Annotated in this window: 126 protein-coding genes, 1 pseudogene, 2 riboswitches and 2 other annotated features (1 of these 131 cut by a window edge); of the genes and pseudogenes, 38 read left to right on the forward strand and 89 right to left on the reverse strand. The window is 37.5% G+C overall.

Annotated elements, in window-relative coordinates; translation table 11 throughout:
- Positions 1-144: 144 nt before the first annotated feature.
- Positions 145-1,305 (forward strand): SAM-dependent methyltransferase, encoded by a 1,161-nt coding sequence (locus MKX57_RS22030; RefSeq protein WP_342550610.1) that lies wholly within the window; start codon positions 145-147, stop codon positions 1,303-1,305.
- Between the two features lie 257 nt (positions 1,306-1,562).
- On the opposite strand, the gene MKX57_RS22035 is transcribed toward MKX57_RS22030, so the two are convergent.
- Both MKX57_RS22035 and MKX57_RS22040 read right to left on the reverse strand, forming a co-directional pair.
- Positions 1,563-2,882, reverse strand: a complete 1,320-nt coding sequence (locus MKX57_RS22035) for an FtsX-like permease family protein (protein ID WP_342550611.1) — start codon at positions 2,880-2,882, stop codon at positions 1,563-1,565.
- 1 nt (position 2,883) lies between these two features.
- Positions 2,884-3,570 carry an ABC transporter ATP-binding protein gene (locus MKX57_RS22040; RefSeq protein WP_008175188.1) on the reverse strand — a complete coding sequence of 229 codons (687 nt, stop codon included), beginning with the start codon at positions 3,568-3,570 and terminating at the stop codon, positions 2,884-2,886.
- Positions 3,571-3,992: 422 nt separating this feature from the next.
- Here MKX57_RS22040 and MKX57_RS22045 point away from each other — a divergent pair, with 422 nt between their 5' ends.
- From MKX57_RS22045 to MKX57_RS22055, 3 genes are all read left to right on the forward strand, one after another.
- Positions 3,993-4,613 carry a DUF47 domain-containing protein gene (locus MKX57_RS22045; RefSeq protein WP_008175190.1) on the forward strand — a complete coding sequence of 207 codons (621 nt, stop codon included), beginning with the start codon at positions 3,993-3,995 and terminating at the stop codon, positions 4,611-4,613.
- Between the two features lie 21 nt (positions 4,614-4,634).
- A complete protein-coding gene (locus MKX57_RS22050) occupies positions 4,635-5,651 on the forward strand; it encodes an inorganic phosphate transporter (RefSeq protein ID WP_089985789.1) in 1,017 nt (338 codons plus the stop codon).
- A gap of 105 nt (positions 5,652-5,756) precedes the next feature.
- On the forward strand, positions 5,757-7,868 hold the full coding sequence (locus MKX57_RS22055; RefSeq protein ID WP_096365754.1) for an MMPL family transporter: 2,112 nt from the start codon (positions 5,757-5,759) through the stop codon (positions 7,866-7,868).
- A gap of 41 nt (positions 7,869-7,909) precedes the next feature.
- On the opposite strand, the gene MKX57_RS22060 is transcribed toward MKX57_RS22055, so the two are convergent.
- The 20 genes from MKX57_RS22060 to MKX57_RS22155 all read right to left on the reverse strand — a co-directional run bounded on the left by MKX57_RS22060 (position 7,910) and on the right by MKX57_RS22155 (position 27,368).
- Entirely contained in the window at positions 7,910-8,518 is a 609-nt protein-coding gene (locus MKX57_RS22060; protein WP_008175196.1) for an alpha/beta hydrolase, read from the reverse strand.
- 18 nt (positions 8,519-8,536) lie between these two features.
- The gene (locus MKX57_RS22065; protein ID WP_008175198.1) at positions 8,537-8,728 is read right to left on the reverse strand and encodes a hypothetical protein; all 192 of its coding nucleotides are present in this window, start codon (positions 8,726-8,728) and stop codon (positions 8,537-8,539) included.
- A gap of 23 nt (positions 8,729-8,751) precedes the next feature.
- The gene (locus MKX57_RS22070) at positions 8,752-9,213 is read right to left on the reverse strand and encodes a hypothetical protein (protein WP_069482882.1); all 462 of its coding nucleotides are present in this window, start codon (positions 9,211-9,213) and stop codon (positions 8,752-8,754) included.
- A 130-nt stretch (positions 9,214-9,343) separates the two neighbouring features.
- Complete coding sequence (locus MKX57_RS22075) at positions 9,344-9,967, reverse strand: NUDIX domain-containing protein (RefSeq protein WP_008175203.1); 624 nt, start codon at positions 9,965-9,967, stop codon at positions 9,344-9,346.
- An 11-nt stretch (positions 9,968-9,978) separates the two neighbouring features.
- On the reverse strand, positions 9,979-11,076 hold the full coding sequence (locus tag MKX57_RS22080) for an AI-2E family transporter (protein WP_008175205.1): 1,098 nt from the start codon (positions 11,074-11,076) through the stop codon (positions 9,979-9,981).
- 209 nt (positions 11,077-11,285) lie between these two features.
- Entirely contained in the window at positions 11,286-12,983 is a 1,698-nt protein-coding gene (locus MKX57_RS22085; RefSeq protein WP_008175207.1) for a M3 family oligoendopeptidase, read from the reverse strand.
- Positions 12,984-13,060: 77 nt separating this feature from the next.
- Positions 13,061-13,636 (reverse strand): YdcF family protein, encoded by a 576-nt coding sequence (locus MKX57_RS22090; RefSeq protein ID WP_008175209.1) that lies wholly within the window; start codon positions 13,634-13,636, stop codon positions 13,061-13,063.
- A gap of 77 nt (positions 13,637-13,713) precedes the next feature.
- A complete protein-coding gene (locus MKX57_RS22095; protein WP_342550612.1) occupies positions 13,714-15,456 on the reverse strand; it encodes a cache domain-containing protein in 1,743 nt (580 codons plus the stop codon).
- Positions 15,457-15,670: 214 nt separating this feature from the next.
- Positions 15,671-17,419, reverse strand: a complete 1,749-nt coding sequence (locus MKX57_RS22100) for a methyl-accepting chemotaxis protein (protein WP_342550613.1) — start codon at positions 17,417-17,419, stop codon at positions 15,671-15,673.
- 76 nt (positions 17,420-17,495) lie between these two features.
- The gene (locus tag MKX57_RS22105) at positions 17,496-18,791 is read right to left on the reverse strand and encodes an arsenic transporter (protein WP_008175213.1); all 1,296 of its coding nucleotides are present in this window, start codon (positions 18,789-18,791) and stop codon (positions 17,496-17,498) included.
- A gap of 70 nt (positions 18,792-18,861) precedes the next feature.
- Positions 18,862-19,581 (reverse strand): YebC/PmpR family DNA-binding transcriptional regulator, encoded by a 720-nt coding sequence (locus MKX57_RS22110; RefSeq protein ID WP_008175214.1) that lies wholly within the window; start codon positions 19,579-19,581, stop codon positions 18,862-18,864.
- Positions 19,582-19,784: 203 nt separating this feature from the next.
- Positions 19,785-20,246, reverse strand: coding sequence for a low molecular weight protein-tyrosine-phosphatase (locus MKX57_RS22115; RefSeq protein WP_008175216.1), 462 nt, complete (start codon positions 20,244-20,246; stop codon positions 19,785-19,787).
- Between the two features lie 61 nt (positions 20,247-20,307).
- The gene (locus MKX57_RS22120) at positions 20,308-20,910 is read right to left on the reverse strand and encodes a 1-acyl-sn-glycerol-3-phosphate acyltransferase (protein ID WP_036121211.1); all 603 of its coding nucleotides are present in this window, start codon (positions 20,908-20,910) and stop codon (positions 20,308-20,310) included.
- 79 nt (positions 20,911-20,989) lie between these two features.
- Positions 20,990-21,823 (reverse strand): putative RNA methyltransferase, encoded by an 834-nt coding sequence (locus tag MKX57_RS22125; RefSeq protein ID WP_107922316.1) that lies wholly within the window; start codon positions 21,821-21,823, stop codon positions 20,990-20,992.
- 2 nt (positions 21,824-21,825) lie between these two features.
- Positions 21,826-23,193 (reverse strand): MATE family efflux transporter, encoded by a 1,368-nt coding sequence (locus tag MKX57_RS22130; RefSeq protein ID WP_043989914.1) that lies wholly within the window; start codon positions 23,191-23,193, stop codon positions 21,826-21,828.
- Positions 23,194-23,328: 135 nt separating this feature from the next.
- Positions 23,329-24,093: a tyrosine-protein phosphatase gene (locus MKX57_RS22135; protein ID WP_089985794.1), complete on the reverse strand. Its 765-nt coding sequence runs from the start codon at positions 24,091-24,093 to the stop codon at positions 23,329-23,331.
- Between the two features lie 135 nt (positions 24,094-24,228).
- Positions 24,229-25,179, reverse strand: a complete 951-nt coding sequence (locus tag MKX57_RS22140; RefSeq protein WP_089985795.1) for an ABC transporter substrate-binding protein — start codon at positions 25,177-25,179, stop codon at positions 24,229-24,231.
- Entirely contained in the window at positions 25,163-25,720 is a 558-nt protein-coding gene (locus MKX57_RS22145; RefSeq protein WP_008175227.1) for a hypothetical protein, read from the reverse strand. The genes MKX57_RS22140 and MKX57_RS22145 overlap by 17 nt, the downstream gene beginning before the upstream one ends.
- Positions 25,721-25,880: 160 nt before the next feature.
- Positions 25,881-26,080, reverse strand: a riboswitch (cobalamin riboswitch).
- 102 nt (positions 26,081-26,182) lie between these two features.
- Positions 26,183-26,728, reverse strand: coding sequence for a glutathione peroxidase (locus MKX57_RS22150; RefSeq protein ID WP_089985797.1), 546 nt, complete (start codon positions 26,726-26,728; stop codon positions 26,183-26,185).
- 88 nt (positions 26,729-26,816) lie between these two features.
- On the reverse strand, positions 26,817-27,368 hold the full coding sequence (locus MKX57_RS22155; protein WP_008175231.1) for a hypothetical protein: 552 nt from the start codon (positions 27,366-27,368) through the stop codon (positions 26,817-26,819).
- Positions 27,369-27,457: 89 nt separating this feature from the next.
- Between MKX57_RS22155 and ytvI the strand changes: the two genes are divergently transcribed.
- Entirely contained in the window at positions 27,458-28,516 is a 1,059-nt protein-coding gene (gene ytvI, locus MKX57_RS22160) for a sporulation integral membrane protein YtvI (RefSeq protein WP_089985798.1), read from the forward strand.
- Positions 28,517-28,600: 84 nt separating this feature from the next.
- Here ytvI and MKX57_RS22165 read toward each other — a convergent pair whose 3' ends face one another.
- On the reverse strand, positions 28,601-29,743 hold the full coding sequence (locus tag MKX57_RS22165) for a C40 family peptidase (protein ID WP_239355137.1): 1,143 nt from the start codon (positions 29,741-29,743) through the stop codon (positions 28,601-28,603).
- Positions 29,744-30,092: 349 nt separating this feature from the next.
- Positions 30,093-32,081, reverse strand: a complete 1,989-nt coding sequence (locus tag MKX57_RS22170; RefSeq protein WP_090002057.1) for an AarF/UbiB family protein — start codon at positions 32,079-32,081, stop codon at positions 30,093-30,095.
- A 248-nt stretch (positions 32,082-32,329) separates the two neighbouring features.
- Between MKX57_RS22170 and MKX57_RS22175 the strand changes: the two genes are divergently transcribed.
- Positions 32,330-34,024 (forward strand): FAD-dependent oxidoreductase, encoded by a 1,695-nt coding sequence (locus tag MKX57_RS22175; RefSeq protein WP_342531126.1) that lies wholly within the window; start codon positions 32,330-32,332, stop codon positions 34,022-34,024.
- A gap of 36 nt (positions 34,025-34,060) precedes the next feature.
- Here MKX57_RS22175 and MKX57_RS22180 read toward each other — a convergent pair whose 3' ends face one another.
- The 11 genes from MKX57_RS22180 to hmpA form a co-directional block, all read right to left on the reverse strand.
- Positions 34,061-35,011: a c-type cytochrome gene (locus tag MKX57_RS22180; RefSeq protein ID WP_008175239.1), complete on the reverse strand. Its 951-nt coding sequence runs from the start codon at positions 35,009-35,011 to the stop codon at positions 34,061-34,063.
- Between the two features lie 231 nt (positions 35,012-35,242).
- Positions 35,243-35,947: a DsbA family oxidoreductase gene (locus MKX57_RS22185; RefSeq protein ID WP_089985801.1), complete on the reverse strand. Its 705-nt coding sequence runs from the start codon at positions 35,945-35,947 to the stop codon at positions 35,243-35,245.
- Between the two features lie 2 nt (positions 35,948-35,949).
- A complete protein-coding gene (locus MKX57_RS22190) occupies positions 35,950-36,735 on the reverse strand; it encodes a sulfite exporter TauE/SafE family protein (RefSeq protein WP_089985802.1) in 786 nt (261 codons plus the stop codon).
- 68 nt (positions 36,736-36,803) lie between these two features.
- Entirely contained in the window at positions 36,804-37,031 is a 228-nt protein-coding gene (locus tag MKX57_RS22195; protein ID WP_239355134.1) for a sulfurtransferase TusA family protein, read from the reverse strand.
- A gap of 145 nt (positions 37,032-37,176) precedes the next feature.
- A complete protein-coding gene (locus MKX57_RS22200) occupies positions 37,177-38,304 on the reverse strand; it encodes an MBL fold metallo-hydrolase (RefSeq protein ID WP_008175243.1) in 1,128 nt (375 codons plus the stop codon).
- Between the two features lie 84 nt (positions 38,305-38,388).
- Positions 38,389-38,784, reverse strand: a complete 396-nt coding sequence (locus MKX57_RS22205) for a DsrE/DsrF/DrsH-like family protein (protein WP_008175244.1) — start codon at positions 38,782-38,784, stop codon at positions 38,389-38,391.
- Positions 38,785-38,799: 15 nt separating this feature from the next.
- Positions 38,800-39,348, reverse strand: a complete 549-nt coding sequence (locus MKX57_RS22210; protein WP_083796477.1) for a sulfurtransferase TusA family protein — start codon at positions 39,346-39,348, stop codon at positions 38,800-38,802.
- A gap of 66 nt (positions 39,349-39,414) precedes the next feature.
- Entirely contained in the window at positions 39,415-39,711 is a 297-nt protein-coding gene (locus MKX57_RS22215) for a rhodanese-like domain-containing protein (protein ID WP_342550614.1), read from the reverse strand.
- Between the two features lie 11 nt (positions 39,712-39,722).
- Entirely contained in the window at positions 39,723-40,064 is a 342-nt protein-coding gene (locus MKX57_RS22220) for a rhodanese-like domain-containing protein (protein ID WP_008175247.1), read from the reverse strand.
- 42 nt (positions 40,065-40,106) lie between these two features.
- A complete protein-coding gene (locus MKX57_RS22225; protein WP_008175248.1) occupies positions 40,107-40,367 on the reverse strand; it encodes a metal-sensitive transcriptional regulator in 261 nt (86 codons plus the stop codon).
- 182 nt (positions 40,368-40,549) lie between these two features.
- Positions 40,550-41,716, reverse strand: a complete 1,167-nt coding sequence (gene hmpA / locus MKX57_RS22230; RefSeq protein WP_089985807.1) for an NO-inducible flavohemoprotein — start codon at positions 41,714-41,716, stop codon at positions 40,550-40,552.
- Between the two features lie 190 nt (positions 41,717-41,906).
- Between hmpA and MKX57_RS22235 the strand changes: the two genes are divergently transcribed.
- Positions 41,907-42,344, forward strand: coding sequence for an Rrf2 family transcriptional regulator (locus MKX57_RS22235; protein ID WP_342550615.1), 438 nt, complete (start codon positions 41,907-41,909; stop codon positions 42,342-42,344).
- A 50-nt stretch (positions 42,345-42,394) separates the two neighbouring features.
- Here MKX57_RS22235 and MKX57_RS22240 read toward each other — a convergent pair whose 3' ends face one another.
- The 5 genes from MKX57_RS22240 to MKX57_RS22260 form a co-directional block, all read right to left on the reverse strand.
- Positions 42,395-43,375: a GNAT family N-acetyltransferase gene (locus MKX57_RS22240; protein ID WP_342550616.1), complete on the reverse strand. Its 981-nt coding sequence runs from the start codon at positions 43,373-43,375 to the stop codon at positions 42,395-42,397.
- A gap of 45 nt (positions 43,376-43,420) precedes the next feature.
- A complete protein-coding gene (locus tag MKX57_RS22245; protein WP_008175253.1) occupies positions 43,421-43,798 on the reverse strand; it encodes a VOC family protein in 378 nt (125 codons plus the stop codon).
- Positions 43,795-44,232 (reverse strand): DUF1801 domain-containing protein, encoded by a 438-nt coding sequence (locus MKX57_RS22250; RefSeq protein WP_164908745.1) that lies wholly within the window; start codon positions 44,230-44,232, stop codon positions 43,795-43,797. The genes MKX57_RS22245 and MKX57_RS22250 overlap by 4 nt, the downstream gene beginning before the upstream one ends.
- A gap of 216 nt (positions 44,233-44,448) precedes the next feature.
- On the reverse strand, positions 44,449-44,919 hold the full coding sequence (locus tag MKX57_RS22255) for a hypothetical protein (protein ID WP_090002062.1): 471 nt from the start codon (positions 44,917-44,919) through the stop codon (positions 44,449-44,451).
- 146 nt (positions 44,920-45,065) lie between these two features.
- Positions 45,066-45,560 carry a DUF1648 domain-containing protein gene (locus tag MKX57_RS22260; protein WP_008175259.1) on the reverse strand — a complete coding sequence of 165 codons (495 nt, stop codon included), beginning with the start codon at positions 45,558-45,560 and terminating at the stop codon, positions 45,066-45,068.
- A 311-nt stretch (positions 45,561-45,871) separates the two neighbouring features.
- On the opposite strand from MKX57_RS22260, the gene MKX57_RS22265 reads away from it, so the two are divergent.
- Entirely contained in the window at positions 45,872-47,566 is a 1,695-nt protein-coding gene (locus tag MKX57_RS22265) for a methyl-accepting chemotaxis protein (protein ID WP_089985811.1), read from the forward strand.
- Between the two features lie 65 nt (positions 47,567-47,631).
- Here the strand turns inward: MKX57_RS22265 and MKX57_RS22270 are convergent, their stop codons facing one another.
- Complete coding sequence (locus tag MKX57_RS22270; protein ID WP_164908746.1) at positions 47,632-48,381, reverse strand: HAD-IIB family hydrolase; 750 nt, start codon at positions 48,379-48,381, stop codon at positions 47,632-47,634.
- A gap of 197 nt (positions 48,382-48,578) precedes the next feature.
- Positions 48,579-48,817: a binding site (T-box leader), on the forward strand.
- Between the two features lie 92 nt (positions 48,818-48,909).
- On the opposite strand from MKX57_RS22270, the gene MKX57_RS22275 reads away from it, so the two are divergent.
- Positions 48,910-50,481 carry a 2-isopropylmalate synthase gene (locus tag MKX57_RS22275; protein ID WP_089985813.1) on the forward strand — a complete coding sequence of 524 codons (1,572 nt, stop codon included), beginning with the start codon at positions 48,910-48,912 and terminating at the stop codon, positions 50,479-50,481.
- Positions 50,482-50,527: 46 nt separating this feature from the next.
- On the opposite strand, the gene metG is transcribed toward MKX57_RS22275, so the two are convergent.
- From metG to rsgA, 4 genes are all read right to left on the reverse strand, one after another.
- Positions 50,528-52,162: a methionine--tRNA ligase gene (metG, locus tag MKX57_RS22280; RefSeq protein WP_342550617.1), complete on the reverse strand. Its 1,635-nt coding sequence runs from the start codon at positions 52,160-52,162 to the stop codon at positions 50,528-50,530.
- Between the two features lie 57 nt (positions 52,163-52,219).
- Positions 52,220-52,480: a binding site (T-box leader), on the reverse strand.
- A 111-nt stretch (positions 52,481-52,591) separates the two neighbouring features.
- Positions 52,592-53,239, reverse strand: a complete 648-nt coding sequence (locus tag MKX57_RS22285) for an HAD hydrolase-like protein (protein ID WP_090002065.1) — start codon at positions 53,237-53,239, stop codon at positions 52,592-52,594.
- A gap of 15 nt (positions 53,240-53,254) precedes the next feature.
- Positions 53,255-53,680, reverse strand: coding sequence for a FosM family fosfomycin resistance protein (gene fosM / locus MKX57_RS22290; RefSeq protein WP_089985816.1), 426 nt, complete (start codon positions 53,678-53,680; stop codon positions 53,255-53,257).
- A gap of 20 nt (positions 53,681-53,700) precedes the next feature.
- Positions 53,701-54,771 carry a ribosome small subunit-dependent GTPase A gene (rsgA, locus tag MKX57_RS22295; protein WP_008175282.1) on the reverse strand — a complete coding sequence of 357 codons (1,071 nt, stop codon included), beginning with the start codon at positions 54,769-54,771 and terminating at the stop codon, positions 53,701-53,703.
- Between the two features lie 395 nt (positions 54,772-55,166).
- Here rsgA and MKX57_RS22300 point away from each other — a divergent pair, with 395 nt between their 5' ends.
- Positions 55,167-56,249, forward strand: coding sequence for a 3-oxoacyl-[acyl-carrier-protein] synthase III C-terminal domain-containing protein (locus MKX57_RS22300; protein WP_043989928.1), 1,083 nt, complete (start codon positions 55,167-55,169; stop codon positions 56,247-56,249).
- A gap of 1 nt (position 56,250) precedes the next feature.
- Positions 56,251-56,793, forward strand: coding sequence for an isoprenylcysteine carboxyl methyltransferase family protein (locus MKX57_RS22305; RefSeq protein ID WP_089985818.1), 543 nt, complete (start codon positions 56,251-56,253; stop codon positions 56,791-56,793).
- An 18-nt stretch (positions 56,794-56,811) separates the two neighbouring features.
- Here the strand turns inward: MKX57_RS22305 and MKX57_RS22310 are convergent, their stop codons facing one another.
- Positions 56,812-58,005 carry a GTP-binding protein gene (locus tag MKX57_RS22310; protein ID WP_170844099.1) on the reverse strand — a complete coding sequence of 398 codons (1,194 nt, stop codon included), beginning with the start codon at positions 58,003-58,005 and terminating at the stop codon, positions 56,812-56,814.
- Between the two features lie 172 nt (positions 58,006-58,177).
- Between MKX57_RS22310 and rpmG the strand changes: the two genes are divergently transcribed.
- A complete protein-coding gene (rpmG, locus tag MKX57_RS22315) occupies positions 58,178-58,327 on the forward strand; it encodes a 50S ribosomal protein L33 (protein ID WP_008175287.1) in 150 nt (49 codons plus the stop codon).
- A 116-nt stretch (positions 58,328-58,443) separates the two neighbouring features.
- On the opposite strand, the gene MKX57_RS22320 is transcribed toward rpmG, so the two are convergent.
- The 4 genes from MKX57_RS22320 to MKX57_RS22335 form a co-directional block, all read right to left on the reverse strand.
- A complete protein-coding gene (locus MKX57_RS22320; RefSeq protein ID WP_342550618.1) occupies positions 58,444-59,163 on the reverse strand; it encodes a hypothetical protein in 720 nt (239 codons plus the stop codon).
- An 11-nt stretch (positions 59,164-59,174) separates the two neighbouring features.
- Positions 59,175-59,459, reverse strand: coding sequence for a hypothetical protein (locus tag MKX57_RS22325; protein ID WP_342550619.1), 285 nt, complete (start codon positions 59,457-59,459; stop codon positions 59,175-59,177).
- Positions 59,446-60,024 (reverse strand): hypothetical protein, encoded by a 579-nt coding sequence (locus tag MKX57_RS22330; protein ID WP_342550620.1) that lies wholly within the window; start codon positions 60,022-60,024, stop codon positions 59,446-59,448. The genes MKX57_RS22325 and MKX57_RS22330 overlap by 14 nt, the downstream gene beginning before the upstream one ends.
- Before the next feature lie 86 nt (positions 60,025-60,110).
- Positions 60,111-60,749 (reverse strand): hypothetical protein, encoded by a 639-nt coding sequence (locus MKX57_RS22335; RefSeq protein WP_089985823.1) that lies wholly within the window; start codon positions 60,747-60,749, stop codon positions 60,111-60,113.
- Positions 60,750-60,981: 232 nt separating this feature from the next.
- Here MKX57_RS22335 and MKX57_RS22340 point away from each other — a divergent pair, with 232 nt between their 5' ends.
- Both MKX57_RS22340 and MKX57_RS22345 read left to right on the forward strand, forming a co-directional pair.
- Positions 60,982-62,166 carry a hypothetical protein gene (locus tag MKX57_RS22340; protein ID WP_342550621.1) on the forward strand — a complete coding sequence of 395 codons (1,185 nt, stop codon included), beginning with the start codon at positions 60,982-60,984 and terminating at the stop codon, positions 62,164-62,166.
- 170 nt (positions 62,167-62,336) lie between these two features.
- Positions 62,337-62,951: an exosporium glycoprotein BclB-related protein gene (locus MKX57_RS22345; protein ID WP_089985825.1), complete on the forward strand. Its 615-nt coding sequence runs from the start codon at positions 62,337-62,339 to the stop codon at positions 62,949-62,951.
- A gap of 122 nt (positions 62,952-63,073) precedes the next feature.
- Here the strand turns inward: MKX57_RS22345 and MKX57_RS22350 are convergent, their stop codons facing one another.
- The 12 genes from MKX57_RS22350 to MKX57_RS22405 form a co-directional block, all read right to left on the reverse strand.
- The gene (locus MKX57_RS22350) at positions 63,074-63,607 is read right to left on the reverse strand and encodes a YfiT family bacillithiol transferase (protein WP_089985826.1); all 534 of its coding nucleotides are present in this window, start codon (positions 63,605-63,607) and stop codon (positions 63,074-63,076) included.
- A 41-nt stretch (positions 63,608-63,648) separates the two neighbouring features.
- A complete protein-coding gene (locus MKX57_RS22355) occupies positions 63,649-63,867 on the reverse strand; it encodes a hypothetical protein (RefSeq protein ID WP_090002071.1) in 219 nt (72 codons plus the stop codon).
- Positions 63,833-63,961: a hypothetical protein gene (locus MKX57_RS22360; protein ID WP_258870082.1), complete on the reverse strand. Its 129-nt coding sequence runs from the start codon at positions 63,959-63,961 to the stop codon at positions 63,833-63,835. The genes MKX57_RS22355 and MKX57_RS22360 overlap by 35 nt, the downstream gene beginning before the upstream one ends.
- 140 nt (positions 63,962-64,101) lie before the next feature.
- A complete protein-coding gene (locus tag MKX57_RS22365) occupies positions 64,102-65,670 on the reverse strand; it encodes a BCCT family transporter (protein WP_089985827.1) in 1,569 nt (522 codons plus the stop codon).
- Positions 65,671-65,798: 128 nt separating this feature from the next.
- Entirely contained in the window at positions 65,799-66,569 is a 771-nt protein-coding gene (locus tag MKX57_RS22370; protein ID WP_089985828.1) for an alpha/beta hydrolase-fold protein, read from the reverse strand.
- The gene (locus MKX57_RS22375; protein WP_115648604.1) at positions 66,566-67,348 is read right to left on the reverse strand and encodes an ABC transporter ATP-binding protein; all 783 of its coding nucleotides are present in this window, start codon (positions 67,346-67,348) and stop codon (positions 66,566-66,568) included. The genes MKX57_RS22370 and MKX57_RS22375 overlap by 4 nt, the downstream gene beginning before the upstream one ends.
- A gap of 29 nt (positions 67,349-67,377) precedes the next feature.
- Positions 67,378-68,373 carry an iron ABC transporter permease gene (locus tag MKX57_RS22380; RefSeq protein WP_089985914.1) on the reverse strand — a complete coding sequence of 332 codons (996 nt, stop codon included), beginning with the start codon at positions 68,371-68,373 and terminating at the stop codon, positions 67,378-67,380.
- Positions 68,374-68,401: 28 nt separating this feature from the next.
- A complete protein-coding gene (locus MKX57_RS22385) occupies positions 68,402-69,409 on the reverse strand; it encodes an iron ABC transporter permease (protein WP_008175316.1) in 1,008 nt (335 codons plus the stop codon).
- A 104-nt stretch (positions 69,410-69,513) separates the two neighbouring features.
- Complete coding sequence (locus tag MKX57_RS22390; protein ID WP_089985831.1) at positions 69,514-70,494, reverse strand: ABC transporter substrate-binding protein; 981 nt, start codon at positions 70,492-70,494, stop codon at positions 69,514-69,516.
- Positions 70,495-70,698: 204 nt separating this feature from the next.
- On the reverse strand, positions 70,699-71,529 hold the full coding sequence (locus tag MKX57_RS22395; RefSeq protein WP_090002076.1) for an AraC family transcriptional regulator: 831 nt from the start codon (positions 71,527-71,529) through the stop codon (positions 70,699-70,701).
- Between the two features lie 10 nt (positions 71,530-71,539).
- On the reverse strand, positions 71,540-72,004 hold the full coding sequence (locus MKX57_RS22400) for a DinB family protein (RefSeq protein WP_008175322.1): 465 nt from the start codon (positions 72,002-72,004) through the stop codon (positions 71,540-71,542).
- Between the two features lie 16 nt (positions 72,005-72,020).
- A complete protein-coding gene (locus MKX57_RS22405) occupies positions 72,021-72,590 on the reverse strand; it encodes a nucleotidyltransferase family protein (protein WP_089985833.1) in 570 nt (189 codons plus the stop codon).
- A 109-nt stretch (positions 72,591-72,699) separates the two neighbouring features.
- On the opposite strand from MKX57_RS22405, the gene MKX57_RS22410 reads away from it, so the two are divergent.
- Complete coding sequence (locus MKX57_RS22410; protein ID WP_239355128.1) at positions 72,700-73,494, forward strand: sulfite exporter TauE/SafE family protein; 795 nt, start codon at positions 72,700-72,702, stop codon at positions 73,492-73,494.
- Here the strand turns inward: MKX57_RS22410 and MKX57_RS22415 are convergent.
- On the reverse strand, positions 73,487-73,855 hold the full coding sequence (locus tag MKX57_RS22415; protein ID WP_342531169.1) for a nuclear transport factor 2 family protein: 369 nt from the start codon (positions 73,853-73,855) through the stop codon (positions 73,487-73,489). The genes MKX57_RS22410 and MKX57_RS22415 overlap by 8 nt on opposite strands.
- Before the next feature lie 138 nt (positions 73,856-73,993).
- Between MKX57_RS22415 and MKX57_RS22420 the strand changes: the two genes are divergently transcribed.
- Positions 73,994-74,479 carry an SRPBCC family protein gene (locus tag MKX57_RS22420; RefSeq protein ID WP_342550622.1) on the forward strand — a complete coding sequence of 162 codons (486 nt, stop codon included), beginning with the start codon at positions 73,994-73,996 and terminating at the stop codon, positions 74,477-74,479.
- Positions 74,480-74,576: 97 nt separating this feature from the next.
- Here the strand turns inward: MKX57_RS22420 and MKX57_RS22425 are convergent, their stop codons facing one another.
- The 5 genes from MKX57_RS22425 to MKX57_RS22445 form a co-directional block, all read right to left on the reverse strand.
- Entirely contained in the window at positions 74,577-75,338 is a 762-nt protein-coding gene (locus MKX57_RS22425; protein ID WP_342550623.1) for a hypothetical protein, read from the reverse strand.
- Positions 75,339-75,410: 72 nt separating this feature from the next.
- On the reverse strand, positions 75,411-77,039 hold the full coding sequence (gene abc-f, locus MKX57_RS22430; RefSeq protein ID WP_342550624.1) for an ABC-F type ribosomal protection protein: 1,629 nt from the start codon (positions 77,037-77,039) through the stop codon (positions 75,411-75,413).
- Between the two features lie 361 nt (positions 77,040-77,400).
- Complete coding sequence (locus MKX57_RS22435; RefSeq protein WP_008175333.1) at positions 77,401-77,763, reverse strand: hypothetical protein; 363 nt, start codon at positions 77,761-77,763, stop codon at positions 77,401-77,403.
- A gap of 204 nt (positions 77,764-77,967) precedes the next feature.
- Positions 77,968-78,480, reverse strand: a complete 513-nt coding sequence (locus MKX57_RS22440) for a DNA-deoxyinosine glycosylase (protein WP_089985838.1) — start codon at positions 78,478-78,480, stop codon at positions 77,968-77,970.
- A 20-nt stretch (positions 78,481-78,500) separates the two neighbouring features.
- A complete protein-coding gene (locus MKX57_RS22445) occupies positions 78,501-79,295 on the reverse strand; it encodes a DUF2268 domain-containing putative Zn-dependent protease (protein WP_089985839.1) in 795 nt (264 codons plus the stop codon).
- Between the two features lie 105 nt (positions 79,296-79,400).
- Between MKX57_RS22445 and MKX57_RS22450 the strand changes: the two genes are divergently transcribed.
- On the forward strand, positions 79,401-79,652 hold the full coding sequence (locus MKX57_RS22450) for a hypothetical protein (protein ID WP_008175336.1): 252 nt from the start codon (positions 79,401-79,403) through the stop codon (positions 79,650-79,652).
- A 58-nt stretch (positions 79,653-79,710) separates the two neighbouring features.
- Here MKX57_RS22450 and MKX57_RS22455 read toward each other — a convergent pair whose 3' ends face one another.
- Complete coding sequence (locus MKX57_RS22455) at positions 79,711-80,448, reverse strand: polysaccharide deacetylase family protein (RefSeq protein ID WP_089985840.1); 738 nt, start codon at positions 80,446-80,448, stop codon at positions 79,711-79,713.
- A 259-nt stretch (positions 80,449-80,707) separates the two neighbouring features.
- Between MKX57_RS22455 and MKX57_RS22460 the strand changes: the two genes are divergently transcribed.
- From MKX57_RS22460 to MKX57_RS22475, 4 genes are all read left to right on the forward strand, one after another.
- Positions 80,708-80,830, forward strand: a complete 123-nt coding sequence (locus tag MKX57_RS22460; protein WP_255250388.1) for a hypothetical protein — start codon at positions 80,708-80,710, stop codon at positions 80,828-80,830.
- Positions 80,831-80,980: 150 nt separating this feature from the next.
- Positions 80,981-81,283, forward strand: coding sequence for a DUF1805 domain-containing protein (locus MKX57_RS22465; protein WP_008175342.1), 303 nt, complete (start codon positions 80,981-80,983; stop codon positions 81,281-81,283).
- A gap of 124 nt (positions 81,284-81,407) precedes the next feature.
- On the forward strand, positions 81,408-82,034 hold the full coding sequence (locus tag MKX57_RS22470; RefSeq protein ID WP_342550625.1) for a DUF2238 domain-containing protein: 627 nt from the start codon (positions 81,408-81,410) through the stop codon (positions 82,032-82,034).
- Positions 82,035-82,087: 53 nt separating this feature from the next.
- Positions 82,088-82,732: an SIMPL domain-containing protein gene (locus MKX57_RS22475; RefSeq protein ID WP_342550626.1), complete on the forward strand. Its 645-nt coding sequence runs from the start codon at positions 82,088-82,090 to the stop codon at positions 82,730-82,732.
- Positions 82,733-82,825: 93 nt separating this feature from the next.
- Here MKX57_RS22475 and MKX57_RS22480 read toward each other — a convergent pair whose 3' ends face one another.
- Positions 82,826-83,749 (reverse strand): DMT family transporter, encoded by a 924-nt coding sequence (locus tag MKX57_RS22480; protein ID WP_089985841.1) that lies wholly within the window; start codon positions 83,747-83,749, stop codon positions 82,826-82,828.
- Positions 83,750-83,867: 118 nt separating this feature from the next.
- Here MKX57_RS22480 and MKX57_RS22485 point away from each other — a divergent pair, with 118 nt between their 5' ends.
- The gene (locus tag MKX57_RS22485; protein WP_008175352.1) at positions 83,868-85,208 is read left to right on the forward strand and encodes a PLP-dependent aminotransferase family protein; all 1,341 of its coding nucleotides are present in this window, start codon (positions 83,868-83,870) and stop codon (positions 85,206-85,208) included.
- 71 nt (positions 85,209-85,279) lie between these two features.
- Positions 85,280-85,522, forward strand: coding sequence for a hypothetical protein (locus MKX57_RS22490; RefSeq protein WP_008175353.1), 243 nt, complete (start codon positions 85,280-85,282; stop codon positions 85,520-85,522).
- A 50-nt stretch (positions 85,523-85,572) separates the two neighbouring features.
- On the opposite strand, the gene MKX57_RS22495 is transcribed toward MKX57_RS22490, so the two are convergent.
- The 10 genes and pseudogenes from MKX57_RS22495 to MKX57_RS22540 all read right to left on the reverse strand — a co-directional run.
- On the reverse strand, positions 85,573-85,731 hold the full coding sequence (locus MKX57_RS22495) for a DUF1540 domain-containing protein (RefSeq protein ID WP_004231699.1): 159 nt from the start codon (positions 85,729-85,731) through the stop codon (positions 85,573-85,575).
- Between the two features lie 131 nt (positions 85,732-85,862).
- On the reverse strand, positions 85,863-87,122 hold the full coding sequence (locus MKX57_RS22500) for an erythromycin esterase family protein (RefSeq protein WP_342550627.1): 1,260 nt from the start codon (positions 87,120-87,122) through the stop codon (positions 85,863-85,865).
- Positions 87,123-87,140: 18 nt separating this feature from the next.
- A complete protein-coding gene (locus tag MKX57_RS22505) occupies positions 87,141-87,878 on the reverse strand; it encodes an ABC transporter permease (protein WP_008175366.1) in 738 nt (245 codons plus the stop codon).
- Complete coding sequence (locus MKX57_RS22510) at positions 87,879-88,589, reverse strand: ABC transporter permease (protein ID WP_090002090.1); 711 nt, start codon at positions 88,587-88,589, stop codon at positions 87,879-87,881. It abuts the gene before it with no gap.
- Entirely contained in the window at positions 88,586-89,497 is a 912-nt protein-coding gene (locus tag MKX57_RS22515) for an ABC transporter ATP-binding protein (protein WP_008175369.1), read from the reverse strand. Before MKX57_RS22515 ends, MKX57_RS22510 begins: the two co-directional genes overlap by 4 nt.
- 109 nt (positions 89,498-89,606) lie before the next feature.
- Positions 89,607-90,989, reverse strand: coding sequence for a HAMP domain-containing sensor histidine kinase (locus MKX57_RS22520; protein WP_008175370.1), 1,383 nt, complete (start codon positions 90,987-90,989; stop codon positions 89,607-89,609).
- Positions 90,986-91,654, reverse strand: a complete 669-nt coding sequence (locus MKX57_RS22525; RefSeq protein WP_008175372.1) for a response regulator transcription factor — start codon at positions 91,652-91,654, stop codon at positions 90,986-90,988. The genes MKX57_RS22520 and MKX57_RS22525 overlap by 4 nt, the downstream gene beginning before the upstream one ends.
- A 247-nt stretch (positions 91,655-91,901) precedes the next feature.
- Positions 91,902-92,252 (reverse strand): ankyrin repeat domain-containing protein, encoded by a 351-nt coding sequence (locus MKX57_RS22530; protein WP_342550628.1) that lies wholly within the window; start codon positions 92,250-92,252, stop codon positions 91,902-91,904.
- Positions 92,253-92,292: 40 nt separating this feature from the next.
- The gene (locus MKX57_RS22535; protein WP_220273100.1) at positions 92,293-92,616 is read right to left on the reverse strand and encodes an ankyrin repeat domain-containing protein; all 324 of its coding nucleotides are present in this window, start codon (positions 92,614-92,616) and stop codon (positions 92,293-92,295) included.
- Between the two features lie 37 nt (positions 92,617-92,653).
- Positions 92,654-93,028 (reverse strand): annotated as a pseudogene (locus MKX57_RS22540) (MFS transporter); the annotation flags it as partial.
- 156 nt (positions 93,029-93,184) lie between these two features.
- Here MKX57_RS22540 and MKX57_RS22545 point away from each other — a divergent pair.
- Positions 93,185-94,063, forward strand: a complete 879-nt coding sequence (locus tag MKX57_RS22545) for a LysR family transcriptional regulator (RefSeq protein ID WP_090002096.1) — start codon at positions 93,185-93,187, stop codon at positions 94,061-94,063.
- A gap of 209 nt (positions 94,064-94,272) precedes the next feature.
- On the opposite strand, the gene MKX57_RS22550 is transcribed toward MKX57_RS22545, so the two are convergent.
- Positions 94,273-94,713, reverse strand: a complete 441-nt coding sequence (locus tag MKX57_RS22550; protein WP_107922330.1) for a VOC family protein — start codon at positions 94,711-94,713, stop codon at positions 94,273-94,275.
- A 296-nt stretch (positions 94,714-95,009) separates the two neighbouring features.
- Between MKX57_RS22550 and MKX57_RS22555 the strand changes: the two genes are divergently transcribed.
- Complete coding sequence (locus MKX57_RS22555) at positions 95,010-95,855, forward strand: aldo/keto reductase (RefSeq protein ID WP_107922331.1); 846 nt, start codon at positions 95,010-95,012, stop codon at positions 95,853-95,855.
- A gap of 55 nt (positions 95,856-95,910) precedes the next feature.
- Here MKX57_RS22555 and MKX57_RS22560 read toward each other — a convergent pair whose 3' ends face one another.
- A complete protein-coding gene (locus MKX57_RS22560) occupies positions 95,911-96,294 on the reverse strand; it encodes a helix-turn-helix domain-containing protein (protein ID WP_008175386.1) in 384 nt (127 codons plus the stop codon).
- A 110-nt stretch (positions 96,295-96,404) separates the two neighbouring features.
- On the opposite strand from MKX57_RS22560, the gene MKX57_RS22565 reads away from it, so the two are divergent.
- The 5 genes from MKX57_RS22565 to MKX57_RS22585 all read left to right on the forward strand — a co-directional run bounded on the left by MKX57_RS22565 (position 96,405) and on the right by MKX57_RS22585 (position 101,931).
- Positions 96,405-97,589 (forward strand): MFS transporter, encoded by a 1,185-nt coding sequence (locus MKX57_RS22565; RefSeq protein WP_107922332.1) that lies wholly within the window; start codon positions 96,405-96,407, stop codon positions 97,587-97,589.
- 159 nt (positions 97,590-97,748) lie between these two features.
- Positions 97,749-98,699, forward strand: a complete 951-nt coding sequence (locus MKX57_RS22570; protein ID WP_089985851.1) for an ABC transporter substrate-binding protein — start codon at positions 97,749-97,751, stop codon at positions 98,697-98,699.
- A 78-nt stretch (positions 98,700-98,777) separates the two neighbouring features.
- Positions 98,778-100,349 (forward strand): helix-turn-helix domain-containing protein, encoded by a 1,572-nt coding sequence (locus MKX57_RS22575; protein WP_089985852.1) that lies wholly within the window; start codon positions 98,778-98,780, stop codon positions 100,347-100,349.
- A 149-nt stretch (positions 100,350-100,498) separates the two neighbouring features.
- Positions 100,499-100,900 carry a hypothetical protein gene (locus MKX57_RS22580; protein ID WP_089985853.1) on the forward strand — a complete coding sequence of 134 codons (402 nt, stop codon included), beginning with the start codon at positions 100,499-100,501 and terminating at the stop codon, positions 100,898-100,900.
- Positions 100,901-100,998: 98 nt separating this feature from the next.
- Positions 100,999-101,105: riboswitch (SAM riboswitch) on the forward strand.
- An 88-nt stretch (positions 101,106-101,193) separates the two neighbouring features.
- A complete protein-coding gene (locus MKX57_RS22585; RefSeq protein ID WP_089985854.1) occupies positions 101,194-101,931 on the forward strand; it encodes a cyclase family protein in 738 nt (245 codons plus the stop codon).
- 29 nt (positions 101,932-101,960) lie between these two features.
- Here MKX57_RS22585 and MKX57_RS22590 read toward each other — a convergent pair whose 3' ends face one another.
- Complete coding sequence (locus MKX57_RS22590) at positions 101,961-102,557, reverse strand: DedA family protein (RefSeq protein ID WP_089985855.1); 597 nt, start codon at positions 102,555-102,557, stop codon at positions 101,961-101,963.
- Between the two features lie 73 nt (positions 102,558-102,630).
- Positions 102,631-103,404, reverse strand: a complete 774-nt coding sequence (locus tag MKX57_RS22595) for a Cof-type HAD-IIB family hydrolase (RefSeq protein WP_089985856.1) — start codon at positions 103,402-103,404, stop codon at positions 102,631-102,633.
- A gap of 325 nt (positions 103,405-103,729) precedes the next feature.
- Here MKX57_RS22595 and MKX57_RS22600 point away from each other — a divergent pair, with 325 nt between their 5' ends.
- The 3 genes from MKX57_RS22600 (at position 103,730) to MKX57_RS22610 (ending at position 106,342) form a co-directional block, all read left to right on the forward strand.
- Positions 103,730-104,413 (forward strand): DUF2225 domain-containing protein, encoded by a 684-nt coding sequence (locus MKX57_RS22600; RefSeq protein WP_036121430.1) that lies wholly within the window; start codon positions 103,730-103,732, stop codon positions 104,411-104,413.
- A 22-nt stretch (positions 104,414-104,435) separates the two neighbouring features.
- Positions 104,436-104,789 (forward strand): hypothetical protein, encoded by a 354-nt coding sequence (locus tag MKX57_RS22605; protein ID WP_012295965.1) that lies wholly within the window; start codon positions 104,436-104,438, stop codon positions 104,787-104,789.
- 143 nt (positions 104,790-104,932) lie between these two features.
- A complete protein-coding gene (locus MKX57_RS22610; RefSeq protein WP_342550629.1) occupies positions 104,933-106,342 on the forward strand; it encodes an erythromycin esterase family protein in 1,410 nt (469 codons plus the stop codon).
- Between the two features lie 59 nt (positions 106,343-106,401).
- On the opposite strand, the gene MKX57_RS22615 is transcribed toward MKX57_RS22610, so the two are convergent.
- On the reverse strand, positions 106,402-107,232 hold the full coding sequence (locus MKX57_RS22615; protein ID WP_090002114.1) for a MerR family transcriptional regulator: 831 nt from the start codon (positions 107,230-107,232) through the stop codon (positions 106,402-106,404).
- 86 nt (positions 107,233-107,318) lie between these two features.
- Between MKX57_RS22615 and MKX57_RS22620 the strand changes: the two genes are divergently transcribed.
- Together MKX57_RS22620 and MKX57_RS22625 are read left to right on the forward strand one after the other, a co-directional pair.
- Positions 107,319-107,786 carry a GNAT family N-acetyltransferase gene (locus tag MKX57_RS22620; RefSeq protein WP_036121436.1) on the forward strand — a complete coding sequence of 156 codons (468 nt, stop codon included), beginning with the start codon at positions 107,319-107,321 and terminating at the stop codon, positions 107,784-107,786.
- Positions 107,773-109,116: an MATE family efflux transporter gene (locus MKX57_RS22625; protein ID WP_342550630.1), complete on the forward strand. Its 1,344-nt coding sequence runs from the start codon at positions 107,773-107,775 to the stop codon at positions 109,114-109,116. Before MKX57_RS22620 ends, MKX57_RS22625 begins: the two co-directional genes overlap by 14 nt.
- 43 nt (positions 109,117-109,159) lie before the next feature.
- Here the strand turns inward: MKX57_RS22625 and MKX57_RS22630 are convergent, their stop codons facing one another.
- The 3 genes from MKX57_RS22630 to MKX57_RS22640 all read right to left on the reverse strand — a co-directional run bounded on the left by MKX57_RS22630 (position 109,160) and on the right by MKX57_RS22640 (position 111,520).
- The gene (locus tag MKX57_RS22630; protein WP_342550631.1) at positions 109,160-109,615 is read right to left on the reverse strand and encodes a GNAT family N-acetyltransferase; all 456 of its coding nucleotides are present in this window, start codon (positions 109,613-109,615) and stop codon (positions 109,160-109,162) included.
- A gap of 218 nt (positions 109,616-109,833) precedes the next feature.
- On the reverse strand, positions 109,834-110,367 hold the full coding sequence (locus MKX57_RS22635; RefSeq protein ID WP_342551140.1) for a GNAT family protein: 534 nt from the start codon (positions 110,365-110,367) through the stop codon (positions 109,834-109,836).
- A gap of 100 nt (positions 110,368-110,467) precedes the next feature.
- Positions 110,468-111,520, reverse strand: coding sequence for an AI-2E family transporter (locus tag MKX57_RS22640; RefSeq protein WP_008175417.1), 1,053 nt, complete (start codon positions 111,518-111,520; stop codon positions 110,468-110,470).
- A 435-nt stretch (positions 111,521-111,955) separates the two neighbouring features.
- On the opposite strand from MKX57_RS22640, the gene MKX57_RS22645 reads away from it, so the two are divergent.
- A complete protein-coding gene (locus MKX57_RS22645) occupies positions 111,956-112,345 on the forward strand; it encodes a RidA family protein (protein WP_008175420.1) in 390 nt (129 codons plus the stop codon).
- Positions 112,346-112,606: 261 nt separating this feature from the next.
- On the opposite strand, the gene MKX57_RS22650 is transcribed toward MKX57_RS22645, so the two are convergent.
- Entirely contained in the window at positions 112,607-113,188 is a 582-nt protein-coding gene (locus MKX57_RS22650; RefSeq protein WP_008175424.1) for a TetR/AcrR family transcriptional regulator, read from the reverse strand.
- Positions 113,189-113,436: 248 nt separating this feature from the next.
- On the opposite strand from MKX57_RS22650, the gene MKX57_RS22655 reads away from it, so the two are divergent.
- Both MKX57_RS22655 and MKX57_RS22660 read left to right on the forward strand, forming a co-directional pair.
- Positions 113,437-114,654, forward strand: coding sequence for an MFS transporter (locus MKX57_RS22655; protein WP_089985864.1), 1,218 nt, complete (start codon positions 113,437-113,439; stop codon positions 114,652-114,654).
- A gap of 20 nt (positions 114,655-114,674) precedes the next feature.
- On the forward strand, positions 114,675-115,343 hold the 5' portion of the coding sequence (locus MKX57_RS22660) for an LLM class flavin-dependent oxidoreductase (RefSeq protein ID WP_342550632.1). The gene runs 405 nt beyond the window's last position; only the first 669 of its 1,074 coding nucleotides appear in the window; it begins with the start codon at positions 114,675-114,677; its stop codon lies beyond the right edge, outside the window.

The raw sequence follows: 115,343 nt of genomic DNA on the forward strand, positions 1-115,343 counted from the left end.
TACTATACACATAAAGATACCATGAACATACAATTCTACCTATAATTACACAGAATTTTTGTGAAATTTTTTTCAAAAACATTGTTCGTTATAAAATGTGTTAAACTAGTGCCATCTATTACACAATAAAGTAGGCGAAAATGTATGACATTTGAAGAAATGAAAGCTCATCTCATAGAAAGAATTTTACAGCAACAGCTAGTTACTGCGACAATAAGTCAACCTCGCATGAAATCTAATGAAGTTAAACGCATGAAGTTGAAGCCTTTAATGTTAAAGAACAGTTATCATATACAAATTGAATACCAATATGAACGAATTTTAAAACATGAAAATATTCAATTGACCGAATTTCCCGCTAAGCTGGAGACTATATTCGAAGATTATCGCCAAGCCCATGTTGATTTTATTGATGAAAAAGTACAAGTCCAATTATCCAAAAAGAATAAAGTACTTTGGAAATCCGATCAATCCTGTACACCTAAGCAAGTTAATTTGGCACATAATCGTAAAAAGAATTACTTACTTTCGGATGATCAACCTTATCCGTTTTTAATCCGGCTTGGCGTGCAAACAGAGGATGGAAAAGTTAAAAAACAAAAATACGATAAATTTAAGCAAATTAATCGCTTTATTGAATTTATTGACGATGCTTTATCCTACTTACCAAAAAATCGGCAAGTTCGTATTTTAGATTTCGGATCAGGCAAATCGTATTTAACGTTTGCTTTGTATCATTATTTAAAAATCGAAAAAGGTCTAGATATACGTGTAACAGGCCTAGATCTAAAAAAGGAAGTTATTGAAGAGTGTTCAAGAATAGCACAAGACCTAGGCTATGACCAGCTTGAATTTCTTGTAGGAGATATTAATGATTATAATGAAGAATCCGCTGTAGACATGGTCGTAACACTGCATGCGTGCGATGTTGCCACAGATATGGCTTTAGCCCGTGCCGTGAAATGGGGCGCAAGCGTTATATTAAGTGTTCCTTGTTGCCAACATGAATTGAATCGTCAACTAAATACCCCTTCATTGGACATTATGTTACAACACGGTCTTATCCGAGAGCGTTTCGCCGCCCTTGCTACCGATTCCATTCGGGCCGAAATCTTGTCCCTTGTAGGCTATGAAGCACAGCTTCTTGAATTTATTGATATGGAAAATACGCCTAAAAATATTTTAATCCGAGCATACCGAACAGGAAAAAAAGCAAGTATAGAGCAACGTGCCAACTATGATGCTTTCTTAAATTTATTACATGCAACACCATTTTTACAAACGGAGTTAAAAGAGTATTTATAACATACCAAAAAGGGTCATCCGACTATAGACAAGCTCGAAAATTTTGAGTGTGGCTATAGTCTTTTTTGTTTTACGAAGCTGATGCTTTTCATGATGGATAGTTAGTCGAGAGAAAATATCCACTCTCTTCATGTTTACTTTTGAACAGCTACTAGCCTATCTGGTGTAGTTATTCACCAATAAAGAACAAAAACCATCGAGAATGAAAACTCCTCGATGGTTTTGTCTACAGTCTAAGGCAAGCCAACCTTATTATATTATAGCTCTTGTCGTAAAGCATGGATGACATCAATTTTCGTCGCCTTACGAGCAGGACGATAACCTGAGATCATTGCTACTCCAATACTAATACCTGCTGCAATAACGACTAGCTGCCATGGAATAAGAGAGAATGTAATATCATTTGTAGCAAATGCATCTTCTCCTGTGGCTGCTTTTAGAATCAACGGCAGCACTGCATTTGCCGCAAAACTAATGGCGTATGAAATGATAACCGCAATGAAGGTTCCTAAAAGCCCAATAAACGTACTTTCCATTAAAAATAAACGTTGGATCAGTTTTGGACTCGCACCGATCGCTTTTAATACACCTATTTCACGAGTTCGCTCTGTCACCGCCATTGTCATCGTATTGAAAATACCGATGGAAGCAATGAGCACCGCAATCGTACCAACAAAAATCAAACCGATTTTTAATACTAAGAAAAATACATTCATTTGATCTAATTGCTCCGTCACTGAATAGACACTGTAGCCATTATCTTTTAGTTTTTCTAAAATTGGCTTCACGTTTTCCAAAGTATCAGCAAAAATATTGAATTCTGAGTAAAACAATTCCTCCTTGGTTGTATCTCCAAGAGCGGAAAAATTCTCAACTAATGCTGGCTTTTGTGCTATGTCCATATGAATAGTATTATCAATCATCCAATCATACGAAGGTTGCTCCATGACACCAACAATTGTATAGGTCATTTTTTCTGTTTCCTCATTGTTACCAGTGTTAGGCAATAGTGATATGTTAATGTTCTGTCCAATTAATGATTTTTTATAGCCTTCATCACTTCCATTATAATAGGTACCATCTACCTCAGCCTTTTTGCTTTTTTCTTTAATCACATTGCGATCGGCCTCATTCAATAATGTTTGTGCAAAATGATAGCCGACCACTATTTCATTTGGCTTTGATGGATATACACCTTCTGCAAGCTTGCCATTCACCTGCTCAAAATCCTTCATATCGTTCAAAATTAAACTAGAAGTTGAATCACGATCACCTAAGAAGGAATGTGCAGAGGCATTCATGCCCACCGTTTCAAGTACTGTTTCCACATGATCTATCTTTTTAATTTCTTGGACCTGATCTTCTGTAAATTGCTTATCCCCATACACTTGAATTTTCGTAACTGTTTCATTTGAAAGGATTTCATTACGTAGAGATTCCTGTAATCCAAAACCGACGGATGCTAGTACGATAAGGAAAGCACAGCCCATCGTTGCAGCTAGAACCGTCATAAAAACACGTAATTTATTTTTCTTGATATGCTGCGTGACAAAATCTATTTGGTCTTTAAATAACATATTAAGCTTCCTCCTTTACCAATTCGCCATCATACATACGGAAGCGTCTATGTGCGATTGTCGCTACTTCTTCATCATGAGTAATAATGACAAAGGTTAACCCAAACTCTTGGTTTAAACTTTGAATAAGCATCAAAATATCTTGCTCTGTTTCTGAATCCAAACTTCCTGTTGGCTCATCTGCCAGCAATACAGGAGGATTCGTAATGAGCGCTCTTGCAATACTGACACGCTGTTGCTGCCCACCTGATAATTCATTTGGATAATGATCGGCGACTTCTGTTAGACCAACCTTGTCCATTATTTTTTTCACTTTTTCTTTTCTCATTGCTTTGCGCAATCCTTGTAGCTTCAAGGGTAACTCAATATTTTCGAATGCCGTCAAACCAGGCATTAGTTGAAAGTTTTGAAAGATAAAACCGAATTGTCTCAAGCGAAATGCGGCGCTTTCTGTTTCATTTAGCTGTGCTGTTTCTTTACCATTCACTTTAATGGAACCCTGCTCAACCTTCATAAATCCAGCTAAAACTTGTAATAAAGTTGACTTTCCAGAGCCACTTTTTCCGACAATTGCTACAATCTCTCCTTTATTGACCTCAAAGTTCACGCCTTTTAAAACGGGAACCTGCTTTTCTTTCCCCTTTTTTCCAATTAAAAATGTATGTTGTAAGTTTTCAACTTGAATCATTTGTTAATAAACACTCCTTTCTCACTCATTTCCCATTGTAGAAAACAATTCTTAATAAAGAGGAAGGATAAAAATGAAGATATTCTTAAGAATAAGGAGAGACTCCTTCTAAAACAAATTGAGTTTACATTCCCTTTACAATTCAAGTATTATTTTCACTGATTTTCATTGTAAATCACACATAATTCTGTGCTAAACACGTGTGAATGTCAGTAAAAAACCTAATAACAAAGGATTTATCTGTACTATTAATAACAATTACAGTTTAATCCCCCTTTATTTTGTGAACGAATTGTATATTACAGCAATGTAAATTTTTATGTCGAATATAAAATTTTTATGTAGATAAATTAAAGATTTTGTTATGATAGTAAAGTTTAGAGGTCGATTAATTTATTTATATCCAGGAGGATTCGATTTACATGCTTAACTCAAAAAAACAAGACCCTTTCTTTATTGCATTGCATAAAATTGCTGAAAATATGAGAGAGGCTGTGCATTACGCAAATGATTTTCGTATTAACAGTGTAGCTGACCTAAAAGAGATTAGCATTACAATGAAAAATTACGAAACTGCTGGCGATAAGCTCATTCACGAACTGATCGTAATGCTAAACAAATCATTTATGACACCTATTGAGCGTGAAGATATTTTAGAGTTTGCCATTCGTATGGATGATATTTTAGATGGTACAGAACATTGTATTGCCCATTTTGAAATGTTTTCACTCACAGAAATTGATGAATCCATGCGCACTTTCCTAGGCTATATTTCTAAAAGTGTGGATGAAATTGTCAAAGCAACTGAAGAGTTAAAGAAAAAGAATCTAATTGGTATGCGTCCTCACGCTATTCTAATTAAAGACTATGAACGTGAATGTGATGAAGTACAACGTTCTTCCATTAAACAACTGTTTTTAAACGAAAAAGATCCGATTCGCCTCATTAAATTTAAAGATATATATGAACAACTTGAAGATATCGCTGATCATTGTCAAAACGTAGCTAATACTATGGAAACAATTATCATGCGTAACGCATAATTAGGAGATGGGCACTTTACAATGAATACAATCATTATACTAACCGTACTGGTCGTCATCTTTGCCCTAACATTTGACTTTATCAACGGCTTCCACGATACTGCAAATGCTATTGCAACTTCGGTTTCCACTCGAGCATTGCCACCTCGTGTAGCGATCATCATGGCCGCAACCATGAACTTTATCGGCGCTATCACTTTTGTAGGGGTTGCTAAAGCTTTAACAAAAGACATTGTAGATCCGTTTTCTTTAAATGCCTTTGAAGGAGACACAACCGGCTCAGTCGTTATTTTGGCCGCACTAATTTCAGCTATTATTTGGAATTTACTTACATGGTATTTCGGTATTCCATCAAGTTCTTCCCACACATTGATTGGCTCTATCGCAGGTGCTGCTGTCGCATCTGCTGGCTTCGATGTATTAAACTATGGCGGCTTTACTAAAATCCTTATGGCCTTAGTGTTTTCTCCAATACTGGCTATTTGTGCTGGTTTTATTATGATGACACTATTTAAATTATGGTTTAAAAACCTTAACTTATATCGCACTAATAAAGGTTTCCGTACGATGCAAATCTTCACCGCAGCCATTCAATCGTTCACACACGGTACGAACGATGCGCAAAAAGCAATGGGGATTATGACAATGGCTTTAATCGCTGGAGGATTGCATAGCGGTGATGAAATACCTTTCTGGGTACGTGCTGCTGCTGCCACAGCTATGGGTCTAGGTACATCTATTGGTGGTTATAAAATTATTAAAACCGTTGGTGGTAAAATTATGAAAATTCGCCCTGTTAATGGGGTAGCGGCAGACTTAGCGTCAGCAACAGTTATTTTTGGTGCGACATTAATCCATCTACCTGTATCTACAACACATGTTATTTCTTCATCGATTATGGGTGTTGGTTCTGCACAGCGTGTACGTGGCGTTAACTGGGGAATGGCCCGCAAGATTGTTACTACTTGGGTTATTACAATGCCTATTTCAGCCGTAATGGCATCCATTATTTATTTCATCCTATCATTATTCTTTTAATAACAAGGCTCCTGTCTAATAAATGGACAGGAGTCTTTACTTTGTCACACGACAAAATGTGACACATCCTTTAAACTAATGGAAAAGGGGGATACATAAACAACTATGAAAACTTTTTCAACTTTTATTACCACACATGCAAAAGCAATCGTAGCCCTGTGGATTGTTATTTTTCTAGCAATGGCTTATTTTGCTTTACAGCTTCCCGGTAAACTTCAAGGGGATGGCTTTTTTGTTGAAGCGGATCATAACTATGTCACAAAAGAGCTAGCAAAAACATTCGATATACCAACCAATACAATCTTGGTTGTGTTCGATCCAGCTCAGGATAAGAAAATTGAAGAAACTTTAAATAAACTCGATCACATAAAAGAAATACATTCCATCCAGTCACCTTTAGAGGACGCTTCTTTACGTAAAGATGGGATTGCCTATGCTATGGTCCATTTAAAAAACGATGCTGAAAACCTTTCTGAAATCGTTGAGGATATCCGTTCATTAATTGAAGAAGACGGAGTTCATATTACGGGTGGACCAGTTATTTCTGCTGACATTAATACAGCCAGCCAAAAGGATTTAGCATCTGCTGAGGCCATTGGTTTACCTATCGCCATTATCGTCCTATTATTGGCTTTTGGTACGGTTATTGCTTCTATTTTGCCAATTATCATTGGGGTTGTTACAGTTGTAACCGCCTTTGGTATTATGACATTACTTAGCGGTAGCATGAATCTATCCATTTTCGTTTTAAATATTGTTCCAATGCTTGGTCTTGCTTTAAGTATTGATTTCGCACTATTGTTCATTAATCGTTACCGTGAAGAGCGTGCTCACACATCCATTGCACAAGCTATTCAAACTGCCACCCAGACAGCAGGACGCTCCATCATCTTTTCTGCAGTATGTGTCATGATTGGTTTAGGTGCCATGATCGTCATTGATGTTGAAATATTCCATAATATCGCTCTAGGAGGCACCATAGTAGTTCTATTAGCTGTTCTTTCCGGCTTAACCTTACTCCCTGCAACGATGATGCTTTTGGGCGACCGACTCAATAAATGGCGTCTACTACGTGTTAAACCAGGTGGCGCAAATCGTTGGCGGAGCTTTGCAGGCTTTGTCATGAAACATCCAGTAGCTATCGTAATCGCTGCATTATTAATACTTGGTATCGGAATGCTTCCATTAAAGGACATCCAATTAACAATTCCTCAGGTAGATTCCCTACCGACAAAATATGATGCACGTGTAGCGTACGATAAATTAGATGAAACGTTTAGACTCGGTGAAACATCTACTTTATATTTGTTAGCTGAACGTAAAGAAGGCTGGGAGGATGCTGAAGCTAGAGAGCTGATTTATACTATTCAAGAAAAGTTATTAAAAGATCCACTCGTTACCAATGTTTCAACTATCTATACAGCAACAAACATTCCAACACCTAAGGAACTCTCTGCTTCTTTAGCAATCCCACAGGTGGCGGAGCAATTAAAACCGGTTATTCAAACCTTTTCAAAAGATACAAAGCTATTCATCCCAATTACCATTGATGCAGCTGGCTCTTCCACTACTGCCCAAAAATTTGCACGAACTTGGATGGATAAAGATTTAGGTGTACACTTTGCGCTTGGAGGACCTGCAAAATTTAACCAAGAGATATTTGATGAGATCGCTAATAAAATTGTTTTAGCGATAGCCATAATCATCGTGTCCACTTTCTTTATTTTAATGCTGGCATTCCGTTCAGTATTAATTCCATTAAAGGCCATTATTATGAACATTATTGGGCTTTCCTCTGCCTTCGGAATACTCGTCTATATTTTCCAATACGGACATTTTGGCATTGAGGCAGGATCAATTGTATTGATTATCCCAGTTATTGTTTTCTGTCTTGTTTTTGGCTTAAGTATGGACTACGAAGTCTTTTTAATTTCTCGTATCCAAGAGGAATATTTAAAAGGCGCCAACAATACACACGCTACAATAGAGGGACTGACATCCACAAGTCGGATTATTACTTCAGCAGCGCTCATTATGATTGTTATTACAGGAGCGTTTGCCTTCACAGATGTCATGCCTGTGAAACAAATTGGTGTTGGTATAGCCATTGCTGTTGCTATTGATGCCACAATCATTCGTCTTATGCTAGTACCAAGTCTCATGAAACTATTTGGTGATTGGAACTGGTGGCTTCCTTTCGCAAAGAAAAATAAATAATAAAAAATCCGCCTCCTTGTTCAAGGAAGCGGATTTTTTCTCTATGCATAAATACTGTTATACCACTCTTTTGCTGCGTGAACTTCAGGAATCGTTAGCTGATGTCCAAAATCAAACCAGTTCGTCGTCACAGTCGCACCCGCTGAACTTAAAAGAGCCTCTAAATCCTCTGATTCTTGTGCTGTACACATTGGATCATTGGTACCTGCACCTATAAAAACAGGGGTAGCAGATAGCTTAGGTAGCTCTATCCCTCGTCTCGGCACCATTGGATGATGTAATATAGCCCCTGCTAAAACGTCCTCGTAGTGGAATAATAAGCTAGCCGCAATATTAGCGCCATTTGAATAACCGACGGCTACAATTCGTTGACGATCAAAGCCATATTGCTGTGACGCCTCGTTCAAAAATTCATTCAGTTCCTTTGTACGAATGATTAAATCCTCTATATCAAAGACACCTTCCGCTAGTCGACGGAAAAACCTTGGCATTCCATGTTCTAGTACATTGCCTCGTACACTTAATATATTGGCTGTATCATCAATTTCCTTGGCAAGTCCAATTAAGCTTTCTTCATTACCACCCGTACCATGTAACAACAATAGAGTTGGTTTTGTTTCGTCTGTACCTTTATAAAAAATATGTTTCATTGACAGTCCACCTCTCGATTATCTTGAATTCGAGATAATTGTAGCCTGTGGCAAAATTAAATTCAAGCTCTTTGACTTATTCATTTCGCGATTTTCACGATTTGGTTGTTCCTCATGGTTTTTATAAAAATTAGTTATAGTAAAAACTGATAGTAAACAAGCCACAATCACAACAACAATAACAATTCCCACTAGTTTTTTCCCGTTCATTTTATGATAATCCCCCGTATTTATTATTTCTTTTTACGAAAGCCTTCTTCTAGCAAATATTCTTTTGCTGCATCATACGTACCAAACGCCTCTTCAAGATTTTCCCCATGGTAGACATTCCAAGAACGTTGTTCAAATACTAGCTGTAATTGATCACCCTCTCGACTATGCCAAATCTCGATAATCGGTTCTTCCGTCTCTACCTCTTCAGATAGATATTGAATAGCATCCGCAATAATCTCACGAAGTTGTTGCTCATCATAATCACGGATATTTACTAATCCTTTATTAGCCTCTTGCTCATAGCGCAATAAATCTCCAACAAAGATAAAGCCATTGCCATTCGGATGTAGCTTTTCAACTACAATTGTCTTTTCATAAAGACTGTCCATAAAGTGATAATTTAAGCGTTTTAATGATATTTCCTTTTTCGTTAGTTCAGAAAATGATTCAATAATTGCTTGTTTTTGTTCAAATGTTAGCATATAAAAAATGCTCCTTTTCTTTACAATCTATCTAACAGTATAACTTATTTTTTCCTGTTATATTGTGTACATTCTCATCATTTTTACAAAGAAAATAGGATAAGCTATTTTCTAGCTTATCCTACCCAAATTAGGATGTTTGATTAAATATTTTCTCACGCGCAAATTTGATCACATGTGCAACATACAATTCACGATAAGGAACAAATTGTGCCGTTCCAACTGGTCTGACAATTTTCACACGTTGACCATCAGGGAAGTATTCGTATCCTTCAATATTCAGAGTTGTCGTTTCTCCCAAGAAGAAAGCTTCGGCCTCATTCAGTCTTGCTCTTACTACACCTGATACTTCCTCATATTGTAAAGCAAAGGAATTCCAATCATGCTCGAAAGGATATATGTAGACATGGCAAAATTCATTATCAATCATATTTTCAGAAACGATACTACAAGAGGTCATGCCCATTTTGACAACATCTTGGACATCTATTTGGAGCCCTAATTCTTCTTTTACTTCTCGTATACCTGATTCCACTGTTTCAACAGCTAAAAGATGGCCAGCTGCTGTAATATCGAGTAAACCTGGATAATCCTTTTTCTGTGAGCTTCGTACTTGAAAATAAATATAGTCCTCATTGACAAGCCAGCAATGAAATGTCTCATGCCAAAGCCCTTTTTCATGTACTTCCGACCGTGTAGCTGTCCCAATTTCCTCATGCTGTTCATTAAATACCTTTACAATTTCTTGTTCCATTGTTTCGACTCCTATACTGATTTCGTCGCTTTTTTCTTGATTGCATTACGTTGATCATAAATATTGGATACGATAACTTTCAATACTGCATAAAATGGTACAGCGATAATAATTCCTATAAAGCCTGCAATATTACCTGCTGCGAGAATAATTGTAATAACAGTTAGTGGATGGATATCGAGCGATTTCCCCATCACGTTAGGTGTAATAAAGTTGCTATCAATTTGTTGAGCAACAAGCGTCACAACGGATACCCAAACAACTAAAATAGGATCCTGAATAACCGCTACGATTAGGGCTGGCGTAAATGCAATCCAAGGCCCAATAAATGGAATCATATTCATAAAGAATGCAAATATTACTAATAGTAACGAATATTCTAATCCAATAATTAAGTAACCCACATACATAATAAGCGCTAATAAAAAACTAATTTGCAGTTGGCCCTGAATATAACTACGTAAAACATCATCAATTTCACTTAATGTTTTCTTTACCCATTGCTGACGTTCGCCACTGAAATATTTATAAATAGATGGTGCAAATTTCTCATGATCCTTCAACATAAAAATAAAGAAGAATGGAATTAAAACAGCTAGTAATGATACAGACACTATGGATTGTAAAAAGGAAATAAACCCTTTACTCGCCACCATTGCAACATCTTGCACAGAGTTCGCCATTTTTTCAATTACATCATTTACCTGCTGTGGGAAGTTATCTTTATTGAGCAGTACATAGTCTGTTAATTGCTGAATACTCGTACTAATACTTGAACTAATCATAGGGGCATTCTTCACTAATTTATTGACCTGCTCGGCAATCGGGTTCCCAATAATCCAGCCAAAAACCCCTGCAATTCCTATGAGGCCGAACACAATCGTCAATATGCTTGCCCATCTAGGAAATTTACGCTTTTCTAAAAATCTCTGAATTGGTTCAGTCACATAATAAAAGACACCCCCAAGTAGTAAAGGGATAAAAATGGCTTTTAATATGATAACTAGTGGTGAAAAAATCCAATGAATTTCTATAAAATATTTAATAATTAATAGTGTAAGTAATATCCCTACACCTACTTGAAACCAAACCTTCCTCGTCACTTTCATTCACTTCCTTTTATCGCCGTTACTCAAGATACTACTGATATATTAACCATTTCGCAAGTATCCTAGTATGTTTTGACTCAATCAATTTTTTCTGTGCGAATTTACTACTAGATTTTCGCATTTACTTAAAAAGCTCCCTTCCAACAAACTAAAAAATTCGCTCACTTCCACTATACTAGTCGTGGAAGTGTAGCGAATTTCAGTATTTGTTATAGCGAGGAATCGTCTACAGAATTTAGGTATGCCTCAATTTCACCAATAACTGATTCGACACAGCCATCTTCAAATGGTGAAATTAAGCCTGCCTCTTTTACAAGCTTTGTAAATGACATGGAGCCACCTAAACCACATAGATGAATATAGTCTTTCCAAGCCGCCTCAAAGTCTTCACGTGAACGCTTCCAGAATTGGAAGGCACAAATTTGTGCTAGCGTGTAATCAATATAGTAGAACGGACTAGCATAAATATGACCCTGACGTTGCCAAATTCCACCTGCTTCGAGGTAGCTATTGTGATCATAGTCACGATGTGGCAAATATGTTTCCTCAATTTTCTTCCATGCTGCCTTACGCTCAGCTGGTGTCATTGTAGGATTTTCATAAATAATATGTTGGAATTCATCAACTGCAACACCATATGGTAAGAATAAAAGACCACTACTTAAATGTGTAAATTTATATTTTTCTGTATCTTCTTTAAAGAATAGCTCCATCCATGGCCATGTGAAAAACTCCATACTCATCGAGTGGATTTCACAAGATTCGTAAGTTGGCCATAAGTATTCAGGAATGCCGATGTTACGGCTTGAATAAACTTGGAAGGCATGTCCGGCTTCATGTGTTAACACATCGATGTCACCTGAAGTACCGTTAAAGTTCGAGAAAATGTACGGAGAATGATAGTTTTCGATAAATGTACAATACCCGCCACTCTCTTTTCCTTTCTTGGCCACTAGGTCCATAAGGTCATGATCAATCATGAAATTGAAAAACTCTCCCGTTTCAGGTGATAGCTCCTCATACATCTTTTTACCATTCGCCACAATCCATTCTGGATCACCTTTTGGCGTCGCATTGCCTGATAAAAAGTTCAGTGCTTCATCATAGAATTTTAAATCGTCAATCCCAATACGCTTCGCCTGACGCTCATACAGCTTTGTCGCTACAGGAACAATTAAGTCGCGAACTTGATCACGGAATTTCTTCACCATCTCTGCGTTATAATCAATACGATTCATTCGAATATAACCAAGCTCAACATAGTTGTTATAGCCAAGTTTAACTGCAATTTCATGGCGTACTTTTACAAGTTCATCGTATAAGCGGTCAAATTCATCGTCATGCTCCGCAAAGAAACCAAAGCGTGCATTTGTTGCTTCTTTACGCGTAGCTCTATCTGTAGACTCTGCAAACGGTCCAAGCTGAGCAAGTGTTAAAGTCTCACCATTAAATTCGATTTGTGCAGATGCTACAAGCTTATTATACTCAGAAGCTAGCTTATTTTCTTTTTGCATCAAATCAATGACGTCTGGTGAGAACCCTTTAATTTGATAGTTAGCGAGATCGAATAATTGTTGACCCCATTTTTCTTCTAGTTGCTCACGGAAAGGTGAGGCAATCAATGCTTTATAATACTCCGTGGTTACTTCTTCTAGCTCAGGACTAACTTCATCGAAATAGTCGCGCTCTGCTTGATAAAATTCATCGTTTGTATCAATCGATGCGCGAATATACACTAAGTTAGCCATTGTAGCAAAGTCATTACTGATTGCATTTAATTTTTCAATGATGCTACTTTGTTCGTCCATCGATTGCGCTTTTTTAAATTGGTCGACGAGCGCTAATTGTTGCTCTTTCATCCCCGCAACATGTGGACGGTTGTACTCATAGTCTTTAAACGTTTTCATTGAAGTCCCCTCTTTCTGTCATATACCCCGTGATATTTCTATTATATGTCAAATCTTAGCTATTAAGAAACAATTTTTTAATAACCTACTATATATGTTTTTAGTAATGCCGCTCGCTCTCTTATTTTTAGTTTAGCTTCTACTGACTTTGGCGTTTTAGCTGACACTACATCTACTTCAAAATCTAAAGACTCGGCTAAATATTTCGCACGTTTTAGATGGAAGTCATTTGAAACAATCGTAATTTTCTTTGTTTCCTTTGGTATAAGTTCTTTAGAAAATACTAAATTCTCATACGTGGAGGTGGACTGATCCTCCTCGATAATTCTCGTAGCATCAATACCATTTTGCTCGAGATAATCTCTCATCACGGATGACTCCGTTCGATCTTCATCGGGTCCTTGTCCCCCTGACACAATGACCTTTACTTGGGGATACTTTACTAAATATGGAACGGCCTCCTCTAATCTACTTTTTAAAGAAAGTGATGGTACACCTCCTGGTTTTACTTTCGCTCCCAGTATGATCATATAATTAGCCGAGCCATCTGCATTTGCTTCCACCCCACGTTCAATTTCTTTCCCCAACCAAATATAGAGGACAATTGCTATAAAAATTAGAACAACACCTACTCTAATCAACCATTTTTTCACAAATCAACCCTCCCTTACCTTTTATTAACGTGACTACAGAAAAAAGGATGCTTGATTACCAAGCACCCTCAATAATTTTATCTTAAAATAAAGCGTTTAATGGATTCCTGTAACGCTGTAATCTCATCTGTTAAATCATTGGAAGATTCACTAATAAGCTGAATCGCTAGTTGTTGCTCATCTACCGATGCTGTCACCTCTTCAGAAGCAGCGGCATTTTTTTCACTGATCATTGCAATACTTTCAATGGATTTCATCATATCATTCTTAGCGCTATTTACATATTTTACGCCATCGGTCATATCACCAATAATTAAAATGATCTTTTCCACAGCCATTTTGATTTCTTTGAAGGAAGACTCTGTTACCATGACAGAATCATTTTGTTGACTTACAATGACGTGAGTTTTCTGCATTTCATCATTGACTAAATTTGTTTCACTCTCAATCCCCTTTAAGGTAGTGCGAACTAGCTCAGTTGCTACGGATGTTTGATCAGCTAGCTTTCGTACTTCCTCTGCGACCACAGCAAATCCTTTGCCATGTTCACCTGCTCGTGCAGCCTCAATAGATGCATTTAGAGCCAGGAGATTGGTTTGATCAGAGATCTCTGTAATTGTCCCTACAATGCCTTCTATTTCACGTACCTTCACAATTAAACTCCCAAAAACGGACTGAATATTCTGAATAAGCATTGAAGATTCCTGCGACTTATCCTTTAAACTAGCGATATTAACGATACCCTCTTCATTTGATTTTTGCATATGTTGTGATGCATCTAGCATTAATTCATTTTTATCGTGCAATCCTTCAATTTGTTGAGCAAACTCAGTAGCTGTTCGATTTGTATCTTCCGCCTCTGATGCTTGTTTTACGGCGCCATTCGATACTTCATTAATAGCTTTAACGATTTCATCGCCATAAGCATTTGTTTCTTCAGCAACCGCGGTTAAATTTGACGATGTCGATTGAATTTCTACAATTGCTTCTTCTACATCTGAAATTAGTGTTTTTAATTGATCAACCATTTCATTGAAGCCCTCATTTAACTGGCCAATTTCATCTGTACGCTGTAAATGCTCAATATCTACAGTTAAATTACCCTTTGCTACTTCACGTACGCGTTGGGATAATTTTTTGACTGGTAATGCCAAATGCCTAGATACTAAAATAACAACCATAACACCTATGATAATAGCACCCGCTAACGTCAAACCAATGACTAATAGTAACGAGTTTGCCTCTGCATTAAAATCCTGCATATATGTACCTGATGCAATAATCCATCCCCAATGTGGATCTTTTGCTGAATAAATAATTTTATCCGCCAATACATTCTGGCCTGGTAGCTCAAATTCGTATTTAGTAAAACCACCCCCATCCAATGCTCGGTCAGTTACTTCCCGAATAAAGTAATTTCCACTACTATCTTGATCGTTCCAAAGATTGTCACCTTCTCGAGTAGGGTGTGTTGTTAATGTTCCCTTATCATCTAATACATAGATATAGCCGTATTCCCCCAAGTCACCTGGATAATTAATCGGCCGCTTCCCTTCACTATCCTTAGGTCCCAAGAAAGCCTCGCGAACCCGTTCCTGTGCTACATCTAAAGGTATATCTCCCTTTTCAACACTTTCATTGGCAAGTTCAATTATTTGCAAAGCAGATTGAACACTATTATAAATTACTTGCTCTCCTATATCCTCCATACCATTCTTGGCCTTACTATAACTAACCACGCCAATTATTAAACTTGGAATAATTAGTAGTGCCAATGAAATAACGACTAGTTTCCCCTGTATCGAACGTAAAAACCTCATACTTTAGCCCCCCTTATTCTTCTCGCTCAAAGAGTATATTAACTTATATTATGTTATGATTTGGAAGTTTCCGCAATGGATAAAACGCAAATTAATTCCCCTATTCGGTTTATTTCGATAAATACATATCATTATATTTTTATTTTTCTCCAACTAGCGTAAAAAAACTATTTTTCTACAAGACTTCTTCTCATAGAAAAATAGTTTACAATGATCATAATTTGAACGTATTGATTGTTTCAGTTACCTCTTTAGATGTTTGATCTAACAACGCTACAACTTCATTTAATTCTGAAACCCTTGTTACTTGTAAGTCAGAAGCCATTGCTACTTCTTTTGTTCCTTGCACATTATGCTGAGCAATATCATTCATCTGTTCTGTAGTAGCTAATATTTCTTCAGAGCCCGCTGACATTTCTTCAATGACAGCTGAATCATCCTGAATCTTATTGTTTACCTCAACAACTGATTCTAATATTTGTTCTAGGCTTTCACCAATACGTTGTACAGCCCTATTACCTGCTTGTACATCTACCGCACTACCAGACATTTCATGTAATGCTCGTTCTGTAATGGTCTTAAAGCTTTTCAGATGTGTATGTATTTCATCCGCTGATGCTTTAGACAGTTCAGCAAGCTTCCTTACTTCATCTGCAACGACTGCAAACCCCTTACCAGCTTCCCCCGCCCTCGCCGCCTCTATCGCCGCATTTAATGCCAGTAAGTTGGTTTGGTCAGCAATGCTCGTAATAATTGTTACCATCTCTTCAATAGAGCCGAATCGATCTCCCATTTCCTCAACATGTTTAGCCGTTCGTAAAACGGAGGATTCCACGTTTTGAATTTGAGATACGACCTCTTGAGAATGATTCACGCTAGTTTCCACTAGGCCCGTCATCGTTGAGGATGATTCAGCAATCTCAGAAGTTGTATCAGCCAGTCGTTGAATACCTATCGACATTTCATTCATCGTTAAGACAACTTCTTGATTGTTTTGCTGTTGCTGCTCACTACCAGCAGCGATTTCAACTATACGATCAGCAATTTGAGCATTTGATGTTTCAACATGTTGTGTAGTTTCATCAATCTTTTTCACAACGCTTTGTAAGGCGAATGTTTGTTGCTTAATGGTTTGGAATGTTTCTTTTAATTTTTGTAAGGACTCCTGAAAGGCTCGTGCAAACATAGAAATTTCATTTTTCCCTCTTAGCTGGATTTTTTCAACCTCCATTGTTGCCTTCGCGATATCCCCTTGTGCAAAACTTGACACCGCGTCCCCTAAATTTGCCAATGGCTTTAGTGCTTGATTTATGTAACGGTACATTATAAACATAACAATTCCTGTTAAAACTAACATTACTATAATTAATGCTGGCAAAATGGCTATCAATACAGCATTCGTTACACCGCTTACCTCGTTAGCCTCTATATCTACCCCTATAAACGCCACAATATTTCCTGATGCATCCTTTAATGGTACTGTACCAGACAAATAATCCCCAAAACCGCTATGTAAAATATTAGAGTAATAACTTCCTGTATCCATTACTTTTTCAATATCTTTATATAATGTAGAAGAAGACTCCTCTCCTATAACACCTGCATTTTCTTGGTCATCTGCTGGCATACCATCCACTAAAAATCGAACTTTTTGATCTTCCTGTGGAACGGCAAAAGTATAGGCATACAGGACCCCATTTATTTCACGCAATTCATTCAGTTCTTCTCTTAGCTGCCAATATAAATTTGATTCCCTTGGGTCCTTTGATAGTTGTTCATAGTCCTCTGGGTTTAATTGTTTCGCAATGTTTTCTGCTACCGCGACAGCCTGTGCACCCATTGTTTTATTAACGGATGATTTCGCTGTGTAGATCATTGTGACAATAAAAAATGCTAACAAAGCTACTAACATAACAAATGACATCAACACGATTCTATTACTTAATTTACCTGGTACTCGCATGCTTACCTCCTTTAACATACTACTAAGTTAATCTATTAACTATTGTACTATTATTTGCACTATTTCGACAATAAAACTATGCTAATAACGATATCCAAATAACTAAAGCAATTAAAGTAGCGAATAATGTCGGAACTGTAAGAATTATGCCGAACTTAAAATATTGCCCCCAGCTAATTTTAATCCCTTTTTGAGCTAAAATATGAAGCCATATTAATGTCGCAAGTGAACCGATTGGAGTCATCTTTGGGCCAAGATTAGTACCAATTATGTTGGCATAAATGAGTCCCTCTTTCATCATGCCTGTTGCGCTTGTTTCAGAGATTGCTAATGCATCAATCATGACTGTTGGTAGATTGTTCATGACTGCTGATAAAACGGCAGCTACAAATCCCATAGTCATGGTCGCTACAACGAATCCTTGCTGCACAGCATGTTCTAGTAAACTAGCTAGTATACCTGTCATCCCTACATTTTTCAGGCCGTAAACAACCACATACATACCAATGGAAAAGAACACTATATTCCATGGTGCCCCTTTGACAACTCTCTTTGTATCTACAAAAGAACTACGATTTGCCAGCCATAAGAAAATAGCGGCTACACTACATAAAATAAATGACACTGGAACGTGGAACATTTCGCCGATTACAAATCCCACTAGTAAAATTACTATTACATACCAAGATATCGCAAATAACTTCGGGTCTCTAATCGCCTGCTTAGGTTGTTCAACTGCATCGAGAGAATAGCACTGTGGTATGGAACGACGAAAAACCACATACAGTACAGCTATACTTGCAATTAAAGAAAAGAAGTTCGGTACAACCATATGAATCGCATAATCCATAAAGCCAATCTCAAAAAAATCTGCTGATACAATATTTGTTAAATTACTAATAACAAAGGGTAAGGATGTTGTATCTGCTATAAAGCCACTAGCAATAATAAATGGGAAAATCATTTTTTCCGTCATATTCAGTTTTCTAACCATTGCTAAAACAATGGGTGTTAATATTAACGCCGCCCCATCGTTAGCGAATAGCGCTGATACTATTGCTCCTAAGCAAGCAATATAAACAAATAAACGTATACCACTTCCTTTAGCAAGTCGTGCCATATGCAGGGCAGCCCATTCAAAAAAGCCAATTTCATCTAAAATTAAGGAAATTAAAATAATACCAATAAACGATAAAGTAGCATTCCAAACGATTCCTGTTACTTCCAGCACATCCTGCCATGTAACTACTCCAATTATGAGTGCGATGGCGGCTCCTATACAGGCTGACCAACCAATCGATAATTTACGTGGCTGTACAATAACAAAAAATAAAGTCACTAAAAACAAAATAATCGCTAATGCAGTCTGCATGATTTTCCTCCCTAATTAAAAACCAGTAGCTTTATGTGCTACTGGTTTACTCAATCAATAATATATTGGATTATTCACCTAAATCAGCATTGTGGAAGACATTTTGAACATCTTCTAAATCTTCTAATGCATCGATTAATTTTTCGAACTTTGCAACATCGTCGCCAGTTAATGTTACTTCAGTCTGCGGTAGCATAGAAAGCTCAGCTACTGTGAATTCTTGTATGCCAGCAGCCTTTAATGCCTCTTGTGTAGCAAAGAATTGATCCGGTTCTGCATAAATAATAACCGCTTCCTCTTCTTCCAAAATATCACGAGCATCTACATCTGCTTCCATTAAAATTTCTAGTACTTCATCAGCTGTTTTACCTTCTAAACCGATAACTGCAGTAGAATCGAACATATACGCAACAGATCCACTAACACCCATATTTCCGTTATTCTTACCAAATGCTGCGCGCACATCAGATGCTGTACGATTTACATTGTTTGTTAAAGCATCTACGATAATCATTGTGCCGGCTGGACCAAAACCTTCATAACGTAATTCATCAAAGTTTTCGTCACCGCCACCTTTTGCTTTATCGATGGCTTTTTCTATAATATGCTTAGGAACACTATATGTTTTTGCACGTTCAAGCACCACTTTAAGTGCACGGTTTGACTCTGGATCTGGTTCGCCTGATTTAGCTGCCACATAAATTTCTCGCCCAAATTTAGCATTGATACGACTAGTGCTTTGATCTTTAGACGCTTTCTTTTCTTTAATGTTATTCCACTTACGACCCATTGTTTCCACTCTCTTTCAAAGGATAGATTTATAAAAAAATAATAGATATGCAGTTGCACATCTTAAAATGGTAATTAAATACTTATCGTATCTTTACTCTGCAAATAATAACATAATGATGCTTACAAAGCTAGATATACCAATGTTTATGCTTGTTTTTTCTGTAGCAATAGCTGTAAAAATTTACGCTATTTAGCATCCTTCTATAACCATTCCTCTTTAATTTTATCTAGTAATGCCGTACAGCCTTCTAGCACTAAATCATAGGTTTCTTGAAAATCCCCTGTGTAATAAGGATCAGGAACGTCTTTACGATGTTCTGTTAAATCTAAAAAACGAAAAATCTTTGGTGAAGTAGGATTTCCTAAGATCGTTCTGATATTGCGAATATTGCTCTCATCCATACCAATAATGTATGTGAATCTTTCTACATCAGCCTTTTGTAGCTGTCGACCTACCATTCCTATTGTAGAAATACCATATTCTCTAAGCTTATCCTGTGTGCCTCGGTGAGGAGGTTCATCGATATGCCATGAGCTTGTTGCGGCAGAATCCACAGCAATTTTATCGTCTAAACCCTCTTTTCTCACCAGCTCTCGCATAACCGCCTCCGCCATTGGCGAGCGACAAATATTGCCTAAGCAAACAAAAAGTACTTGAATCATTACGATAATCCTCCTACAACAAAGCACCCAAAATCAATACGATTCTGAGTGCCACTTCATTTTATTTTACTGCAATACGATTTTCCAATTCTTCTGTTAAAGCGACTAGTTCACGTTCAAGGTGTTGAGTAAATTGCTCCCGACCTTCTTTTCCTTTACCCGTTACATAAAACGGCTCGCCATAAATTAAATAGCCTTTACCGCGCTTCATGACATCTCCAGCATTACGTGCACCAACGTAGGCTGCTGGAACAATTTGCGCCTTTGCCAATTGAGCGATTGTAATGGCTCCTTGCTTTAAGTCCGTTCCTTCTGAATTACGTGTTCCAGATGGGAATATCCCCACTACTTTTCCTTCTTTCAATAACTGTGAGGGAATTTTAATAACGCTCGGACCAGGATTATCACGGTCCACTGGGAAGGCATTTAAATGTTCAATAAGCCAGCCAAGACCCTTCATTTCAAATAATTGCTTCTTCGCCATAAAGTGAATTTCTTGAGGGTACATGGCAACGCCGAGGTTTAAAATATCTACATAGCCTGTATGCGTACAAGCTATAATATATCCACCTTCTTTTGGCAAGTTTTCCTCACCATACACACGAGCCTTCGAACCCATAAGTTTTAATATTACTTTAACAATATTTGCTACTAATTTATACACTGTCACATTCCTACCTTATTCAATAGTTATTCCCATTGTAATCGAAAAGACTAGTATACTGCAATTGTAGGTGATCATCTTACATCTTTCCAACCAATAGATCTACATCAATCGTAATTTCACTTAATACAATGTCTGTCTCATCTTTTTTATGCCAGCCCATCGGTGTCATCTCCAATAAAGCAGGGACAAGCTCCTGAGCAAGTGGCAATGTATAAGTGACTCGTTCTATATTCACTTCGCCAAAACTATCTTGGAAACGAGCAACAATTTGTTCATTAGAATATGTTTCCTTACTCGAATCGGCATATAATTGAGCACGCAGCTCCTGTAAATAGCCGCTTTGTGGCACAACCTTCACCATACAGCCATTAGGCGCAAGAAGCCTTTTAAATTCTTCATAATTTGCCGGTGATAAAATATTTAAAATAGCGTCAAAGCTACCTTGTGCAAAAGGACTCTTAGCTAAATCGCCAACACACCAAATTTGCTGTGGATAATGTCGAGCCGCAGCCAAAATACCCTCTTTAGCTATATCAATACCGATGCCTACCCCATTCTTTTTCTCATTCATAATACGGGCTAAATGCGATCCCTCTCCACAGCCCGTATCGAGCACTGTATTCGCAGAGTTAATAAGCTCCCCAATCTTTGCTTCTACAACATCATAAATCCCACTATCAATAACAGCTTTGCGAGATTCAAAAAGATCTTTACTATATTTAGAAGTAGAGCCATGTGTCAGCATATTGACATAGCCCTGCTTGGCAATATCAAAAGAGTGATTGGCAGAACAAACGAGTCTCCCTTGCTCATAGACGTGCATAGATTGCTGACATAACGGACATGCAAAAAGCGCTATATGTTGATCGATCAATGCTGCACCTACTGCACGTTTAGATAGTGCTCCCATTGCTATTCCTCCTTCTGTTCATTCGGTGAAACGAGGGCAAAACGCTCCCACTTTCGGCTTTTCCATCTAAAGTATACGATAATTGCCCGTACCCATTCATCTGCAGAGATAGCTAACCAAATACCTACTAAACCCCAATCTAGGACAAATACAAAAAAGTAACCTAATGGGAGGCTCATACAAACCATCGACAGAAAACCGATTTTAACAGGGAACCTTGCGTCTCCTGAGGCACGTAAAGAGTTAATGACGACTATATTCATCGTCCGACCAGTTTCTAGCACTATACTTAATGCCAAGACAGATGCTCCGATAGCCATCACCTCGGGGTTATCTGTAAAAACATGCATAAGCTGCTTGCGGAAAATGGTCACTACACCAACCATAATAATGGTGAAAATAAATGCTGCTCGGACACTTGTCCACAGCTGATGATAAGCCTCATCCTTTTCTCCAGCACCTACATGCCTACCGATAATGATGGCCGTTCCTGTCCCAATCGCAATAGCGAATAAATAGGTAAACATTGATATGTTCATAGCATATTGTCTGGCTGCCAAAGTTTCTGCCCCTAAATATGTGGCATAATATAAAAATATGATCTGGCAAAACTGGTAAAGAACCTGCTCAAAGGCAGACGGTAAACCAATGTTTAAAATTTTTCTTACATATTCCTTGGAATACTCAAAGTAGTAGTGTAGCTTTACTCTTACTTCCATTACTTGATAAAGCAACCAGAAAAACACGATCATCGCTAATCCTCTACTAATCACTGAAGAGATGGCTGCACCTTTTACACCAAGCTCTGGTAAACCAAAATTCCCAAAGATCAGGCCGTAATTAAGGATAACATGCAGTACATTCATGCCAAGTGATACATACATCGTCTGTTTCGTCCAACCATGAACACGAATAATTGCAGCAAGGGCATTAATAATTGCTTGAAGGAAAATAAAACTCCCTATAATCACTAAATAACTTTGAGCATAATGAAGGACCTCACCTTGCAAGTTCATCATCGACATTAAATGACTAGCAAAGAAGAAAAATAGAACACTCATTATAAGGCCAACTGCCAAATTCATTGTGACTGCTAGAGCCGATATTTTAGCCGCTTCAAAAAACCGTTTCGAACCTAAATATTGTGATACAACGATGGACGCACCGTTGCCGACTACCTCAAGAATTAAAATAGCGATATGAATATATTGATTGGCTGCACCTACTCCTGACACAGCATTATCTGATAGAGCACTAAGCATAAAAGTATCGGCTAGTCCCATCAACATAAATAAAAACACTTCTAAAAAGATAGGCCATGTTAAATGGAATAGACTTAACTTAGTTGTTTCTTTTATTGTGTCTGCCAATACCTTCACTTCTCCTATACTTTTCTTAAAAATCTATTGTATCTTATCATAAATTTTCAGACTGTAAAGAGATTTATAGGAAGACAGCGCTTCCACATAAAAATTCCCTCTCACTAATTGTGAAAGGGATTTTATTTAGATTAAGCAATATGACTGTAATTGCTCACGCTTATCAGCCGTTAGACCAAACTCCTGCTCCAAAAAAGCTGTCTTTGAGCCATAACGATGATCCATAGCATCTAACGCTGCCTGTAAATAATCCTCACGAGCGGACATTAAAGCATAAAATTGCTGTAATTCTTGTTCATTATACTGGTGCTGGATCGTTTGAGCCATTCTTTCTACCATGGGACGCAAATGAATATTCGTATCTAAATAATCTTCCATAATGGTCTCTTCAGGTACGTCTAAAGCCAATAAAATAAGAGCTCCGCCAATTCCTGTTCGGTCTTTTCCAACTGCGCAATGATGGACTAGCCCTAAATTATCAGGGTTTTGTATAGTCATCATTAATTCTTTAAAAGAGGGATTATGAAAAGGCATTTGTGCATAAAAGTCCTTGAACATATCAGCGTTAACTACTTTATAAAACTCTCTACCACCTGTATTAGTTGGCATTTCAAAAGCATGCTTTCCCTTCGCAGGGATTTGAATATATCGAGTTTGTGGAAACACAGGATTAGGATTATGTTGTACTTCATTCGTGTCACGATAATCAAAAATTGTTTTAATACCTAATGTTTCAAATAATTCTTTATCTGTCGATGTCATTTTACCAAGTGCGGCAGAGCGATAAAATAAGCCATTTCTTATAACACGCCCATCCCTCGTTTGATATCCCCCCATATCTCGGAAATTATAAACGGCCTCAAACGGAATATTTTTTTGTATTTGCTTCACTGAACTACACCTCCCTATATTAATAAGCGTTCTTACCTTTATTCTATCGAACAAACTACATTAATACCAATTTTCACACTAGGTAATAAAATAAAAAATGCTAGCTGTAATAAACAACTAGCATTTTCTACGATCTTATTTATATAACTCTGGATACACAGCTTTAGCAACAAGCTCAACTGCTTCACCGATACGTGGACCTGGACGATTTGAGATATCTGTGTCAAGGGACTGAACTGCCTTGTTCTGAATAGCTGTTACCGTATTCCACCCATCACGAGCAAGGATTTCTCCAATTGGATTTTCTGTATAGTTGACTGTTGTTAAAATGACGTCTGGATTTCTCGCAATTACATCTTCCTCAGATATTTGCTTCCAGCCATCTAAATCTGCAAACACATTCTTTACATTTGCCGCATTTAATATTTCTTGTTGGAAAGTGCCAGAGCCTGCTGTATATATTTCTGGCTTTGGACTAATTTCTAAATAAACATTTTTTGGTGTTTTTACTTCCTTAATCTTTGTTTGCACATCAGCGATTTTTGCTTTAATTTCCTCGTTTAATGCCTTTCCTTTATCCTTAACATCCATAACAGCTGCAATTTGTTCGATATCTCCATATACATCATCAAATGTAGCCGCTGATTGAATAACAAATACTTTAATTCCTGCATCCTCGAGTGGCTTAAGTGCATCCTTCTCACCAATCGTATACGCAATAACAACATCTGGCTTTAACGCTAAAATTCGCTCACTGTTATAATTCACAGTATCAGAAACACGTTCGATTTTTTGGGCAGCTTCTGGATATGTATCATATTCAGTGGCACCTACAATTTTATCGCCAACCCCTAATGCAAATAGAATTTCTGTGTTACTTGGTTGTAAGGACACAACTGTTTTTGGTACTTCCTTAAACTCTATTTCTACACCACGATCATCGGTTACTTTGTAACTTGTTTGCTCAATTTTTTGTTCATCTTGGGTAACATTTTTATTTTTTGTATCTTCCGCAGTTCCACAACCTGCTAAAACGAGCGCTAGCAATAAAACCGATAGCCATTGTAAATTAAATAGTTTCTTCATTATTATTCACCTTTTTCTTTTTCATTGGATATGATTTACTCATAAACGGAATTTCAGCGATTCCAGCTTGTTGATTCGTATAGACAGCCATTACAAAACATACATTGGCTAATAAGCCTAAATAATCGAAGAGAATAGTCGGTACCTCTCGTTCTTCCGAAACCTTGTGTAAAGTTCGATATGATTTTTTCGCCTCACTACGACAAAGATGTAAAGCAGCAGCAGCCTCTGTTCCTTGAGGTAAAACAAAATTTTGAATCTCTTCCTTCACATGACTTACATAAAAATCATAGCGCTCACTTAACCAGGATAGATCCTCATCTGTAACTGCTAGCTTCCCACGAACCGAGCCATTCACATGATAAGCCATAGGTAAAATCTGTGTTAAATCATCTGCAACAACCTGGACATCCTCTTTCTTCACTATAGCTAGTGCAGCCCCTAAATGCGTTGTTAAACTATCTGTGCGAATCTCAAAATCGACAGTTGAAGCCTTCTCTCGCATAAAAGGATAACAAGAATAACGTGCATCTTTTTTCAACCTGCTGTCCCCCTTTTCATAATGAAAATCCTTACTTTTTTAGAACATAAAAAAACGTCGCTCCTCACGCAAAGGAACGACTAAAATAACATAATGATTGTCATAGAAACACGACACTGCCTATGTATTTGCCGTATATCCTCCTAGCTTCCGAAGAGTTGTTATACGTTCAAATAAAGGTCGGTCTCCTGGCTTGTACAACGCTCCTATATAATTAAATAAGAGCTATAAAGAACCTTCCCATTTCCTATGAAACAGTGGTTCATCTTTATAATAGTTGTACTTACAGTTGCGGAAACAGCTTCGGCTTATACCGAATTCCCGATTATGCTAGCTAGCACCTTTATTCTGCAAGAATAATTCACTTGTAAAGCAGTTTATCATAGTTTGATAGGAAAAAATAGTTGCGTACAAAAATGATAGCCGTTTTAGAAGAATTTTCATTTCCATAAAATCACTCTACTATAATACTTTTTCAATTGCTTGCTCAATATCTAGCTGTGAGTCTGTAGGCTCAAAGCGAGCTATGGTTTTTCCGCTTGCATCTACTAGGAATTTAGTAAAATTCCAGCGAATATTACGACCATCTAAAAAGCTTGGAGCAAGTTGAACAATTGCCTCAGCAAGCATTTTCTCCTGCATGCTTGCTTTTCCGAATTCACGAAAATCAACTTCATGTTTTAAATAATTAAATAAAGGATGTGTCGTCTCACCATTTACTTGGACTAGTTCAAAAATGGGAAACGAAACTCCATAGTTGACCTTACAAAGATGCGCAGTTTCCTCTCCATCTTCAGGATTTTGATGGCCAAACTGATCACAAGGAAATCCTAGAACGACAAAATTATTTTTGCCATATTTATCGTACATTTTTTGTAAGTCTTCAAATTGATATGTAAATCGGCATTGATTGGCCGTATTAACAATTAGCATCGTTTTCCCTCGAAAAGTTTCCATTGATAAAATTTCACCATTCGGCTTTCGTACTAAATAATTATAAATGCTCATTCCCTAACCCCTTTTGTCTTTTTCATATATTATAGTTGACTAATCTCCTAATAACCAAAGAGTTTGCACAAAAAACACCATCTCGTTACTAAGAACGGATGGCTGACTTATATTTCTTTTTATATTTAACATTTTGCTCTTCATTAATTAAGCGATGGGCTATGTCTAATAATTTAGGATCACTCGTTTGATCATATAATTTTTTTAAAGATACAATAATATCATAGCGAATGAGAGTAGGATGCTTTTCATCTAAACAGGTTTGAAATCTCTTGGCTAAATAAGATACGACTAAATCGCTTTGTACTTGACCTGCTAAACCAATTTTCCAAATAGCCTGTAATGTATGCCTTGCCGTGACGGGCTTTTCATCATAAGTCACAGCCCAAATCTTTAAAAAATCTTCTAATACTCTTTCTTCGGGATCACTTTTTGCAGCTAAAGCACATAAAATTTGTGCGGCAAGTGCACGTGCATGCCCATTTTTATATGTAAGCGCTTGTACAAGCTGTTCCCACACTGCATATGTCCAATCTACGGGCTCCTGCATAATTTTCATCAGTTCCTCGTAAGATTCATATTGAATATCTCGATCACGCTCTGTTAGATTACTAAAAAGTTGCAAAATCTCTTTTTCCATAATTTATCCCTACCTTTATTGTTTCAGAACGTCATAAAACTTGATTTATGTTACACTTAACTTAATTTTTTCGCAAAGAAGGTGAGTTTATGAATAAATTTAATGCTAGGAAATTGATTTTTCGATTGCTAGTGATTCTGTCCCTAATTATAGCCGCTTATTTTATTATTCCGGTATCTATGCCGTTAATATTAGCAGCTATCAGCGCATTTTTCCTTGAACCAATCGTCATGTTCTTTAAAAGGCGCTGGAAAATGTCTCGAAAAATTGCAGTTGCCTTTATATACATAGTGAGTGTCATTATAATTTCCATTATTTGCTATATTTCAATTACGCAGATCATGACGCAAATAATTTTATTGTCTAAGCAAGCTCCCTATTATATTTCCAAGCTATCAGATATGTGGCTTCATATGCAAGAAAATATTTCTAAATACACGGAAGACTTTCCACCCGAAGTAAGTACTTCGCTTCAAAAAACCACAATGGATTTCATAAAGAAAATTGAAGAAACGTTTTTAAGCTTCTTTAATTATAGCAAAGTTTCAGCCTTCTTTTCAGAGATTCCAAGTCTATTTATCAGTCTTCTCGTCTATATGATTGCCCTATTCCTATTTATGCTAGATCTGCCGAAATTGAAGCGCATTACTTATAAGTATTTAAAGCCAAACACAGCAAAGAAAATAAAAATTATTTTAAACCGTTTAAAGGATGCAACATTCGGCTATATGAAAGCACATTTATTTGTAAGCTTCATTATTGGAGGCGTTACACTTATTGGACTTTTATTAATCCAGCCTAAATATGCCATAACCATGACCATTATTATTTGGCTAATAGATATTGTCCCTTTTTTAGGCTCCATCATTATTTTAGCACCATGGGGGCTTTATCACCTTTTAATGGGAAACACATCTATTGCTGTAAAATTATTCATCTTAGCTGCTATTTTACTCATTATTCGTCGTGTAGTCGAGCCTAAACTAATGGGTGAGCATATTGGGTTATCAACTTTACCAACATTAATTGCCATGTTTATTGGTCTACAGTTATTTGGTATTATCGGTTTACTTGTCGGGCCATTTGTCATTATTTTCTTTATCGCCTTAAAGGAAACAGGCATCATAAAAGTAAATTTCAAAATTTGATACCAATAAAAAAGGTCATCTTTGTATTTTTCCCTTACAAAGATGACCTTTTTATCATGTTAATCGTCTATATAATATAGAGGCTTATTGAATTCGACCAAAGCCTACTAAATATTGATTCCACCAATCAAGTGATTCAATGACAACACCATTATTTTGAGCATCAATCATTGTGTTATTACCTAAGTAGATACCTACGTGCGCTACACCTGAGCCATAGCTAAAGAATACTAAGTCACCAACGCGTGCTTCCCCAGCAGAAATACGTTGTGTTGCTAAATATTGTTGAGATGCAGTACGTGGTAAAGAAACGCCTGCTTGTTTATAAGACCATTGTACAAGACCTGAGCAGTCAAACCCTGAAGTTGGGTTACTACCACCCCAAACATATGGACGACCAAGGAATTGTTTTGCTGTAGAAATAGCATCACCTGAAGAGGCAGTACCAGCGCCTGAACCAACGATAATTTTTTGTGGTTGTTGACCATCACCATCACTGTTATTTTGAGTAGCTTGTACTACTGGCGTTGCTGCTTGAAGAGCACGTAAACGAGCCGCTTCTTCTTCAGCTGCCTTACGTTCAGCTTCTAAACGTTCTTCTTCCTGTTTTGTTGCAATTTGAGCTTTTAGGGCTAATGATTTTGCTTCATTTTCAGCCTTTTTCACTTCCATTTCGCTTTCCTTTTGTTGAAGCTCTTGGAATTGCTTTTGAAGCTCTTTCTGTTTTTCATCTAGAATGGCTTTTTGTTGCTCTAAGCTCGCTTTGTCAGCTTCTTGTTGATCCACTAATTCTTGGTCAGCATCCATTAATGTTTTAACCGCTACGACACGGTCCATTAAATCAGCAAAGCTTTTTGCTTCAAGAACTACATTTAAATAAACACCCACTGTATTGTCTTGTGCTTGGTATGCAGCCATACGTTCACTTAAGATTTTAGAACGTTGCTCAATACGTTTTTTTGTTTCAACAATACTAGCATCCACTTCTTTAATTTCCGCTTGTACTTGTTTAAAAACTTTTACTTTTTCGTCGATCTCTTTTTGTAAATTCGTTAGTTCTTCTTGTAATTTTTTAACCTGTGCATCTATTTCAGCCTTTTTCTCAATCATTTGTTGAGAAGTTTCTTCAGCATGTACTTCTGTTGGTTGAATTGTATTAAATAATAAGCCGCCTGCTAGTGCTAAAGCGAGCACCATCGACTTACGCCATTTATTGCGCTTACCCACGTACCTTCAATTCCCTTCATTTATCAATTTCGCTCTGAATACTCTATGTAATCTGTTGAACGATCCTATATTTAATCAATTGTTCTTATATATTTGTTTTAGCCTTTTAAAGTTTAGCATTTTCAGCATAACTTTTATACTATTTCCTATCTATTTAATACATTAGTAAAACTCGAAACATTCCTGTAACATTCGCGTAAAATTCCAATTATTCTACAATGTCCTTATATATTCTACACAAGTCTGTTATTAGCTAATTCGACAATAGTCACATGACCTACTTTGTAATGTTTTTGTAATATTACTTGGAAATGTTTCAAAAAAAAAGAGGTAGAGGAATAATCCCTACCTACTGCTTCATGGAACGCAATGCCTGTATCGATAACCTTACTAACAAAATTGCACATAAAAATAAACCTAAATAAGCAGCTGTGTTTAAATACACTGCATAAGAATCGTGGATAAATTGTGAGATTGCTAAAAGGGCAACAGAAATAATTCCAAATGTAATCCCTACTAAAAGCAATACAAATCGGGAAAACAAGTTGGTAATGAAGCGGGCATTATGCTCATCAGAGAATATATCGTGATGTAAAATAATTTTTCCGCTCTCTACACGCTGAATTAGTTGATCCACTCTTCTTGGCATTTTACGCAAAGTTGGTATCAGCATAGATAATTCCTCTTGCAGCCGTTCTTTTGTAGCCATTGGTTCTTTAAATGGTTTTAGGAAGGAAGCACGCATATATGTAGCAGAGAAATCCTTAGCTTCCGTAAAAATATCAAAACGTGAATCAATTACCCTTAATGTTCCATCTAATGTCACCAACGAGCGGAGTGCTAAACCTACCGCTGGGTAAAAGGCTAGCCCAAAATCCCGCACCACTGTAAATAAAGCATGTATTAATTCTTCTGTTGGTATGCGGTCAACATACGAGATTTTTAGTAAAATTTGATCGATTGCTTGTTCCATTCTTGCACGTTCCGCATGATCGGCATTTTCCACTAATAGTGTTAAGCCATCGTACAAGACACTGGAGTCATTGAGCTGAATACCCATTAAAAATAGCTTTAAGCCCTCTTGTTGTGTGGCACCTAATCTTCCAACTGCTCCAAAATCGAGCAATACGGGTGTACCATCCTTCTCATCAATGTGAATATTTCCCGGATGAGGATCAGCATGAAAAATACCTGAAAAAAGCATCTGTTCAAAAAAAGAATATAATATTGTTCTAGCAAATTGTCTGCGATCAATGGACAGACGATTGAATTCTGCCCCCCCATCCGCCACACTATGTCCACGAATATATTCCATCACTATAATATTTTCATTACTGTAAGCTGTATAAATTTTAGGAATGCGGACCTTATAATCACTTTTGGATAATGCGTTCTTTACCTGTAACGTATTACGTACCTCAATATCTAGATGAATCTCTTCACGTAGTCCATCTGCGAATCCACCAGCTAGCTCACGAAAGCCTAGTGACTCTGCCCATGTAGATTTGGATGAAAGCCAATTTGCAAATTCCTCTAAAATTTCAAGATCATCGCGCATAATCCCTTTTACTTCTGGACGGAGAAGCTTGACGACAACATCTTCATAATTTTTAAGCCGTGCTTTGTGCACCTGACCGATAGAGGCTGCTGCAATAGGCTCCATTTGAAATTGGCTAAATACTTCATCCATTGATTGAGGAAGTGAGCGCTCCAAAATACTTGTCACTTGCTCTGCTGGTAAAGGCTTCACACGATGTTGTAGCCTCTCTAGCTCATCAATAAAGATGGGTGAAAATAATTCTTTACGTGTAGACAATACTTGTCCAAATTTAATAAAAATCCCACCACATTGCTCTAATGTTGCGCGCAATGCAATCGCCAGCTCTTTTTCGTTTTCACGTTGCCTTGCATATTTAATCGTTTGGACGACACCATTTGTAACTGCAATTTTTAAAACTTGTCGCAATCGTTTCTGCTGTCGCCAATAGCTCCGCAGCCGTAAGAGCAAAGATTTTTGACCATTTCGACGATCTCCAGTTGTAATACCACTTGGATCAAAGAGCTCAAAAACCAAATACAGCAACATAGAAATGAGTAGCATACTCCCAATCCAAATTAATGTGCTGACCTCTGTCACAGTTTGCATCATGGTTTCTGACAAAAAATCTGTATGACGTAAATAAGAGTACCAGTAAACAAAAGAGGTTAATGTCACACTAATGACGACTGAAAGCACTCTTCGTACAAAATTAATATTAGAGCCTATTAATCGTCCACTCACAATATAAATCAAACCCGATACTATAATGATTTGCATCAAAAATTTCAAAAAAATCAACAATGTCACCTCCAATGTCATTTCCATTTCCTACTACTGCTAGTATAGCAAATTTATACATTAACTTTCTTTCACAAGGAACACCTTAGAAAATTAATTAAGTCTTTCATCTTGAAAATATACCCATTAGGGTATATTATTTAGTTTTTAGTACTTATACTACATTATTTATTGATTTCAATAGCAAAACATATATTTAAAAGCTTTTATATACCCTTATATGTATTAATCAAAAGGAGTGTTGACCATTGAGTAAAAAATTTTTAATTGTTGGTGGCGTTGCAGGTGGAGCATCCACTGCTGCCCGCATTCGTCGTCTCGATGAAAAGGCAGAAATTATTATGTTTGAAAAAGGACCAAATGTTTCATTCTCCAACTGTTCTCTCCCCTTCCATTTAAGCGGGATTGTTGAAAATAGTGACAAATTGATCTTAATGACACCTCAAGCCTTTCAAACAAAATACACTATAGAGGCTCGTGTACAGCAAGAGGTTGTACGCATTAACCGAGAACAAAAAACCATTACCATTAAGAATTTAATAACGGGTAGAGATTATGAGGAAAGTTTCGATACATTAGTTCTATCACCAGGAGCAAGTCCCATCGTCCCTGACCTAGAGGGTATTCGTTCAAACCATGTCTTTACCATTAGAAACGTGGTAGATATTAACCGTTTAAATCAATACCTACAAACGGATCATGTACAGGATATTGCTGTGATCGGTGGAGGCTTCATTGGTGTAGAGGTAGCGGAAAATTTGAAGCTAGCGGGCTATAATGTCTCTTTAATTGAATTCGGCCAACAAATTATGGCCCCCTTTGATTATGATATGGTTCAAATATTGCACAAGGAAATGACCGATAAGGGGGTTCATGTTATTGTCAATGACGGTCTCGCAAGGGTTACTCCAAGTGATGTGACGTTAAATTCTGGCAAACAATTGAAAGCACAAGCCGTCGTATTAGCGATTGGCGTTCGTCCTGACATCCACTTAGCCAAAGAAGCCGGGCTAACTATCGGTGCACTCGGAGGCATTCAGGTTGATGCTAATTACGTGACATCCGATCCTTCCATATATGCTGTGGGCGATGCGATTGAAGTATTCCATCAGCTTACCCATAAACAGACACGACTTGCTTTAGCCGGCCCCGCTCAGCGACAAGCTCGTGCTGCAGCTAATCATATGTATAACATCCCTCATCACAATAAAGGGGTTATCGGATCTTCAAGTGTACAAATTTTCGACCTTGCCTGTGCTTCAACGGGTTTGAACGAAAAAACAGCTCTATCAAATGGCTTTCAGGCGAAAAGCGTTTATCTGATAGCTCCTGATAAAGTAGGCTTAATGCCGAATAGTAATCCACTTCACTTTAAGCTCGTTTATGAAACACCAACAGGTAAAATCCTTGGAGCCCAAGCTATAGGTAAAGGCAATGCAGATAAACGAATTGATGTAATAGCTACCCTCATCACAATGGGTGGTACTTTAGAAGATTTGAAGGAGCTGGAGCTATCCTACTCTCCAATGTTTAGCACTGCCCGCGATATTGTCAATTTAGCAGCTCTTGTAGCTCAAAATCAACTACATGGACACTACAAACAAATAAAAGTTGATGAAGTGCGAACACTCATTGAAAATGAAGCCTACTTCTTAGACGTACGCGAAAAGAATGAATTTGAATCTGGTCATCTCCTTCATGCACACAATATTCCTTTAAGTGAACTTCGAGAAAGAATGCATGAGGTACCTAATGATCAACCAGTGTATGTACATTGCCGATCCGGTCAGCGTAGCTATAATGCTGTTATGGCCCTTCAAAATAGCGGATTTTCTAACATCTTTAACGTAAGTGGGTCATTCCTCGGTATTAGCCTATATGAATATTTTACTGATTTCACAACAAACAGAGATAAAATTGTCACTGCTTATAATTTTCAATAATAGAAAAGGGATGCCCATAAACAGCATCCCTTTTCGTTAGTTTGTAGATAGCACCTTTTCCCAATCAATCGTACCATTTTTAACTTGTTCACGTTTTTCTTTAGTCATAATATCATTTGGTTTTCCGCCTTTTGGCCAATCTTTATCATGATTTGGCCATTCAGGTCGATCTTGGGATAAAATAAACGCTGCTAAATCAGCCGCTTCTTGATCTGTTAAAGTCCCTGTTGCACCTACTGGCATATTATTTTGAATATAGCCAGCCATTTTTGACATACGCGCCATACCTGCTCCATCATTAAAGGAATTATCACCCCATAATGCTGGACCAGTATTGGCACCAGTCCCAGAGCCATCAGCTGCATGACAAGCTATACAGGACTGACCATAAAGCTCCTCACCATTGTCAACATTTGGAGTCGGTACATTCTTCATATCACTAGTACCTGCCCATTCACGTTTTGCTCCAATTGGAACACCTTCAGAAATATATGCAAAATAAGCGACCATAGCCTCTAGCTCATCACTATTCATTTCGAATTTTTTACCATTCATACTACGAACCATACAACCGTTAATACGCTCTTCTATTGTAACTACACCACCAGAGCGTCCAATATATTGTGGATAATTAGCCATTACTCCTACTAATGATGATGCTTGCTCGTCATAGCCAGCACCAGCATGGCAGCTTGTGCATGATAATTGGTTCCCTACATATTCGTCCGCCGCAACATGTGTGTTATTAACAAGCTCATAGCCGTTTAAAATTGCATCCTTCATTGGTCCATCTGGCACTTCATCAATACTTGGTGGAGCATAGACAACTGACTGAGCAGCTGCTGTCGTTGGTAATTGCGTCTGCACTGTCGTTTCGTTCTCCTCCACAATCGAATCAACTGTAATTTTGTCACTAATAATGGTTGCTACAAAAATTGTGCCTACTAACAGTACTGTCCCTGCTACTCCTGCTACTATAGGTTTCATCTATAATACCCCCCTTTGTATACTCACTTATATTTTAGCAACATAACATTTTATTGGATGTGATTTTTCTCACACTACTGTAAAATAGAACCATTCAGATGATAAAAATGGATAAATTATCCACTAATTGTTGTACTACAACACCGAAATCACGACTTAATACCTCTTGTAGTATGTGGGTGAATCAAAAAAGTGCCGAGTACTTTAAGTACTCGACACTTATCCATCGGTTTACAGGTTACATGCACCATCCGTACACGTATCCTCACCATTTCCCATTAATTGAATCGTTGGCTGAATCCCCACTATTTTTGCTGTTTGATGTAATGTTCGCACAAAGACTTCATTTGGCTCTGCCCCTTTAATGCCATAACGATTTTCAAATACAAAGAATGGCACGCTTTGTATACCAAGTTGCTGTGCATCATATCGATCCTGATCTAAAGCCTCAAGAAAGACATTAGTAGCTAGAATGTCCTGCGCCCCCTCTATATCTAAACCTAATTTTGCAATCACCCTTAATAAAAAGGAATCATCATTCACATCTTCACCAGCCATAAAATAACCAGCCATTAGCGCTTCCGTATATGCCGATGCTTGGCCAAATTGCTGTGTCCATTTTGCTAATCGATGAGCTTTTTCTGTGTGAGCTGTTGTCATCAATTCAAAATTATAATTCAACCCAACTTCTGCAGCTCTTGATGCCATATTCTCTGTCATGTCATGTACTTCTTCACGCGTTGCGTTATACTTCATAGCCAAAGTGTCTAAAAAGGTTGGTGCATTTACTTTAGGCGTTTCTGGACCTATTTGAAAAGCCTTGTATTCAATTTCTACTTGTCCCGTATAGCCGCTTGTCTCAATCGCACGTTCCAATTCTCGCTTGGCAATATAACAAAACGGACAAGTAAAATCCGTGAAAACTTCAATTTTCATGGTTAGACCCCTCCAATAATATCTACCCAAATTTTAATGGCAGTCGCCAATATAAGCATTGCCAAAATGCCTTGCAAGCTTTTGGTATTTAATTTTTTTCCAGCTCTCGCACCAAGTGGGGCTGCTATAAGACTAGTAATGATCATAATGAGCGCGGGGAAATATTCAACTTGTCCGGTCATTAATTTCCCAACCATTCCCCCTATGGAGGAGATAAATGTAATTGCTAAACTAGTAGCAATGGTCATACGCGTAGGGATCCCTAAAACCACTAACATAATAGGGACTAATAAGAACCCACCACCTGCCCCCACAATACCTGATCCAATACCAACAACTACGGCCAATAAAATTGCCAATGTCTTATTAAATGTTATATCCTGCATCGGTTGATCATCAATTTGTTTTTTTGGAATAAACATCATGACTGCCGCTATTAAGGCTAGCACACCATAAACTATATTGATGCCTGACTCGGAAAAAAATTTGGAACCAAAACTACCAACAAAACTTCCTGTTAATATAGCACCCCCCATATAGATAATAAGTGATTTATTTAAAAATCCACCCTTGCGATATACCCATACACCCGCAATGGATGCAAAAAATACTTGTATGGCAATAATTCCGGATACCTCATGAGCCGAAAAGGCCATAAATCCTAATAATGGTGGAATATACAGTAGCATTGGGTAATTAATAATGGCACCACCGATACCTAACATCCCTGATACAAACGAACCGAGAAAACCAATTAAAAAGATCGTTAATATCCATGTAATATCCATGCATTCTTCCTCCTTTCCGAAAAGTGAAAGAAGGGTTGTTCTATTTAATAGACAACCCTCCATTAGCCTTAAGCTTTCTGAATTAAAAACGTGATGACACCAGCTTTTTCGGATTGATCTACGATATGATGACCCCCAGCTTTTGCCCAAGCAGGAATATCCGCTAAAGCCCCTTTATCTGTCACCTGAACTTCTAAAATTTCTCCTATATTTAATGTGTCCATCGCCTTTTTTGTTTTCACAATAGGCATTGGACACGAAAGACCTGTTGCATCTAATTGTAAATTTGATTTCATATTGATCCCCTTCAACACGGCAAAGATTGTAAGCGATTTGCCTGTTCTTCTTATTATTTTAGATTCATGAGGGATGAGCGCCTTCAATTTCTGGACGATCCACATTTTTAATACACAGACGTATCCATTGTACTTTTAATAAATTTCATCGAACAGCACAGCGATTTGGGCCGATTTCCATTTCCGTTTGTTCATCTGGCGAAGGCGTTATTTTCCCCATATTTACCTGACGAATTTCTTGATAGGCATTAGGTTGTGGTGGCAATTGATCTGTCACGACACGTTTAAATTCTACTTCATCATGAATATTCAAACCATGATTTTGTAAAAATAAATCCCCTAGTTGTTTCGCTACCGTCCCATCTTCATTAAGTTCATCAATGATCATAAAGTGAGCTGGCAACACGATAAGCTCTCTGGACAATTCTCGATAACGCTTATAAAGTGTATCTCGTAAATCTCCAACCCAGTCCTCAGCAAGGCCTGCTAAATCAGGACGTCCAATAGAATCGACAAATAAAATATCCCCTGTTAACAAATATTGGCTATCGACAACAAATGATGTAGAGCCAATTGTATGACCTGGTGAGTAGATAGCTCCTACATTTATTTTTGATGATCCAATTTGAACAGTCACCCCATCCACTAACGGTCTATATGAAAAGACAACCTCTTCTGCATCTTTCGGTGGCAAGTAATAGACCGCACCAGTTAACTCAGCTATATGGCGTCCACCTGAAATATGATCGGCATGTAAATGTGTATCAAAAACATGTGTAATCTTCACATTCTTCTGTTCGGCGAAATTGATAAATACATCTGTAAAGCGAACAGCATCAATGATAGCTGCCTCTCCTTCAGATATCACCATATAAGAAAGACAGCCTTTCCCTAAACGGACAAATTGATAAAGCTCTCCTCCACCCGTTAATTCACCAATTTTAATAGGCTCTAAATATTCGCTCCAAGATTTCATACCGCCCGCTAAATAGGCAACATCTCGACCAGCTTCTGACAACATTTCAGCAACCATCAATGAGGATCCTTCCTTAGCACAAACAACTAGAATTTCTTTATTGGAGGGGATGTTCGGCAGGATCTCCTCAACACCATCTAACAGTTCAAAATATGGTACATTTAAATACTCAAATCGGTGACCATCAATTTTCCAGTCTTCAAACGCATCTGCATTACGAACATCTAAAATAAACAACTCTTCATTGTTAATGACCTTTTTAGCAATTTGTGAAGCGTTCCATTTCTGCATTGGCATATATATAACCCCCATAGGTATAATTTCGAAGTTTTTTAAAGCGGAGAGCCTTTAGCCCCTCCGCCTTCCTTGCACAAAAACTCTTTAGAAAGTTAGTGATGGTGCTGCATCTTTTGCAAATTCAAGGAAAGTAACAGCTCCACCCACTTCAATACCATCAATAAAATCATCTGTCGATAAACCCATTACATCCATCGTCATTTGACAAGCAATAAATTTAACACCTAATTCTTGGGATATGTCCACTAGTTGAGGAATAGCAGGAACATTCGCTTTCGCAAACCCTTCTGCATAATGCTCTGCCCCTGCAGGCATTGGTAATGCATGCATCCCTTGCTTATGAATGAGATTCAATCCTTCAAATGTGAAGAAGATTGCTACCTCCTTCTCAGAAGCTGCAGCTGCTGTTGCGATATTAAACACCTTATATGCATCAAATAAACCACCGTTACTTGCAATAATTGCTACCTTGTTTGACATAAAAAATTCCTCCTATTAAATGTTTTTTGTTAATGTACCTTTCCAAGATGTCATTCCTGGTAAAACATTAAAGACCTTTATAAAACCATGTGAAGCTAGCTTCTGCGCAGCCATATCACTACGCTTTCCAGTACGACAAATAACATAAATCTCTTGCTCTTTGTCGAGCTCCAAGAGTCGTGCTTCCAATTCCCCCATCGGGATAGATTTAGCGCCCTCAATATGCCCAAAGGCAAACTCCGCTTCCTCACGTACATCAAGAATTAATCCATGACGATTGTTAATTTGCTCTAGATCAATCGTTGGGTCAAACGAAATTTCTTCTATTTGATCGTTTGTACATTTGCGAATGTAATGCTTGAGCACTCCTTCATTATCTAAAGTGCCAATATATTGGTGTCCTACCGTTTCTGCCCATGCTGCAATATCAGCTTTTGATCCTTTATCTGTCGCAGACACTTCTAAAATTTGACCATCTTCCAGGTCGGCCATTGCTTTTTTCGTTTTCACTATGGGCAACGGGCAAGAAAGACCCTTGGCATCTAGCTGAAAATCTGCCTTCATCCTCATTACAACCTCCATATACCTATAAGGGTATTATTTTTAGCAAAAAAATATAGCTATAAGCTACTATTGTACTTCGCCCTCCCATGACAACATTCCACCAACCATATTCGAAACATTAAAGCCTTTACCTTCTAATATCTCGGTAGCACGGCCACTACGAGCACCTGATCGGCAAACGATAATATATGGTTCATCCTTATTCAGATTCTGTACGCGGAACTCTAATAAACCAAGTGGAATATGAATAATACCCGGAATATGACCAGTCGCTACTTCATCTACCTCCCTTACATCAATCAAATTCGGCGTTTCGCCCTGCATGATTGCTTGTTCTACTTCTTTTGCTGTAATTTCCTTCATTTTCTTTCCTCCTAATAGGCACTCATTCCACCACGAACATTTGTAATACGCTCAAAGCCTTGCTTTTTCAATTGCTTACATGCCTGACTACTACGCATACCACTTTGGCAAATCACTACCACTTCTTTATCCTTCGGTAGTTTGTCAAAGCTTGACCCGAGAGGCATATTTTTAAACTGCGAGATATGGCGCCCTTTAAATTCGGCTGGCGTGCGTACATCGATAAATATCTTATCCTTATCATTCAGCATATTTTTTAATTGGGCAGTAGAAATCGATTGAACGCCCTTTGTTGGTTTCATTCGCCAAATGAAAAATGCTGCGATAATCGCAATAATGATCCACGTTTCCAAGTTATCACCGCTCCTTTTTATACGATAAAGGGTATATAAAGACTATCTGCTTTTCACTACTAAATCCATTGCTTCTCGGATGGCTGAATTCATTTTTTCCGCATTACCTTCAGCAGTAGTGACACAATCTAATAAATTTTCACTAACAATAACTCCTATCGTCCGATCAACTGCTGAACGCACGGCAGATAGCTGTGTAATCACATCCTTACAGTTTTGACCTTCCTCCATCATGCGTAAAATCCCGCGTAATTGACCTTCCATCCGCTTCACTCGATTAGCTGTTTTAGAGTCATAAGCCATTCTGTTCCAGCCCCCTTTCAAAACGATAGATTCAACTTGCTTACGTGATTCATATTATACCCCGATAGGTATATTGTCAACATGAAAGCTTCAACTCTTTTTCTTGAAAGTCTTTATCTGTATTGACTTATACAAAAAAACCCTGCTATGAGCTGTAACTCATAACAGGGATTTCTACGATTTTATTTAGCTAATTGCATGGCTGGTCCGAAGAATTCATAATGAATTTTCTCGTCTTTCACGCCAATTTCTTGTAAATTTTTAATAACTGCTTCCATAAAGCCTACAGGTCCACATACATAAACATCAGCGTTATCAGCTACTCTTTCTGCTAATAATTCTTTTGTAATTTGCTTGTCTTCATCAGAATATAGAGCCGTATACGATGCATTAGGTAACGCATTTACTTTTCCTTGAATATCATCGCTAAACGCTACAACTTTTTCATTGCGTGCGCACTGAATAAAGTTAACTTTATTCGTTGAATCTTCTTTTAGAGATTGTAGCATACTGTTTAACGGTGTTACACCTATACCACCACTCACAAATGTAATAGGAGCAGTTGTTTCTTCTAAAACGAATAATCCTGCTGGCACACTTACATCTACTAAATCTCCAACTTGTAAGTCATCATGAATAAAGTTTGACACTTTACCGTTTGGCGTATGATCACTTTCACGTTTCACTGAAATGCGGTAACCATCTTCTGCGCTTGCTTGTGAAAGTGTGTATTGACGATTCATTAAATACTCTTCACCAGGAACTTTCACGCGGATACTAATATATTGTCCTGGCTCGTAAGATGGTAATGATGAGCCATCTTCATTAACAAAATAAACAGATGTAACTAAGTCGCTTTCTACCACTTTTTTCGCCACTTTTAATGGTCTAAATAGACGCCATCCACCATTATTTTCAGCTTTTTGGTATAACTCTTCTTCTACTTGAATGAAAATATCTGCAATAACGCCATATGCCTCAGCCCATGCATTAATAATATCGTCAGTCGCCGCGTCGCCAAGTACTTCCTTAATCGCTTTTAATAAGTTTTCACCAACAATTGGATAATGCTCAGGTAAAATACCTAAACTACGGTGTTTGTGCGCAATAAGCATGACTGCTGGTAAAATAGCTTCTAAATTTTCAATATGAACTGCCGCAGCATAAACTGTGTTTGCTAAGGCTGTTTGCTGACGACCTTTTTCTTGGTTAGTGTGGTTAAAAATATTTAATAATTCTGGATGAGCTTGAAACATATTTTTGTAAAACGTTTTTGTAATCTCTACACCATGAACTTCTAATACAGGGACTGTTGCCTTAATAATTTGAATAGTTTCTTGTTTTAACATATCGCTTACCATCCTTTCGTGATTACAATATAACGCTTTCATTTTCTTAAAGCAATATGTAAAATACATCTTTAACAAAATGGACATAATTAATGTATTTTAAATACATCTTTAAAAGTGGTTTCAAAATATTATACTTCATTGTAAAAATGCTATAATTACTTTGAATTATAGAAAGTAGGGTGTTCTTATGCGCTTAACTTTATACACAGACTATTCTCTTCGTACACTTATTTACTTAGGTGCAAAAGAAGATGGCCAATTATCAACTATTCAAGAGATTTCAGATGCTTATAATATATCGAAAAACCATTTAATGAAAGTGACGCACCAACTTGGATTGTTAGGCTATATAGAAACAATTCGCGGAAGAGGTGGCGGTATTCGCTTAGCCATCGATCCAAAAACTATCACCATTGGTGAAATTGTTCGTCATACAGAAGAGGATTTTCATTTAGTAGAATGTTTCGATAAAGAGAATAATTTATGTAAAATAGCTCCGGAATGTCAGCTAAAAGGTGTCCTATATGAAGCTTTACAGGCCTACCTAACAGTACTAGATCTCTACACATTAGATGACTTCTTACATTCAAAGGAAAAATTAATGGCCCTCTTGCTAGGTAAATAAAAATACCCGCTCAACGTTTGTTGGACGGGTATTTCTTTTATGAAAAACATCTACAATTGCTTAGTAAAGAAGATCATATCTAATGCACGAATGCCGTTTTCATATATTGGCTCTGGATAGTCGAGAAAGAAATCCTTTTCAATGGTCTCCATGCGAAAACCTGCCTTTTGATAAAAAGCTATATTATCAATACTTGAATTTGCTGTTCCAATTAAAAGCGTTTGATAGCCTTCCTTCTCACAAAATGCCGTAAGCTGTCGCAATACCTCTTTACCTAGCCCTTTCCCTTGGAATTTTGGCACAATCGCAATATTTTTCAACTCAATGGTTGTTTGAGATTGAGGGGTTAATAATGCCACTCCCGCAAGCTGTTCTCCACACTTCACTTCAAATAAGGTACCCTCATCTAGGTATTTTCGGATAGCCTCTTCACTCTCATCAGCAAGTAAAAGCTGTGGTAAAAAGGACTCTCTACTCCCATTTACTTTTTTTAGAGCTGTTCGAAATTGTACAAAATCCTCACGTTCAAAAACATTTAAAACACATGGTTGTTTCTCTTTCGCTTCTAACCATGAATGTTCTTCTGGATAATCTCCTTCCACCCCTAATCGAATAAAGCTCAGCTTTTCCTGTGCCTTTTGTGAACGGATATTCACCTTCCTAGCTCCCGCAAAAACTCGCTTTAGTCCAAGCTCAAAAAAGGCGATATCTAAAATAGCTGTTTTAGCCTCAAGATTATAACCTTTCCCCCAAAATGGATGCCCGAGCCACGAACCGATATGACAACTGTTTTTATGTTGGTCTATAAACATCAATGCGGTCACACCGATTAACTGTCCCTCCTCATTTAAAACAACACGAGGAACGGTCTTCCCTTCTTCTTCATCGATGCATTCACGTTTGATAAAATGAATAGTATCTTCTACTTTACCAACAGGTAGCCCTAGTGCATCTCGAACCTGTGGCATAGAAGACAACTCATGCATGGCCTCGGCATATTTGATATCATGTTTCACTAAAGTTACCGTCATCTTCTAATTCCCCTTTTACTAACATTCTATTGTCGTATTCTATTCTCAACTATACGTTAGTTGCCAGGAGACGCCAAAGCGATCCTGAATCCACGCAAATTTCTTTGAAAACCCATAATGATCAAGTGGCATTAACGCCTGCCCACTTTCCTCTATTTGATTTACTAAATTCTTTATTTCTTCCTCAGATTCACACTCTAGAAAGATAGACGTTGATGGCGTAAACGAAAAGTTATGTTGAATAACACTATCATTCACCATTAATTTTAACCCCTTTAATTGTAGGGTGGCCATCGCTACCTGCTGAGAATTTTCCATATATTCTATCTGTATAACTTCTAAATCTGTAAACCATTGCTGATATTGTTCAATCGCTTCATGCGCTTGTCCTTGAAACATTAAAAAAGTTGTCGCGCTTTTCATCTATTTTTCGCTCCCTCATAATGTGAAATCCACTCTGCTGGTGTCATTTTTGCAACAAGCTCACTAATTAAATCAAAGGGAATATGCTTCGTGCTTGTAAAACGAATACAACTTTTCCCCATATTTAATTTTGTTGGTACTCGCCTCGCATATTCCTCCTGAAACCAAGAAAGTAATGCTTGGTCTGCATATATACCCATGTGGTAGAGCGCAATATGACGTTTTTGAGCTGCAAGACTAATAAAAGGTAATGGCGTATTTGGCGTCACATGATAGCCACTTGGATACGTTTCTAATGGCACAACATAGCTAACCATGTCATATTGCATAGTTTGTTCAAAACCCTCTGGCAAATTGGCTTCTAAAACATCTACAAGCTTACTAAAGGCATCACGCCATTTTTCCTCTACTTGCTCCATATATATGCTCTTCATACCTTGCCTCACTTCGTCGTTATTTTCCCTACTTCACTCATTTATTTGTGCCTTGTGATACAATTCCTTTGCTTTATAGCCTAGTGGAATAATTTGACGCATCTCCTGTAAGCGAGCTTCTTGTGTTTCTAACTTTTTTGCACTATAAATATAACGTGCCCAATCCCTTTGATATCCCGGAGTGAGTCCATCATAAAAGGCTAAGTCATCCTGATTTTAGGAAAGTAAGTCCCGCAATGGAGGGATCATACTCTCATAGTCACTCACACATTGACTAATGGCTGTTATTTTCTTGCCTCTTCCTTTACCATCTCTCTTAATACTTAAGATTGAAAATGTTTCATCTAATGACATCAGGCTAGAAAATTTTAAATCACTACCATCCATATACTTTTCCTCGTCCACATGGATCGCCGGAAAAATCTCATCTCGGTGAATAAACTGTTCATATTTTTTATTACCCTTTTTAGGATAAACAAAAAATAAATAGCCCAGCTCCACTAAACTATTATCTTTTAACACTTTTTGTAAATAAGTTACCATGGCATCTATGGAAAAGGCAAAAGAAATAATACGGTCATAAGGTGCCTCTCCAGAATGAAACACTCCATCTAATATCGAATCAAGCGGCTGATTATGGATGGCAATGGATACATCATCCTTTAGTTTAAATTTCTTTTGCATCATTTAAACACCTCTTCTCCCACTCATTTTTAGCTACTAAAAAACAGCTCATACATTTGGAGCTTAGTTTTGATAGTATACTGAATAAATGAGAGCTTGGGAACAAAAAATAAACGCTCGAAAATATCTCAAGCGTTTACGGTTCGGCTTTATTTTATTTTGCGAGTAACTATTATGCCTTTAATAATCGGTATAAAGATTCCAATTACGACAATTGGCAAGAACCACCATCCTATGGAAGTAGTCTCTCCAAGAGCAATGCGAATCATTTGGAATGATATAACTGCGAATAAAATAAGACAGAAGTTTTTTACTTCGTTTAACATTTTTCTGCTATTTAAATAAAATGCTTCTACATTTTGTTCATTCAAACGAGCTGGAAAGTTATACATATGTGGGACTTTCTCTAAAAGACTCATGATTATCCATAGAAACACACCTATAAACGGAAGAATAATGAGCTCAATTTTTGAACCCCACCGATCAATCTCTCCCTTACCATTAAAATGAACAGGAATTTCTTCAGGCAATTTCCCCCACATTACTGCAATATAAAAGATAGATAATAGGAATATGATAACTCCAATATAATCCCAGACCTTTTCAGACCTTGTTTTAGGGATTTTTAAAATAGGTCTATACACTTCGCACCACCTCAGTTCATCTTCATACGTAATTTACGTTTTGCCTACTCTATAAGTTTCAAAATTTATGAATATTGGCTTAATATTCAGTACAAAGAATTAACTTTCGCTTTATTTCTAGCATATTTTAGCGGTAAATGTCTTTTTTTTATTACTTCTATCACGAGTTTCTGTCACCTTTAAACTAATTATTACAGTAAAAATACTCATAATACTTTGTAAAATTCATATTTTCTGATATAAATGATATATATACATATTTCATTAATTTGTAACATTTCTACTAAATACTGAGAAAGGAAATTTCATCTATGCGATTTACTATCTACAAGAAATTATTACTCGGTTTTTTTATAGTTATTTTAGTTCTAGTTGCTACTATCGGCTTAAATATAAAGCAGCTTGATTCAGTGAACAAAACTTATCGTACATTATTGGAGGAGCAAACAACTAAATCTATCGCTATTCAGGAATTACGCGTTATTGCCAAACAAGAGATTGTTAGTTTGCGTGGCTATTTACTGCTTGGAGATAAACAGAATCTTCAAAGCAATCAAGACTCTCGAACAGAATTTAAACAAAAATCTGAAGAGCTAATGTCATCTTTGACGACCGAAAAATCCATTAAATTTCTAGAAGCTATTAATAAAAGCGAGCAAAATGTTCAACAGTTTGCGGACCGCATGTTTGAGTTAAAGGCTTCAGGTGAAACGGAAAAGTATGAAAAGCTTGATAGTACACAGGGGCGTCTAATTATTAAACAATTTGATGAACGCGTTGAAAACCTTTCCGATTATCAAAATGAGTATATTGAAGGAAAAATTGCTGCTACATCGAAACAAATTCAAGCTATTAAGTTCCAAATGTTAATTCTTGGAGTCTTTGCTGTTGTCATAAGTCTGATAATTGCAATGGTTGTTGGTAGTCTAATGTCTCGTCCAATTAACGGCATGGCTAAAGCTGCTAAAAAAATAGCTGAGGGTGACTTAACGGCTGAACAGATTCGTATCAAAAATCGTGATGAAGTGGGTGATTTAGCCCAAGCATTCAATCAAATGGCCGTTAATTTGAAAGATTTAATTACAAATGTACGCCATAACACTGTACAAGTTAGTGGCTCTGCCGCTGAGTTAACAGCAAGTGCTGACCAAACCATTCAAGCGACTGAGCAGATCACTTCTTCGATTCAAGAAGTGGCTAGTGGCTCTGAAGCTCAAGGTAAAAATGCTACAGAAAGCTCCGAAGCGATGAAGAATATGACAAAGGGCATACAGCAATTAGCATCTACTACGGCGGCGGTTTCTGAACTGGCATTGGAAACGAATTCAGAGGCTCAAAAAGGCAATGAATCATTACATCGAGTGATTTCACAAATGACTACCATTAACACTGCTGTATTAGAATCAGCAAGCGTTGTGAAAAATTTAGACGGGCATTCTATAGAAATTGGTAACATTATTGGCATTATTACAGATATTGCAGAGCAGACAAATTTACTAGCGCTCAATGCCGCTATCGAGGCAGCTCGTGCAGGCGATCATGGGCGGGGCTTTGCTGTCGTGGCAGACGAGGTGAAAAAGTTAGCAGAGCAATCCAAAAAATCTGCAGAGCAAATTGCTACGTTGATTGCAGAAATTCAACAAGATACAAACCGTGCTGTGACGGTGATGGATACTGGTACACAAGAAGTACAAATTGGGATGCAAGTGGTACAGGTAGCTGAAGAAGGCTTCTCTAAAATTATGGAGCTTATTGAACAAGTGTCCATGCAAATCCAAGAAGCTACAACAGTTTCGGAAGAAATGTCATCCAGTGCAGAACAAATTTATGCTTCCTTCGATGAAATAGCAACAATCGCGCAAATGTCTTCTAGTAATTTACAAAATGTCGCTTCTGCCTCTGAGGAACAGTTAGCAACTATCGAAGAAGTCGCTGCTTCAGCAGCAACACTTTCAAATATGGCAGAGGAGCTTCAAACAGAAGTCTCTCGCTTTAAATTAGAATAAATGAAAACTGCTCGGATTCCCTCTAGGAAACGAGCAGTTTTTTCTATATATGTATAGGCCTTTACTCACTTATATTTATCGCTTAAATGACTGAGCATTTCTATAATGGCTGCTTCCTCACTAGGTACTTGCAACGTAGCCCAATCACCAACCTGATGATTCCCTACACAAACACTTTCCTTTGCCTTCAAGAACATCGAGACATCGTTTGCATCATTTCCAAAAGCAATATACTCCCCCTCGATGACACCTAATTTAGTTAGGCCATTCCACTTATCAATACCATTAGGGCTTATATCTATAATATTTTCTGATGCATGTTCATAAAGAGTAACAGCAAGCTGTTGTAGCTCAAATAACACTGCATCTCTATTCTCCCCCGGAAATAAAACAACTTTTACAATATCATGAAGATCTTGCAACGCTACTTTTTTAGCTATTTTTAGAGGATCTAGATTTTGATAAATGGGATGCGCTTCACTGCCTGTATACGCATAATCCCACTGACTATCTACTAGGTAGGGTAATTGAAATGCTGTAATGATCTGTCGAAGCGCCCCTACTATCTCCGTCTCAAATGCTGCAACCTCCTTCGTTACTCCATTACAGGCGACGAATGCTCCATTTCCACCTACCATCGGAAATTCTCGCATCTTCTCAGGCAATACAGGTAATAGATCACGTATTGGTCTAGCAGAAGCAAAAATAACTTCATGCCCACTTTGTCTACATGCCTCTAACGCATTGATAATACCCCCACTCAAAGGCTTCCCTTTAAAGCAAATTGTACCGTCTAAATCAAAGACAAATTTCATAGTTCTTCCTACCTCTCCTACGTTCATTCACAATTTTTATTATCTCACAGAAATGACTATTTTTAGTGGACGTTTATTTATTTCACAACTATCAAATATTTAACAGAACAAACAATACTTTAGACAGAATTAAAAAAAAATTTAGAAAATTATTGACAGGCTATTAATATCCACGTAATATTGCTTTCAACAACACATTGCAGGCCAAGATTGGAAATAGTAAAAATGGTGATGTACTTGTAGAGAGCCGATGGTTGGTGAAAATCGGTAGACACACATTTTGAACTCGTCCATGAGCTACTCCCTGAATAGTCTAGTAAGGGATGTCGGTTTCCTCCGTTAACAGGATAGACAGTGATAGCTGTCGATAAGGGGACTTTTTCTGTACAGAGAAGGTCAATTAGAGTGGTACCGCGAGCATAAACTCGTCTCTATTTTTAAATAGAGATGGGTTTTTTTATTTTTTAATGAATCATTGGCCTACGTGTAGATTTTAAATACAGATAACTACAAGAGGAGTGTTAAAAAATGGGAAGAAAAATTTGGGTATTTGATACAACATTACGTGATGGTGAACAGGTGCCAGGAGCCAAGCTAAATTTATATGAAAAAGTAGAAATAGCACAGCAACTGAAAAAATTAGGTGTGGATATTATCGAAGCCGGATTCCCCGCTTCATCACAGGGGGATTTTGATGCTGTCAAAGCTGTAGCTGAGAAGGTCGGTACCACTAGCGATATTATGATTACAGCATTAGCACGTGCAGTAAAGGCAGATATTGATGCCGTCTATAATGCTGTGAAATACGCTGAAAATCCAATGATTCACATGGTTCTTGGGACATCCGATATACATGTGGAGAAAAAATTCAGTAAATCCAAAGATCAAATTCTGCAAATTGGTGTAGATGCTGTAAAGTATGCGAAAACTCTATTGCCACAGGTTCAATATTCTACTGAGGATGCGTCTCGTTCAGACTTTGAGTATCTTTGGAAAACGATTGAAGCTGTTATGCGAGCTGGTGCAACTATGATTAACGTTCCTGATACAGTCGGTTTTGCAGAACCAGAAGAGTTCGGTGAGATGATCTTTAAATTAAACAACCGTATGAAAAACTTAGATGATAGCGTTCTTCTTAGTGTTCATTGCCACAATGACCTTGGAATGGCAACAGCTAATACGCTTGCCGCGATAAAAAATGGTGCCGATAAAGTAGAATGTACAATTAATGGTATCGGTGAACGCGCAGGAAATGCGGCATTAGAAGAAGTCGTTATGGCGCTAAAAACGCGTAGCACTATCTACAATGCTGATACACGTATTAACACAAAAGAAATTATGAATACATCACGACTTGTATCTAGTTTTATGGGCTTAGATGTTCAAGTTAATAAGGCTATTACTGGAGATAATGCTTTTGCCCATTCATCGGGTATCCATCAGGACGGATTACTAAAATCCCGTGATGCCTATGAAATTGTGCATCCAGAAGACGTAGGTCTTGATGATATGGAGCTAGTACTGACAGCACGTTCTGGCCGACATGCCGTGAAAAATGCTCTTGAAAAATTAGGGTTTTCGAATCTTTCTACAGATGAATTCGAGGGAATCTTCGAAGGCTTCTTAAAGCTAGCGGATGCCAAAAAAGAAGTATACGATCATGATTTATACGTGATCGTTGAAAGCTATTATGAGAAACATGATGCTTCTCACAAGAATGCCACACATTATAGTGATCAATTCTTTGATATCGAAGATCTACAAGTCGTCAGCAATACAAGCTTCCCTTCTGCGAGCGTTAAAGTGCGGAAAGGTAATGAAGTATTGAAGGCTAGCGCAGTTGGCTCAGGCCCAATTGATGCTCTCTATTCTGCCATTGCCGAAATTACAAGCATGGATGTAAAACTAGTGGAATATAATATCAATAGTGTTTCGCGTGGCAAAGAGGCGCTAGGAAAAGTAAAAATCACGATTGAGCATGAAGGTGAAAAGTATATGGCTAAAGCTGCAGATACTGACATACTAAAAGCAAGTGCTCTAGCCTATATTAATGCCATCAATAGCATTGTGGTTGCCAAATTGACACCTGTCATGAATTAAAACAAAAGAAGCAGTATGGTCCATTAGCCATACTGCTTTTTCAATGCTAGCGACTATCTCTTACTAACTTTTGATATTCTTCTTCTATTAGTTCGATATCCAGTCGTTCAAACAAAGGTGTTACGCCTTGAATGGTTTTAGGTAACTCTACTTGTTCATGCCACATCATTTCATCTATACCTAGCATATTTCTTACTTTCTCTGCTGAAAACGGTAGGAATGGATGTAGTAATTGTCCGAGATTGGCAATGATATAGACGCAGGTTGCAAGTGTGCAATTGCCCGCCTCCACATGTTCTTTTACTTGTAACCATGGCTGCTGTTCATCGAAGTAACGATTAGCGCCACGAATATACTCAAAAATGGACTCTAATGCTTGCTTGAAATGGCCACCCTCAATAAGAATACCCACTTCATTAAATAGCTGAATAGTTTGTTTGCGAATAGTACTATCCACTTCAGCCTGAGGTACTTGATTAGCAAAGGATTTCTCTATAAATTTCAATGTTCGGTTCACAAAATTACCATAGGCACCAAGTAATTCACCATTATGGCTGTAAATAAATTCTCGCCATGAAAAATCAGTATCTCGATTTTCTGGTGCATTAGTCGTTAAAAAATAGCGAATAGAGTCAGCATCATAACGACTTAAAATATACGGAACCCATACAGCCCAGTTTTGACTCGTCGATAATTTGCGTTTTTCTAATGTTAAATATTCATTAGATACGATATGTGTCGGCAAAGCTTTCGCACCTAGTCCCATTAAAATAGCTGGCCAAATAACTGTGTGGAATGGGATATTATCCTTTCCATGGACATAGTATGAAATGGTTTCTTCATTCCATAAATCTTCAATCGCCATATGATGTTGCTTTGCCCATTCTAGGCTAGCCGTTAAATAACCTGCAACTGCTTCAATCCACACATATATTTTTTTACCCTCAAAGCCAGGAACTGGAACATCTATTCCATTTGGCAAATCTCTCGTTACTGCTCGGTCAGGAACGCCCTCTGCTAAGTAGCGCTCTGTCAATCTTAAAGCATTGTCCCTCCAACGTTTTTCTGCCTTTGCCTCGGATAAAAAGGTCTCTAATCTCCCTTGAAATTGACTAAAGGTAAAATAAAAATGTTCTGTCTCTCGAATGACTGGCTCATTCCCACATATTTTACAGCTCTTATCGATTAAATCCAATGGGTCTAAAATTTCCGAGCAGTTATCACATTGGTCTCCTCTCGCCTTTGCACCACAATTTGGGCATATGCCCTCTACAAATCGATCCGGCAAAAATTGCTGATCTGCCTCACAGTAAGCCTGTTCAATTTTCTTTTTATATAAAAAATTGTTGGCAAGTAGCTGTAAAAATAAGCCTTTAACGGATTCATGATGGTGCTCTGCGTCTGTTCTTGTGTATAAATCATAAGTAAATCCTAGCTCATTAAAACATTTTGTAAATTCTTCATGATAATGATTAGCAATCGCCTCGGTTGTTGTGTTTTCCTGTGCTGCACGTATAGAAATTGGTGTACCATTACAGTCACTACCCGATACGTATAATACTTGCTCACCTTTTTGACGGTAATATCTAGCCAAAATATCACCTGGTAATAGTGCGGCTACATGTCCTAAATGCAAAGAGCCATTTGCATACGGCCAAGCGCCTCCAATAACAATAGTCATTCTAAATTGCTCCCCTCACATAAAAAAATGGTAAAAAAAATCGCCCTAATCAAATCTGATTAGGACGAGTCTACCCGTGTTACCACCTATATTTACAAATAGCTCACACTATTTGCCTCATTCAGTACGTCTTTTTTTAAATATGAGATACTGCCGCCGTTGTAACGAGTGCCCATCTCGTCGTAATCTACTTGCTAAAAAGCTTTCGGTACGAAGCTCAAAGGTCATTTTCAAAAGGATTCATTTACCTCATTTCCACCAACAGAGGCTCTCTACAAAATGCTGTTCCTATTTACTTTTCCTTTTCAATGCATTATCTATAGGATTGGCACTATTCTACGCTTTATTGCGATGAAATGCAATAATTGTCGTTAAGGTCGCTTCCATTTTTTCAAAACGCTCACTCATATGTTAATGTGTTTATCATGATTAGCCTATTTCTATGTTTAATAACTCCGTTAAATCATCTATTACAATATGTGCCTGTTGCAATTCATGATCCTGAGCAAAGTCAAAACGAACACCTATTGAGAGTAGCTCATTATCGTGGGCAGCTTGAATATCGGATGAACGATCTCCAACTACCGCCCCGTCCTGAATCCCATTGTCTTGCATTACTTTTTTAACTAAATCTGATTTATGTCCGCTTGCAATGGATTGAATGCTGTAAGTCCCCTTTATAAATTGCTCTAATTGATAGGTTTCAACAATTGCCTGTAAATAGTCAACCTGTCCATTACTCGCTATGTATAACGGATAGCTTTTCGACAATGTAGCAAGGGTTTGCTCAGCATGTGGATAAAGCGCACCTTTACGACTACGGATTTGGTCGGTCAACTCTACATGAAATAGCACATTGCTCTCCTCACGTATGTCTACTGAATGCATTGGACATAAAGTCTCCCATACAACCGGTAAAGGAACGCCCATAATTTCACGGTATTTTTCAATAGGTGTTTCTCCCTGCCATAAGCCCTTTGTACGCAACACATCAAATGTGGCATCCAGCGCAGGTTCTAAAATAAGATTTGTTTGAAATAAAGTGCCATCCATATCAAAAATAAAAGCTTTCGTCACAAAATCACTCCTTGATTAATGATTAAAAAACTCCATATGTAACTTTTCCTTCTTATAATAATCCAAACGATCTTGCAAAGTCCCCGTATGGAATTCAAACTTATGTCCATCAGGATCGGTAAAATAAATTGATTTTTTATCTCTTTCATCTCTTTGTCGGCCATCTAAAATATGAACCTTCAATTGTACCAATTTATCATACATTTTATCGAACTCATCCTCAGAGATCGTGAAAGCGATATGTGTATAGGAATATTGAATGTCATTGCGCGGTATATCTTTTTCAACATTGAGGGCAAGCCACAGCCCATTTACATCAAAATAGGCTGTGCTATTTCCCTTTACAAGTAACTTGGCATCGAAAACATTTTCATAAAATGCAATAGATTGCTCTAGATCAGACACTGAAAATAGTAGATGATTTATGCTTTGTATGGTCATATGTGTTTGTGTGCTCCTCTTTATTTTTTTCCCTTTTTAACGCCTTTAGAAATTTGCTTCCATTTACGTTGCTCCTCGAGCTTTGCCTGCACATTTGTTTTGCGTTCCATATAAGCCAATTCTCTTTGTAGCTTAAAATAGCTTTGTAAACGATTTTGATCAAGTTCACCATCTGCAATAGCTTGCTGTACTGCACAATACGGCTCTTTTTGATGGGTACAATCACGATAACGGCAAGCTTTTGCTAATTCCTCAACATCTTGAAAGCTAGATGATAAACTATCACCTTGATTCCATAATTGTAGCTCACGCATTCCCGGCGTATCAATTAAACAGCCGCCAGAAGGTAACATCACTAACTCTCTGTGAGTCGTTGTATGACGTCCTTTAGCATCGTCTTCACGTATGTCTGATACCTTCATCAGCATTTCGCCACACAGAGCATTCGTTAATGTAGATTTCCCTGCACCAGAGGAGCCCAGTAATGCCCCAGTAACTCCTTCTGTAAATAAGGCCTGAATTTCCGTTAAGCCTTCTCCAGAAATGGCACTCGTTACGAAAACATCTACTCCAAATGCTACTGAATCAACTTCCTTCACTAAGCTTGATGCATCGTCGCATAAATCCGCCTTTGTTAGAACAATAATGGGCTTTGCACCTGAATCCCAGGCCGCTACTAAATATCGTTCCAAACGGCGAATATTAAAATCAGCATTCAAGCTCATGACAAGTAACACAATATCCACATTCGATGCAACAATCTGTTCCTGGATTTCCAGACCAGCAACTTTTCGAGAAAAGACTGATTTTCGTTGGAATAATTGATGAATAATTGCTCGTTCCTCACCAGGCATTTTCTCTACTAGCACCCAATCGCCCACTGCGGGATAGTCTTCACGAGCTAAAGATGTATAGGCATAATGGCCAGCGATGGTCGCAAGCCATTCCCCTTCCTGAGCTAACACTCGATAGGAATGCTTATGCTCTAAAGTAACCCTCGCAGGCACACAATTTTTAAACTTAGACTGTTTCTTCATTTCTAACATTTGCTCTTCAAAATATTTTGTAAAACCTAATGTTGTTAAATTCAAATTAATTTCCTCCTAAAGGTACGTTTCCATGACGCTTCTGTGCAGACTTCCGCCAGAAGCATATCTTGATTCAGAAAATTTGAACCACGATAAAAAAACCTTGTATCTGCGCAATTCGGCAGTTACAAGGTTTCACACGCACGTTTAAAGGATATACAAATACCTCGAGCTATGCACGACGTCGCTTTGTATATTTTAGGCGTGTGAAATGAAACAAACCGAATTGCAGTTCGCTAAAAATAGATTTATTCATCATGTCACATCACCTACTTTCCATTTAGTTGTTTCCAATATATATAAAATTTAGGGAATTGTCAAATAAAATATTATTAGCATGTATCTCCTTCCTTCACGCATAGAATGTACAAGACCAATAAATGCGAGGAGATGTTGAATTGCCTAAAATCATTTCTATTAGCACACATCAACCACCTTACACATTACAGCAATCAAATGCAGAGGAGCTTACAAAGGAGCTTTTCTATGAAAAAATCCCAAAACTAGAGCGCTATTTAAAGGTTTTCGATAATGGCGGAATTGAAACACGTCATTTTTGTGTACCACCTGAGTGGCATCGTACAAATCACTCCTTTGAGGAGCGTAATGGTTTATATATTGAACTAGCCACACAATACAGTGTAAGCGTCATTCAGGCATGCTTACAAAATGAAGCCTTCTTACATTCACCCATTTCTCCTAAAGAAATCGATGCCATCATATTTGTAAGCAGTACGGGGATCTCAACACCTAGCATTGACGCTCGTGTGATGAACAAGCTTCCTTTTTCCGATCAATTGAAACGTATTCCGCTATGGGGATTAGGCTGTGCAGGAGGAGCAGCAGGTGTTAGCAGAGCCTATGATTTTTGTAAAGCACACCCTAATGCAAAAGTGCTTGTTGTTTGTGTTGAACTATGTAGCCTCACTTTTCAGCCAAATGATTTTTCTAAAAGTAATTTAATCGGTGCTTCACTTTTTGCTGACGGTGCCGCCTGTATTCTCGTATGTGGCGATGAAATCATGATTGATACAAAAAAACCATCACCATCTATTTTGGCGACAGGCTCTAAATGGATGCCTGATTCAGAAAATGTAATGGGATGGGACGTTAAAAATAATGGGCTTCATGTCATTTTCCAAAAAAGCATTCCGGCTATTATTACTAGTTGGCTTGGACCATATATTGAACAATTTTTACTGGAACAAGGAATTTACAGTGAACAGCTTACTCATTTTATTGCACATCCTGGAGGAAAAAAAGTATTAAAAGCCTATGAGGACACGCTTTATCTTTCTTCTCAAAAAACCGACATTTCTCGGGAAATATTACGTCAGCATGGTAATATGTCATCGCCAACCGTGTTATATGTGTTAGAACAATTTATGTTACATGAAGGACAAGTGGAGGATACAGGTTTACTCGTCGCTCTTGGCCCTGGTTTTTGTGCAGAAGCTGTATTACTAAACTGGAGGGAGTAGCATGATCTTCTATCTAATTGTAACGCTTGTCATTCTACAAAGATTGACAGAGGTTGTCATTGCTAAACGAAATGAGAAATGGATGATTGCTCAGGGAGCCTATGAGGTTGGTAACTCCCACTACCCTTATATGGTCACTATGCATATTAGTTTCTTCTTGTTTCTAATTGTTGAAGTAGTAACCAATCACAATGGTATATCGCCCTTATTCCCATTATTTTTTATTTTATTTGTAGCCGTTCAGGCATTGCGTATATGGTGTATCCGTTCTTTAGGAACGTTTTGGAATACAAAAATTCTCATTCTACCTCATGCACAAGTCGTGCGTAAAGGTCCCTATGAAATTATGCGCCATCCTAACTATGCTGTCGTTTGTTTGGAAATTCTCCTTCTACCTCTTATGTTTCAGGCATATTTCACGGCGTTTTGTTTTACACTATTAAATATTACAATGCTTTCTGTACGAATTCCGATAGAAGAAAAGGCATTACGAGATGCTACTAATTATAATCGTGTGTTTGAAAAGAAGATTTCGGAATCGTAGCCGAAATCTTCTTTCTTTTTATGAATGCCATTCCCAGTTAAACGGATCTTGTAGTCGTTCCCAAGGATTACGAAACTCTTCATCTGTTAATAAACAGCTGTCCAACTGTTTGATAATACGCTCTCTATCTAAGTCTATACCAATAAGAACAAGTTGGGTCATGCGATCTCCAAACTCGCTATCCCAATCTTCCAACACCTCCGGACTTTGTAGGAAGACATCTTCCTGCTGAGCTTTTGGTAGTGCCGCTACCCAATAAGAAACAGGTTCAATTTTTGCAGATGAACCAGCCTGTGATAGCAATAATGCTACGTCTTGATGCTTTGCACTCCAAACAATTCCCTTTGCTCGCACAATTGATGGTGGCATTTGGTCACACCACTCGACAAAGCGCATTGGATGGAATGGTTTTCTACTTGTATAGGTAAATGAAGATATGCCGTACTCCTCCGTCTCCGGCATATGGTTTTCATGACCAAGCTCTAATTCTTTTAACCAGCCAGCTGATTCTGAGACACGTTCGAAGTCAAAACGACCTGTATTTAAAATTTCAGCAGGATCAATTTCACCACTAACCGTTCGGATTATTTTTGCCTCGGGCTGTAATGCGCGTAGTATACGCTCTAACCGTTCTACTTCTTCTATTGAAACTAAGTCACACTTATTTAATACAAGGACATCACAAAATTCTATTTGATCAATAAGAAGGTCTGCAACATCCCTTCCATCTAACTCACCAATTGCTTCCTTACGCTCTAATAAACTCTCTCCCGATTGAAAATCATGCCAAAAGCGATGCGCATCTACAACTGTTACCATCGTATCCAATTGACAAAATCTCGTTAAATCTATGCCCAGCTCTTCATCTAAATAGCTAAATGTTTGTGCAACTGGAATCGGCTCACTAATACCTGTCGATTCAATCAATATATAATCAATATTGCCAAGCTTCGCAAGACGTTCCACCTCCTGTAATAAATCTTCTCGCAATGTACAACAAATACAGCCATTGGATAACTCCACAAATTTCTCTTCTGTTCGTGAGATCCCGCTGCCATTTGCAATAAGCTCAGCATCAATATTAATTTCACTCATATCATTCACAATAACAGCAACACGTAAATCCTTTTCGTTTTGCAATACATGATTCATCATCGTGGTCTTACCAGAACCTAAATATCCACTTAATACAGTTACAGGTATTTTCATTATTCTCTCTCCAACTCCTTAAATCGTAATCATTACTATTTACAATTTGTAATTAAAACATATATATTTTCAAAATGCAAAGCTTTTAATCACATGAAAAAATAAACTTGACAATTTACACCCTAAAATATATTGTTTAAATCGTAATAATTACTATTTACAAGGAGGCATATTTATGCGCGTACAAATAACACTAGCCTGCACGGAAACTGGTGATAAAAACTATATCACGACGAAAAATAAACGTACTAATCCAGAGAGATTGGAGCTTAAAAAGTATTCCCCTCGCTTAAAACGAGTTACTTTACATCGTGAAACAAAGTAACTTAGGCAGTAGTTAATTAATTTGAATGTTTTTTGGACCAAGCAACCTTGCCCTAAAAAATAACTGTTTCAAAAGAGGAAGGCTTACTCTCTTTTGAAACAGTATTTGTATACCATCTATTCTCTATTTATTTCGAATGCGAGCTCGTTCAATTTTTGATCGAGTTCATCAAGCATTCGTAATCGAAAATCAATCTGCTCGTCTATATTTATAGACTCATTCATTTTTACTCTACTATCATCAGATTGATTTTTATAGCCCTTTATCTCATTAGTAAGTTTTTCTATTTCTAGATTTTTCGTTTCTAATTCTTTTACTAATTGTTCATAAAGGCTATCCGTCTCTACTTTGTTTCTATATGATTGTTCTATCGTCTCTAAAATACGTTCCATTTGTCCACCTGTAACGATAGTAAAGTCATTTAATCTTTTATCTAACGCCTCCATCATTGACTTATAGTTTGTTTCTTCGATAGATACATCAATGTTTTCCTTTAATAACTTATTTTCTGCTCGCTGCTCGCTTAGTTCCTTTAATAAAGACTCTATCGAAGCAATTTGTTTTTTTCTTTGGAGCTCTCGCTTTTGTAACTCTTCATCATATGCTTCCAATTCCTTATCAAAATCTCTCTTCAACTTTAATAGTTCCATCGAAAGATCTTTTCTGAGCCTTGTTAATTGTATATTCTCCCGTTCAAGACGTAGCACTAATGCATAATAATCACTATCCCTAAGCCTTTTCACTTCATTTTTATATTTGGCTAATTCGGCCCTTAAAAAAATAATCATTTGTTGGAGCTGTAGAGGATCATTGTTTTTGACAATATCGTTGTCCATCCTTGCACCTCCTAGCCTGAAAAACTTTTTAGAATTTCAATGACTTCTTCAAACTGTGCTTTACTGTCTTCTAACATTTCATCCAGTTGTTTTAACCACTTTTTTTGTAGTTCTGGATGATCATGTTGTTCAAATTTTTCACTTTTTTCCCCAGAGACAAGATAAGCAATTAATTGTTGTAATGTATTTTTTTCAAGAAAGGCAAAACTATTATCTTGTACATTACGGCGGTTAAGCTGGTCCTTCAGCAATTGTTGGATTACTCTATTAAGTTCTTGTTTTTCATGATCCCCCATTGTTTTCCTCCTGTGTTGGACTAATGCCATTGAGATTAATTGGGTTTAACACAAGCACACCATCAGTTAGCTGATCACAATATGTAAAACCCATAATAGTGCCAGAATAAGATAAATTATGGGACCATTTAATTTGAAAATTGGTAAATGAAATCGTTTCATTTGGTTCGATGGTGGACTTCTCTATTGGTCTCAGCCAGTATTCCTCTTTGCTCGATTTGTCATTAAAACGCTCCCAATTACTTTGCCCCTGCGTCTTTAAAGTAGGTGTAAAATTTTCGTGGACATACCTTCCTGAGAAATAAAACGGAGAATCTTTCGGTAATTTAATGCATAAATATGGATTGGTGACGGGTGTATGCCCAATATTACGAATATGATAGGATCCTAAACATAGACTTTCTTGCTCAGAATCATAGGATATATTGAACGAGGATGTAAAATAACTAATAAGATTAACCTTATTTGGCACTGCTAGCTCTTCTACCAGCTTTTTAATTTCCTGTACATATGTGTTTGTCTGTTCTTTCACCGCTTGTATCTTGTCTTCTATCCGTGTTATCACTTAATGCCCCCTTACTATGGTTCATAAAAAAAAAGAGAGGATAACCCTCTCTTCATGATATGACTTTCCTCTATTTGTTAGCACTATTAACCAACAGTTGGGAAAATAACTGGGCATTGTTGTGGACGAACCGCAGTTGGACATGTGAATGGTAAATCTGCTCTTGGTTCGCAGAAAGTTGCTAAGAATTCCACAGTAACTGGGAATGTTGATTGAATGCTTTGGCAAACAGCAACAGTAATTGTTAACGCAGAAAACGTAATCGCACCTGCTGCAGGCGTTAGTGTACCAGTCGTACATACGAAGCAATCTAAATCTGTATATAGAATTTCTACATCTGTACCCTTAGGTGCACATAATGTCACTTGCTCACAGCGTGAAACAGGAATTTCAGCGCTTGTGAACATTGTTCCATTTGGTAATGTAACTATGATCGTAAGAATGAAATTCTTTTGAATATTTAAATGTTGAAGACAAACAGTTGATCCATCGATAGAGAATTGGCGATTCTCACGGTTTAGGATCACAATTGGATTTGTAGCTGCTGGAATTACACGACATGTAACAATAGCACCAGTTAAGTCAGTAGCTGGTGTTACGCCTGGGAATGTAATTGCTCCAGTTGGTGAAATATCAAATGACATTTCCTTTACAATCCAATCATATACCTTATCAACATTTATACAAATCAGTTCCTGCGCCTGGGATGGCATATGTTCTTGCATCCTTTTGACACCTCCATAAGTTTTTTATCTTTCGTTTGTAGCATATGTTTTTCAGCTATAAGTGCATGGGCTAATAAATAGTTACATTGGATATTTATAAAAATCAACGGCAAACATTTTTACTTACAGTGCTTTCTTTATAATAAGAACTAAAATGTTGAATGAACCGGTATATTTGTAACAGAAAGTCAATATTTTTAATAAACTAATAATGGAAAAGGGGTGAACTACAATGGAAGAGTCAAAATTGTATACCACTCAAGAAATTGAAAATTTAAGGCAAAAAATTGAAACCTATAGAGAATCGTTATCTTCATTAAAAATGGGATCGTCAATTGAAGATTTTCTTTATATGAAGCAGGAGTTTGATGGACTAAAAACGCAGATGGCACATTTAGAGGGGATTACAGAGACATTGGATACTAAACAAAATTCATATATAAAAGGGTATGATGATCAAATAAGGCTTCTGTCCATTCAGATTGAGTCTCTGAATCAAACCATGGAAGAAATGAATCAAGAAATTTTAGCTGTTTTAAACAAATTAGTAACTGTTGAAGGAAATGATACTACAACCATTCCTCCCTCCAATAAAATGCCTTCTCAAACTTCCGCTACTCACATACCTAGACAACCTAGAATGATACAGACAGCAGATAAAACTACGATAACATCAGCACAGCCATCTTATAGACTATTACAAAATTTGGCAGGAAAAGCCACAAACCACCAACAAAATGTAAATAATAATGGCGCTTCCTCTCCTCATAATGATCGACAGACAACTAAACCTGAAGAGCGGCATTTTAATCAGCAGTATTTTCAATCCATTAATACGCATCCAAGCCATATATACAATGGCTTATTCAGAAACACGACAGTTGAATCCACCTTCCATTTTAAAAATGCCACGGATGCAAAGGAAGTTCCAGTAAGTGTTTATGATCCATCTGCTGTACAGCTCACTTTAAGTGAAGAAGACATCGAGAAAGATCATTTACCATCAACTATTGTTCATGAATCGAGTACTGGAACCGAAAAAACAGATGATCCTATAGAGGTTGTGCATTCGAAAAATGAACGTAACAATCATGAGATTTCTGAAGTATCTACAGAATCGTTGGAACAGGTTCATTCGGGGATGCTTAGCGAGCCAGTTAGTCAAGACAATTCGGCAATAGCTAACGAGCCTCTAAACCAAGTTGTTTCAGAATCAGTAACAGAACCTGCTGACACACATCATTCTCCTTCATTAGAAACCGAAGAGTATGTTGAAGTGTATAATTCTGAAGAAGTCTATGAGGTTCATTCGTCACTTGAAAAAGAGAATAAGCAACCTGATCCTGTAAACACACCGATTGAAGAAAATAAGAAGGGAAAAAACTCATTTTTCGATTTTTTTAAAAGGTGGAGTTAAATTTATCATTTTATAAAACATCCATTATGTATGTAAATATACATAGTGGATGTCTTTATGTTTCAAATAAAGCTGGCTTTAAGAAATCATTGAATTTATAGGTGAAGTAGATATTTGCCCTTAACCCCTAATCTGAAATGAATAGAATAATGAAGAAAGGGGGTGTAAAAATGTGTTTAAATAATTCTATGTGTGGTTGCTCAAAAAATGGCAATGGTGAATGTACTGCATTAGGACCTTTTGTAGCGATTGATGCGGCATGTATTACTACGCCTCAAGCAACTGGCTCAATCATTCCTTTCTCTTCTGGTGTCACACCTGTTGTTTTAGCATCATTAGTTACTGGATTAATTGCAACACCGAGTCTAATCGGATTTGGTACAGCAGTACCTGGTGTTACAATTTTAGGAAATACCATTGATTTATCTGGGGTTGTAACAGAGGCATTCTCAGTTCCTCGTCCAGGTAATATCACGGCTATTTCTGCATCATTCTCTGCAACAATAGCTATTGCTTTAATTGGAACAACAACCGTAACTGCAACAGTTTATCGCGCTCCTGCAGGTAGCACTGTGTTCACTGCAACAACAGCAACTGTCAACTTAGCTCCAGCATTTACTGGTGCCATAGCATTAGGCCAAACTTCATTCGCTTCTGCGAACGTAGCACCAGTTCCAGTCGTAACAGGAGACCGTTTATTAATGGTTTACTCTATTACAACTGCCGGTGTTGCTGTTGCACAAGTTCTAACAGGAACTGCAAGTGCAGGTATTACGATTGCTTAAGCCTCGATACAATCACCTAGAAAGTAATTTAAATATCCTTCATGTATGAAAAAATTGATAGCATTGTACTAAAAAATAATAGGCGATTTCTTTTTCAAGAAATCGCCTATTTCGCATTTTTACTATTTCGTCAAAGCATTCCGAATATGCGCCAAATGATGTTTGCCATGCCATGCATATAACCCAATTGCCTGTTCCAATGTTGTCAGACCTGAATCAGGATGATTAAACGCTCGTTGTAATTGTTCATCTGTTAAGCTTGTTAATAAGTAAACCCAACGTCCATGTAAACATTCGATTAGTTTAAGAGAAGTCGCTATTGGCATTTCTGAATCTGGTAGCAGTGCCCACTCAGCTTCATTGTATGGCTTAATAGTTGGCTCGTCCTCTGTTAAACCTAGCTTAAAGCGGATATAGCTGTTCATATGACTATCAGCAATATGATGGACTAGCTGTGTTACAGTCCAGCCATTTTCACGATAGGATTTTGCCAATTCCTGCTCACTTGCTCCACTTAATGCTTCTTCAAGCTGCTGTGGTAATAAACGAATATCTTCCAACCATTCTTTTACTTGCTGTGATGTCACTTCTGTTGGACATTGAAACTCCCCAATTGGATATCGTAAATCAAAATCGATCAAATTACTCTCCTCCATTTCTATATCCTCTTACTTTTCCAAAGTGTTTTAGGTCACTATTATTCCTGAATATCATAAATCAACGTATCAAAGTATTTACCATTTGTATACAGTAAAATTGCCCATTCTCCAGGACTAGGAATTTTTACGCTTGAAGGTCTATGAGCATCTGCTCCATTTGCGGGCCCGCCAAGGCCTATGCTCCATCCATCCACTAAAATTGGCTGAATAGTTTTAGTATCTCTATGGTAGCCTACTACTGTTAAAAGCCTGTTCACCAGCCTGCATACCCTGTTCAATGGATTCTACCGTTTCACTCAATGCACTAGATGGTGGTGGTGCCGCTGCATACTCTTGAAATGCCTGAATCATCACCTCATGTATAATGGGTGCATCTTTTATTTCTGCTAATACTAGCTCAGTTAACCTCCACGAATGATTTTTAATACATTTTAATGTATATAAACACAAAAAACTGTATTACTCATGAAAGAATAATACAGCTTATGACCTCATTTTTTTTCTTTAGCTTTTGCTTCTTTCTCAAGATGCTTTTTGGCTATCTTCAATCGTTGAATGTCTTTTTTCTTCAGCGGAATAATCTCATCCTTCATCATTTTAATATAAGAAATCATTAACAACAGTAATATTACCGTAAATGGTAAAGCGGCAATTAACGACGCCGTTTGTAATGCATCTAGCCCACCCGTATACAATAAAACACCTGAAATAGAGGCCATTAATATACCCCAAACTAACTTCGACAGTACTGTAGGGTTTAAGGATCCCCTTGTCGTCATACTGGCCATAATGAAAGTAGCAGAATCGGCTGACGTAATTAAGAAGATAATAATGAGCAAAATCCCAATAAAAGAGGCTATCGTTGAAAGTGGCAAATGCTCTAACATTTGAAACAACGCCACTGTTACATCGTTATGAACGGTTTGTGCAATTTGAGCTTCTTGATGCAAATCGAACCACAAGGCAGTACCTCCAAAAACAGCAATCCAAAAACAAGCAATAAGAGGAGGAATGATTAATACGCCAACAATGAATTCTCGAATGGTCCTACCTTTTGATACACGAGCAATAAAAGAACCAACAAAGGGTGACCAAGCTATCGCCCACGCCCAATAAAAGATAGTCCAATCCTTTACCCACGTCCCCCCGACATACGGTTGCATCCTTAAACTATATTGAATAAAGTTTGAAATATAATCGCCTATTGCTAGTGTAAAGGTTTCCATTATAAATACCGTCGGACCTGTTATAAAAACAAATAGCAGTAACACAATCGCTAGCATCATATTGACATTACTTAAGATTTTCATTCCCTTTTGAAGGCCTGTAGTGGCAGATAACATATAGCCAATAAACATGATAAGAATAATGACTACTTGGAAGAGAAATGTATTAGGTAAACCAAAGACAAAGCTTAAACCTCCATTTGTTTGGAGCACGCCCAAGCCAATAGAAGTAGCTACCCCCATAACTGTTGCAATAACCGCTAAAATATCAATCGTGCCCTTCACGACTCGATTTTTCCCCGTTACAGGCTCTAAGGCGGTTGAGATGAGCATATTTCTTTTTTTGTTAAATTGCACATACGCCATAACGAGCCCCAATATGGCATAAACAGACCATTGGCTGATTCCCCAATGAAAGAATGAATAGCCCATTGCCAGTCGGGCTGAATCTGTCGTAAGAGGTTTTGTGTCACTAAAAGGTGGTGAAAAATAATGACTCATTGGTTCAGCTACTCCCCAAAAGACTAGTCCAACCCCAAGTCCTGCAGAAAAGAGCATAGAAATCCATGTGAGAAAGCTAAATTCTGGGCGACCATCTTCTGCTCCTAATCGAATAGTGCCATATTTACTAATCGCCAAGCCAAATAGAAAAACCACGATTATAAAGACTGCCATTAAGTAAAACCAACCAAAAAAATCCGTCGTCATATGAAAGACGCTGTTCGCTACATTCTTAAACTTTTCCGGTATTATTGCCCCAATAATTACTAAAAGTAAAATGGCTCCACTAGAAATAATAAATACTGGGTTGATTAAATTTTTATTTTTTTGCATACAGCGCCTCCATTAATCCCAGACGTTTTACCAAATTCCCTTTATTATGAGTTTCATTCAAGTATTTTATAAATCAAAACTTCCTGAAAATAAAAAACCGCATTACCCATAGATAATGCGGCTATTATTTATTCATTTTTAAAAGCAAAACGTATGGCTCTACTCATAACAGTAGGCACAACAGATGCATGATTTTCGTTTAAAGCTTCATAAAAATCAACCTTCATTATTTTTTCAAGCATTGTTGCCATTTGTCGTGCATCATCCACCATAAAGGTTTCCAGTTCACCAGCACTAATAAACAATGTTTCCTTCATAGCCTGATGCTCATTTAAAAATACTGAGGCACATGGGACTAATTCATGCTCATTCCACCAGATGGAGGGACTGATAGCCAGGTAATGTTGAAAGCTTGTTTGATGGTGAAATAATTGCCAAAGCGTAAAATAACCCGCTAACGAGTGACCAAATATCGATTGCTGTGCTTTATTTACTGGATAGTTAGCTTCAATCATTGGCTTTAGTTCTTCTTCTAGGAATCGACTAAAGTTTACTGCCCCACCAAGCTTTTCATGCCCTTTACCTTTAAATCTTGCGGGATAAATATACGTCTCTGCTGGTGCCGTAAAATCATAAAATCGTCGTTCACGTATATCTTCACCATGCCCAATACCAACTACAATGGATGGTAAAATACCTGTTTTTGGCGCATTACGGCTTTGCAATCGGACTGCTTCTTTAACTAGAGGAAAATAAGAAGAACCATCCAATACATAGATGACAGGAAAACCTTCTGTTGGAGCTTCCTCATTGGGTATATATACGTTAATCCCATACGTATAGTCTGCCAATTTTGAAGTCATTTGCTGTGTTGAGTAATCTATTTCTGTTCGATTCATTTGTTTTCCTCCTTTAAAACGTCATAACCATAGCATACAGGTGTATTCGTTGCCGGATCTTCCATAATACGTGCATCAATGTTAAAGACTTGACGCATCACTTCTGCGCTCAAAATTTCCTGTGGTGTTCCGGTTTGCATGATAACACCCTTTCGCATGGCGATAAGATGATCTGAATACCTAGCGGCATGATTAATATCATGAAGAACCATGACGATTGTACATTGATGCTGTTCATTTAAATTTTTCACGATATCAAGTACTTCCAACTGGTGGGCCATATCTAAATAAGTAGTCGGCTCATCAAGCAACAATATACTTGTTTCCTGTGCCAATGCCATAGCGAGCCATACACGCTGACGCTGTCCTCCAGAAAGCTGTGCTAGCTCTCGATTTCGATATTCCATTGTATTTGTGACCGTTAACGCCCACTCAATCATTTTTTCATCCTGATTTGTTAAACGATTGACATTGTTGCGATGTGGATATCGCCCATAAGCAATTAACTCCTCGACTTTTAATTGCCCCGGTGCGATGGGTGTCTGTGATAATATTGCTAGCTTCTGTGCAATATCCTTTGTCGATAAATTTTGCATATTTTGCTCCTGCAAGTATACCGTGCCCTGTTGCTTTTTTAAAATTCGTCCTATCGTTTTGAGGAGCGTTGATTTACCACAGCCATTCGGTCCGATAATCGTTGTGACCTTGCCCTCTTCAATCGTTAAATTTAATCCTTCAAACACTCGAACCTGCTCATAACCCGAAGCCAAATTTTCCATTCTAAATGCAGTTTGCACACCGTTTCCTCCTATGCCTTAGATTTTACAAGTAAATACAAGAAATATGGAATTCCTATAATCGACACTACTATTCCAACAGCCAGCTCTGACGGTGCGAATACTGTTTTGCCGATAAAATCAGCTAGGATTAACAAGCCTGCACCAATCAATGCACTTACTGGCATGACATAACGGTGCTGAATACCAACAAGCTGCTTAGCAATATGTGGCGCCATTAAGCCAATAAAACCAATACTTCCTGATACGGATACGCAGGCACTAACTAGTCCCACACTGGCTAATAACAGCTTCATTTTCTCTTTTTCAACAGCAATGCCTAAACTTGTGATGCTATCCTCTTCCAGCTGAAAATAATCAAGTAAATACGATTTTCTATGCACATAAATTCCTAAAATTAAAAGCCAAGGTAACATAGTAAGAGCAAAAATCCAATTCGCATTGTAAATGGAACCTGCCATCCAAATGGCTGCAGATTCAAAATCCTGCGCACTCATTTTTAAAGATAGGAACAATGATAAAGCGCCAAATCCACTGTTAATGGCAATTCCAGTTAATATTAATCGCTGCATATCGAGATGACCGTTTTTTAAAGCAAATGTAAAAATCAATATAGCCGCAATTGTTCCACCGATAAAACCGAACAATGGCATCATTAAAATGGATAGCCAGCTATTCATATCTGCGCTCACTAATTTTAATTGAAAGAAAAACATAAAAATTACGACCGCGGCACCAGCTCCTGCATTAATTCCTAATATCCCTGGATCTGCGAGCCCATTGCGCGTAATACCTTGTAAAACAACCCCAGCCATTCCTAAACCAATACCAACGAGACCAGCTATGACAATTCGTGGTAAGCGGAATTCAAAAATAACAAGATCAAATTTTGGATTAGATTCAATACGCAATAATGTTTTTATGACATCCATCACTGACATATCAAAAACACCATTTGTAATATGTAGATAACTTGCAACTAAAATCAAAAGTAAAAGCATCGACATAGTCAAAAAGAATACACTTGAGGTATTTTTACGCACGTTTTTCACCTCCGTGCTTACGAACTAAATATAAGAAGAATGGTACACCAACCAATGCTGTTAAGACTCCAATTGGCGTTTCAAACGGATAATTGACAAAACGGCTCAGGACATCACAAAGCGCCAAGAAAAAGGCACCAATAACCGCTGCACAAGGGATGATATAGCGATAATCCACCCCAACAAGGAAACGAGTAATATGCGGAATAACTAACCCTACAAAGGCTATTTTTCCAACGAGAGCAACTGCTGTCCCTGTCAAGCATACGACAGCTAACATACTAATAATCCGTACTGCCTTAGTTTTTTGACCTAGTCCCATTGCAATATCCTCACCTAGCGAGGTAATCGTAATGGCCCTCGCACATAATAAGGCCAAAAATAAACCAGTTAATCCAAATGGAATTGAGAGCATCAGCATATCCATATCTACCATATGTACCTTAGTGTTATACCAAGCACTGACTGTTTGTGATACTTGGAAATACATCGCGATCGCTGTAGCTATACTGCTTAAAAATGTCCCAATAACCGTTCCAATAATAGCCAGCCTTACTGGTGATAAACCATTTCGAATTAATGAGCCAAAGCCAAAAACAATGCCCGCACCCAGTGCAGAACCTAGCATTGACAATAAAATCATCTGATAATTAGGCAGTCCTGGGAAAAAGACAATAGCTAATGTTATAACAAATGCAGAGCCATCGTTGACACCCATCAATGACGGAGAGGCTAAATAGTTTCGTGTAATTCCCTGCATAACTGCACCCGCAACTGCCAAAAATGCTCCAACTAACAGTACTGCGGCTATTCTAGGAATACGTCCTGTTCGTATAATTTGGTGATCAACATTGGAAGGATCAAATGCTGATATTGCCTGCCACACAGTGATTACACTAATATCCTTTGTTCCATACATAACAGAAACAAGTGCCACAAGGGCAATAAGGAAAGGAGATACCGCTAATATTGAAAATGACACTATGTTTGTTTTTTTCAACTTTCACACCTTTTTCTATACCATTTTCTTATCCAAACTTCTATTGAACAAAAGGCCGGTAATAGCCCGGTGATATCACCAAATCTACTACCAGCCTGTGTATACTATTTAAGTAATTTTTCAGCTGCTGCATCTAAGAATTTAACCTTAGACCAAGCCGTACCACCTTGTGCTAATGGGTCAATTGTATTGACATAAATTTCTTTATTTTGTGATGCCTTTAAGCTAGTGAAAATTGGATTTTTTTGTAGCTCCTCTAATGCCTTTGGAGTATCCTTATTTTCTGATTCCTCAAATTGAAGGAAAATAGCATCTGGATTTACTTGAGCTAGTGTTTCCAGCGATAATTCTGCTTGCGCTTTAGCTGTCGTAACTACCTCTGGAACTGGCGCACCTAAATCCTCATATAAGACAGGATTTAAATAAACGCCAGCCGGATAAATGTACATAACGCCACCGCGAACACGGATGATTAACACTTGTTTATCAGCTAATTGCTCTTTCGATTTCACCTGTGCATCAGCAACTTTTGCCTCATAGTCAGAGATGATTTTTTTAGCATCATCTTCTTTACCAGCTAGCTGTGCAAGCACTGTCAAATTTTCCTTCCAGTTTGTTGAAATATGCGAGTAAGGAATCATTGTTTGAATTTTTTTCAACTTTTCAGCCGTTTCTTCAGGGAATTTTGAAGTACCCACAATGACATCTGGATCCAAATTAAGAATGGCCTCTGCATTCGGCTCCATTTTATTTCCTACAAGTGTAGCACCTTCAAAATCAGATGCTAGATATGCTGGCACTTTGCCACCAACTTCAAGTACACCTACTGGCTTAATTCCTAGCATTGCAGCGTCTTCCATAGATTCAAGACTTGCAGCGACAATATTTTTCACTTCTGCTGGAAGCTCATATTTCTCACCTAAGTAAGTAATTGTCTGGGTCTTAGCTAGCTCTGTCTGTGATTCTGTTGCACTTGTTTCAGCCGTATTATTTGTTGATGTAGACTCCTCCGCCTTATCTGTTCCACATGCAGCTAATGATAGTGCTAAAAGTGCTGGCGCACACATTTTAAAATATTTATTCATAGATATTCTCTCCTAACGAGCTCATATTGATAATGATAATCGTTTTCATATGTATGTCAATATATAATTGATACTCATTATCATTTACGGATACTATCCTAACAAAGTGAAAATAGATTGTGAATGGACGATTTCGAAAATGACATGGATTTTTGCCGATTAAATCAATAAAAAAACTGTTTCTTTTTTTTAAGAAACAGTCATTTATACGTATTTGGCTTCCTCTATTTTTAATTTTCGATAGGCTGAAGGCGATAAACCTGTACACTTTTTAAATACCCTACTAAAATAAAAACAGTCTATATAGCCAACACATTCTGCAATTTCAGCTACAGGGATTCCACCATATTCTAGCAAGTCCTTTGCTCGTCTTATACGGTATTCCGTTATATATGTGCTTGGATTCATGCCTGTATGCTGCTCAAATAAATAGGCAAATCGACGTCGTTCAATTTCAAATTCACTAGCAATATTTGATACCGAAAGCTGCTCCGCGTAGTGCTCATGTATATACTGTAAAGCCTGCTCCATCATTTCATTGGCATTATCCAGAACCTTCACTTTTGCCGCTATAAGAATGTGTTCCAGCAAATTCATGAATAATGTCTTAGACTTAAATACCGCCATACTCCCTGGAAAGGAATAGCTTTCTACCAATTGCTGAACTTGGGTAATAATTTGCGTATTATGGCCAGTTTTAATAAGAAAGTGTTGCTGAGCTAGTGGATAAAGTGCCGCCTCATCCATAGGTAGATTATAATGAACTACAGCATATTCCCAAACCTTCTGGCTCGTTACGTTCACTTCAATTGGCATTTGAGAACCGGCATGCACTATTACTCCTGGTTCCATCACATAAGGCGTTCCATTCAGGCTAAAAATAGCACTGCCTGCAAGCGGCACAATAATTCCACACTTTCCTGGTGCAGTAGTTCTCCCTAAATCAGCTTCTCCCGGCTCCATTTTTTTCGTAAAGACATCGGTAAATTTTACAGATGCTTGGGCAAAGTAATCTATTAAATACTTGATATCCATGTGCTAGCTCCTATACATGTAAAACGCTCTGAATTTGTGAAAAATGATGTAAATCATGGTCAATTAATCCGCCAAAATAATCCGCAACCGTTATGTTAGACTGCCCAATACTGAACGACTGGTGCCATTGCTCATCTGTCAATTGCTGAATGGTCTGTAGCAATTGACGCCTTGTCGAAACAAATTCAGTAATCGTTTTTTCTAAATGTTGTTCACGACTTTTTTCAGCTGCCTTCGTGTTCATATGCTCGATATCTGGCCCTTTTGGTAAAGATGTATTTATAAATAAATAAGGTATTCGATGTTCTAACACAAATGTATCCCATGGGGTAAGATGTCCTATCATCTCTGCAACCGACCATTTTCCAGATTCAATTGGCTTACGCCATTGCTCCTCAGATAAATTCCTCAAATCCTTTACCCAAATAAGAGATTGTTCATAGTGTTTAATAATCGACTTTTTGTCTCGTAGCATTGGATTTGCCCTCCGATTACTGTAGATTAATTTCTAATTTCGGCCATCTTAAATGCCACTGTTTAGAAGTAATTCTTTGGCGATATATCACATATCTTTCTTTATTTTCAAGGAAAAACGGCGTCGGTTCTATTATGCCAGCACTTAACTGGTGAATACCATATGGTGCAGCTACTTGTAGCCGACCATTCGTTAATTTAATACCGATAGCAGTTGCGATTTCAGGAAAATGAGAGATTCCATCTAAGGAAGAGTGATATGGATTACTCCCATTTATGACGTGCATCCTTGCCTGATTTTTGACCGACCAAGGCTCGTCTTTACAAATCTTCAACAGCTCCTGCTCATAATGCTTCTCTTTTTCCTCTGTTAAATTGGATGAATCATAATAGATCACATCAATATCAGCTACTGGTGTTCGATCTTCTTTCTCATAAATATAATCCCATACTTTTGAACGGATGAATCCTGCACATACCCAACAATCAGGGAGATGTACTTTTTCAACAGCTTCTAAAACATTCATCATCCAATCGTCTGCTGCTATTAGACTTATTAAATCATTCTCAGTTTGTAGCAATCTCATCTTAGCCCTCCAAAAGATAAAATAAATTTATAAATACTCAAAAATAATATATTAGATTTATATATTAAAACCCTTTACCCTAAAGCTATTCAAGTGAGGAGAGTCGCTTATGAAAAAAATTTTACTGGTATCGTTCTTTGTACTCCTTAGTTTGATGGGGCATTACTATGCAAAAATTTCTTTGACCCTCGTATGTATTGGTATTATAGCTGCCTTTATCGGTACACTTGCGGGAGGTGGAGGACTGATCACACTTCCTGCAATGATGCTGGTCGGCATTCCCATTCAGACTAGTATTGCGACAAATAAATTTTCAACTGGTATATCGGCTTTATCTAGCATTTTTTATTTACTGTACCATAAGGAGCTGCACTTAAAAGCTATTTTAAAATACATCGCTATTGCAGGTATAGGAGGGGTTGGTGGTGCACTTCTGGCCGTGTCACTATCTGAAAAAACTATGAATTTTACAGCCTGTATCCTACTGATCTTTGCATTAATCGTCACTTTAAAAAATAAGGCTTGGACTAACACTGTGAATCATACAGAGCATACAACGTCCTCCCTTTGGCAGCCCTTTTTTATTGCTATGTATGATGGTGGCTTTGGCCCTGGTTCTTCAACTTTTAGTATTTTATATTATTTGCGTTGCCAGCACACTTACATAAAAGCCGTACAACTCACTCGTGCACTGCTTTTTGGGAGTTGTACAGGAGCTTTTATTGTTTTTTATCAAACTGGTTTTATTCAATGGCACTATGCAATTGCCATGGCATTAGGCTCTATCCTAGGCTCTCAATTAGGCCTCCTAGTGCTGCCACATATTCCAATAAAAATAGCCAAACTACTCCTACCTGTCATTATTTCATTGTTGATTATTCAGATGCTATGGAAAATCATTTAATATTGCCACTCAAATGTTCATGAATTAACTTCCATTCACCATTCATCAACGTAAAAATATTTGTCGCTCTACCGCTACCTGATACAAATTTTCCATTATGATAGCCTTCATAGTGATATGTATAAAGACAGGTAGCTGTCTTTTCATCAACGGTTAACCATGCTATATCAGCCGCTGAATAGACCTCTTCTTGAATTACACTCCATGCGTGATTGAAGTAAGCACCAATTTCCTCTGTAGTCGTACATGTTTTATCCGAAAACCAATATACGGCCTGTGGATGCAAAATTACTTTTACCTCATTAAAATCATGCGTATTTGTTGCTTGGATATAACGTTCTAATGCTTGTTTATGTGTCATATTCTCACCTCCTTTTTAACAATATTATCCCATATCTCACTTCTTATAAATAATGTATTTATGTGATGTTCTCCTTTGAACAGTTCATAAAGAACACCTATAATAAGGACAAAACCACATAAAAAAACGGAGGATACTATGCTAGCTTCTATTGAAGAACAATCCAATCACCATGTTGCTACATTTAAACGCCCGCTCCCTCATGCGATAGAGGTTGTTTGGGCAGCAATTACTAATAATGACAAGCTACAAAAGTGGATGAGTAATTTAGAAATCATTGATCTTCGTAATAATGGTAAGATGCATTTTAATATGAACGATGGAACAGATGCCTATGAAACAATAGGCATTACTGATTATGCAGAGAATGAAACTCTAGAATTTGATTGGGGTACGGATACTGTACGATTCGAACTTTCTTCTACTGACGAGGGCACATTACTACTATTAGTGGAGACACTTCAAGCTTTAACAGAGCATACGCCAAAGGATTTAGCAGGGTGGCATATATGTCTGGACTTGCTGGCTGATCTGCTAGATGGTCAGGAACGGCTAACATTCCCAATGGAGAGTTGGCAACAGCGATTCCACGACTACAAGGACCTTTTAGATTCCGTAAAATAAACGACTAAAAAAATCCTAGAGTACAATTGACATGCACCTCCAATTGTTAGATGCGTCTAATAATTGGGGTCACGTCACAATGACTCTAGGGTTTTTATTATTGGTAAAACGCTGTAGCTATTTCTATGGCCTTTAGAGGATCCTTTATGGAATCGAGTGTATACACAAGCTTTTCATCCTGCCAAACGATTAAATTGCCTGATTGATAAACGTCCAATTGAGCCATGCCATATTGCTTTGGAATAGGGAGCATATGACTTTCTAAATATTCTACTACCTGCTTTGCAAGCTTGACACCAGCCTCTGGGTTTTCTGTTCGGGTATGTGTAGCAATTGCCCAACGGCCTTCATTCCATCCAGTCCATAAGGAACCGGCTCCCGCATCTTGGTAACCTTTCATATTGTACCCAAGATCCACTTTTCGCCCACCATTTTGATTAAAATTATCAAACGCTATTTGAGTGCTGGCACCTTCTGCATTGTTGTATTGCTTAACGAGCAATCGCCCTATGACGGTTGCTGATTTCTTTAATCGAATATCATTAATAGGTATATTCTCTTTACTTTCATAAAAAATAATTTCCACCTGATTCCCTTCAGTTCTTGTAGTAGCTGATAAAAAAGCACCCTCTTGAATAGGTAAAGTTGTTGGCATTTTTACGGTGAAATCAGCAGGTATTTGATCCTTGATTTGTTGCAGGACCGCTGTTTGTTCCATAACGGCTCCGTTTTTATGATGATTAGCTTGTTCTACAGGTATCTGGGTCTCACTTTCATGTGCTTGGTGATTTTCTTCACGATTAGCACAGGCACTTATAAAGCAAATACTCAAAAAAAGGACAAATAGCATTCTTTTCATTCGTGTGAACCTCCATCTATTAATTTCCTTCTCTCAGTATTTTTCCCTAGTAAAAACCAACTTAAACGTTATCTATTTTAGCTCGTTAATTCGCTTCGTAAGTTCATTAAATTTTTCATCTAGCTTGGCGTAATCCTTATCCTTAGCTGTGAGAAAGCTTAGTTTACCTAATATTTCTTGCCGTTCCGTTTCTAGCTTTAAACGAAGTGTCATTACATCCTCGTCCTGCTTAACCTCTTTTCTCCATTTTTTCTCTATCTGTTGACCATGAACCTCCCAGACACTATTCGTTACCTTATCCAGAAAGTAGCGATCGTGTGAGACGACAAGTAATGTTCCATTGTATTGGGCAAGCGTTTGCTCTAACTGCTCACGAGAAGGCAGGTCAAGGTGATTCGTTGGCTCATCTAAAATAAGAACGTTCTTGTCTGCTACTATATATGCCATCAGTTTACATTTTACCCGCTCACCCATGCTCATCTCCCCAATCGAAGATGTCCAATGTGTAGAAGTAAAGCCTAGATTTTTCATGAGATTACGAACTTTCCCTCGCTCTTCAAACGTTTCTTGATAAAAATACTGCTCTGGTGTCTGATCAAGCGGTAGGTCAAAAACTTCCTGTGTTAAATAACCAATGTTAGCTGCCGGAGATACCCATACCTCGCCCTCAGCCTTTAATTGACCTAAGATGACTTTTAAAAAACTTGTTTTTCCACTACCATTTGTTCCCGTGACGGCAATTTTATCTCCAAATTGCGCAGTGATGTTCACATCATTAAACAACAATCTGTCGTCGAAGAGTAAGGAGACATTTTTGGTCTCTAAAAACCGTTTACCGACACGTTGGTTGGTGCCTAAAGAAAAGCGTATTTCTGATTCAGGCTTCACAGCTTCGACCTTGGCCTTCTCAAGCTCTGCTTCTAATCGCTTTTTCTTAGATTTCACCTGGGAATCAAGACGCTTTGCTTTCACACGGTGATATTCCTTAAAACCTTCTAGCTTGGTAGACTGAGCATGACCCTTTTGAGACCATGCTGTTAGTTCCTGCATCTGAGCCTCAATACGCTCAATATTTTTTTGCTGCTTGTCGTATGCACGTTGTTGTGTTAATCTTCGATGCTCTCTTTCAGCCATATAGTTTGAATAATTGCCGTTATGTTCAATAAGTCTCTTGTCCTCAATCGACCAGATTTTGGTCGCTACGCTATCTAAAAAGTAACGATCATGTGAGACAACAATAATCGTTCCCTTATAGTTTTGTACTTGTTTAATCAAAAATGTGGTACTCTGTTCGTCCAAATGATTGGTTGGTTCATCCAGCATCAGAATTTGAGCACCCTGCGAAAAACCTTCTGCCAGGCGCATTTTCAGTTTTTCCCCACCACTTAATGCTGCAAATGGCACATTGGGCACCTTCCATTTAGATAGCAAATCTGCCTCTCTAGTCGTTATTTCCACCCTAGTAAAATGAGCTAGTTCCTGCTCTACAATTGCCATTTTCACAGTTTGTAGCCCTTTTATTTCTCCTGCTGTGGGTACTAGCATTCCGCGTATGAATTGAAGCAATGTGGATTTTCCAGCACCATTTCTACCAATAATGCCGATTACCTCACCTTGCTTTACGGTAGCAGTCACATGTTCAAATAAGAATGTATCCTTTATTTCATAGCTAATATCCTGTAATTTTAAAAGTTCCTTCATAACATCCATCCTCTCCAGTTGGAGGAATCAAAAAAATCCCTCCAAGTATTTTGGAAGGATTAGTCATCTCTACATATACACAAAATTAACTGTTGAAACAGCTATATTTGTTACTCCATTACTTATTTTAGACATAGTAAAATAAGCTTGCGGAATAGCGTTATATTGGCCTATTAAGACCAATACAAGCGTTAAATATGGAAAATGGGCAGACTAATCCTATTTTTATGGTTCGTGAAATATAAATTTCATCTGTAAAAAAATAAGATTAGTTATTCATTAGCCACCCATCGTCCCTTCATCTTTTATTACCGTCATTGTAACACCATTTTTTTGAAAATGAAACTTTCTGTGTGTGATATTATCTGAAACATTCAAATGAACGAATTTGATTTCTCGTTATCGTACGGAAATACCAGCCATACCGACTACTCCAACGAAAGCCAGCAATGAATTCTCTTCCTATAACCGTTGGGAAAAACCAAAAGCTCCTACCTGTATTCAACCAAATAAAGGTGTTTCTAAATAGGCAGGAGCGAATACCACTTGATCCTTCTCGCCGTGCAGGCACTGGTGGCGAAAAGCCTGGTGGTGCACTCATTGGCATTTGTCCTGCTGGAGGCGGACCAAAATTAGGTGGACCAAATGGTGGTGTTTCAAAATTATCATTGCCACCCCAGCCAGGTCTTCTAAAATTATCTTCTCTAAATGGATTATTGTACACACAAGCCCTCCTTTTACATAATTCAATATATGTAATCGGGCATTTAACCGTTGAGCCATTGCCTACCTAGGTGAAGATAATAGCAGAGTACTTTCCCTCATGCTATAACCTCTGGCAGCACATCTAAGTAAAGTGTAGGTATGCATCGCATCATCAGCGTATGGCTCTGATTATGTACAAAACAATGGTGGAATGACCGGCAAACTATTGAGATAAATATGACTGCATAATTCGCCAATCCTCTACTTTTTCGTCAAAGGATTTAATATTTTTCCCTGGTATTGGACTCGTTGACGGCATTTTTTTATAGGCTCGTCCAGCTAAAAGCTTTAATCCAATATGCTTTTTAAAAACATCGAATGCCTTCGCCCCATTAAAGAGTACTAACTCGATGTTCGGGTAGTTTTCAAAAAGGGTTAGAAAATCATTTGGCTTTTCATTGCGAATCGCCGCATCTAAGCTCCCTTTTCTCTCACAGGCTTCAATTGTGTCCCAAAGACCGATCGCATTCTTTCTTAATAAAGCCATTCTCTCACTATAATCGTCAGGAACTTCAATCTGTAATAGCTCGCCAATGATGGGCCAAAAGTGATTGCGTGGATTACCATAGTACTGCTGTTTTTCTAATGACTGTTTTCCCGGCATGGAGCCAACAATTAGCACCTTTGTGGATGAATCTACAACGGGTAATAATACATTTTTTACTTCACTAGACACAACAATCACTCTCCTTTTCTCTATTGTAGCGGAAAATCAGATCCGGCAAGTATATCTTGGCCTGGTATTAATAAAGGAAGCTGGGATGAATGATTCCTCACATACGATCGAACAATTTCATAGCCTATACAATAGCCTATCCACGGTGGAAGCTCTCCACCATATAAAAATGGTCGATGCTTTTCCAATCCCTGAAGTTGTAGGTTTGGCAAAAACTGAGATCTCCATAGTTTTATAACCTTCTCGAATGTATAGTTAGTTAACCATGGTGCTAGCCATTTATCTCCGTAAAGTTCTTTCACTGCACATTCTGCTAACCCCTCTAATATAAGAGATTCCAATAAAGTTGTTTCAGCTAAAGACTTTTTAAGATAGTGTAAACGGCAAACATGGTTATATTCATGGGCGAGTAATGCTTGAAGCTCCTGTTTTTCTACTTCTCCCACAAATAAAAAAAGCGAATGAGGATACGCCACACCATTTTTGTTAGTGATATTTTGTTGTCGGGTAATTGGAAATATATAAATAGGTATAGTTGGACCATCCCACTTCTGCTGTAAGTACATAAACTCCTGCTCCACACAGCCCCACACATTCCTCTGTTTCAGCCTCTCTAGATGAATCTCTTCCTCTGGTAAAAAAAGACCCTGCTGCTGTAATTCGAAGTGTATTTCCTCTGTATATCCCTCTTGAAATAGTTTGACCAAACGATCACATAGAACCGAACATTGTAAGCTATATAGCTCATCACTGCTCTTAGATTTTCTGGCAAATTCGTACTCCTCAAGCCACTTATCTGTAGGCTCAACTGCCATGTCATCACCTCTAGATAGTATATGTGATGAATAGACAATCGGCTAAAGATAAATGCATTAATTAGCATATATTAGCTTGTAATGAAGTAGAAAGGAGGGATATTTGTGAATCCAACTGATGCTTACAATATTTGTTGTAAATATCACGGTAAACGAGTTAGAATTTCGGATACATCTGGTAGAGTACATGTTGGGGAAATCACGAGGGTAGACAGAAGACAGGTATGGATTCTACCTGATAGAAGATATGGTGGTTATGGTCTTGGCTTTTGGGGATTTGGTGGAGGCGGATTTGGCGTTGGCATTGCACTAGGAACTGTTCTAGGTATTGCACTTGCTCCAATTATTTTCTTCTAGATTATATTGATGTGAAAAACGAGCCATTTCAAACATTGTTGAGATGGCTCATTTTTCATTATTGAACTTGCTCTTGCTGCTGTTTACTTTCAATCAACTCGGATATTGTAACAAATGTGTAGCCCTGCTTTTTTAATGCCGGTATTATCTCCTCTAATGCTTTAATGGTTTGTGTACGGTTACCACCACCATCATGAAATAATATGACATCACCAGGTTTTGTGCCCTTCATAACTTTTTGTACAATTTTCTTTACGCCGGGCTCTTTCCAATCTTGAGTATCCTGATGCCAAGACCACATCACGACCTTGTAGCCATCCTTAACAGCGGCATTTATCATGGCATCTGTGTAATTTCCACCAACAGGACGGAATAAAACTGGGGAAAAACCAGTAATACCATAAATCGTGTCATTCGTCTGTCGAAGCTCTTCTTGCAATTTATTGATGGAAACTTTAAACGGATGTGTATACGTATGATTGGCTAATTCATGCCCTTCTGTATAAGTACGTAAAACAAGCTCTGGATATTTGTCAGCGTTTTTTCCAATAATAAAAAAAGTAGCTTTGGCATCAAATTTGGCTAATAAATCAAGCACCGCCGCTGTGTATTTGGGATGTGGGCCATCATCAAAGGTAAGTGCCACTATTTTATCCTCCGTGTTAATATCCCACACAACTTTTCCTGTCTCCTCATAATACGGACGTCCTTTATTAGCATGAGCTTTGAACCCTACAAAAAATCCCGAGATGATTAAAACGAAAACCGTTAAAACCCATACATATTTACGTGTCATAGCATCACCTCCCAAGTCCACATTCACAGAACTCCGTCAACTTACTATTTGCGAATTACTGTGAATTATACTTGTGAGGGACCGTCTGTTTCCCTGTTTTAATTATTTCAAAAAAATTTATATATTTGAACGAAATGTGAAACATCATTCATATTCCTTTCTTTTCTTCTTTATTCATGTAAAATGAAATCATCACTGATATATAACAAATAATTAAATTCAATACATGTTATATAACACAATAAAGGGGATAATATAAATGTGGATAATTACTGTATTTGAAGAACACACGTATCGGATGTTTGAATATACTTCTAAAAGTGAAGCAATCATTGCATTAAATAAATGTAAACAAACAGCCCTATTATCTTATACAAATTAAATACTAAAAGGAATCTATTCGCCAAGAGTAGATTCCTTTTTATTATTTTGATATTGGACCTTTTTCTTTAGTACCAAGAGTTTTTTATTAGAAATGTCGAACACCTTGATAGTTATCGCCATATGTATATAGAGAAAAGGAGTGATTTCAATGGTGACAATTGAACCTATCATGATTAAGGGGCATTTCTTCACTGCAGTAGTTGTTCAATTACCTAAAACAACACTACTGACCATTTCCAATAATACTGGCTACATTATGTGCGGCGCATTAGATGTAGGTCTTTTAAATAGTCGCTTAGTTGATCGAAAAATTATTGCTGGTCGGGCAGTTGGTGTGAAAACGATTGATGAGTTATTAACGGCTCCGTTAGAATCTGTAACTTATGAAGCCGAACAACTTGGCATTACCGAAGGAATGAGTGGCGTCGAGGCACTTTTAAAAATGATTTAAGGTATAAAAAAGCGTCAGTTTTAGAACGAATGACTAGACGCTTTTCCTTTTTTTGAACCCCTACACTGGTTGAATAAGCAAACTCTCTCTTCCCCATACTGTGGGACAAAGGGAGCGTGTTGTCATGAATAATAATAATAAGCATTTTAAAATACATGTAACTTTCCTTGCTATTGCTTTAATCGTTTTTATATGGTCTGTTATTAAACCATCCTCCTACTTAGATTGGCTCGCTGAAGTTAGCCCAGGAATTGTTGCAATAATTATTGTAGTTTGTATTTATCCTAAATTCCGATTCACAACCATTTCATACTTGATCATTACCCTATTATCAATTCTAACATTTATAGGTGGGCATTATACGTATTCAGAGGTGCCACTATTTAATTGGATAAAAGAAGAATTTGATTTGCATCGTAATAATTACGATCGCTTTGGTCATTTTTTAAAAGGATTGCTGACCATTGTTATAAGAGAAATTTTAATTCGAAAAACCCCTCTTACAAAAGGGGCCTGGCTAACAGGTATCTCCATTAGTATTTTGCTTGCGATTGCTGCATTTTATGAAATCATTGAATGGTTAAGCACAAGAATCTCGAAGGGCAGTAAAGGGGCCAAAGACTTTTTAGGGATGCAGGGAGATCGTTGGGACGCTCAATGGGACATGTCTTTAGCGTTGCTAGGTTCCATTATTTCCTTGCTTTTATTGACAAAGCTCCATGATAAATATTTAAAGAGATTAAACAAATAAAACCATTTTTTGCATACTATGATGAATAAAAATCTTATGAAAGGTGGTAGTGTATGTACTATGCTCAGCTCCATCATCAGGCATCCATTCCCCTACGTGTTATAACTGTAACGGGCAATGGGCAGGTAAAGGCGAAGCCAAGCTCCATGCAACTACAAATAGAGGTTCAAACACAAGGCCAAAATGTACAAGAGCCACAGCAGAAGAATTCGGTTACTATGAAACAAGTCATTCAATCCATTACAGCCCTTGGAATTCCAAACGAACAAATTCAAACAGCCGCCTATACAATTACCCCACTTTATCATTTTGAAGACGGCCAACAAATTTTCACTGGTTATGAAGTAACGAATGCCATTACCGTCAATGTATCAGATTCTGAACGTGTTGGCTTCATCATTGATACAGCTGTAGAAAACGGGGCAAATCGTATCAGCAACATTCAATTCAAAGTTGACCATGCAGATGCTTACTATCAGCAAGCATTGAGTTTAGCTCTGCATAATGCTCAAGCAAAGGCAAAAACCATTGCAGAAACTATGCATTTACCTTTGCAGCTCCTCCCCACTGAAATTGTAGAAGAACAAGTTAATACACCTATTCTATATCGCTCAATGGCAGTCTCCTCCGATATGACACCTATAGAACAAGGGCAAATCGACATAAATGCCTCTGTCCGTGTGAACTTTCAATATTGAATAATGACTTGAGCCTTCAGCGAAACAACAGCGGAAGGCTTTCTTACTGTGAATTCCATACCCGTTCTATTACAACTCATCAATAATAAAAGGCTATATTTCTTCATTTTTTTCTACCCTCTTCATGCCGAAATAATTTGTTCCTATAACACCCATAACGATCATTACTCCCCCGATTAAATGGTACGTCTGGAAGGTTTCGTGTAAAAATAAAACACCCGCAAATATAGTAATAAGCGTAGCCAAATTACTAAAAACACTCATTTTAGAGGCCTCTAATATAGATAGAGCATAATTTGATAAATAAGACGTGCCGAGCGAGGATAACAGGCCTAAATATAAAATGGCGATAATAAAATCAACATGTAGAAATGGCTGAAAAAAATCATGGATAGTGCCCTTCAACATATGATCTCCAACAGCTATCCCATTAAAAATGACAAATCCACATAATGTCATGACATATGTTAATGTCAGTAAAGAATATTGCTTTGTAAGCCTTCTTGCAAAGACGTTATAAATAGATGCCGCAATTGCTGAAAGTAAAATAAATCCACTGCCAATAACATTTCCAGAAGTTGCATTTGCCCCGTTCATCATTAGCATATACATCACACCAAGTACAGAAAAAGAAATGGCAACAAACTGTCCACGAGTTGCTTTTTCCTTTAACAATAAACCTGCTAGTGCTAATGTAAAAATAGGAATCGTTGCTTGAATAATTCCCGCCTCTGATGAGGAAATTCTAGCAAGTCCAAGCACTTGAAACGTGAAAAAAGCTATGGGATACAATATGGCTAAAGGTAAAATTTTTAATAGATCCTGTTTTTTTATTGTTAGCTTATTTTTCGTGAATACTAGTAAAATAACAATGCCGATGAAAGCAACGGTAAAACGATGAGCTAATGTATCCACAGGGCTCGCCACTGTTAATGTAACTTTCACAAATAGGAATGAAAGCCCAATGATCAATGCATACGAAATCGCTGCTATATAGGCTTTTCTTTTTTTGGACATACGATAATGCTCCTTCTCCATCAATTCCGGCCGGTATGGTTATCGTATAAAAAAGAGCACCATTTGACGATATGAAAAAAACACATCTGTACCGATACAGATGCGTTGGAGGTTATATATGCTTAAATATGAATGGATTTATTCACAGCTTATGACTCAAATACAGGCAGGCACTCTTCCATCAGGTGCAAAGCTACCTTCAATCCGCCAGTTATCACAGCAATACTCCTGCAGTAAAAGTACTATTTTAACTTCTTTAAAAAAACTTGAGGAGCAGCATCTTATCTATGCATTACCGAAAAGCGGTTACTATGTTGTTGACCATCAAGTACCCTTTCAGCCACAGGTTCAAGACCATATAGATTTCGCTACCTCCTCACCTAGCTGGCATGCTTTCCCGTACCAAGATTTTCAACATTGCATCAACAAGGCAATCGATACATACCAAGCAGACCTATTTAGATACGGGACACCGAAAGGCTTACCATCTCTCATAAAAGAAGCCAAAAAATTATTAACTAATTATCAAGTGTTCACAAAAGAGGAAAATATATTTATCACCTCTGGTGTCCAACAATCTCTGTCTTTGCTAAGTATTATGCCATTCCCAAATGGTCGCTCAACCATTTTAGTAGAGCAGCCTAGTTATCATTTGTATATGGATTATTTGAAAACCTATGGAATTCCCGCTATCGGCATTAAAAGAACAACAGATGGTATTGATCTAGATGAATTAGAGCGCATTTTTAGTCATCACGACATTAAGTTTTTTTACACGATGCCTCGCTTGCACAATCCTCTAGGGACTTCATATAGCAAGCAGGAAAAAGATAGGATCCGTAAACTTGCCTATCAATATCAAGTATACATTGTTGAAGATGATTATTTAGCGGATTTCGAGCAAAATTCGAAAATAGATCCCATTGTTACAGATGATACACAGCAGTATGTCATCTATTTAAAAAGTTTTTCTAAAATCATGTTTCCTGGTTTACGTATTGGGCTAGCCGTTTTACCAGACAACTTCATCCAGACATTTCAGCAATATAAAAATACCACTGATATTGATAGCTCGATGATTTCCCAGGCAGCTTTAGAACTATACCTAAAAAGTGGCATGTTTGAACGTTATCAAAAGAAGGTCAGCGAGTCTTATGCCATACGAGCTAACATACTTCAACAATCGGTAACAACCCATTTGGCAAAGTATAAGGCTTCTAAGGAAATCTGTATGCATAGCCACATTATTTTACCAAGACAGGTTAATACCGATAAACTGATCCAGCATTTGAAACAAAGCCATATACTTTTAGATTCGATTAACCGCAATTATTTAGAGGAATTTTATCATGAACGAATATTGAAATTAAATGTATCCAATGTGGAAGAGTCGAAAATTGATATGGGTATAAAGGAAATTTCCTTATCTCTTAACGATCCTAACAATTACTTTTATTAAAAGTCATTCATGAAACCTTCTTGTTCTTCATATATTTAGACATCATAAATTGGTTCAATAAGGAGGATTCCATGCACTCTGAGAAATTGCGACTAAGGAAAATTCAGCGTCTTGCATATGAAATTATGGATGAGATGCACAAAGAAAAAGACCGCACGGAAATGCATAAATTAATCCCGATCATTGATAACTTGTCGCGGGCAATTGGAGATTTAACAGATTCGGTGGGTAAGTACTCATTGGATTATGTAGAGGAAAAAGTAAAAACTGCACATGAACTTTTATTTAATAAAGAAAAGGTCGATGCTTATTAATAAAGACAGGGAAAAAGGGTAACCATATAAGTGGCTACCCCTTTTTTTCATTAATGCGTTTCAGGTTCGAATGTTTTACAGTCAGTTTCCTCACTGTTGGAAGCATGTTGTCCCTTCTGGCTGACAACATAAATTTTTTCTGCTGTGCATTTGTTTCCAGAATCCCAAAATGTGCAGTTATTGACTTCACATAGAATTTCTTGTGCCATCGTTTCACACCTCCTCTTTGTTAGCTTTAACAAATTAGAGGTAAACAATACGTTAGTAAGTAAAGTCAGCCCTCGGTTCACACATGAGTGCCGCGTATCCTCTATACTCCATGCCAAATTACTATATTTGACTAATCCGTTACTTTTGTTGGCGTTGCTTCCTGTACAATTATCAGACCGTCATATGCATCTGCAGGTGTCATTTTAATGGTATAAAGCATTTTTGTAAGCTTATACCAAGGACGAAAATCATCGCCTATATTGCCCATTCTTTGCTCCTTTGTAAGGATATTTGATAGCTCTTCTGATTGACTAGCATTTTCAAAATCCACATAAAAGATGTTGTCATGGATATCACTAAAAGCATCCACTAGAGCGTTATGATGTTCTATCGTATACTCCTTACGTTCACCAGACCCATTCGGTGCTTGGAATGTATTTGTCACAAAATCCGTGCCAATGGCAAAGTATTGATCTTTATAGTGCTCATTTAAATATTGTCCCATCAACTTATAACCTGCCATTGTAGCAGACGTTTTATCTATATGGCCATTATGACCAGACATCAATACTTTATCATGGCCCTTCGTCGCTTCGAGATCAACAATCCATTGTAAATTTTTAGCTAAGTATTCATCACGTAAATTCATGTAATTACCATCGTTTAAAAACAATTGCGTACGTTGCTTTAAAATTTGTGCATATTGCGCCGCAAAAGAGAAGGCATCCTTTGATGACTTTTTCTCATAGGCTTCCTTGTTTGATTGTAAATCTTTGATGATGGCATCGATTGTTTTATCAAGCTCTACTAACTGGCTATTCGATAAATCTCTCATTGTTTTGTTGGACACATGTTCTAGCTGAGCCGTATACTGCTTAGCCGTTTCTGCATCGACATCCGCATAATAATCAAGTAAGCCCTTTTTGCTATCATCATATCGTTGCATATCATTACCATAAAAATAAATTTTATCTTCCTCCTTGGCTGTTAAGTTATAGTCATGCATCCATTGGACAAAGTCCACCATTTGTTCAGTTTGATAAATGCCGTAATCCAGTGCTTTAATAGCATCTTGCGCCGTGCCAACACTATTGACAATAAATTGATTTATTTGTTGGGCTCCTCCAAAATCCCCCTCTAAAACAAAGACTCGAACATTTTCATTCTTCATCATTGCTTCAAATAGATCCTTTTTTAAGGCTTGGAATTCCACATTTCCGTGTGTTGCCTCTCCAAATCCAATAATTTTTACATCATCAGGTATAGTAATATCTTTTATTTCACTACTATATTGTGAGATATCTTTGACATCCGCCCCCTGTCCACAGCCAGCTAAAACTGCTAGTAGTATACATGTAGTTAATATTCTCAAACTTCGTTTCATTTTCATGTCAATTCTCCCTTAAGGTTAAATGGCTTTTCGTTGGAAGTAGTAATACCCACCAAGGAAAAATAGGATGAAGCCACCACCGACAACTGTTAACAATTGCTCCCATGGTACAAAAAATACATCGTCTGTGCTGCCACCAATATACATCATCGAAAAGGGCTGTGCCCAAGGATAGTAAGGTCCAATACGTTCAGAATTAATAGCAAAAATAGAGGGTAATGTAAATACCACATTGACTGCAAAAGGAGCGGCAAAACTTTTAAACATAATCGACATCCATAATTGAAGGGCTACTAAAGGCAATGTCGCTACCCATCCTCCCACAATACTTTTCCACACAATCTCCATTGGAAAAGGATCCGTATAGCCCTTGATCATCCCAACTGTAAAAACTGAACATAAATACAATATCTGCATCGCCATAACAAGCAGTACAATTAACACATATTTAGCGACAAATACTTTCCCCCTCGTTACAGGTAATGCTAATAGCTGCTTCCAGCCACCAGATTGATGTTCATACCTACAGATGAGACTAGCAAAGACCCCCGTAATAAGTGGTAAAAATAATAAAGCATATGTTAAATTCATGGAGAACAAAGCAATATACCATTCATTGATTGGTACTCCTGACATATTATCCTCTAAATTGGCTGATAATCCGATAAATAGGCCAATAATGGGTCCTGCTAAAATGATTGGTACCATCTTTGATTTACGTAACTTAAACCATTCAGCTCGCAGTATAGCCGTCATTTACTTCACGTCCCTTCTTGCAAAATCAATCATGCCAACCATATAGAGGAAAATACCTATTCCTACTCCTAACATGACATTGATGATCGGCTCATCCCATTGATTCATCAACGACGGCCATTTCCATATCATCCAATCTGGTAAAACATAGGAAGAATAGGCAAAAATCACTCCGAAAATACCTACAGTAATAGGAATCCCTTGATTACGGCAAACACTTGCAATCCACAGCTGGAGAGCTAGAATTGGCAATGCTGCTAGAGCTGGGAAGTAACTATACTTGGCGAGCTCTAAGTAAGGTATCGGTTCACCTAAGCTTAAAAATAGTCCGTAACTCAGTGTGAAAAGCATCAACAGTGTTGAAGACAAAAATAACAGAATCGCCAATACTGTAAATTTAGATAAATAGACGGATAATTTAGAAACAGGTAAGGCGATGAGCTGTTTCCACGCATTTGTCTCGTTTTCAATACTCGCCATGAATGATGTTAGGATAGCAATACCTAGTACAATGGCTAGCGGTGTAAAGGAATGAATGTTTTGTAAAAAATAACCCCAATCATCCTCGCTCTGCTGTAAAAGATAGTCTTTCCTCACACCGTAATTGACCATTTGCAGAGCAACTACACCAACGGGACCTAAAAGTGTTAAAAACCATAAACCTTTGCGTTTAATTTTTAAAAAATCAGCAGTTAATAATTTACCCATCATAGCACTAGCTCTCCCGCCGTCATTTGCAGGAAAATATCCTCCAATGAGCGTTTCTCTTCCTCTACTCGAAATACCGAAATGCCCTCCTGAACAAGTACCTGAACAATATGGGCTACTTTTTCGTCAGAGCATTCCTCTAAGAAAATGACACCATCCTGATAGTCTGCCTTAATGCCATTTGCTAAAAGAGAACGCCATCCTTTTTCGCTATTGCTAACTTTAAATATAACCTTTGGTTGTGCAAATTTACGCATTTCCTCAATGGAATCTTGAAAAATCAATGTTCCCTTAGAAACAATGCCTACCTGTGTAGCCATTTGATCGATTTCTGATAATAAATGGCTGGAAATAATAATGGTCATGCCGTATTCCTTCGGTAGTCTTTTAATTAAATTGCGAATTTCAATAATACCTGAAGGATCGAGACCATTCGTTGGCTCATCTAAAATGAGTAACTCTGGGTTGTGCAATAAAGCAGCCGCAATCCCAAGACGTTGTTTCATTCCTAGTGAAAAGCCCTTTACTTTCTTGTTAGCAACTTCCTTCAAACGGACAATTTGCAGAACTTCATCGATTCTAGTTTTTGGCACACCTAGTATTTTTCGTAGTGCCTCCAAGTTCTCATAGGCTGTCAAATGTGGATAATAAGATGGATTTTCAACTAATGAGCCTACGTTCGCTAAAATTTGAGTACGGTCCTTCGCAATGTCCTTTTGAAAAATTTTAATTGTCCCTGAGGATGGTTTCATTAGACCAAGAAGCATGCGAATCGTTGTTGTTTTCCCCGCTCCATTAGGTCCTAAAAATCCGTAAATTTCTCCTTTGCGTATTTGCAAATTTATATTTGATACAGCTTGTTCTTTTCCAAAGTATTTTGATAAATTTTGTGTTTGTACGATATATTCCAATATCCTCACCTCATTAACTATCATAAGAATGGAAGTTTAAAAACAGGTAAGGGCTAAGTTTAAATTTTGTTTAAAAATGCATTTTTTCCATAAAAAAATCTGCGAGCTTTTACTGATCAAGCTTCGCAGATGGATTTGCATGTTTTATTATAATTTTTGTACCCGATGGATCTGAACAAATATCCCACTCTAAATGCATGCCCTTTACCATAACATCTACAATGGATAGGCCAATCCCTGCACCTTTTGCATTCGATTCATTTTTCATACCATTTCCATGATCCTCAATAATAAATGCCGTATAACTCGCTGTCGACTCTGTTTTCACACCTATATATTTCCCGCTATTGGCGTGTCGCAGTACATTTTGGAAGAGATTATCTAATATACGCCCTAACCAGATGGGGTCTACACACCATTCATGATGTTCAAATGCTTGTAGCTCAATATCTATGGTAAATCCCTCACGCTCAAAAACTGGGTACCATGTCGTCAGGTGCTCTCGAACAAAACGAATAGCATTGATTTCTTTCGGTTCAAATTTATATTTACTTGCCATGAGCAATGTGTAGGACATTAGATTTTCAATTAAAGCATCAATATTCACGATAGATGTTTCCATCGCCCGTAACGCCTGCTTACCTTCCTCTGACAATGTTTCTTTGCTAATGGAGTAAGATTGAGCTCTTACCTTTGTTAAAGGTGTCCGCAAATCATGTGAAAGATTTGCAATTAGCTCTCGTCTTAGTTGCTCTTCTTTTTGCTGACGCTGTTTGCTTTCTCTCAGCTCACAAACCATTCTGTTGAAACTATGCTCCAGTTGCCCAATTTCGTCCTTTTTTTTCACATGGATTTCAATAGGTAAACCATCTACATCCCGTATTTCCATGGCATCTTGAAGATGTAAAAGTCTCTTTCGGATTCCTTTGAAAAATAACAATGATACGACAATGAAAAATAGAATAATCGCAATCACACCAAAAAATAAGAGGTTACCGTAGTTTTCATAAATATTGATAAGTGGTGGATTAAATACGTTTCTTGGAACTTCTAACACAATAAAGCCATTGGAAACATCATCACCTAAGAAAGCAATAACAGTAAATGGGTCTCCTCCATATCGCTGTTTTATAAATTTAGTAGTAAATGCAGGTGTCCACTTTGCTGGAAGCTCCTCCTGCACATTTACCGTAGTCAATAATGTCCCGTATTCACTTACCCAGAACATAGAAGCCGTGGGTAATTGCTCTTGCCACTTTTGAAAAAGTTGGGTAATGGCATCATTTGATACATTGTTTATATTTTTAGACTGAGCGTGCCATTGCTCCTCAATTTCACTTTCCAAAAGGACCTTACTAGAAAACTCGCCTACCCCTGTCTTCGTAATTCCTAATACAAACATAGCTGTCCCCATATAAGAAATTTGAACAATCGATAAGGCTAATATAATGATCAACATATATTTAGCTAGTAGCGATCGGAAGAATTTCATAGTTTCACCCTATACCCAATCCCTCGAATCGTTTCGATAATCATTGGCTTTGCGGGATTTATTTCTATCTTTTCTCTTAAATATCGAATATGTACCATCAATGTTTTATCACCTTCGATATAGCTTTCACCCCAAACGCCCTCATAGAGTTGCTCTTTCGTTAAAATTTGATTGAGGTGGCGAATAAAATACTGTAAAAGATAAAACTGTTTACCCGTCAAGAGAATTTCTTCTTCAGTCAATGTATTAATAATTCTCATATCTTTTGTATACATTTTAAGATGCTGTAGTTCTAGCACATCATCATTTTTTTGGTATCTTCTCAGTAATACTTCAAGCCTTGCTCCTAATTCATCTGGATGGAAAGGCTTTGTTAAATAATCATCTGCGAAATTCAAGCCTTCTATTTTATCTTCGACTGCCGTTCTCGCCGATAGCATTAAAATCGGCAGTTCTTTATTTTCCCGTTTAATTCTTTTACCGATGGAAAATCCGTCTAACCCAGGTAACATCACATCCAGTATGGCAATATCATTTAAGGCAATATGTTGCTCAATACCATCTCCAGACTCTAGCCATGTTACTTCATAGCCCCTTTCAGTTAACTCTTTACTAACCCAATGTCCTATTTCCTTTTCATCCTCTATGTATAATATACGAATCAATGTTTCACCCTCCTTTGTCTATTTGAAAGATATACTAAAATACCATATTTTGCATTATACATTTATCTTAAAATGAAGTACAAGATAAATTCCATACATGGTCATTATATGGTAATCTTCTACTTATTTTCTTCTTATTTTTTTATGAGGGCGTGAAAAAACACAACTTTTTATTGCTTGAAAAAGTTGCGTTTTCTGTTTACAGAATGTTGTAGCTCGAATCGAACATTCCACTCCGTAAACCTATTTATAGTTTTGCCCCTGCTTGAATAAGAAGGTTGCTAATTTCCTGAAATCCTAGAGATTGTGCATGCTGAAGGGGAGAGATTCCCTTTGCATCTGCCAAATGAACATCCACTCCATGTTCAATCAATACATGAATAGTTTCCTGATATTTTGGGCCACCATCCCTATAGACGATTGCTTCTAACAATGCCGTCCAGCCTAGTTTATTCATATGGTTTACATCGACATTTGTTTGCTCAAGAATTTCTTGAACATTCTCTACATAACCATGCTCTGCTGCTGGAATTAATGCAATCCCTCCAAATCTATTGAAGATGGTAGAGTCTGCTCCTGCCTCAATCGTTAGCCTCAAAATTTTTAAGTAACCTTCGGCGCCTGCATAAAGGAAAGGGTTATTTTATGTGATCTCTTCTATTAATGTCAGCACCATGCTCAATCAAAACTTTTACAACATCGGGGAAATTTCCATAGGTTGCAATCATAGCAGCCGTTCTTCCCTGCTCATCAGCAACATTACTATCGATTCCTTTATTTAAAATGTCCGTAACTTGTGTAGCTTCCCCCTGAGTTGCAGCTTGAAAGAAATCCTTTTTTAGTTGGGTTTTATCCGACTCAGTTAATTTATTAAAGCTTTCATAAGCAAGGATATTGGCGATTTCTTTAAATCCCTTTTCCTGGGCATGCTGCAATGGCGTCACACCATCTAAATCAGCCATACTCATATCCGCACCATGAGCTAGTAAAATCTTCACCGTTTTCGGTGGTAATATCTACGATGTAAGCCATTATAGAAGGAGCCAATGCTGCTGATCCAATCCCCCCAATAAAACGTGAAATAAGAAAAACGGTGAAATTACTTGCTAAAGCTCCAACTAAATTGGATAACGCAAACAAAATTAGACCACCAATGATCATTGGCTTTCGGCCATACTTATCAGAAAACCTCCCAGCTATAGGTGAAAATAAAAATTGTGTTAATCCGAAAGCAGATACTAAATATCCTGCTGCTTTACCACTTGCACCGAACTCAATCAGCAGCTGTGGGAGAATCGGTATGACAAGACCTGCACCAAGCATAGCGAGAAACATATAAACTAATAGAAGTGGAAATACGGTTTTAGTTGGCATAGTAGTTGTCCCTTTCACACATATGTGCGAGAAAATGGAGACATATCTCCTTTTTTCTTTTATACAAATATGCTAACATGGCACTAACTATATGAAAAATATTAAAAAAAAATGTTTCACTTAGGTTTTCCGAATAATAAGGAGGTGTACTTTTAATTGGATATTCGACAACTACGATATTTCATTGCGATTGTAGAGGAAAAAAAGATTTCTGCTGCGGCCGCAAGGCTACATATTTCTCAGCCTCCATTAAGCCAGCATTTAAAAGCGATGGAGGAAGAACTAGGCTCAAAACTAGTGGAGAGAAGTGGAAAATATTTCAAAGTCACTGAGGCTGGAAAAACCTTATATAAATACGCACTACAGGTAGCTCAATTAATGGAGGAAGCTGATGCGGAAGTTAAAGATGTAGGATTGGGCATTCATGGACGATTAACATTAGGCATTAATACGTTTTCAGTAGTTGAGCTCCCTTCATTATTACATCAATTTCAACAGCACTATCCTAAGGTAACTTATAAGATCCAGCAAAATGAATCCTCTTATCTATGTAAGCTTGTTAGAGACCGTATAGTAGAATTGGCTATCATACGATTACCTTTAGAATTAGATGATTTCTCTGTTCTTCATATGTATACAGAGCCATTTTACTTTATTCAATCCGACAAAAATGATCGACTAGAACATGACGTGACACTGGCAGAAATTCAAAATTGGCCACTCCTTTTACCAAGTACTGAAGGGTTAGGCGTTCACTATTCAATATTAGAAGCCTTTTCACGCTTTCAATTACAATCCCATATCGTGGGTGAATGTTCAGATACCGCACTTTTAATGAATTTAATTGCTACGGGATTTAGCTCCTCTATCGTACCTGAAACTATTCTAAAGCAATATGGTGATTTACCACTTCATGCATACAAAATACCGTCAGAAGAATTATCCACCTCTGTAGGACTCGTATGGCTGAAAAATCATTACCTATCAAAAGCCGCGCAAAACTTTGTGGATTTAATGAGAAGAAATTACTGTTAAATATATCACTATATCGCTCAATAACAAAAAGTAGTACACTTGCTATTTTCAAGCTGTAGACAAACTCTTAAAAATATTGAGCTTGTCTACAGTCTTCTCTTTACAATGATGTATCGTAATATCGTCGCTTTTCGCGGGAGTTGTTACTCTACAGGAATCCCCCACCTATTCCAAATAGCTGCTCTTATTATGTTAGATACCTATTACTTTTATTGAATAATTAGCATATCGTTCTCATCGAACTGCCACATATCGCCGTAAGCAACTTCCCAATAGAAACCATTCGGATCTTGGAAGTAGCCACTATAACCACCCCAAAATACAGTTTCGGGATCTTTAACAATTTTTGCCCCAGCCTTTTTGACTAATGCAAAAATACTGTCCACCTCTTCTTTTGATTTACCATTATAAGCAAGAGTGATTCCACCAAAGCCATGACCAATTTCAGGTGGGTTTGCTTCATTAATATCTTTAGCCAATCTTTCAATTGGAAAAAGTGATATTTTTGTCCCTCCATTATTAAAGAACATAACATCAGGATTTGTTTCCTCTCCGTAAACTACAACCTCAAAACCTAACCCTTCTCGGTAAAAAGCGAGAGACTCTACCATATCTTTAACACCTAATGTAATTAAATTTAAACGATTCATCTGCCAAACCCCTTTTTATAGTATTACTACATATATTCTCCATCGAACAAACATTTCCTTTTATTACTGAAATACAGCCATGCATGGCAATTATCTTGGCACACCGACTAGTAGATGTGGTCAATTAAAGGGGCTTACTAATTTAATGAAAATATTTTTATCCCTCTAGCCATTGTTAGCTCACAAAAGTTACCTCTACGTTTCTATGACACAAAAAAGTGCGTACTTTTTTTGAAGGCATGTTAGCAGCATAATGAAAAAGCAATCAAGCAATCACAAAACATGGAGGACTTAAAATGATTACTCATTTACAAGATAAAATCACATTAAACAATGGGCTACAAATGCATGGAATGGGGTTAGGTGTTTTTCAAGTAGAGAATGATGCTACAGCTGAGATGGTTAAAAATGCTATAGAGGTTGGCTATCGCAGCATCGATACTGCCGCAATTTATGGCAATGAAGCTGGTGTCGGGGAAGGTATTAAACAGGCGCTAACATCAACTAACCTGCAACGTGAAGATTTATTTATAACATCAAAAGTTTGGAACGATGGATTAAGCTATGAGGAAACTGTTACTGCCTATGAGGAAAGCCTAGAAAAACTAGGGCTGGATTATTTAGATCTTTACCTGATTCATTGGCCTGGGAAAGATAAGTATGCTGAATCTTGGAAAGCGCTAGAGGACCTATATGATCAAGGTAAAATCAAAGCAATTGGTGTTTGTAACTTTACTGTTGCGCATTTGGAAAACTTACTATCATTTGCACGTGTGAAGCCGGTTGTGAATCAAGTGGAATTCCATCCACGCTTACAGCAAGCTGAGCTTCGTTCATTCTGCGACAAGCACGAAATTCAACTTGAGGCTTGGGCACCATTAATGCAAGGTGGACTTCTTGAAGATGCAACCATTTCAAAAATAGCAGAAAAATATAGTAAATCAAATACCCAAGTTATTTTACGCTGGGATGTACAAAATGGCATTATCACTATTCCTAAATCTGTACGTCGAGAACGTATGATGCAAAACGCTGATATTTTCAACTTTCAGCTAACAGATGAGGAAATGGCTATCATCAATGCGATGAATCTTGAACAACGTGTCGGACCTAATCCAAATGAATTCGACTTTGCTTTATAAGCTGTGTAAAAGGAAAGGAGACTGTCTTCAATATGACAGTCTCTTTCTCCCCTCATTACGATGTTTGCTGCATGGCGATATCTTCATCACGTTGTTTTAACAGTACATCTTCACCTTTATCCTGTAATAATTCAACATGCTTTTCGCCCCAAGTGCAAAGCATGTTCAAAATAGGTTCCATACCGTGTCCATAAGACGTTAAGGAATATTCAACTTTTGGTGGTACTTGATTGAATACTTTTCGATGGATTAATCCAGCCTGCTCCAATTCTCTCAATTGATTTGTGAGCATTTTTTGTGAAATCCCCGGAATCAATCGCCGAAATTCATTTGTACGAATTTTACCATGGTGGTTTAAATGACAAAGAATAATTGGTTTCCATTTACCACCAATAACTTCAAGTGTAGCTTCAACACCAATATTATAAACTTTTTGCATCGTAAACCCCCTGTAATATTCAAAAGTAACTAAAAGTACTCTACGTGCCTTTTTGGTATGTATGAATAGTACTACACTCGATAAAAAAAATCAAAGGAGATTGTTTTAGTATGTCACAATCAAAAAAGCCAAATGCTACATTAACTTTATTAGCACTTGCAATCAGTGCATTTGGTATAGGGTCCACTGAATTTATCAGTGTTGGGCTTCTACCATTAATTACGGATGACTTCGGTATATCTTTAAGTACAGCTGGATTAACTGTTTCTATATACGCACTGGGCGTTACTATTGGAGCTCCATTATTAACAGCCTTCACATCTCGCCTTAGTCGAAAAACTGTATTATTGCTTGTTATGACCATTTTTATAATCGGTAATTTAACTGCAGCTATCGCACCTATTTTCTCCATATTGATTATAGGTCGTATTATTTCTGCATTAGCACATGGTGTGTTTATGTCGATCGCTTCTGTTATAGCTGCTGATGTAGTTGAACCTAATAAGCGAGCAAGTGCTATTGCCTTTATGTTTACGGGATTAACATTAGCTACTGTGACAGGTGTCCCACTTGGTACATTTATTGGACAAATAACAGACTGGCGTATGTCGTTCATTTTTATTGTCATGATAGGAATTATCGGTTTAATAAGTAATGCTTTGTTAGTACCTCATCAATTATCTAAAGGTAATCCCATTTCTTTACACGATATTGGCAAAGTATTAGGCAATATCCGCATGTTATTAATACTTTTCATTACTGCAATCGGCTATGGTGGGGCTTTTGTTGTCTACACCTATGTTTCACCCATTTTAGAACAATATATGGGTTACTCGCCACATGCCGTAATCATTATTCTAGTTGTCTATGGTATTTGCGTTGCTATTGGTAATACACTAGGCGGCCATTTTGCTAACCAACATCCATTACGATCCATCTTTATTATTTTTGTGGGACTTGCCTTGGCGTTACTTGGCATTGGTTTCACTCTTGAGTCACCGATTATAGGGCTAATCATGGTACTGACAATGGGGTTATTTATGTTCATGAATGTCCCAGGATTGCAATTATATGCAGTTCTCCTGTCCGAAAAATATGTGCCATCTGCCATTTCGATGGCTTCAGCATTAAATATTTCTGCTTTTAACGTAGGCATCTTTTTAGGTTCCTATATTGGAGGCGTAATTATTCGTCATCAATCATTAGCACACACGCCTGTTTATGGATTCTTTATGGTTATGCTTGCAGCGGTCGTTACACTCTTATGGCTACTTTTTGATAAAAAGAAACAATAGTGCTCTAAACTTCATTTTGTATAAAAAAGATGTAGAAAATATGTATTGTTTGTTTTTATGTTGTATCCTATAATTTATTTGAATCAAACGAGAATGATTATCATTCTAAATTAAGATAACATTCAATCTGTTTTAGTAAATTTATAGGAGTGAATTGCCATGCGTATCAGTCGATATTTTACATTTGTACTTTTCCTTGTACTGATGTTCGTTTTAAGTGCCTGTGGTTCAAATGAAGCACAAACAAATTCCGAGAGTGAGAATCCAACAAAAGAAGATACACGAGTTGTAGAGGATGGGTTTGGTGAAGTAACAATTCCAACAAATCCACAGCGAGTAGCAGCCATCTATATGGAAGATTATTTAACTGCCTTGGATGTCAAACCCGTTGTGCAATGGTATCACCCATCCTGGGGTAAACAAGATTATTTAGGTTTAGACGTACCTGAGTTTGACGTTACAGGTAGTATGGAAACGTTACTTCAAGCTAAGCCAGATTTAATCATTGTAGATGGTGCGGCAGATAAGGCAAAGTATGAAGAATATTCTAAGATTGCGCCTACTTATCGCTTAAAAGAAGAAATACTACAAGATCCACGTGAGATTGTGAAAACGATAGCTGATGTTTTAAATATCCCTGAGAAAGCAAATGAAATCGTTGATAAATATGAGGAACGTGTTACTAATTTAAAAGCTAAGTTAGATGAATCAGTTGGTGACGAAACTGTTGCCGTTGTTCGTTTAAATGTTGCCGATAAAACATTGGCATTATTCGGAATGAAGAATCGTTACACGGGCTACATTTATACGGAAGCTGGTTTAACTCCACATCCATTAGCTCGTGATATGACAGAGTTCCAAGAGGTCTTGTCTGAAGAAGCTATTCCAGAATTAGATGCTGATCATATTATACTCTTCCCTTCAAATGGCACTTGGGAAACTGAAGAAAATCAAGAGGCGATTAAATGGTTAGATAGTACACTTTGGAAAGCAGTTCCTGCTGTAAAAAATGGACAAGTTTATATTGCCGATCGAACTTATTGGCAGTCTGGTGCCATTACTGCAAACCTACGAAAATATGATGATCTTGAGAAATGGTTCGTGAAATAATTTACAAAAGAAAGCTCTTTAGGGGGCTTTCTTTCTGTTGTTTTCCAAATTTAAACTTTACTTAGGAGTGCGTGGACAATGGGTAATTTAACACAAATCTATCATTTACAAACTATTTCATATACTATTCTGTCAGTGAATATGCAGTCATATAGCCATACATACTTTTCGCTTTTCATCCTTATTAGTGGAAACGGAACACTTAAGACAAATCATGAAACTATCCACCTTATGAAAGAAAAATGTGTGATTATTCCACCTAATAGCCATGTCGAAATTCACACTGCCGATGAGCCTCTCTGCCTGTACCAATTGACATTTAACACGATCTATCTTAGTGAATCCCATGCTCCTACTAGTCTCTTTACAAGTGTTAGAGAACTACGTCTCCTTCCTTTCTCTCAATGCAATAAACTATTAGAAGCTATTTATCGGTGTCGTCAAGCAAAGGATGAACACACTATTTTTGAGCAGCATGTTCGTTTTCAAGAATTGATGCTATTTATTTTTGAACAAAACCAACCGAAGCCTATACTACAAAATGATCGTCAATCTGTAGAGCAATCTATTCAATATTTGCACAAATACTTTGGAAGGGATTGGACTGTTGAACAGTTAGCAGAACTAGCAGAAGTTCCAAGATGGAGTTACTCTCGTATTTTTAAAGATATTACGGGGCAGATTCCTCTTCATTATTTAAATAGTATACGTATTGAAAAGGCCAAACAGTTATTAATGACAACTAATGATCGTGTCTTTGAAATTAGTCAGTCCATTGGCTTTAATAACGAATATTATTTTAATCGTCGTTTTAAAGAGCATGTAGGTATTTCCCCAGGGCAATATCGACGAAGTCAGAGCAATAATGTACGTGTATTTGCACCGTTCTTAGAGGACTTCTTTGTAGCTTTAGGGATTACACCCATTGCTCAATTCAGTCATTCCAAATGGGGAAAACAAGACTATTTAGGTTTGCAGGATGTTCCCGATATAGATGTACAGTTTGGAGAAGTGGATCGTCTCTTTCACTATAAACCAACTTTAATTATGTTAGATGCTGGTATAGAGCGTTGGGAAACTTGTCTTCATTTAAATAAGCTGGCCCCAATCTGTCACCTCAACCACCCTGGGGAGGACTGGCAATCGACTCTCTTTAAAATTGCTGATTTAACAGGGAAAACCTCTATGATGCAAGACATTATCATGGAATATGAGGATAAGGTACAGAAGGCTCGACGAATTCTCGGTAAATCCGTTTATGGGCAAAGTGTTGCATTTCTTCGCATTTCGTCCATTGGCATTACACTGTATGCTGGCCCTGAATGCGGCTATACAGGGCCAATCCTATATCGTGACTTGGGCTTAACGCCTCATCCATTAGTATGGAAAATACCGCTTAACCAGCGTAAAGCTCATCTGACATCAGATCAACTGCTACAGCTAGACGCTGATCATTTGTTTATCACCTTCGACAAGCAACACTCCATTTATGAGCATGAAGAGCGTACTATTTTAAAATCTTCTATGTGGAAAAACCTAAGAGCAGTTAAGAGCAGCTGTGTTTATGAGGTGGATTTTTTAACGTGGATGAATTATGGAATCCTATCACATAGCAAAAAAATAGATGATGTATTAAATGTTCTTGGCTAAAGAACGTAAAGGAAGCTGCCATGGCTTCCTTTTTTGTTTATGTAGCATATTATGTTTTACACTCCTGTACAGGACTATCTTTATCCAAACACCTAAAAAGATCATGATACATAAGATAAGATATCAGCTTTTGGATAGGAGGAATTGAATTGTATTATAATCCTTATCCGTATTTTGTTCACCCCTACCATTACCCAATACCATCGACAGCCCATCACCTTGCAGCTAGACCCTTTTCTCAACATTTAGCAATGCCGACCAGTAATAGTGCCTTTCCCCCTGTTGATACACAAAAATTAATATCTTCAGCTACGCGGATAAAGGCGATTATGCAGCAAGCACAATTACTTACGGATAAAATTGATAGCTCTCAACAATTTGCCCATGATTTAAAAAATGCTGCACAACTTTCAAATAAAACAGATGTCGAAAAATTGATTACATCCACAGGCATCACTACAAAATTCGAAACCAACTATACACCAGATAATTTTAGAATACAGCTTATGGATAGTGGTTGCTGTAGAGTAACGTTAATTTTGAATTGGTAAATAAAAATCTTAACCCTGTAATCCTATAAAAGTTGTAAACTATAAAAATATATGCTAAAGTATTTGTACTATTATTTCTGAAAATTCTTATATTCTATTTCTTATCAAGAGAGACGGAGGGATCGGCCCGATGAAGTCTCAGCAACCAGCTCAATCAGTATGGTGCTAATTCCTTTTGGCAAAATCTAAGCCTGAAAGATGAGAAGACGAACTACCCACGTATGATTCAGGGAGTCCTCTTCTATAGAGGACTCTTTTTTATTTACCATTACTTTTAGAAAGCAGGAAATTAAATGTCTAACGAACTTTTAGAAGCATTGCACTTACTAAAATCAAAACAATGGGTCGATTTGACACATACCTTCGGCCCACATTCACCTCATTTTTTTATGTTTGAAGATGCTAAATTTGAAACATTATTCTCGCATGATGACGGTTTTTTCGCACAGCAGTTTACTTTTCCCGGACAATATGGAACACATATTGACCCACCTATTCACTTTGTAAGAGATACTCGTTTTCTAGATGAACTAGAGCTAAAGGAGCTCGTTCTCCCGCTTATCGTTATTGATAAATCACAAGAGGCTACTAGTAATCATGACTTTACGCTCAGTGTCCAAGATATTCTAGAATTCGAGGCACAACATGGACAAATAGAAGAAGGTACTTTTGTGGCACTGCGAACAGATTGGAGTAAGCGTTGGCCCGATAAAGAAGCATTCAATAATAAAGATGTGGATGGCCATAATCATCTTCCAGGCTGGGGCTTGGAGGCATTACAATTTTTATTCAAGGAACGTAAAGTAAGTGCAATCGGTCATGAAACTTTTGATACCGATTCTGCTACTGATTTTCGTCAAAGCGGCAAATTGGATGGAGAATATTTTGTCCTTGATCAAGACACCTATCAAATTGAGCTTATGACTAATTTGGACAAGCTTCCTCCAAAAGGGGCTATTATTTTTAATATTGTACCTAAGCCTGAAAAAGCATCTGGATTCCCTGTTCGATCATTTGCCATTTTGCCATAATAAAAAGTCGGTACGAATCATACCGACTTTTACTTTTGTACGTTTCTTTTTTTCAATAAATAATAAACGATTAACATGACAAGGACAAACAGTAAGATGACATAAATACTGTAATGGGACAAATAGTAACCGACGAATCGCCACTTCTCCCCTAATACTTTTCCTAATGTTATAAATGTGAACGTCCAAATAAATGCTCCTGTATAAGCAAAGAATGCGAATTTCTTATAGGGATAATTATTAATAGCCGCAATATAAGCTGTCAGATGGCGTACACCTGGAATAAAATAGCCCACTATTAATAAAAAAGGACCTACTTTCGTAAACATTTTTTTAGTAAAATCAATTTTTTGCTCAGTTATATGAAATTTTGGCCCATATTTCTGCAAGAGCGGTAAGCCAAATCGGTGGCCGATATAGTAGCTTAAAGTAATACCTCCCATGGCGCCAATCAGGGCGCTTACTAACGCTGGGATATGTTCAAGACTTTCTCGATAAACACTATAGCCTACATAAGTTAAAAATACTTCATCAGGAAGTGGCAACCCAACAATGCCTCCAATTAGGATTACAATGATGCCAAAATACCCGTAATGTTCAATTAGAGATTGCACATGCTGCGCCATTTTCCGACCACCTAACACCTTTTCTATACAGTCATAACCGTATCCCTAAAAAATTGCTCAAGCAAATATGTCGTTAAATAATGTGAAGCTGACGTAAAGCAAAATCTATGCCACCTTCAATGGATTTCTTTGTAACAAAATCTGCAGCATTTTTTAGAGCTTGGCTCCCATTTCCCATGGCAACCCCGAGGCCAACCTGCTCTAGCATATCTATATCATTCTCTCCATCTCCAAAAGCTATTGCATCCTTAGAATTAATCTCAAAATAATCCAGTACAGCCTTCACAGCTATCGACTTGGACACATCCTGCTGTAAGACATTCACAATATAAGGATGCCATCGTTGCCGTAATATATTCGAAAATTGACAAGCTAATCTTTTTTCAGCCTGCTCATCTGCATAAAGACACATAAGAAAAACCTCTTCTTCTATAATGCTGTCATTTCTAACGGGAAAATCACGTAAAGACAATGTCTCTTGCATCGCGCTTAAGGCTAACGGATTTTGAATAGCATTCATCGTAAGTTGTTCTGTAAAAAATGTTAAGGAATGCTGTTGTTGCTGTGCAAAAGCTTGAACATTTTGAACAATGCCCTTATCAATCGGAATTTTATGTATGACAACATCCTTGTGCTTCACATATGCTCCATTTGCCGTAATAAAGGTTTCAATTCCCAAACTTTTCAGCTCTTCACACATGGACAATGGCCTTCCTGTCGCAGCCACTAGATGAATCCCTTTATCCTGTAGTAGGTGAATGGCCTGCCTTGTACTTTCTTCCACAGCGCCATCCTCATAATTGACCAGAGTACCATCCACATCAAAAAACACTATTTTAAATGTCATTTACTTCATCCTCTCGCACATAACTTTTGAACTATACAATTCAAATTGTCTATGAAATAAATTGTATATAATTCGACAAAATTCGCTCGAACTATATAACTTACTTTAAGTACACCGATAAATACTATTACAAGCTTATTTCTAATGATATTTAACTAAAAATGTAAGAATTATTTTTAATTTAATAATTCTAAAGGAGTATACCAAAGAACACAGAATTGTTAAAATGATAGATAATGAATTAAATACATTGAACGATTATCGATTGCGTTTAAATAGAACAAAAGAAATACTAATTCTAGAGCATGCAAAGGAGTTGATTCTTATGGCATTTAACATCTACTACTATGAAAGTAGCGTAGATTGTAAATTTTGCAAAAAGCATTTTACAACGTATAAAGTACGCCCAAATCGATATAAAATTATCGAGGAACAAACAGATTTCATGCCCGTCTATGATGGCCTAAACCCTTTGCTGTATGAAGTTGCTGTGTGCCCACATTGTGGCTTTGCTTTCCATAAATCCATGACGCGGACATACGGACCTTTCATGCAGCTCATAGATGAACTATACATTAAAGAGCTACAGAAACCTATGAATATCTGTCAGGAACGTACAATCGATGATGCCATTATAAGCTTTAAGCTGGCCTATCTAGTATCTCGCGCATCAATGGAAGAATCGCTTTTGATGGCAAATTTCGCATTAAAAATTGCCTGGTTATATCGTTTGAAAAACGACGAAGAATCTGAAAAACGCTACCTTTTTGCCGCTAGAGATTTTTACAGTAAATCATTTGCATCTAACCAGGAAGGTGGAGAGCGAATTCAATTTTTACATGCCGAGCTAAGCCTCCGACTTGGTGATATGACAGAAGCTAAAAAAGGATTTTCTAGATTAATTGCCGATAAGAATGTCTCGCCAAAATATCGAAAGCTAGCACGCAATCGTTGGGAAAATTATAAATATGATGAACAACCTATAACCGTTAAAGAAAGTATGAATTGATGTGACGAGGAGAGGACTAGTTATGTTGCTATTTCAAAAAAAGATAGATGTGAGAGAAGAGGATATTTTTTCAGAACTGCATCATTTTTTATTAAGAAAAAATAATCGTTATTTAACAAATGAAGAGGTTGTGACGTTGACAGGTGTCTCGTCTGAGCTGCTGTATAAATGGGTTAAAGCCGGAAAGTTAAAAAATTCGATTTTCCCAAATTTAGGCGCACCTTGTGAAAGATGTGGACAAATTACTCAAGCGAAAATTTGCGTGAGCTGCTCCTCCTCTATTATTGGTACCTTAAATCAAGAGGAAAAGGATCGGGCATGGTTTAACCAAATTCAACGAAATCACGTTAGAGCTAGTACGTATCATTATAAATAGCTATTGGCATCTCCATTTAAATGGAGATGCTTTCTTTTTTAACAATCAATTCAAATTTAAACAAAATTTAAACAAACTCCTCCTATGCTTTAAACTTTGCCCCTTATACTTAGGATCAACATAAAGAAAAGGGCTGATTTTCAATGAAACATTATAGAAAACGGAAAGCTTTATTAAGTACAGCACTGACAAGTTTAATCGTATTCAGTGGCATAACTAGTGCTTCAGCAGCTGACCCTGCGATAAAAGAGCAGGAAAAATACGGAGCGGTTCAACAGGCTAGGACTACTACTGAAACATTAGAGGATTGGAAAAAATGGGTGAATGATCATGCTTACAGCTTGACTTCCATTCAGCCGGAACCAGCTAGTTCTCAGAAAATCCCTTCTAATAAATTTGAGGACCTAGCAATGCTAAAGCCATTATTACATGATAAACGAATTGTCTTTTTAGGTGAAAGCTCTCATGGGGTCGCACAGTTTAATCTCGCTAAAACTCGTTTAATACAATTTTTACATCAAGAAATGGGTTACAATGTTTTAGCCTTCGAAAGTGGTCTGGGCGATGTCATGAATGCCCAAGGAAAAATTGATAAACAAGCTGCACTACAAACGATGAAGGATGCTATTTTTGGAGTATGGTGGACAAAAGAAACATTGCCTCTTTTTGAATACGCAAAAACAACTCAAGCTACAGAAAAACCTCTTGTTCTAGCAGGCTTTGATATTCAACAGCAAGGGGCATTTACGAATGGGAATTGGTTGCAAAATCCTCAATTGGCTCAGCAATTCAGTGACGCGGAAAAGCAACTCGCAGAATGGAGCTCTAGCAAAGATGTAAAAGGCTACCAGAAAGAAAAAACGGCTATTATTAACGTTTATAAACAAGTAAAAGCACAAGTTCAGACGAAAGAAAAGGAGCTTCAAAAAGCTTATCCGAATGAACTTCAAATAGTAAAGCTGATGGAGCGCACTTTAGCAGATCGTATCCGTTTGGCAGACGAATATGTAGAGCTAACAATTCAATCCAATATCGAGATGGAGCAAAATAAATATGAATCGTTTTTAACAACAATGGAGTGGCGTGATCAGGCGATGATGGAGAACTTACTTTGGCTAGCTGAAGAAGTTTATCCAACTGAAAAGTTTATCGTTTGGGCGCATAATGACCATATTCGTAAGGCTCAATCAGATGTAATGGGCTCCCCATATCCAGTTAAATTAATGGGTGAACGTTTACCAGACATCTACAAAAAATATAGCTATGTATTAGGTCTATATATGACTAGCGGAGTAACTGCCAATAATATGGGCAAGACGATGCCCGTTTTACCACCAATAAAAGGATCTATCGAAGATATTGTTTCCTCAGCCAACAAACCTTACACATTCATTGATTTACATAATCGTCAAAATGAACGTGGTAACTCATGGATGTTTGAACCTCGCCTATCCTATAGCTGGGGAGTAATACAAGAAAGCCTTGTTCCACGCGATCAATATGATGGTATTCTTTTAATTGATAAGGTGACTAAACCAACCTATGTAAAATAACCACTTTGTATAATAATTGCACTAAACACATGAAGAAGGTTGTTGATAAGCGAGATGCATCAACAACCTTCTTTTATTTCCACCATAATCTTTGTTACATATTCCTCTTCACGATTTTTAATAACCGCATCATAAATATATTCCTCATAAACATATTGCCCCAGCTCATAGCCTTTTTCTCTCATGACCTGAAATAATCGCTTGTAGGTCTCTCCCAGAGTTATAGACGTTCCTACATGGTATCCAACAATAAACTTTCCTTCAATTGCTTTAAAATAAGGATGACCTTCCTGCGGATGCGGCTGCTCAATATATAAGTACCTATAATTATCATAGTTACCGGCTAATACCTGCTCCCTTTTGGTAATTCCACCAATGGGATAACCTGTGTCTAAGCGAGAGCGATCCAATTCATCTATAAAATCAGAGACAGACTTAACAAATTGTTCTTCCGTTGAGTCCTCAATATTTCGACTTAAATACAAGGTTGCCTCTGGAAAATGCTCAATTGTAATGCTATCAAAATCAAGTTGTAGTGACTCCTTCGTTAAATCAATTTTGACATCAATAATGCCTTCAATCATCTCCAGTTCTCGCCGCTTTTTTGCGACAATTTCCTTTTGTAGATGCATCAATTCTAAAAAATTTTCAGGTGATTTCTCCGCCATATACTGCTGTATATCTTTCAAAGACATGCCAACAGCCTTTAATAACTCAATGACGCTAAAAAAATCATATTGAGCGAGTGAATAATATCGATACTCTTTACTATCCTTCATAACAGGAGATAGCAAGCCAATTTGATCGTAATAAATTAAAGTTTGTTTATTAACCTTACATATTTTAGCAAATTCACCAGTTGTAAAATACTTTACATTTTTATTAAGCATTTTTTGAGTATCCTCTCTTGACTATATAGTAACTATATACTTTAGATTGTACCTATTCACAATAAAAATAGAAAGGTTTTGACATTATGTTCACGGAGATTCGTGACATTACAGCTTTTAACAAACAAGAAATTTTAGCATTACGCATTGCTGACAATCAGCAAAATTTTATTGAAAGTACAGACCAATGCTTAGCAGAGGCGGAGATGGATCGGCGCTTTACACCTTTAGGCTTATATAAGGACAGCACCGTAATAGGCTTCGCTATGTATGGCGTATTTCCTCATGAGGATCATAGTCAACGAGTTTGGCTTGATCGTTATTTAATTGATGAACGCTATCAGGGACAAGGTTTAGGTAAACATTTTTTACAGCAGCTTATACATTACTTAACAGAAAAATTCAGCTGTCACAAAATATATTTAAGTGTTTATGACAATAATGCAGTAGCTATTCAGCTATATAAACAGTTTGGCTTTATGTTTAATGGTGAACTAGATGATAAAGGGGAAAAAGTAATGGTCTTGGAGGTGCATGGATATGACAACCATTAATCCAATTGAAACACGGCCGCTCAAACCATTGTTTTTATCCTATTTATTTCCATCTATGATTGGCATGCTTCTCATGTCCGTTAATATTTTAGTGGATGGCATTTTCGTTAGTCACGGCGTGGGTCCTACAGCGTTAGCAGGCGTTAATATTGCTGTTCCGATTTTCTCTATTCTGCTGTCTATTTCGCTTTGGATAGGGATGGGTGGAGCTACACTCTATTCCATTTCTCTTGGGGAAGGCAATAAGCAACGAGCCCATCAGCTCTTTACGCTGGCGTTTACTACAATGCTTGTGGTCGTGTTAACAATTATCGGGTTCCTTGCGCTTAATTTAAAAGATATTTCATATATATTCGGGGCAAGTGATGATACGTATCCATATGTGCAAGAGTATTTACACGTTATTTTGTTATTTGGAGTGTTTTATACAATTGAAAATCTTTTAAGTATTTTTATTCGCAATGATGGTAATCCAAAGCTAGCTATGCTGGGTTTAATTACAACATCTGTATTGAATATTATCTTAAATTATATTTTTATCTTCGTTCTAGATTATGGTGTAACAGGCTGTGCATTAGCAACAGCAATAGCTACTATTATAGGTACTGCTGTCCTATGTCTTCATTTTTTCCGCCCACAGTCTGAATTAAAGTTTGTCTCTTCATTCTTCAATAAGACAGATTTAAGAAAAATTTTCGCTATCGGATTACCTAGTTTTATTGTCGAGGCTTCTGTAGCGGTTATTATTATTTTATATAATGTGACCTTTTTACACTATTTAGGGGCAAACGGTGTGACCGCCTATGCAATGGTCAACTATATCCATACAGTCCTGTTAACGATTTTCTTAGGTATTGGCATGGCTCTACAGCCATTAGTTAGCTATCATCATGGGGCAAGATTACTTGAGAGGTTAACAGCATTACTTAAAATCGGATTAGCTACGGCTTTTATTTTAGGATTAACAACAGCACTTATAGCTATGCTTTTTCCTTCACAGCTTATGGCTTTATTCGGAGATAGCTCATTCGAAATTCGGCATATGGCAACTCAAGGCTTTGTTCATTTTGCTATAGGCTATGTATTTTTAGGTATCAATATGGTGCTCGCCGAATTCTTTCAATCTATCGAAAAAATTCGTATTGCCACAACTATTATGTTACTACGGAGTATTATTTTATTTATCCCAACACTTATTCTCCTGCCTAAAGTGTTTGGCTCTCAAGCAATTTGGTGGACCTTCCCAGTGGCAGAGGGTATTACAGCCTTACTTATTTACGGGTATATCAAAAAAAACCCACGAATAATTGCCTCTTCTGGCGATGCTTAAATGGAAAGGGACCTTGTACTTATACAGGTCCCTTTCCTTCTATTTATTCAGTTAAATATTGAATAACAGCCATTTCTTTACCGAAACGATCACCATTATCGACAAAGCCTAAACTTGCATACAAATGATGCGCGACTTTATTTTTTGGATGATAGCCTACTATAACCTTTGTAGCATCCGGTAACTTAGCTATTTCGTTTATTATTTGCTTTGTGGCTTCTTTGCCAGTACCTTTACCTTGAAAGTGCTGATCAATCATTATGCGATAGATCCAGTACCCGCCAAGCTCTTCCTTTACTGCATTGAACATTAAAAATCCAACAATTTTGTCTTCATAGTAAATGGCATATGGCTTTAAAGTTGGTTCGAACTTTGATTGTGCAATAGAAATAGCGTTGGATTCAACATAATCCCTTTGCTCTGCTGATGTTTCTAACAGGCAGCAATCATACCAATTATTTTTACTTACCTCTTCGATTCTTACAGTATTGCTAGACATATATGGTCCCCTTCCGAATTTAGGGAAACGCTAAACACTTTGTTAATAAGACGTTTTCCCCCTGTATTGAACGATAAAAATAAATGTATTTGTCATCATGACCGCCCCCTGTAACAAAGATTCTTATGTAGAATAACATACCTTTTTATACATTATTAATATTATTTTCTATTTAACGAAATTAAAGCCAGCACATATACTCTGTGCTAGCTCAATTTCTATTGCAATTTTTTCATATACTCTTCCAGCAGAATACCCATAATGATTTCGTCTGAGAAAGCATTGTTCATAAATAATGCCTGCCTCAACACACCTTCTTTTTTGAAGCCAACCTTTTCATAGGATTTGATCCCTCTAATATTATGAGAGTAAACTTGTAGTTCCAAACGATTCAGACATAGCTCCTCAAACGTAAATTTTTGAGCAAGTTGAACTGCTTCTGATCCAAGTCCTCTGCCACAATCCTCTAATCCATGCAGGGCTATACGAAACATAGCCTTCTTATTATCTAAATCCACTTCCATAATAACTAAGTCACCAATTACTTGATCATTATCTACTAAACAAATAGCAAAGTCATAGCGAGTAGAATCTTCTTTAAAGCGGTAGATCGCCTCTTTAATTTGTTCTTTTGTTAGCAAGTTACGAGTTCCTGTCATATACATGATTTCCTCATTTTGAAAGCATTTTTCAATACTTTCGCTATCATTAACAGAGATTTCTCTTAAATATACCTTCTGTCCCTTTACCATCATTGTCAAAAACACCCCCTACTTATCTTAAATGAGATACGATGTAAATAAAAAAAGAATCATCTCTACATACAAGATGATCCCTTTTGTAAAGTTATTTTTATTCCATTAATTTTTTGTCCTCAACGTCGTCCATTTTCTGTTTAGATTCTTCTGAGGAAGTAACCCCTAGAATATCAAGTAAGAACATGAACAATGGGATACCGATGATTAATCCCCATACACCAAGGAAATGCTCTGAGAAAAGGATGACCATAAATGTGTAGAAAATCGGTAAATCTGTCTTAGCTGACATAAGCTTTGGATTTAAGAAATACGCTTCAATCGCATGTAAGACCATAACAATTACTAAAATGTAGACAATGTACATTAAGCCACCAATACTATAGGCGATAATACTGAGTGGGATTAATGAAATAATAACACCTGCAACTGGCACTAAGCCAAGAATAAACAGCATAATCCCAAGAGCAATTAGATGCGGGAAGCCCATAATCGAAAGGGCAATCACTGATAATACACAGTTAACAGCAGCAATAATGAACTGTGCTTCAATTACTTTACCAAATGAACGGATGAAAATTCTTGAAAAATAATGCAGTTCATCGTAAAGAGGTCCAATTTTACTATCCTTAAACTTTGCTGTAAATTCAATGATTCGTTTCTTTTCCAACAAGATGAACAAACTCAATATTAGGGAAATCAAAATTTGCATAATGATTTTACCAATATTCGTAATATTTTTAAGAGTTATATCCACACCCTGTTCTAAATACTTACCAAGCTCAATCTTCTCAAAGGTTGGAGCCAAATATCTCGCAATCTCATTGTCATCTGGATCTAGGTTAAAGCTAGCAATAAGATCAAAAAGCTGTGTGACTTGCTGCGTGACAATGGGCAAGTATTTGTAAATCACAGCAACAATACCAGCGACCAGTAACAAATATAATGTTACAGTAACAGCCTTTTCATTCATCGGTGTGTATTTTCTTATTTTTTTCGTTGTCTTCGTAGTAAGCTGATTCATCAAATAGGTAATAATAAACGTAAGCAAAATTAAGTTGATCATACTTCGCATTAAATACAATGCAACAGCAATTCCAACTAGAATGATAAAACGTTTAAATCCATTACTCCGAAAGAAATTATTCATTTATTCACTCCTTCTACAAAACGGCCTCGCTGCCTTTGCCACCTAAGGTTGCACTAGTAACTAAACATCAGTAGTAAACATTAATTTACATCAATACGCATCATTCTTATGTAAAAATTTCCCTCTATTTAATGAGTATAGCCATCCACCTTCAAATTAAGACGAAATTCATGTTTCTTTAGAAGTATCTGTATAAAACCTAAGGGCGTGAAGTGAATTGTATGTCTAGTCAAATTAAAAAGTTAATACTTTTATCTATTTTGAATGCTTTATCAGCGTATAAGCCTATATTTTATGAATCTATTATAACCCTTTGAATCGACATATCCAATTTGTAAGTTCATTTATAATGGTATTTGTACTACTTTTATATGATTACTCTATGCTATTTTAATGGAGAGATGAAAATGAATAATAGAAAAGGAGATGGGTTCAATGAAAATTAGTAGAAATCCTGAAAACATTCATCCACCTGTAGCCCCTTATGTACATCAGATCGAAGTAACAGGACCAAACAGATGGTTAACATTATCCGGGCAAATTGGCATGGAGATAGATGGGTCAATACCTGAGGATCCGGTTGCCCAATTGAAGATAGCACTAGATAATATTCGGAAAAATCTTGATCATGCCAATATGGAGATTCAAGATATTACAAAGCTCGTGTTTTACTTGGTAGGCGATATGGAGGCTCAACAACGAAAAGAAATAATGAATGATTTTTTACAAGGACATCTTCCATGTACAACCTTACTGTACGTAGTGGCACTGGCTGCTCCGGCCATAAAGGTCGAGATTGATGCTTGGGCTTGTAAAGAAGTATAAATTTATTTTATGTAGAGCTTTATAGAAATGTGATTTGAATTTATTCTTAGAAAATTCCCCTTTAGAGACTCTAAAGGGGGATGAAATCTTCCATTATTGTTTTTCATATAAGGTAAATACCGTTAAGCCTCCGATATTCGCAAAATCAGCTACTGTAGGGTTTGGAACATCTAAATCAGAGAACGGTACAATTCCTGTTAAAATTGCTGCCACATAGGTTTTATGGACGTTTATATTTTATTCTTTTACTAGTTTAAAATTTTATTTAAGTAATGTCAGAGTCGCAGCTATTGCATTATCAACGAATGAACGCTGTGGCTGTGATTTCATCATAACGGTTAATCCAATTAACGATACAATGAGTGCCTGCGCAAGTGATTTTGCATCCGTGTCAGCCTCAAGCTCACCTGCTCGGACCCCTCGCTCAATGGTCTCCTGAAAAATAACTGCTAAATAAAGTTGGTGCTCCCTCGTTAAAATCTCAAATCTTTCGTCATGAGGAGCGAGTTCAACCATTGTATTAATACAAAAACAACCGTTACTAAGATCTTTCGTATACTCAGCTTGAATCACTTCTTCAAAAAAAGTAGCAAATGCCTGCTTTACAGAAACATGACTTTGAAGTCTAGTCCGTATATCAGCTGCTCTAGATGTCGTATATCTACGCAGTGCTGCTTCGAATAGCTCTTTTTTATCACCAAAGGTTGAGTAAATACTTGGACGTTGAATGCCCATTCTTGAAGTAAGATCACTTAGAGAAGTAGCTTCATATCCCTTCTCCCAAAATAACTGCATGGCAGCCTCTAAAACTTTTCCTTCATCAAATTCACGGGTTCTTGCCATAAAATCACCTCCACTGTAGTAGATTTCGCCATTTAAACTATATAAAAATTAAAATACCAAACAGTATGTAATCATTGTATAATCAGCTGGTTCCATTGTCAATTTTACACTATTCATTGTAAGGATATAAAAATAAATACTAAATAAACGCTTGACACCTTCCATAAGGTTAAGATATATTTACCAACAATTATATTGTACCAAACGGTACGTTATAATGAAATTCTATATGGACTGGAGGATATAAGATGGACGAAGATCTTAGACAGACATGGGATGCACCTTCGATGAATCTACAGTCGTCCATGCCACGTGCTGTCACATTTTTATTCGCAGCAGCCTGTGGAATGTCAGTCGCCAATATTTATTTTGCACAGCCGCTGCTTGATCAGCTGTCTATTGCGTTTAATATTGATCCGTCGATTATTGGTGTTGTCATTACAATCACGCAAATCTTTTACGGGTTAGGCCTATTACTTCTAGTGCCACTTGGGGACTTACTTAACCAACGACGTTTGATTATCGGACAGATGCTATTATCCACAACGGCTCTAGTTATAGTCGGTACTGCTTCTTATAGCATAGTTCTTTTCACAGGCATGGCTTTAGTAGGTTTACTTGCAGTTGTGACACAAACGCTTGTAGCATTTGCAGCAACCATCGCTTCCCCAGCAGAGCGTGGTCGAGTCGTTGGGATTGTCACGAGTGGAATCGTCATTGGCATCCTGCTCGCCCGTACCTTCGCAGGACTATTAACTGACCTTGCAGGATGGCGTACTGTCTATTTAGTCTCTGCTGCCTTCATGCTCATCATGGTCTGTTTGTTTGTAAAGGTGTTACCTACAGTGGAGCGAGAAGTAAAATCACTCCCCTACCATCAACTCATTAGATCTGTGTTCACTTTATTAAAACAAGAACGAACACTACGTATCCGTGCAGTTCTAGCCATGCTAATTTTTGCTGATTTCAGTATTTTGTGGACATCACTTGTTCTTCCACTTAGTGCACCACCGTTGGCACTTTCACATAGCGTAATTGGTGCTTTTGGTCTTGTTGGAGTGGCCGGCGCGTTGGCTGCGGCACGGGCAGGGAAATTGGCTGATCGAGGATACGCACAAAGAACAACAGGTATAGCATTAGCACTATTACTAATTTCTTGGTTGTTTATTAGCTATCTAGAACAATCGTTATTTGCGTTAATTGTAGGGATCGTATTGCTAGATTTAGCTGTACAGGCCGTACATGTTACGAATCAGGCGCTAATTCTTCCATTACGTACAGAGGCACGAAGTCGACTTACTGCTGGATATATGATTTTTTATTCCATCGGCAGTGCAAGTGGCTCCATTGCTTCTACACAAATATATGCACACTTTGGCTGGGAAGGGGTCTCTTTCCTCGGAGCTTCAATTAGTGCTATAGCAATTCTATTTTGGGCAACGACTTTACGATTTACAAAACATTAAATTGACAAGGAGAATGACAAATGGAAATAGGAATTACCTCTTTTGTAGAAACAAAACCAGATGTTCATAGTGGGGAAGTGATTAGTCATGCCCAACGCTTACGTGAAGTGGTTGAAGAAATCATTCTTGCCGATCAAGTAGGACTGGATGTATTTGGGGTTGGCGAGCATCATCGAGAAGACTATGCTGCATCTTCCCCTGCAATGGTGTTGTCCGCCGCTGCTTCACAAACGGAAAAAATACGACTTACAAGTGCGGTGACTGTCCTTTCTTCAGCTGACCCGGTTCGCGTCTATCAAGATTTTTCTACTTTGGACGGACTTTCAAATGGGCGTGCGGAAATTATGGCAGGTCGTGGGTCGTTCATCGAATCTTTCCCTTTATTTGGATACAATTTAAATGACTATGATGAACTATTTGAAGAGCATTTAGATTTATTACTTAAAATTCGTGAGGAAGAAAAAGTAGTGTGGGAAGGGAAGCACCGACCGGCGATCAATAATTTAGGTGTGTATCCAAGACCTGTTCAAAAATCCTTACCCATTTGGGTTGGTAGTGGAGGAAATCAACAATCAGCCATTCGGGCAGGTCTTTTAGGATTACCACTTATGCTAGCAATCATTGGTGGCAGTCCTATGCAGTTTGCTCCAATCGTACAACTTTATAAAAAAGCTGCTGCTCATGCAGGT

Origin of the sequence: Lysinibacillus sp. FSL M8-0216, from assembly GCF_038595555.1 — a bacterium.
Lineage (GTDB): Bacteria > Bacillota > Bacilli > Bacillales_A > Planococcaceae > Lysinibacillus > Lysinibacillus fusiformis.

Bases quoted from the DNA above. Each gene is read 5' to 3' on its own strand.
- MKX57_RS22030 (WP_342550610.1), top strand. From the start codon at position 145: ATGACATTTGAAGAAATGAAAGCTCATCTCATAGAAAGAATTTTACAG.
- MKX57_RS22035 (WP_342550611.1), bottom strand. From the start codon at position 2,882: ATGTTATTTAAAGACCAAATAGATTTTGTCACGCAGCATATCAAGAAA.
- MKX57_RS22040 (WP_008175188.1), bottom strand. From the start codon at position 3,570: ATGATTCAAGTTGAAAACTTACAACATACATTTTTAATTGGAAAAAAG.
- MKX57_RS22045 (WP_008175190.1), top strand. From the start codon at position 3,993: ATGCTTAACTCAAAAAAACAAGACCCTTTCTTTATTGCATTGCATAAA.
- MKX57_RS22050 (WP_089985789.1), top strand. From the start codon at position 4,635: ATGAATACAATCATTATACTAACCGTACTGGTCGTCATCTTTGCCCTA.
- MKX57_RS22055 (WP_096365754.1), top strand. From the start codon at position 5,757: ATGAAAACTTTTTCAACTTTTATTACCACACATGCAAAAGCAATCGTA.
- MKX57_RS22060 (WP_008175196.1), bottom strand. From the start codon at position 8,518: ATGAAACATATTTTTTATAAAGGTACAGACGAAACAAAACCAACTCTA.
- MKX57_RS22065 (WP_008175198.1), bottom strand. From the start codon at position 8,728: ATGAACGGGAAAAAACTAGTGGGAATTGTTATTGTTGTTGTGATTGTG.
- MKX57_RS22070 (WP_069482882.1), bottom strand. From the start codon at position 9,213: ATGCTAACATTTGAACAAAAACAAGCAATTATTGAATCATTTTCTGAA.
- MKX57_RS22075 (WP_008175203.1), bottom strand. From the start codon at position 9,967: ATGGAACAAGAAATTGTAAAGGTATTTAATGAACAGCATGAGGAAATT.
- MKX57_RS22080 (WP_008175205.1), bottom strand. From the start codon at position 11,076: ATGAAAGTGACGAGGAAGGTTTGGTTTCAAGTAGGTGTAGGGATATTA.
- MKX57_RS22085 (WP_008175207.1), bottom strand. From the start codon at position 12,983: ATGAAAACGTTTAAAGACTATGAGTACAACCGTCCACATGTTGCGGGG.
- MKX57_RS22095 (WP_342550612.1), bottom strand. From the start codon at position 15,456: ATGAGGTTTTTACGTTCGATACAGGGGAAACTAGTCGTTATTTCATTG.
- MKX57_RS22100 (WP_342550613.1), bottom strand. From the start codon at position 17,419: ATGCGAGTACCAGGTAAATTAAGTAATAGAATCGTGTTGATGTCATTT.
- MKX57_RS22105 (WP_008175213.1), bottom strand. From the start codon at position 18,791: ATGCAGACTGCATTAGCGATTATTTTGTTTTTAGTGACTTTATTTTTT.
- MKX57_RS22110 (WP_008175214.1), bottom strand. From the start codon at position 19,581: ATGGGTCGTAAGTGGAATAACATTAAAGAAAAGAAAGCGTCTAAAGAT.
- MKX57_RS22115 (WP_008175216.1), bottom strand. From the start codon at position 20,246: ATGATTCAAGTACTTTTTGTTTGCTTAGGCAATATTTGTCGCTCGCCA.
- MKX57_RS22125 (WP_107922316.1), bottom strand. From the start codon at position 21,823: ATGGGAGCACTATCTAAACGTGCAGTAGGTGCAGCATTGATCGATCAA.
- MKX57_RS22140 (WP_089985795.1), bottom strand. From the start codon at position 25,179: ATGAAGAAACTATTTAATTTACAATGGCTATCGGTTTTATTGCTAGCG.
- MKX57_RS22150 (WP_089985797.1), bottom strand. From the start codon at position 26,728: ATGAGCATTTATAATTATTTAGTACGAAAGCCGAATGGTGAAATTTTA.
- MKX57_RS22155 (WP_008175231.1), bottom strand. From the start codon at position 27,368: ATGGAAAAAGAGATTTTGCAACTTTTTAGTAATCTAACAGAGCGTGAT.
- ytvI (WP_089985798.1), top strand. From the start codon at position 27,458: ATGAATAAATTTAATGCTAGGAAATTGATTTTTCGATTGCTAGTGATT.
- MKX57_RS22180 (WP_008175239.1), bottom strand. From the start codon at position 35,011: ATGAAACCTATAGTAGCAGGAGTAGCAGGGACAGTACTGTTAGTAGGC.
- MKX57_RS22185 (WP_089985801.1), bottom strand. From the start codon at position 35,947: ATGAAAATTGAAGTTTTCACGGATTTTACTTGTCCGTTTTGTTATATT.
- MKX57_RS22190 (WP_089985802.1), bottom strand. From the start codon at position 36,735: ATGGATATTACATGGATATTAACGATCTTTTTAATTGGTTTTCTCGGT.
- MKX57_RS22195 (WP_239355134.1), bottom strand. From the start codon at position 37,031: ATGAAATCAAATTTACAATTAGATGCAACAGGTCTTTCGTGTCCAATG.
- MKX57_RS22200 (WP_008175243.1), bottom strand. From the start codon at position 38,304: ATGCCAATGCAGAAATGGAACGCTTCACAAATTGCTAAAAAGGTCATT.
- MKX57_RS22205 (WP_008175244.1), bottom strand. From the start codon at position 38,784: ATGTCAAACAAGGTAGCAATTATTGCAAGTAACGGTGGTTTATTTGAT.
- MKX57_RS22210 (WP_083796477.1), bottom strand. From the start codon at position 39,348: ATGAAGGCAGATTTTCAGCTAGATGCCAAGGGTCTTTCTTGCCCGTTG.
- MKX57_RS22215 (WP_342550614.1), bottom strand. From the start codon at position 39,711: ATGAAGGAAATTACAGCAAAAGAAGTAGAACAAGCAATCATGCAGGGC.
- MKX57_RS22225 (WP_008175248.1), bottom strand. From the start codon at position 40,367: ATGGCTTATGACTCTAAAACAGCTAATCGAGTGAAGCGGATGGAAGGT.
- hmpA (WP_089985807.1), bottom strand. From the start codon at position 41,716: ATGTTAAAACAAGAAACTATTCAAATTATTAAGGCAACAGTCCCTGTA.
- MKX57_RS22235 (WP_342550615.1), top strand. From the start codon at position 41,907: ATGCGCTTAACTTTATACACAGACTATTCTCTTCGTACACTTATTTAC.
- MKX57_RS22240 (WP_342550616.1), bottom strand. From the start codon at position 43,375: ATGACGGTAACTTTAGTGAAACATGATATCAAATATGCCGAGGCCATG.
- MKX57_RS22245 (WP_008175253.1), bottom strand. From the start codon at position 43,798: ATGAAAAGCGCGACAACTTTTTTAATGTTTCAAGGACAAGCGCATGAA.
- MKX57_RS22250 (WP_164908745.1), bottom strand. From the start codon at position 44,232: ATGAAGAGCATATATATGGAGCAAGTAGAGGAAAAATGGCGTGATGCC.
- MKX57_RS22255 (WP_090002062.1), bottom strand. From the start codon at position 44,919: ATGATGCAAAAGAAATTTAAACTAAAGGATGATGTATCCATTGCCATC.
- MKX57_RS22265 (WP_089985811.1), top strand. From the start codon at position 45,872: ATGCGATTTACTATCTACAAGAAATTATTACTCGGTTTTTTTATAGTT.
- MKX57_RS22270 (WP_164908746.1), bottom strand. From the start codon at position 48,381: ATGAAATTTGTCTTTGATTTAGACGGTACAATTTGCTTTAAAGGGAAG.
- MKX57_RS22275 (WP_089985813.1), top strand. From the start codon at position 48,910: ATGGGAAGAAAAATTTGGGTATTTGATACAACATTACGTGATGGTGAA.
- metG (WP_342550617.1), bottom strand. From the start codon at position 52,162: ATGACTATTGTTATTGGAGGCGCTTGGCCGTATGCAAATGGCTCTTTG.
- fosM (WP_089985816.1), bottom strand. From the start codon at position 53,680: ATGACCATACAAAGCATAAATCATCTACTATTTTCAGTGTCTGATCTA.
- MKX57_RS22305 (WP_089985818.1), top strand. From the start codon at position 56,251: ATGATCTTCTATCTAATTGTAACGCTTGTCATTCTACAAAGATTGACA.
- rpmG (WP_008175287.1), top strand. From the start codon at position 58,178: ATGCGCGTACAAATAACACTAGCCTGCACGGAAACTGGTGATAAAAAC.
- MKX57_RS22320 (WP_342550618.1), bottom strand. From the start codon at position 59,163: ATGGACAACGATATTGTCAAAAACAATGATCCTCTACAGCTCCAACAA.
- MKX57_RS22325 (WP_342550619.1), bottom strand. From the start codon at position 59,459: ATGGGGGATCATGAAAAACAAGAACTTAATAGAGTAATCCAACAATTG.
- MKX57_RS22335 (WP_089985823.1), bottom strand. From the start codon at position 60,749: ATGCAAGAACATATGCCATCCCAGGCGCAGGAACTGATTTGTATAAAT.
- MKX57_RS22340 (WP_342550621.1), top strand. From the start codon at position 60,982: ATGGAAGAGTCAAAATTGTATACCACTCAAGAAATTGAAAATTTAAGG.
- MKX57_RS22345 (WP_089985825.1), top strand. From the start codon at position 62,337: ATGTGTTTAAATAATTCTATGTGTGGTTGCTCAAAAAATGGCAATGGT.
- MKX57_RS22350 (WP_089985826.1), bottom strand. From the start codon at position 63,607: ATGGAGGAGAGTAATTTGATCGATTTTGATTTACGATATCCAATTGGG.
- MKX57_RS22360 (WP_258870082.1), bottom strand. From the start codon at position 63,961: ATGATTCAGGCATTTCAAGAGTATGCAGCGGCACCACCACCATCTAGT.
- MKX57_RS22365 (WP_089985827.1), bottom strand. From the start codon at position 65,670: ATGCAAAAAAATAAAAATTTAATCAACCCAGTATTTATTATTTCTAGT.
- MKX57_RS22370 (WP_089985828.1), bottom strand. From the start codon at position 66,569: ATGAATCGAACAGAAATAGATTACTCAACACAGCAAATGACTTCAAAA.
- MKX57_RS22375 (WP_115648604.1), bottom strand. From the start codon at position 67,348: ATGGAAAATTTGGCTTCGGGTTATGAGCAGGTTCGAGTGTTTGAAGGA.
- MKX57_RS22380 (WP_089985914.1), bottom strand. From the start codon at position 68,373: ATGTCGATGCTTTTACTTTTGATTTTAGTTGCAAGTTATCTACATATT.
- MKX57_RS22390 (WP_089985831.1), bottom strand. From the start codon at position 70,494: ATGAATAAATATTTTAAAATGTGTGCGCCAGCACTTTTAGCACTATCA.
- MKX57_RS22395 (WP_090002076.1), bottom strand. From the start codon at position 71,529: ATGGATATCAAGTATTTAATAGATTACTTTGCCCAAGCATCTGTAAAA.
- MKX57_RS22400 (WP_008175322.1), bottom strand. From the start codon at position 72,004: ATGCTACGAGACAAAAAGTCGATTATTAAACACTATGAACAATCTCTT.
- MKX57_RS22405 (WP_089985833.1), bottom strand. From the start codon at position 72,590: ATGAGATTGCTACAAACTGAGAATGATTTAATAAGTCTAATAGCAGCA.
- MKX57_RS22410 (WP_239355128.1), top strand. From the start codon at position 72,700: ATGAAAAAAATTTTACTGGTATCGTTCTTTGTACTCCTTAGTTTGATG.
- MKX57_RS22415 (WP_342531169.1), bottom strand. From the start codon at position 73,855: ATGACACATAAACAAGCATTAGAACGTTATATCCAAGCAACAAATACG.
- MKX57_RS22420 (WP_342550622.1), top strand. From the start codon at position 73,994: ATGCTAGCTTCTATTGAAGAACAATCCAATCACCATGTTGCTACATTT.
- MKX57_RS22425 (WP_342550623.1), bottom strand. From the start codon at position 75,338: ATGAAAAGAATGCTATTTGTCCTTTTTTTGAGTATTTGCTTTATAAGT.
- abc-f (WP_342550624.1), bottom strand. From the start codon at position 77,039: ATGAAGGAACTTTTAAAATTACAGGATATTAGCTATGAAATAAAGGAT.
- MKX57_RS22445 (WP_089985839.1), bottom strand. From the start codon at position 79,295: ATGGCAGTTGAGCCTACAGATAAGTGGCTTGAGGAGTACGAATTTGCC.
- MKX57_RS22455 (WP_089985840.1), bottom strand. From the start codon at position 80,448: ATGACACGTAAATATGTATGGGTTTTAACGGTTTTCGTTTTAATCATC.
- MKX57_RS22460 (WP_255250388.1), top strand. From the start codon at position 80,708: ATGTGGATAATTACTGTATTTGAAGAACACACGTATCGGATGTTTGAA.
- MKX57_RS22465 (WP_008175342.1), top strand. From the start codon at position 80,981: ATGGTGACAATTGAACCTATCATGATTAAGGGGCATTTCTTCACTGCA.
- MKX57_RS22470 (WP_342550625.1), top strand. From the start codon at position 81,408: ATGAATAATAATAATAAGCATTTTAAAATACATGTAACTTTCCTTGCT.
- MKX57_RS22475 (WP_342550626.1), top strand. From the start codon at position 82,088: ATGTACTATGCTCAGCTCCATCATCAGGCATCCATTCCCCTACGTGTT.
- MKX57_RS22480 (WP_089985841.1), bottom strand. From the start codon at position 83,749: ATGTCCAAAAAAAGAAAAGCCTATATAGCAGCGATTTCGTATGCATTG.
- MKX57_RS22485 (WP_008175352.1), top strand. From the start codon at position 83,868: ATGCTTAAATATGAATGGATTTATTCACAGCTTATGACTCAAATACAG.
- MKX57_RS22490 (WP_008175353.1), top strand. From the start codon at position 85,280: ATGCACTCTGAGAAATTGCGACTAAGGAAAATTCAGCGTCTTGCATAT.
- MKX57_RS22495 (WP_004231699.1), bottom strand. From the start codon at position 85,731: ATGGCACAAGAAATTCTATGTGAAGTCAATAACTGCACATTTTGGGAT.
- MKX57_RS22500 (WP_342550627.1), bottom strand. From the start codon at position 87,122: ATGAAAATGAAACGAAGTTTGAGAATATTAACTACATGTATACTACTA.
- MKX57_RS22505 (WP_008175366.1), bottom strand. From the start codon at position 87,878: ATGACGGCTATACTGCGAGCTGAATGGTTTAAGTTACGTAAATCAAAG.
- MKX57_RS22510 (WP_090002090.1), bottom strand. From the start codon at position 88,589: ATGATGGGTAAATTATTAACTGCTGATTTTTTAAAAATTAAACGCAAA.
- MKX57_RS22520 (WP_008175370.1), bottom strand. From the start codon at position 90,989: ATGAAATTCTTCCGATCGCTACTAGCTAAATATATGTTGATCATTATA.
- MKX57_RS22535 (WP_220273100.1), bottom strand. From the start codon at position 92,616: ATGGCTGATTTAGATGGTGTGACGCCATTGCAGCATGCCCAGGAAAAG.
- MKX57_RS22550 (WP_107922330.1), bottom strand. From the start codon at position 94,713: ATGAATCGTTTAAATTTAATTACATTAGGTGTTAAAGATATGGTAGAG.
- MKX57_RS22555 (WP_107922331.1), top strand. From the start codon at position 95,010: ATGATTACTCATTTACAAGATAAAATCACATTAAACAATGGGCTACAA.
- MKX57_RS22560 (WP_008175386.1), bottom strand. From the start codon at position 96,294: ATGCAAAAAGTTTATAATATTGGTGTTGAAGCTACACTTGAAGTTATT.
- MKX57_RS22565 (WP_107922332.1), top strand. From the start codon at position 96,405: ATGTCACAATCAAAAAAGCCAAATGCTACATTAACTTTATTAGCACTT.
- MKX57_RS22570 (WP_089985851.1), top strand. From the start codon at position 97,749: ATGCGTATCAGTCGATATTTTACATTTGTACTTTTCCTTGTACTGATG.
- MKX57_RS22575 (WP_089985852.1), top strand. From the start codon at position 98,778: ATGGGTAATTTAACACAAATCTATCATTTACAAACTATTTCATATACT.
- MKX57_RS22585 (WP_089985854.1), top strand. From the start codon at position 101,194: ATGTCTAACGAACTTTTAGAAGCATTGCACTTACTAAAATCAAAACAA.
- MKX57_RS22590 (WP_089985855.1), bottom strand. From the start codon at position 102,557: ATGGCGCAGCATGTGCAATCTCTAATTGAACATTACGGGTATTTTGGC.
- MKX57_RS22595 (WP_089985856.1), bottom strand. From the start codon at position 103,404: ATGACATTTAAAATAGTGTTTTTTGATGTGGATGGTACTCTGGTCAAT.
- MKX57_RS22600 (WP_036121430.1), top strand. From the start codon at position 103,730: ATGGCATTTAACATCTACTACTATGAAAGTAGCGTAGATTGTAAATTT.
- MKX57_RS22605 (WP_012295965.1), top strand. From the start codon at position 104,436: ATGTTGCTATTTCAAAAAAAGATAGATGTGAGAGAAGAGGATATTTTT.
- MKX57_RS22610 (WP_342550629.1), top strand. From the start codon at position 104,933: ATGAAACATTATAGAAAACGGAAAGCTTTATTAAGTACAGCACTGACA.
- MKX57_RS22615 (WP_090002114.1), bottom strand. From the start codon at position 107,232: ATGCTTAATAAAAATGTAAAGTATTTTACAACTGGTGAATTTGCTAAA.
- MKX57_RS22620 (WP_036121436.1), top strand. From the start codon at position 107,319: ATGTTCACGGAGATTCGTGACATTACAGCTTTTAACAAACAAGAAATT.
- MKX57_RS22625 (WP_342550630.1), top strand. From the start codon at position 107,773: ATGACAACCATTAATCCAATTGAAACACGGCCGCTCAAACCATTGTTT.
- MKX57_RS22630 (WP_342550631.1), bottom strand. From the start codon at position 109,615: ATGTCTAGCAATACTGTAAGAATCGAAGAGGTAAGTAAAAATAATTGG.
- MKX57_RS22635 (WP_342551140.1), bottom strand. From the start codon at position 110,367: ATGGTAAAGGGACAGAAGGTATATTTAAGAGAAATCTCTGTTAATGAT.
- MKX57_RS22640 (WP_008175417.1), bottom strand. From the start codon at position 111,520: ATGAATAATTTCTTTCGGAGTAATGGATTTAAACGTTTTATCATTCTA.
- MKX57_RS22645 (WP_008175420.1), top strand. From the start codon at position 111,956: ATGAAAATTAGTAGAAATCCTGAAAACATTCATCCACCTGTAGCCCCT.
- MKX57_RS22650 (WP_008175424.1), bottom strand. From the start codon at position 113,188: ATGGCAAGAACCCGTGAATTTGATGAAGGAAAAGTTTTAGAGGCTGCC.
- MKX57_RS22655 (WP_089985864.1), top strand. From the start codon at position 113,437: ATGGACGAAGATCTTAGACAGACATGGGATGCACCTTCGATGAATCTA.